This window comes from Klenkia brasiliensis (genome assembly GCF_900100695.1).
Classification (GTDB): domain Bacteria; phylum Actinomycetota; class Actinomycetes; order Mycobacteriales; family Geodermatophilaceae; genus Klenkia; species Klenkia brasiliensis.
This window is the reverse complement of sequence record NZ_FNCF01000004.1, coordinates 505,720-619,431: the sequence shown is the minus strand read 5'-3', so window position 1 is coordinate 619,431 and position 113,712 is coordinate 505,720. Positions and strand designations below refer to the sequence as shown.

The window sequence follows — 113,712 nt, the reverse complement described above, 5'->3', positions numbered from 1 at the left end:
TCGAACCCGGTGCCGATGGCGTGGTCGGGTGTGCGGACGGTCGCGGTCCCCGCGCCGGAGGACGTCGCGGCCGGGCTGGCCGCGCACTGGCTGACCCCGCTGGTCGGCCCGTGGACCGCCGCCGTCGCGGCCCGGTCGGTGTCCACCCGGGTGCTGACCGGCAACGTGGTGTCCGCCCTGCACGGCACGGCCGTCGTGGTGGCCGGTGCCCGGCCGGACCTCGCCACCCGCACCCGGGCGGTGCTGGACGCGCTGCTGGCCGCGGGCCCCCTGGCCGGCACCGGCGGGTGGCGGCAGGGCGGCGGCTTCGCCCGGCGGTCGTGCTGCCTGCTGCACCGGCTGCCGGGTGCGCTGCCGTGCGCGGACTGCGTGCTGGTCGGGCTGCCTGCGTAGCTACGCACCTTCGACGTTGGTGGACCGGGGAACCCGGCCGTAGGTTCCGCACAGCTGCGGTGCAGGGAAGCCGGTGGGAGTCCGGCGCGGTCCTCGCCACCGTCACCCGGGCGCTCGCGCCCGGCAGCCGGACACCGGCCGCGGCGCTCCCACGAGTGATGGACGGAAAGGGTTCCCCGATGACCTCTGCACAGCACACCACCCCCCGCACCGCCGTGCCCCGCATGGCCGTGCCGGCCTACGCGTGGGCCCTGGCGCTGCTCGCGCTGTTCGCCCTCTACCTGGTCGCCCAGGACAACGGGGCCGTGCTCGCCTCGGCCGGCGACCTCGCGCACGAGTTCTTCCACGACGCCCGGCACTCGCTGGGCATGCCGTGCCACTGATGGCGGCCGCCCTCGACAGCCCCCGCCAGGAGACCGCCCCCCGCTTCGCCCCCCTGCTGGGTCGCTTCGCCCTCGCCGGCGCGGTGGCCGGGGTGGCGTCGGGGACGTGGGCGCTGCTGGTGACCGAGCGGGCCATCGCGCCGGCGCTGGCGCTGGAGGAGGCCCGCGGCGGCGGGCACGAGCACGGCGAGGAGCTGGTCGGCCGCGGCACGCAGCTGGTCGGCGGGTTCCTCGGCACCGTGGTCGCCGCGGTCGTGTTCTCCGTCGTCGTGGCCGCGGTCTACGCGGGCGTGCGGCACCGGCTGCCCGGGCGCACCGACGTCGGCCGGGTCGCCGTCCTCACCGCGGTCGGGTTCGGCGTGTTCGCACTGCTGCCGGCGCTGAAGATGCCGGCCAACCCGCCCGCCGTGGGCGACCCGGACACCGTCGGCACCCGGACGGCGATCTACATCGCGGTGCTGGGCGCCGGCGTGGTCACCGCGCTGCTGGTGTCGGCGCTGGTCGGCACCCTGCGGGCCCGCGGCCTGCACCCCTCGGCGGTGGCGACCGCGGCGGTGCTGCTGACCGTCGCACTGGTGGCGGCCACCGTGCTGCTGGTGCCGGACAACCCGGACAGCATCGCCTCCGACGTCCCCGCCGCCGTGGTGTGGGACTTCCGGCTGGCGTCGCTGGGCCAGCTCGCGGTCATGTGGACGACCCTCGGCCTGGCCGCCGGCTACCTCGTCGACCGCCTCGCCCGCCGCAGCTGAACCGCACCGTCGGGGCCCGCCACCCACCCGGGTGGCGGGCCTCCGTCGTCCCCGGGCCTCAGGCCTGGGCGAGGGCCTCCAGGCCGTCGTCGAGGTAGGGCAGGCCGGTGGCCTCCACCGGGGGCCGGTGGGCCTGGTCCAGGCCGCGCATCCGGGCCGCGTGCAGCGCCAGCAGCAGGTTCAGCCGCAGCGTGGGGTCGGAGGTGAAGGGCCCCAGCATCCGCTCGAGCTTGCCGATCCGGTAGCGCATCGTGTTGTAGTGGAAGTGCAGCCGCCGGGCGGACTCCGCGACGTTGAGGTTGGTCTCCAGCAGCACCCGGAGGGTGTCGCGCAGGTCGGCGGAGTCGGGGTCGGCGGCGTCGGCCAGCGGGCCGAGCACCTCGTCGACGTAGGACCGCAGCTCCGTGGAGTCCGGGATCAGCGACAGCAGCCGGAACACCCCGAGCTGGTCGAAGTGGGTGACGGTGGCCTCGCCGTGGATCTCCTGGCCGACCTGCAGCGCCCGCTGCGCCTGCTGGTGCGCCTCACCCAGCCCGGACAGCTCCCGCGCCGGCCGGCCGATGCCGGTGGCCAGCACCCGCCCGACGCGGCGCAGCCGGGCGTTGACCCGGCCGGTGACCGCGGCGACCAGCGAGGTGAGCTCCTCGGGGGTCCGGCCGTCCAGCGGCAGCACGGTGACGATCTCGGTGGCCAGACCCGCCACCGCGGCGCCGGCGACCTCGCCGTCGATCGCGGCCCGCCAGCCGTCGGCCAGCCGGTCCAGCACGTCCAGGGCCCGGGTGGGGTCGGCGCTGGCGTCGGCGACGGTCTCGGTGGCGGTCACCAGCACCACCACCGGCCCGTCCAGCCGCCAGCCGAAGGAGCGGGTGTAGGCCAGCGCCCGCTCCGTGTGCCCGACGGTGCCGCTGACCAGCCGGCGCACCATGTCGCCCTGGAAGCGCAGCTCCACCGAGTGCACGGCCTGGTGGCGGATCTCCGACAGCGCCGCGATGACCGCCCCGCGCTCGAGCACCGCGCCGGCCCCGACCAGCATCGGCCCGTGCCGGTTGACCGCGACCAGCCAGCCGTGCCGCTGGTCGCCGGCCATGATCGGCGCGACGGCGTACTCGCCGACCCCGCCGGGCAGCTCGTGGTGGCCGGGCACCAGCAGGATGCCGTCGGCCGGTGACAGGTCGGCGTCGGCCAGCACGTCGGCGGGGGTGACGATGGCCTGGTCGGCCCGGTTCTCCGACAGCCGGCGCGCGCTGGGCAGGTCGGAGTAGGCGTCGTCGGCGGCGGCGTCGAGCAGCCACAGCCAGTCCCGCACCTCGGCGACGTCGTCGGAGGGGCCGGCGCTGGTGGCGATCTCGCGGTCGGGGCCCAGGCCGAGCACCGCGGCGCCGTCGAGGAAGGTGGCCGCCTGCGCGGTGACCTCGGCCAGCCCGCCGCCGGTGAGCGCGACGTCGATGAACTGGTTGTGCATCCGGTCGGCCAGGCTCAGCGCCTGGGTCTGCTTGGACACGATGGCGCCGAACACCTCGGCCACCACCAGGTCCAGCCGGGAGGTGCGCGGCAGCGCGACGACCGGGAAACCGCGCCGGTCGGCCTCGTAGCGGACCTCCGCGGGGACGGCGGGCGGGCCCTCGGCGTCGCGGTAGGCCAGCGCCGCGGTGCCCAGCGCGGTGAGCCGCTCGATGAGCGCGCGGCACTGCGCCGGGTCGGCCGGCGGCAGCCGGGCGCCGAGCACGACCAGGACGTCGGGACCGGCACCGGCCAGCGGGTCGGCGGGGTCGTCGACGACCACCTGGCGGACCACCCGGCCGGCACCCGCCGAGCCCGCGACGAGGGTGCCGTCGGTGAGCGCCAGCAGCTGGGTGACCGACAGGCCCATGCTGTCCTCGAGGGCGGTGCGCTCGGTCGGCGCCACTCGGGACAGCGCCGGTTCCGACCTCGTCGTCACCTGACGCAGCGGAGCCGTCCGGCCACCGTCCGAGGTCAAGCCCAGTCCTTGATCACGATCCGTCACCGTGCAGTCCCCCCACGTCCCGTGCTCCCCCGGTTGTGCTGCCTCATCCTGTCAGAGCTACCTGGAGACGGCCACGCATTCTTGGCTAGTTACGCCATACGAGGCCGGTGGACGCGCCGCATAGGTTCGACATACGCCCAGCTGGGCTGCGTGGATGGTAAGCCGCCGCTCGTCGGCCTCCCACCCCCGTGGTCCACCGGGTGGCCGGTGGTCCAGGGGACGACCACCGGAACCCACGGGAGGACCCATGCGCACCGCCGAACCGCAGCCCACCGCGACCACGCTGGGCCGGGCCGCCCGCGCCGGGGTGCCCACCATCCCGCTCCCCCGGGAGGCCGCCCGCTCCACCCGCGTGCTGGCCGGGCCCGCCGTCCCCGCCGCCGCGAGCACCGGGGTCGCGGAGCTGCTGCGCGGACCGGTCCGCGCCGCCACCGTGCTGCTGTCGGTGCCGGCCGCCGTCTACCTGACCGTGGCCACCCCGCAGGGCCCCGACGTGGTGGGCGTGCTCACCGCCGACGCCGCCCGGCTCCCGCTGGGCCTGGTGCTCTCCCGGCCCTCCAACGGCCGTCCGCTGGTGGGTGCCCCGGCCGGCGCGCGCGCCTGCGTGGGCGGCGGCCGCGTCGTCGTCGGCGACCTCACCGTGTCCGCCGCCGCGTGGTGGGACCCGCGGCCCAAGCTGCCCGGCCTGCGGCCGGTGCTGCTGCCCGAGGGCATCCGCACGCTGCGCACCGCGCTCTACGGCGACGGCCCGCACTCGGCGTTCACCCTGCCCGGTCTGCCCGGTGGCCCCAGCGGCCCGCTGGCGGCGCTGCGCGGGGCCGTCCGCCGCGCCGACCTCGACGCCGCGCTGCGCACCGCCACCCGCCTCGTCGGGCTGGGCCCCGGCCTGACCCCGGCCGGCGACGACGTGCTGGCCGGCACGGTCGCGGGGCTCGTGCTCATGGGCCACCCGGCCGCCGAGCGGTTCGGCGCCGGCGTGCACGCGCTGGCCGCCGGGCGCACCACCGAGCTGTCCCGGGCGCTGCTCCGGCACGCCGCGGCCGGCCGGGTGAGCGGCGAGTTCGCCGCCGTCGTCCGGGCGCTGACCGGGCAGGGCGACCTGGACGGCGCGCTGGCCGCGCTCCTGGCCACCGGCTCGACCAGCGGCCGGGCCATGGCGCTGGGCCTGTCCACCGCGATCGACCTGGCCGACCGGACCACCCGCACCCGCTGACGCGGGGCGGGCGGTCCGGCCCGCTCAGCCGAGCTCGGCGAAGGTGTCGGCGACCCAGTCGGCGACGAACACGCTGACGTGCGGCAGGTGGTCCAGGCCGATGTGCTCGGTGCCGCCCTCCTCGGGGGTGAACACCCGCAGCTCCCGCTTCGGGGAGTTCACCGCCTGCTCGTAGGAGCGGTGCGCGTACTCCAGCGGGATCTGCCGGTCATTCTCGCCGTGCGCGACGAGGAACGGCACGGTGATCTGCTCGACCACGCCGTCCAGGTGCACGCCGTCGGCGAAGTCCAGGAAGGCGTCGAGGTGGTGCTCGTCGCCCTCGATGCCCCACACCCACAGCACGTGCGACCAGTAGTGCGGCACGGGCCGCTCGCCCTCCCGCTGGGCCCGGCGCCGCTGCACCGCGCCCCAGTCGTGGTTGGCCCCCCACGCCACGCACAGCGCGAAGCGCTTCTCGAAGGCCGCGGCCCGCGGGGAGAAGTAGCCACCCAGTGACCAGCCCACGATCCCGATCCGCGCGGTGTCGACGTCGTCGCGGGTCTCCAGCCAGTCCACCGCCGCGCCGGCCCACACCTCGGTGTCGATGCGCGCGGGAAGGCCCTGCAGGCGCAGCGCCTCACCGGTGCCGGGCTGGTCGAGCATCAGGCAGGAGATGCCGCGGGCGGCCAGCTCCGCCCAGTGGTTGGACGTGTACATGTGCTCCTTGGTGGAGTCCAGCCCGTTCACCAGCACGACCACCGGCGCCGGGCCGTCGTCGGTGGCCGGGGCGGCGCTGAAGTAGGCCGGCAGCGTCGTCCCCTCGTAGGGGATCTCCACCCGCGACACCCGGGGGCTGTGCGTGGCGAAGGCGCGCTCGGCGATCTGGATGACCCGCCGGTAGGTGGGCACCCGGTCGGGGCTGCGGTGGGACAGCATCCGCTCGGCCTGGCAGAGGTAGTTGGTGGCCCGGAACCACAGCTGCCCGGCGGTGCGGGTGTGGCCGGCCTTCTCCGCGGCCTCGGCCTGGTCCACGAGCTGGTCGGTCAGCGCCGTCCAGGCCCGCAGGAAGTCCTGGGTCCCGGCGTCCTCGCCCTGCTGCGCGGCGTCCTTGATCGGCCGGCAGGCGCGGTCGACCTCGTCGATGAGGCCCCCGGAGTTCAGCGTCGCGACGACGCCCAGGTTCCAGACGTAGTTGCCCGGGAAGTACTCGAACACGTGTGTTCCTCTCTGGTCAGGTGGATGCGGCGACGGCGTCGCTGATGGACTTCACGCCGCCGTGGGCGGTGAGGCCCCCGTCGACGGGGATCTCCGCGCCGGTGATGAACCCGGCGCCGTCGCCGAGCAGGAAGGCCACCAGCGGGGCCACCTCGTCGACGGTGCCGGTGCGCCCCAGCGGGGTCTCGGCGACGTTGGCCGCCCGGAAGGCCGGGGCGGCCGAGGCGGTCATCGGCGTCTCGACGTAGCCGGGGTGGACGGTGTTGACCCGGATGCCGCGCGGGCCCAGCTCCAGGCAGGCCGCCTTGGCCAGCCCGCGCAGCGCCCACTTGCTGGCCGTGTAGGCCGCCGGGAAGTGCCCGGTCAGCCCGGCCACCGAGCCGACGACGACCACCGACCCGCCGGACCGCATCCGCGGGGTGAGGGCCTGCAGGCCCAGCAGCGTGCCGGTGACGTTGACCGCCATGACCCGCGCCAGGTCGGCCGGGTCCAGCTCGGTGACCCGCGCCCGCCAGGTGATGCCGGCGTTGCAGACCAGGCCGTGGACCACCGGGAGGTCGGCGGCCAGCGCCGCCCAGCCGGCGGCGTCGGTGACGTCGAGCCGGCGGTAGGCGGCACCGCCGAGGTCCTCGTCGGGGGCCCCGGCGACGTCCAGGGCGGTGACCCGGGCGCCCAGCGAGCTGAGCAGCCGGGCCTCCGCCGCCCCCTGGCCGCGGCCGCCGCCGGTGACGACGACGACCCGGCCGGCCAGGTCCGGGTTCATCGGGTGCGGGCGCGGGTGCGGGTCCGGGCCGGGGCCACCGGGGGCAGCTCGACGCCGGCCACGACGCGGTTGCGGATGGTGCCGATGCCCTCGACGGTCATCTCCACCACGTCGCCGGGCTGCAGCGGCGGGGGCGTGCGGGAACCGTTGCGGCCCCACAGCTCCCCCAGGCACCCCCCGTTGCCGCAGGTGCCCGACCCCAGCACGTCCCCGGCGCGGACGACGGTGCCGCGGCTGGCGTAGGCGACCAGCTCCTCGAAGGGCCAGCCCATGTTGGACAGCAGGTCCTGACCCACCAGCTCGCCGTTGACGCTGACCTGCATGGCCAGGGCCAGGAAGCCCTCGGCGTCGCGGAAGGGCTCCAGCTCGTCGGCGGTGACCAGCCACGGGCCCAGGGTGGTGGCGAAGTCCTTGCCCTTGGCCGGACCGAGGCTGACCTTCATCTCCCGGGCCTGCAGGTCGCGGGCGGACCAGTCGTTGAGGACCGTGTAGCCGAACACGTGCTCGCGGGCCTGCTCCGGGTCCAGCGAGGCGCCGTCGCGACCGATGACCGCGGCCACCTCGAGTTCGAAGTCCAGCACCGAGCAGCCCGGCGGCACGGCGACGTCGTCGTGCGCACCGACCACCGCGTAGGGGTTGGTGAAGTAGAACGTGGGCGCCTGGTACCACTCGGGCACCACCCCGCCGTCCCCACCGGTGACGCCCTTCACGACGCCCTCGACGTGCTCCTCGAAGGCGACGAAGTCACGCACCGTCGGGGGCTGCAGCGGCGGCAGCAGCACGACGTCGGCCAGCGGCACCGCGGGTGCCTCCAGGGCCTGCTCCCCCGCGGCCAGCGCGGTGGCCAGCCCCGACCGCACCAGCTCGAGCACCGTCGTCCCGGGGATGCCGTGCACGCCGGCGTCGGAGACGACGCCGGCGGACACCTCGCCCCGGTGCTCCCAGGTCGCGAACCGCATCAGACCGGGGGTGCCACGAAGAGACCCTTGTCGGGGTCGTTGAAGGACTTCGCCGCCACGAACTCGTTCATCGCGTTCGCGGTGCCCCACTGGTCGGAGACCTCGGGCCGGGTGAAGTCGTAGAGCGAGGGGTGCCAGGTGTCCTCGTCGACCAGGTCGAGCTCGGTCGTGTACTCGACGGTGTTGCCGTGCGGGTCCAGGAAGTAGGAGAAGGTGTTGTTGCCGGCCATGTGCCGGCCCGGGCCCCAGATCTTCTCCACGCCCGCGCGCAGCGCCCGGCCGGTGCCGCGCATGTACTCGTCGATGCCGCGCAGCTCGAAGGAGGCGTGGTGCAGCGAGGGGTGCGGACCGCGGGCGACCGCCAGGCTGTGGTGCCAGGCGTTGGTGCGCAGGAAATACATCATGTTGCCCATGCGCGGGTGCATGAGGGTGTCCGAGAGCGCGAAGCCGAAGTGCTGCTCGTAGAAGGCCACGGTCTTCTCGGGCTCGCTGGAGTTGATCACCACGTGCGACAGGCGCACCGGGATCGACTCGCCCTCCTCGATCCGCCGGTGCTCGCGCACGGCGACGTCGGCGGACACCTCGACGGTGCGGCCCTCGACGTCGAAGAACCGGAAGCCGTAGCCGCCGCCGGGGGTCTGCAGCTCGGTCGGCTCGTGCACGAGCGGGACGCCGGCCGACGCCATCCGGGCGGCCAGGGTGTCGACGTCGGCACGGCTGCCGGCCCCGAAGGAGATCAGGTCGATCCGCTTGTCGGTGGCCTCGCGCAGCCGGACGACGTACTGCTCCGGGCTGCCCTCGGCGGCCAGGAAGGACAGGCCGCTGTCGGTCGTCTCCTCCGTCAGGCCCCAGGTGCCGGTGAAGAACTCGCGCTGCTTCGCGAGGTCCGGGACGGCCAGGTCGATGTGCCGCAGGTGGGTGATGAGTCGGTCGGTCACTGTCTTCTCCTGTCAGGCGGGCTGGCTGACCAGCTGGGCGACGGTGCGCATGAGCGAGGGGATGTCGCCCTGCACGTGGTCCAGCTGCCACTGGGCGAGCTGGTTGGAGGCCTCGACGACGGTGCGGGCCCGCTCGACGCGGCGGTCGTGGAAGGCGTCCCAGAGGTCGTCGTCCAGGGCATCGCGCTCGACGAGCAACGAGCCGAGGACGGCGGCGTCCTCCAGCGCCTGGGCACCGCCCTGGGCGATGGTGGGCGGGCAGGTGTGCGCGGCGTCGCCGATCAGCACGACGCGGCCCCGGTTCCACGGCGCGGGCAGCACGTGGGTCTCGAACCAGGTGTAGTTCACCTTCGAGGGGTCGGTGAGCGTCTCGCGGATCTCGTCCCACGGGCCGTGGTAGGCCTGCGACAGCCCGCGCATGGTGGCCAGCTGCTCCTCCGGGGTGAGGGTGGAGCGGTCCTGGGCGTCCTCGACGAGGTAGGCGTAGAGCGAGTCCTCGCCGGTCGGGCAGTACCCGGCGATGTAGCAGGGCCCGCCGTAGAAGAGGTCGGTGCGGGTGACGCTGGCCGGCCGCGGGCCGAACGAGCGCCAGATCCCCATGCCGGTGGACCTCGTCTCCAGCTCGATGCCGATCATCCGGCGGGTCCAGGACCGGACCCCGTCGGCGCCCACGACCAGGTCGTAGCGGCCCGACGACCCGTCGGAGAAGGTGACGTCGACGCCGTCGGCGTCCTGCGCCAGGTCGGTGGTCGTCGTCGCGTACCGCAGCTTGACCCCCACCTCGGCGGCGCGGTCGTGCAGCAGCTGGGCGAGCTCGGGGCGGGACATGCCCATGACGGCCGGGTACTCCGGGCCGCCGGTCTTGGCGTCGGGGACGGCGAACAGCTCGGTGCCGACCGGGTCGGGGGCCCGGAAGCCGGTGACGTCGAAGGCGTAGCCGCGCTCGCGGGCGGTCCCCCACACGCCGAGGCCGTCGAGCTCGCGCAGGGCGTTGCCCTGCAGGGTGATGCCCGAGCCGAGGGCGTGGACGTCGGGCTTGACCTCGACCAGGTCGACGGCGACGCCGGCCCGGGCCAGCCGGATGGCCGCGCCGGCGCCGGCCAGGCCGCCGCCGACCACCAGGACGTTCTGCACTGCGCTCATCGGGGTCTCCTACTTCACGGCGATCGGGGCGACCGGCGCACCGACGGCACCGGTGACGGGCAGGGGCGGGGCGGCGAGCAGGAACTCGTGCACGCCGTCGGCGGCGCAGTCGGCGGCCAGGGACTCCAGGTCCCACATCTCCCCGAGGAACAGGCCCAGGTGCGGGATGGCGACCTGGTGGAAGGGCTGGAAGGTCGGCACGGCGAACTCGCTGGGCCGCACCTCCACGCCCCACGTGTCGGTGGCGACGGCGGCGACGTCGTGGCTGCGCAGCCAGTCCAGCGAGGTGAACGACAGCCCGGGGGCGGGCCCGCCGGCGTAGTCGCCCCAGCCTCGGCCCTCGCTGATGTCGCGGCGGGCGCGGGCCAGGCGGCCGGTGCGCACCAGGAGCAGGTCGCCGCTGGTGACCTCGACCCCGGCGGACGCGGCGCAGGCGTCCAGGTGCTCGGGGGTGATGGCGAACCCGTCGGGGAGCTCGCCGTCGGTGCCGTGGGAGCGGCCGACGTCCAGGAGGACCCCCCGGCCGACGAAGCGGCCGGCGGTGGTCTCGATGCCGGTGGTGTTGTCGCCCTCGCTGGTGACGACCGCGCCCGCCCGGCGGCCGTTGTAGGCCTTCCCGTGGTCGAAGATGTGGCCCAGGCCGTCCCACTGGGTGGAGGCCTGCAGCGGCATGGTGACCATGTCGTCGGCGCCGCCGATGCCGTGCGGGAAGGCGGGGATGCCGGCCTCGGCGTCCAGGCCGGTGCCGAGCATGGCGTGCACGGGGTTGACCCGGCGCAGCCAGCCCTTCTGCGGGCCGTCGGTGTTGAAGTGCTGGGTCAGGTCGAAGCTGGCCCCGGTGCGCACCAGGGCCGCGCCCTGCACCCGCTTCTCGGGGGTGAGCAGGTTGAGCGTGCCGAGCACGTCGTCGCCGCCCCAGCGGCCCCAGTTGGAGACCCGCTCCGCCGCGGCGGCGATGGTGGCTTCGGGGTCCTGCGGGTCGAACACGGGTGCTCCTGTCGTCGGTGACGCGGACCACTCTCGACCCGGGCGAGGCATCAGGGAAGACCGGATCCTTGATGCCGGGCATCACCGCGGTGGATGATCCGCGCGTGAACGTGGCCAACCTGGACCTCAACCTGCTGGTGTCCCTGGACGCGCTCCTGGGCCAGCGGAGCGTGACGAGGGCGGCCCGGCAGCTGGGGCTGTCCCAGCCGGCGCTGTCGGCGTCCCTGGCCCGGCTGCGGCGGCACTTCGGCGACGAGCTGCTCACCCGGGTCGGCAACGAGTACCGGCTCACCCCGCTGGCCGGGCAGCTGCAGCTGCAGGCGCGCCTGGCGCTGGAGTCGGTGCACCGGGTCTTCACCGCCCAGCCCAGCTTCGACCCGGCGGTGTCCACCCGGGAGTTCAGCCTGCTGCTCAGCGACTACGGCGCCACCGTGCTCGGCGACACCCTGGCCGCGCTGCTGGACGAGGTGGCCCCGCACGCCCGGCTGCGGCTGGCCCCGCACACCCCCGAGCTGGTCGACCGGGCCGACCAGGCCCTGCTGGCGGTGGACCTGATGCTGCTGCCGATGGGGTTCCTGGCCGACCTGCCGCACGCCGAGCTCTACGCCGACGAGTGGGTGGTGGTGTGCTCGGCCGACCACCCCGACATCGACGACGCGGTGACCGTGGAGCAGCTGCGCACGCTGCCGTGGGTGGCGGTCTACCACGGCCCGAGCGCCTCCACGCCGGCCGCGCGGGTGCTGCGCCAGCGCGGCATCGAGCCCCGCGTGCAGGTGGTCACCGAGAACTTCCTGACCGTGCCCGGGCTGGTGGCCGGCTCCCGGCGGATCTCGCTGCTGCAGCGCCGGCTGGTGGACCTGCTGCCCCTGGGCAGCGGCGTGCGCACCCTGCCGTGCCCGCTGGACGTCGGCGGGCTGGTGGAGGCGATGTGGTGGCACCCGGTCTACGAGCGCGACCCCGACCACGTGTTCCTGCGCGACCTGGTGCTGCGCGCGGCCCGGCAGGCGACGACGCCGGTCAGCTGAGGCATCCACCGCGCTGATGGGTGCGGCCGGGGGATCTATTGGACGGCGGGTCCGGCGACTCCCCACACTCCGCGCTCAGTGATGCCGGTCACCGAGGTCCGGCACCCGAGCCCAGGAGCACCCGTGTCCCAGACCCTCGACGGTCCCGTCCCCGGCGCAGCCGCGGCCGCGCTCGACACCGGGGCGCTGCACCCGGCCACCGGCCGGCCCGCCGGTCGCCGGGAGATCGCCGTCCTCATGGCGGCCAGCTGCATGCCGATCCTCGGCGCGGTGCTGCTGTCCCCCGTGCTGCCCACCCTGCAGCGGGCCTTCGCCGGCACCCCCGGCGTCGACGCGCTGGCCCCGCTGGTGCTCACCGCGCCGGCGCTGATGATCGCCCTGCTGGCCCCGGTGGCCGGCCGGGTCGTCGACGCGGTCGGCCGCAAGCGGCTGCTGGTCGGTGCGCTGGCCGTCTACGCCGTGCTCGGCACCGCCCCCGTGCTGCTGGACTCTCTGCCCGCGGTGCTGGCCACCCGGGTCGGCGTCGGGATCACCGAGGCCGCGATCATGACCTGCTGCACCACGCTCATCGCCGACTACTCCGCCGGTGCCCGCCGGGCCAAGCTGTTCGGCCTGCAGACCATCGTCACCACGCTGGCCGCCACCGTCTTCTTCGGGCTGGGCGGTGCGCTGGGCAGCAGCGACTGGCGCACCCCGTTCTGGCTGTACCTGGTCGGCCTGCCGCTGGCCGTGCTGGCCGCCCTGCTGGTCTGGACGCCCACCGTGCCCCCGCGCAGCACCGCGGCCCTGCCCCCGCTGCCCTGGCGCCGGATGCTCGTGCCGCTGGCGGTCAGCCTGGTCGGCGGTGTCGTCTTCTACACCCCGATCGTGGAGCTGGCCTACGTGCTCGACGGCCTGGGCGTCACCGGGACCGCGGCGATCGGCGGCATCGCGGCGCTGGCCTCGCTGGCCACCGCGGCCGGGGCGGCGTCCTTCCCGCGGATCGTCCGCCGCGGCCCGGGCTTCCTGCTGCCGCTGGCCTTCGGCCTGGCCGGCCTGGGCCTGGTCGTCATGGGCCTGGCCCCGGCGGTGCCGGTCGCCGTGGTCGGCGCGGTGCTGGCCAGCGCCGGCACCGGGATCATGCTGCCCAGCCTGCTGACCTGGGTGGTCTCCGGGCTGGCGCTCGAGGAGCGCGGCCGCGGCACCGGCCGGTGGACCGCCGCGCTGTTCCTGGGTGAGTTCCTCTGCCCGCTGCTGGTCATCGCGGTCTCCGGTGCGCTGTCGGGCATCGCCGCCGCGGTCGCCGTCGTCGGCGGCGTCTCGGTGGCCGTCGCGGTGGTCGTCAAGCAGCTGCGCCTGGCCTGACCCCGGCACCGCACCACCGGCCCGGTCCCCGCACGCGGGGGCCGGGCCGGCGCCGTCAGCTGCGCACGACGTGCGCGCGGACCGCGCCGTCGGAGACCCAGCCCTTCGAGGTGGCGTAGCCGATCATCGCCTCGAAGCCGGCGGCCCAGTCTCCGTCGGCAGGGCCGGCCTGCCGGAGCCGCTCGACGGGCAGCCACACGTGGTCGCCGTCCAGCCGACCGAGGTCGCCGAGCCGGTGGGCCAGGTCGGCGTCGGCCAGGCCGGCCGGGGCCAGCACCTCCAGGCGGCGCAGGTCGCCGACGTCGGTGACGACGGCGGTGGGCCGGTGGGCGTCGATCTGCACGGGGGCCTCCAGCAGCCCGCCCGCCTAGATGCGGCAGGCGTGGATCGAGGTGACCAGGATGGCTCGGGCGCCGAGCTCCCACAGCTCGTCCATCAGCCGGTTGGTGTCGGTCTGCGGCACCATCGCGCGCACCGCCGACCAGCCCGGGGTCTGCAGCCGGCTCACCGTCGGGCCCTCCAGGCCCGGGGTGATCACGGTGGCCTTCTCCAGCAGCTCGTCGGGGCAGTCGTAGTCGAGCATCACGTACTGCCGGGCGACCAGGACCCCGCGCAGCCGGCGCTGCAGCTGGGCCACGGCCGGGTTCTCCTCGGCGCCGGCCCGGCGGACCAGGATGGCCTCGCTGGTGAGCACCGGGTCGCCGATCACGTGCAGGCCGGCCTGGCGCAGCGTCGTCCCGGTCTCGACCACGTCGCACACGGCGTCGGCCACGCCGAGGCGGCAGGCGGTCTCCACCGCGCCGTCGAGCTTGACCACCGCGGCGTCGATGCCGGACTCGGCGAGGAACTTCTCCAGCAGCACCGGGTAGGCGGTGGCGATCCGCCGTCCGGCCAGGTCGGCGACGGCCTCGATGCCCGAGCCGGTGGGGCTGGCGAACCGGAAGGAGGACCGGCCGAAGCCCAGCGCCATGACCTCCTCGGCCGGGGACTCGGTGTCCGGCGGGGTGGTCTCCTGCAGCATGTCGCGGCCGGTGATGCCGACGTCGAGGGTCCCGGCGGCCACGTAGACGGCGATGTCGCGCGGGCGCAGGTAGAAGAACTCGGTGTCGGAGTCGGGGTCGTAGACCGCGAGGTCCTTGGTGCTGCGGCGCTGCCGGTAGCCGCTCTCGGACAGCATCTCGGCCGCTGGCTCGGACAGGACGCCCTTGTTGGGGACGGCGACGCGCAGCACGGGGTGGCTCCTGGTCATCGGTTCTCGGTCACAGCTTCTCGGTCACAGGTGGGAGTACACGTCCTCGAGGGTGAGGCCCTTGGCCAGCATGAGGACCTGGGTCCAGTAGAGGAGCTGGCTGATCTCCTCGGCGGCCCGGTCGCCGTCCTCGTGCTCGGCGGCCATCCAGCTCTCCGCGGCCTCCTCGACGACCTTCTTGCCCACGCCGTGCACCCCGCCGGCCAGCGCCGCGACGGTCCCCGAGGCGGGGTCGCCGGCGGCGGCCTTGGCCTGCAGCTGGGCGAACAGGTCGTCGAAGGTTGTGCTCACGAGGTGCCGATCCCGAACCCGGTGTCGCGCTTGGGGCTGCGCAGCCCGCGCAGGGTGATCGCGGTGTCCAGGGCGGCGATGGTGGCCTCCCAGCCCTTGTCCTCCGCGGAGTCCTCCAGCCCGGCGCGGTCGCGGGCCTGGCCCTCGCCCTCGGTGGTCAGCACGCCGTTGCCGATGGGCACACCGGTGTCCAGGGACACCCGGGTCAGCCCGGCGGTGAAGGCGTCGCAGACGTACTCGAAGTGCGGCGTGCCGCCGCGGATGACCACGCCGAGGGCCACCACGGCGTCGTGGTCGGCGGCCAGCGCCTGCGCCACGACGGGCAGCTCCAGCGCGCCGCTGACCCGCACGACGGTGGGGTCGACGGCGCCCATCTCCTGCGCGCAGGCCAGCGCCCGCTCCAGCAGGGAGTCGCAGATGACGTGGTGCCAGCGGGCGGCGACGATGCCCAGCTTGATGCCCGACGCGTCCACCGTCTGCGCGCCCGGCGCCCCGCTGCCGCTCATGACTGCCTCCCCTGTGTGGTGCTCACTGGTCCTGCTCGGGTGCCCGGATGGGCGTGCGGGTGCCGACCGGGACCGGGATGTCCTCGCCCGGGTCGACGATGTCGAGGATGTGGCCCATGCGGTCGCGCTTGGTCCGCAGGTAGCCGATGTTCTCCGGCGTCACGTGGGTCGGCAGCCCGACCCGGCCGGTGATCCGCAGGCCGTAGCCCTCCAGGCCCGCCCGCTTGGCCGGGTTGTTGGTCAGCAGCCGCATGGAGTGCACGCCCAGGTCGACCAGGATCTGCGCGCCGGTGCCGTAGTCGCGGGCGTCGGCGGGCAGGCCCAGGTCGAGGTTGGCGTCGACGGTGTCCACGCCGGCGTCCTGCAGCTGGTAGGCCTGCAGCTTGTGCAGCAGGCCGATGCCGCGGCCCTCATGGCCGCGGATGTAGAGCACCACCCCGCGGCCCTCCTGGGCCACGGCGGCCAGCGCCGCGTTCAGCTGGGGGCCGCAGTCGCAGCGCAGCGAGCCGAACACGTCGCCGGTGAGGCACTCGGAGTGCACCCGGACCAGCACGTCCTCGCCGTCGCTGATGTCGCCGTAGACGAAGGCCACGTGCTCGCGGTCGTCGTAGGAGCTGGAGTAGCCGACCGCGGTGAACAGGCCCGGCGCCAGCGGCACCTGGGCCTCGGCGACCCGCTCGACCAGCTTGTCGAAGCGCTTGCGGTAGGCGATGAGGTCGGCGATGGAGCACATCACCAGGTCGTGCTCGTCGGCGAACACGCGCAGCTCGTCGGTGCGCGCCATGCCGATCGGGTCCTTCTCGCTGACCAGCTCGCACAACACGCCCGAGGGGCGCAGCCCGGCCAGCACGGCCAGGTCCACGGCGGCCTCGGTGTGGCCGGGCCGGCGCAGCACGCCGCCGTCGCGGGCGCGCAGCGGGACGACGTGGCCCGGGCGCGACAGGTCGGCGCTCGAGGTGTCGGCGGCGGCCAGCAGCCGGATGGTGTGCGCCCGGTCGGTGGCCGAGATGCCGGTGCCGATGCCCTCGCGGGCGTCGACGGTGACGGTGTAGGCGGTGCCGCGGCGGTCCTGGTTCACCCGGAACATGGGGGGCAGGTCCAGCCGGTCGGCGTCCTCCTCGGTGACCGCCACGCAGATGTAGCCCGAGGTGTAGCGGACCATGAAGGCCACCAGCTCGGGGGTGGCGAGCTCGGAGGCGAAGATCAGGTCGCCCTCGTTCTCGCGGTCCTCGTCGTCGATGACCACGACCGGCCTGCCGGCCTTGACCGCCGCGATCGCGTCCTCGATGGAGTCCAGCCGCTGGCCGCTCACGAGCGCGCGCCCATCAGCCGCTCGACGTACTTGGCGATGACGTCCACCTCCAGGTTGACCGGGTCACCGGCGGCGCGGGTGCCCAGCGTGGTCTCGCGCAGCGTGGTGGGGATGAGGGAGACCTCGAGCCAGGGCTGCGGGTCGTCGGCGGCCGAGCACGCGCTCACGGTGAGGGAGACGCCGTCGACGGTGATCGACCCCTTCTCCACGACGTAGCGGGCGATGCCCCCGGGCAGCCCGACGCGCACCACGGTCCAGTGCTCCGACGGCGCCACCGACACGACCTGGCCGACGCCGTCGACGTGGCCCTGCACGATGTGCCCGCCCAGCCGGGTGCCGGCGGTGACCGCGCGCTCCAGGTTGACCGGGTCGCCGGTGGTCAGCGCGCCCAGGCTGCTGCGGCGCAGCGTCTCGGCCATCACGTCGGTGGACCACACGCCGTCCTCGACCGCCGTCACGGTCAGGCAGACGCCGTTGACCGCGATGGAGTCGCCGAGGGCGACGCCCTCGAGGGTCTTGGCGCCGCGCAGCTGCAGGCGGGCGGAGTCGCCCTGGTCGTCGCGGACGACGAGGGTGCCGACCTCCTCCACGATGCCGGTGAACATCAGTCGGTCGTCTCCTCGGGTGTCGGTGCGCCCCCAGTGTGCCGGGTGGGGCGCAGGCGCAGCTGCACGTCCCTCCCCAGCGGGGTGACGTCCAGCGGTGTGAGCTGCAGCGCCGCGGCCATCGTGCTGATTCCCAGGTCGCCCACCAGCGACGGTCCGGCCCCCAGCAGCTGCGGCGCGACGTGCACCACCACCTCGTCCACGAGGCCGCCGCCGAGGAACGCCGCGGCCAGGGTCGGACCGCCCTCCAGCAGCACCCGGCGGACGTCGAGGTCCCACAGCTCGGCCAGCAGCGCGGCCGGGTCGGCGGCGCCGGAGACGTGCGTGCGGGCCGCGCCGTCGTGCACCCGGGCGCCGGCCGGCACGCGGCCCCGCCGGTCGAGCACCACCCGCAGCGGCTGCCGGTCGGCGTCGGCCCCGTCGGCGTCGCGGACGGTCAGCTGCGGGTCGTCCGCGAGCACCGTGCCCGACCCCACGAGGACGGCGTCGCAGGTGGCGCGCAGCCGGTGCACCTCGGCGCGGGCCACCGGGCCGGTGATCCACCGGCTGGTGCCGTCGGCCGCGGCGACCCGGCCGTCCAGGGTCGTGGCGACCTTCCAGACCACCTGCGGCCGGTGCTCCCGGACGCCGAGCAGCCAGGGGGCGAGGGCGCCGTCCTCCGCGGCGGCCTGCTCGACGCCGGTGACGACGTCCACCCCGGCGTCCCGCAGCCGCTGCGCGCCGCCGGCGGCCAGCCCGGTCGGCTCGGGGACGGCGACCACCACGCGGGCGACGCCGGCGGCCAGCAGGGCCTGGCTGCACGGGCCGGTGCGGCCGGTGTGGTCGCAGGGCTCGAGGGTGACGACGGCGGTGCCCCCGCGCGCCCGGTCCCCCGCCTGCGCCAGCGCGGCCACCTCGGCGTGCGGGCCGCCGGGGGGCGCGGTGGCGCCCTCGCCGACCACCCGGCCGGCGGCGTCGAGGACCACGGCGCCCACGGCCGGGTTGGGGCTGGTGCGGCCCAGCGCCGTCCACCCGAGCTCGCGGGCGCGCACCATGGCGGCCGCCTCGCCGGCCCGGGGCGCGGCGCCCGCCCGGGCGGCCGCGGCGGCCCGGGTGCCGGCGGCGGCCTGCTCCGCGGTGACCGGGTCGGTCACGGGGCGGGGAAGGACCGGGCGGCCTGCGCGCGCAGCGAGGCGATCGCCGCGGACGGGTCGTCGGCGCCGTAGACGGCCGAGCCCGCCACGAACATGTCCACCCCGGCCTCGGCCGCGGCCTCGACGGTGTCGGCGTTGATGCCGCCGTCGATCTCCACGAGCAGGGTCAGGTGGCCGGTGTCGACCAGCCGGCGGGCCTCGCGGACCTTGTCCAGCACCTCGGGCATGAACGCCTGGCCGCCGAAGCCCGGCTCCACGCTCATCACCAGCAGGGTGTCGAAGTCGCGCAGCACCTCGATGTAGTCCTCGAGCGGGGTGCCCGGCTTGAGCGCCAGCCCGGCCAGCGCGCCGGCGGACCGGAGGTCCTTGGCCAGCGCGCGGGGGTCGCTGGTGCAGGCCTCGGCGTGCACGGTGACGTTGCGGGCGCCGAGCTCGGCGTAGGCCGGCGCCCACCGCTCCGGGTCCTCGATCATCAGGTGGCAGTCCAGCGGCACAGGGCTCACGGCCTGGATCGCCTGCACCACGGGCTCGCCGAGGGTCAGGTTGGGCACGAAGTGGGCGTCCATCACGTCGACGTGCGCCCAGTCGGCGTCGGCGATGCGGGCCAGCTCGTCGGCCAGGCGGGCGAAGTCCGCCGACAGCAGGCTGGGCGCGATCATCGGGCGGCGTGGCACCCGGTGATCCTAGGTGCCGCCCGCGCCCGGCCGGACGGGGTCACCCGTGGGTGGCGCACTCCTGTGCCGCGGCCCACAGCAGCTCGGCCAGCGGGTCGGTGACCGGGTGCGCCCGCTGGTCGGCGGGCAGCTGGTGCCGCCGGTGCGCCAGCGCTGCGGCCACCCCCAGCCACGGCGTGCGCAGCTCGGCGGGGTACCAGGCGACCTCGGCGCAGAACAGCCCGCGCAGCCGGCGGCGGGTGGCCGCCCGGGCGAGCACCACGGTCACCGCACCCGCCGGCCGGTCCCGCACGAGCCCCCGCAGGACCGCGACCGCCACCGGCCGGTGCAGCCACAGGTCGCTGACGTCCACCACCGCGGGCCGGTCGGCCGCGAGCTGCAGCGCACCGGCCAGCGACTCCGCCAGCTGGGGCACCGCGTGCCGCACCTCGCCGCGCACGGTCACCACCGCCGCGGGGCCGCCGTCCCGCAGCACCACCTCGACGCCGTCCACCGCACGCCTCCGCCCGGTCGCTGACCGCAGCGCTCGGGCGTGCAGGGGGGATGGGCAGCCGGGCCCGGTCCCAAACCGGGTGGCCCGACATCCCCGGCGGTGGCTGGCTGCGCGCGGGGCGGAGGCGGGTGGGAGGTGATCGCCGACGGTGGGAGGCCGGTGCACTGACCTCCGACCGTCCGGGATCATCTCCGACCCCCGGGGGTCAGGGCTCCGGGGTGGTCCGGCGGTGGTCGGTCCAGGCCGACTCCACCGCGGTCATCGCGGCGGGGTCGGTGAGCGAGGTGGTGTCCCCGCCGCCGCGGCCGGCGGTCATGTCGGCCATCAGCCGGCGCATGATCTTGCCGGAGCGCGTCTTGGGCAGGTCGGTGACGACGACGACCTCCCGCGGCTTGGCGACCGCGCCCACCCGGGTGGCCACGTGCGCCCGCAGCTCCTCGGCCAGCCCGCTGTCGTCGGCGTCGCCGGCGCGGGTGATCACGAAGGCGACGATGCGCTGGCCGGTGACGTCGTCGGGCGCGCCGACCACCGCGGCCTCGGCCACCCGCGGGTGGGAGACCAGCGAGGACTCCAGCTCGATGCTGCTCAGCCGGTGCCCGGACACGTTGAGCACGTCGTCGATGCGGCCGCCGATCCAGACGTAGCCGTCCTCGTCGCGGGAGGCGGAGTCGCCGGCCAGGTACCAGCGGCGGTCGGCGTAGGGCGCCCAGTACGAGCGGACGAAGCGGTCGTGGTCGCCCCACACCGTGCGCGCCATCCCGGGCCCGGGCCGGGTGATGACCAGGTTGCCCTCCACCCCCGGCGGGGTCTCCCGGCCGTCGTCGTCGACCACGGCGACGGCCATCCCGGGCAGCGCCACCGTCGCCGACCCGGGCTTGAGCGGCGTCACCCCCGGCAGCGGGGCGATCACCGCCGCCCCGGTCTCGGACTGCCACCACGTGTCCACGACCGGGCAGCGCCCGCCGCCGACGTGCTCGTGCAGCCACCGCCACGCCTCGGGGTTGATGGCCTCCCCCACCGAGCCGAGCAGCCGCAACGACGACAGGTCGTGGCCGGCCGACAGCTGCGGCCCGTGCTTCATGAAGGTCCGGACCAGCGTCGGCGCGGTGTAGTACGTGGTCACCCCGTACCGCTCGACGACCTCGAAGTGCCGGCCCGGGTGCGGGGTGAGCGGGCTGCCCTCGTAGACGACCTGGGTGGCGCCGTTGGACAGCGGTCCGTAGAGCACGTAGGTGTGCGCGGTGACCCAGGCCAGGTCGGCCTGGCACCAGTAGACGTCGTCGTCGCGCAGGTCGAACAGCGCCCAGTGCGTCCAGCTGGCCTGGGTCAGGTAGCCGCCGCTGGTGTGCACCAGGCCCTTGGGCCGGCCGGTGGTGCCCGAGGTGTAGACGATGAACAGCGGGTGCTCGGCCGGGAAGGGCTCCGCGGTGTGCGTGGCGGGCTGCCGGTCGAGCAGGTCGTGCCACCACACGTCCCGGCCCGGGGTCCAGGGGACGTCGTCGGTGCCGGTGCGGCGCACCACCAGCACGTGCGCGACGTGGTCGAGCCCGGCGACCGCCTCGTCGACGACGGACTTCACCGGCACCGCGGCACCGCGGCGGAACTGGCCGTCGCTGGCGATGACCACCGTCGCGCCGGTGTCGGCGACCCGGAAGCGCAGCGCGTCGGCGGAGAAGCCGCCGAACACCAGGCTGACCACCGCGCCGATGCGGGCGCAGGCCATCGTGGCGACGACGGTCTCCACGAGCACCGGCAGGTACAGCACCACCCGGTCGCCGGGCCCGACGCCGAGCTCGGTCAGCCCGTTGGCCAGCCGCTGCACCTGCTCGTGCAGCTGCGCGTAGGTGACGGTGCGCCGGTCGCCGGGCTCGCCCTCCCAGTGCAGGGCGACCTTCTCCCCGCGCCCGGCGTCGACGTGCCGGTCGACGCAGTTGACGGCCACGTTGAGGGTGCCGCCGTCGAACCAGCGCGCCGTGGGCCACTGCGCGTCGTCGTGCACGGTGTCCCAGGGCCGGTCCCAGGTCAGCCGGCCGGCCTGCTCGGCCCAGAACGCCAGGGGGTCGGCGTCGGCCCGTTCCTGGACCCCCGGCCCCACGTTCGCCCGGGCAGCGAGGTCCGGCGGCGGCGGGTAGGTCTCCACGTCGGGCACCCGCCCATCCTGACCTGTCGGCCGGGTCACCCCGCGAGCAGCCCGGGCGGGCATCAGGCGCGGCGGCGGAGCAGGGCGACGAACATGGCGTCGGTGCCGTGCCGGTGCGGCCACAGCTGCAGCGCCCCGCCCCGGGCGGCGTCGGGCACCCCGGGGAACAGCGGGGCCACGGGCAGCACCTCGACGTCGTCCCGACCGGTCACCGACGCCACCACGTCGACGGTCTCGGCGGTGTGCGGCGAGCAGGTCACGTAGGCCACCACACCCCCGGGCCGGACGGCGTCCAGCGCGGCGGTGAGCAGCTCCTGCTGCAGGGCGGCCAGCGGGGCGACGTCCTCGGGGGTGCGGCGCCAGCGGACCTCGGGACGGCGCCGCAGCGCGCCCAGCCCGGTGCACGGCGCGTCCAGCAGCACGCGGTCGAAGCTGGCCGGCGCCCACGGGCCGGTGCGGCCGTCGGTGACCTGCAGGTCGACGTCGGGGGCGTCGCGCAGCGCCGAGGCGACCAGGCCGACCCGGTGCTCGGACCGGTCGGCCGCGGTCAGCGACACCCCCGCGGGACGGACGGCGGCCAGCAGCGCGGCCTTGCCGCCGGGCCCGGCGCACATGTCCAGCCAGCGGGCGTCGGGGCCCTCCAGCGGCGCCCGCACCAGCGCCAGCGCAGCGACCTGCGAGCCCTCGTCCTGCACACCGGCCGTCCCGGCCCGGACCGAGGGCAGCTTGCCCGGGTCGCCGCCCTCCAGGCGCACCGCGTACGGCGACCAGGGCCCCGGCAGGCCGTCGGACTCCGCGATCAGCGTCGCCCGGTCGACCGCGCGGGCCACCAGGTGCACCTCCGGGGCCTCGTCGTCGGCCAGCAGCGCGGCCTCCAGCTCCGCGTCGGTGGTCCCAGGGCCCAGCGCGTCCCGCCAGGCGTCGATGACCCACAGCGGGTGGTCGGTGAGCAGCGACAGCCGCTCGTCCCCGGTGGCCCCGAGGGTCTGCACCCACTGCTCGCGGGTGCCGCCGGCGGCGACCTTGCGCAGCACGGCGTTGACCAGCCCGGAGCCGCCGGTGCCCACGATCGCCCGGGCCAGCGCGACGGTGGTGTCCACCGCGGCGTGCGCGGGCACCCGCAGGTCCAGCAGCTGGTGGGTGCCCAGCCGCAGCAGGTCCAGCAGCTCGGGCTGCAGCTCGGCCAGCGGCCGGGAGACCAGCCCGGCCAGGACGGCGTCCAGGGTGCCGGTGGCGCGCAGCGTGCCGTAGGTCAGCTGGGTGGCGAAGGCGGCGTCGCGCGGGCCGAGGTCGGCGGCGCGCTCGCGCAGCAGCTGGGGCAGCAGCAGGTTGGCGTAGGCGTCGCGGGAGGACACCCCGTGCAGCACGTCGTAGGCGGTCAGCCGGGCGCCGTCCAGCACCGGGCGCGACCAGCGGCTCTCCGGTCGGTGCTGCACCGTGCGGGGCCCGGCGGGGCGGCCCGACGGCCCGCGGCGGCGGGGCGCGGGGGTCACGCGCCCACCCGCTCGCCGTCGGCCGGCCGGGCGCCGCGCGCCCAGTCGGGGGCGGGCAGCAGCTTCTTGCCCGCCGGCTGCACCTGGCCCAGCCGCACGCAGCCGCGGCCGGTGCCGACCAGCACGCCGGAGGCACCCACCGACACCTCGCCCGGCGCCAGGCCCAGCGAGGTGGGCAGCGGCTCGACCGGGCCCAGCCGCAGGCGCTCACCGCGCCACGTCGTCCAGGCACCCGGTGCGGGGGTGACCCCCCGCACCCGCCGGTCCACGACGTGCGCGGGCAGCGCCCAGTCGACCCGGGCGTCGGCGGTCTCGACCTTGGGTGCCAGCGAGATGCCCTCGGCGGGCTGGGGCACCGGCTCCAGCGAGCCGTCGGCGATGCCGTCCAGGGTGGCGACCAGCAGCCCGGCGCCGCTGACCGCCAGGCGCTCCAGCAGGTCGCCGGCGGTGTCGCGGGGCCGGACCTCCTCGGTGACCACGCCGTACACCGGGCCGGTGTCCAGGCCCTGCTCCAGCCGGAAGGTGCACGCGCCGGTGACCTCGTCGCCGGCCATCAGGGCGTGCTGCACCGGGGCGGCGCCGCGCCAGGCCGGCAGCAGCGAGAAGTGCAGGTTGACCCAGCCGTGCACCGGGACGTCCAGGGCGGCCGGGGGCACCAGCGCGCCGTAGGCGACCACGGGGGCGCAGTCGACGCCCAGCGCCGCGAACTCCTCGAGGAAGGCCGGGTCGCGCGGCGAGGGCGGCTGCAGCACCGGGACGCCCGCGGCGTCGGCGGCCTGCGCGACCGGCGAGCGCACCTCGCGGCGACCGCGCCCGGCCCGGGCGTCGGGCCGGGTCAGCACCGCGACGACGTCGTGGTCGCCGGCCAGCAGGGCCTGCAGCGCCGGGACGGCGGGCGCCGGCGTACCGGCGAACAGGAGCTTCAGTGCGGGCTCACCTTCACCACGGGCGCCGGGGCGGGCTCGCCCTGCGGCAGCCAGCTGTCGTGGCCCTGCCACTCGGCGTCGGCCAGCACCGACAGCGCGGCCTCGCGGGCCTGCGCGTCGAGCCGGTCGACGAACAGCACGCCGTCGAGGTGGTCGGTCTCGTGCTGGATGGCCCGGGCCAGCTTGTGCGAGCCCTCCACCCGGATCGGTTCGCCGTGCATGTTCCACCCGCTGGCGGCGACGTAGAGGTGCCGGCGGCAGTCGAAGCGGAAACCGGGGATGGACAAGCAGCCCTCGGCGTCCTCCTCGGTCTCCACGCCGACGGGGACGACGTCGGGGTTGACCAGGTGGCCCACCTCGCCGTCGACGTACCAGGTGAACACGCGCAGGCCGACGCCGATCTGCGGCGCGGCCAGCCCGGCCCCGCCGGCGGCGTGCATGGTCTCGGTCAGGTCGGTGACCAGCCGGCGCAGCTCGGCGTCGAAGTCGACGACGGGGGCGGCGGGGGTGCGCAGCACCGGGTCGCCCATGATCCGGATCGGGGTGACGCTCACCCGTCGAGGATAGGCGGCCCCCGGAGGCGCCCGGACTCGGTACGGTGCGGTATGGCTCCCGGTACCCGGCACCGCGCCCGTGCCCTCGTCAGCAGCGTCCTGGACGGCGTCGTGGTCGGCGCCGGCGAAGCGGCCCTGGACCACCCGAAACGCTCCCCCGCCCGGCGGCGCACCTACGCCGCGCTGGCCGGCGCCGTCCTGGCCGACGCCGCGCTGTCGGAGGTGCCCACGGTGCGCGCCATCGCGGCCGGCCGGCCGCCGCGGCCGGTGTCCCCGCCCGAGCAGCAGCTGGGGATCGCCGCCGGGCTGGTGTCGGTGGGCTGGGGCCTGCTGACCACGGTCGTCGACGGGCCGCTGGCCCGGGCGCTGGCCCGCCGCGGGGTGGCCCGGCCGCACCTGGTGCTCGGGGTGGCCGCGGGCGCGGTGACCGCGGTGTCGACGCTGCCGCTGTGGTGGCGGCGGGGCACGCTGCGGATCGCCGCCGACGAGCGGCAGGCCCGCGAGGACGCCGACGTCGCCGCCTGGGAGGCCGAGCTCGCCGAGGTCGAGCGCTAGAGGCTGTCGGGGTCCAGCTGCACCCGGACGTGCTCGGGGGTCTTGCGGGCCGACCGCACGCCCTGCACCTCGGCCAGCGCCCGGGCCAGGGCGAGGCCGTCGGTCCGGGCCACCCGCACCAGGTACCGCTCGCCCGCCTCGTGGCCCGGCCGGGCCGGCTCGGGCACCGGGCCGAGCACGTCGGCGCCCCCGGGCGCGCGCAGCAGCTCCAGGAACTCGGCCAGCGCGGCCGGTGAGGCCGACAGCGCCGCCATCCGGGTGGCCGGCGGGAAACCCAGCTCACGCCGGTCGGCCAGCTCGCGGGCGGCCAGCCCCGCCGGGTCCCAGCGCACCAGCGCCTGCGCCACCGGGTGCCCGGCGTCGGCGGCCACCAGCACCTGGCCGCCGTCGCCCGCCGGGCGCACGAGCGCCGCGGCGTTGGCCCACCGGCGCAGCGTCTCCTCCCCCGCCCGCAGGTCCGGGCGGCCCAGCAGCGCCCAGCCGTCCAGCAGCAGCGCCGCGCCGTAGCCGCCGGGCACCACCGGTTCCGCGCCGGGGGTGGCGACCACGATGGCCGGCCCCGGGTCGACCGCGGCCAGCACGGAGCCGCGACCGCTGACCCGCACCGCGGCGCCGGGGAACGCCCGGCCCAGCTCCTCGGCGGTGCGGGCCGAGCCCACCACCGAGGCGCGCAGCTTGGTGCCGTGGCAGTGCGGGCAGTCGAAGACCGCGGCCGGCCGCGCGCACCACCGGCAGGCCGCGACCCGCTGCCCGCCCGGGCCGGGTGCGGCCGCGACGCCGAGCGGGCCGGCGCAGTGCGCGCAGCGGGCGGGTGCCCGGCAGCGGTCGCAGACCAGGCCCGGGGCGTAGCCGGCGCGGGGAACCTGCACCAGCACCGGCGCCCCGGTGGCCAGCGCCTCCCGGGCCACCCGGAACGCCAGGGAGGGCAGCCGGGCGGTGCGGGCGGCCGGGTCGCGGGCCAGCTCGGAGTCCGCGCCCAGGGCCTGCACGCGGGGGGCGGCCGCGCGCAGCACCGCCCGGTCGGCGACCAGCTCGTGCGCCCAGCCGGACTCCACCAGCAGCGCGGCCTCCGCGGTGCGCGCCGTGGCGGCCACCACCGCCGAGCAGCCGGCCAGGTGCGCGCGCTGCACCAGCACGTCGCGGGTGTGCGGGTAGGGCGCGCGCGGCTCGGCGTGCAGGTCGTCGCCGTCGTCCCAGACCACGACCAGGCCCAGGTCGCGGACCGGGGCGAACATCGCCGCCCGGGTCCCCAGCACGACCTGCGCGGTGCCGCGGGAGACCGCGAGGAACCGGCCGTAGCGGGTGTCGGGGGCGGCGTCGGCGCGCAGCACGGCGACCGTCTCCTTCGGCAGCACCGCGGCCGCGGCGGCGGCCAGCCGGTCGAGGTCCTTGCCGTCGGGGACGACGACCAGGGCGCCCCGCCCGCCGGACAGCGTGGCCCGGCACAGCTCGGCCAGCCGGGCCGGCCAGTCCTCGCCGGGCAGCGCCGTCCACACCGCGCGCACGGGGCGGCCGGCGGCCAGCGCCTCCAGGAAGGCGTCGCCGGTCGGGTAGCGGGCGAAGCCGGCCGGGTCGGGCGGCTCCGGCGGCGGGGGCGGGTCGGCGACCGGGCGCTTCTCCGGTGCGCCGCGCCGCGGCGGCAGGGCCAGCCGCAGCACGTCGGTCAGCGTGCCGGCGTACCGGTCGGCCACCACCCGGGCCAGCTCGGCCACCTCGGGGGTGAGCACGGGCTCGGCGGACACCAGCTTGGCCAGGGGTGCGAGCTTGCCGGTGTGCTCGGTCGTCGTCCCCACCTCGAGGACGACGCCGTCGACGAGCCGGCCGGCGAACCGGACCCGCACCCGGCACCCCGCGACGACGCCGTCCCCGAGGTCGTCGGGGACGGCGTAGTCGAACGGGCGGTCCAGGTGGGCCAGCGGGACGTCGACGACGACCCGGGCTACGCGCACGGCCCCATGGTGCCGGGCGCCACCGACAAGATCAGACGGCGGCCTTGAGCGCGTCGACGCGGTCGGTGCGCTCCCACGGGAGGTCCAGGTCGGTGCGGCCGAAGTGGCCGTAGGCGGCGGTCGGCCCATAGATGGGCCGCAGCAGGTCCAGGTCGCGCACGATCGCGCCCGGGCGCAGGTCGAACACGCCGGTGATGGCCTTCTGCAGGACCTCGTCGGGCACGGTGCCGGTGCCGAAGGTCTCCACGAACAGACCGACCGGGCTGGCCGCGCCGATGGCGTAGGCGACCTGCACCTCGCAGCGGCGGGCCAGGCCCGCGGCGACGACGTTCTTGGCCACCCAGCGCATGGCGTAGGCCGCGGAGCGGTCGACCTTCGAGGGGTCCTTGCCGGAGAAGGCGCCGCCGCCGTGCCGGGCCATGCCGCCGTAGGTGTCCACGATGATCTTGCGGCCGGTCAGCCCGGCGTCGCCCATCGGGCCGCCGATGACGAACTTGCCGGTCGGGTTGACCAGCAGCCGGTGCCCGGTGGTGGGCAGGCCGAGCTCGGCGAGCTCGGGCTGCACCACGAGCTCCTCGACGTCGGGGGTCAGCAGGGTGTCGATGGAGATGTCCTCGGCGTGCTGCGAGGAGACCACCACGGTGTCCACGCCGACCGGCCGGTCGTCCTCGTAGACCACGGTGACCTGGGTCTTGCCGTCGGGGCGCAGGTAGGGCACCGAGCCGTCCTTGCGCACCGCCGACAGCCGCTTGGACAGCCGGTGGGCCAGCGCGATGGGCAGCGGCATGAGCTCGGGGGTCTCGTCGCTGGCGTAGCCGAACATCAGGCCCTGGTCGCCGGCGCCCTGCTTGGCGATGAGGTCCTCCGCGGCGGCGGCGCGGTCGGCGGCACCGGTGCGGGACTCATAACCCAGGTCCACGCCCTGCGCGATGTCGGGCGACTGCGCACCGAGGGAGACGCTGACGCCGCAGGAGGCGCCGTCGAAGCCCTTGCGGGAGGAGTCGTAGCCGATCCGCAGGATGGTGTCGCGCACGACCTGGGCGATGTCGACGTACCCGGCGGTGGTGACCTCGCCGGCGATGTGCACCTGGCCGGTGGTGATCATGGTCTCGACGGCCACGCGGCTGCGGGGGTCCTGGGTGAGCATCTCGTCCAGGATCGCGTCGCTGATCTGGTCGGCGATCTTGTCCGGGTGGCCTTCGGTGACCGACTCGGACGTGAACAGGCGACGTGCCACTTCGATGCTCCCTGGGGTTGCTGGTCGGACCCGCGACGGCGGGGCCTCTCTCGGCGTTCGTCGTGGGGACGCCCGGCGGACGAGGTTACCGGCGAGTGGTCACCCGCGGCGCGACGGAGTCCCAGATCCCGGCGGCGACGAGGTCCTTGGGGCCGGCCGGGACGTCGGTGGCCGAGCCGTCGGCGGCGAGCACGGTGACGGCGTTGTCGGGCCGGCCGAACACCTGCCCGGCGGAGACGTCGTTGACCACCAGGAGGTCGCAGCCCTTGCGGGCGAGCTTGGCGCGCGCGTGGCCCAGCACGTCGTCGTCGGCGTCGCCGGTCTCGGCGGCGAAGCCGACCACCAGCTGGCCCGCGGGCCGGGCGGCGACCAGGCCGGCCAGGACGTCGGGGTTGCGGGTCAGCGCGACCGAGGACGGCTCGCTGGACCCGCCCTTCTTCATCTTGGCGGGGGCGACCTCGGCGGGCCGGAAGTCCGCGACCGCGGCGGCCATCACGACCACGTCGGCGGCGGGGGCGTGCTCGGTCATCGCCGCCCCGAGCTCGGCCGCGGTGCCCACCGGGACGACCCGGCAGCCGAAGGGTGCGGGGTCCTCGACGTTGGCCGCGACCAGCGTGACCTCGGCGCCGCGGGCGGCGGCGACGCGGGCCAGCGCCCAGCCCTGCCGACCCGAGGACCGGTTGCCCAGGAAGCGCACCGGGTCCAGCGGCTCGCGGGTGCCGCCGGCGCTGACCAGCACGCGGGTGCCGGCCAGGTCCTGGTGCAGCGAGCCGCCGGCCAGCACGACGTCGAGCAGGGCCGCGACGTCGGCGGGCTCGGGCAGCCGGCCGGGGCCGGAGTCGGGCCCGGTGAGCCGGCCGACCGCGGGCGGCAGCACGACGGCGCCGCGGCGGCGCAGGGTGGCGACGTTGTCCTGGGTGGCCGGGTGCAGCCACATCTCGGTGTGCATGGCCGGCACGAAGACCACGGGGGCGCCGGTGGCCAGCAGGGTCGCGGTGAGCAGGTCGTCGGCACGGCCGGCGGCGGCGCGGGCCAGCAGGTCGGCGGTGGCCGGGTTCACCACCACCAGGTCGGCGGTCTGGCCGATGCGCACGTGGGCGACCTCGGGGACGTCGTCCCACACCTCGGTGCTCACCGGGTTGCCCGACAGCGCCTCGAAGGTGGCCGCCCCGACGAAGCGCAGCGCCGACGCGGTGGGCACCACCCGGACGTCGTGGCCGCGCTCGGTGAGCGCCCGCAGCAGCAGCGCGGACTTGTAGGCGGCCACCCCGCCGCCGACGCCCAGCACGATCCGGCTCATGCGCCCATCCTGCCCCGGGCACGACGAAGCCCCCGGCCGCGGGGCCGGGGGCTTCATCCGATGGGGTCTAGTTCTCGCCGGCCGTGTGGGTCAGCAGGCCCTCGTTGATCTCGCGCAGCGCGATCGAGAGGGGCTTCTCCTGGGGGGCGGTGTCGACCAGCGGGCCGACGTACTCCAGCAGGCCCTCGGAGAGCTGGCTGTAGTAGGCGTTGATCTGGCGGGCCCGCTTGGCGGCGTAGATGACCAGCCCGTACTTGCTGCTGGTGCGCTCGAGCAGCTCGTCGATCGGGGGGTTGGTGATGCCCTCGGGGGCAGGTGCGACTCCGGACACGGGCGGGTGAGCTCCTCGGTAGGACGGCAGGCGCTGCAGGCGGGACGTCAGCCTGCGGGTGGCGCAGTCAGCAAGAGTACCAACTCGTCCGCCGCGCGGGCGAGGTCGTCGTTCACGACCACCACGTCGTAGTCGCCGACGGCGGCCATCTCGGCCCGGGCGATGGCCAGCCGGCGCTCGATGACCTCGGCCGGCTCGGAGCCGCGGCCGGTCAGCCGGGCGGCCAGCTCCTCGAACGAGGGCGGGGCCAGGAAGACCAGCCGGGCGTCGGGGGCGGAGGCGCGGACCTGGCGGGCGCCCTGCATCTCGATCTCCAGCAGCGCCGGCAGGCCGAGGGCGAGCTGCTCGTCGACGGGGGCGCGCGGGGTGCCGTACCGGTTGCCCGCGTACTCGGCCCACTCCAGCAGGCCGTCGGTGGCGACGAGGTGGTCGAAGTCCTCGGCGTCGAGGAAGTGGTAGTGCTCGCCGTCGACCTCGCCGGGGCGGGGCCGGCGGGTGGTCACCGAGACCGACACCCACACGTCGGGGTGCCGGCGGCGGACCTCGGCGACCACGGTCCCCTTCCCCACGCCCGAGGGACCGGACAGCACCGTCAGGCGGGCACGCGTCGCGACCACGGCGGACGGACCTCGGGCGGGGGCGGGGGCGGGGCTCAGGCGGACTGCTCGCCGGCGAACTCGGCCTCCAGCGCCTTGCGCTGGTTGGCGCCCAGCCCGCGCACGCGGCGGGTCGGGGAGATCTCCAGGCGCTCCATGATCTTGGCGGCGCGGGCCTTGCCGACACCCGGGAGGGACTCCAGGACGGCGGAGACGCGCATCTTGCCGATGACCTCGTCGGTCTCGCCCTGCTTGAGGACGTCGCCGACCGAGGTGCCCTTGCTCTTGAGCCGCTCGCGCAGCTCGGCGCGGACCTTGCGGGCCGCGGCGGCCTTCTCGAGGGCGGCAGCGCGCTGTTCGGGGGTCAGCTGGGGGAGAGGCACGGGGACTACCCAATCATCGTCGTGGCGGGCGGAACGCCGCCGGATCGGTTCGGACTGCGAGAGGTGGGGTGGGCAGCGGCCCACGGGCTGGAGCCTGGGGAGCAACCTAGTCACCCCGGGGCGGGGTGGCAGCACCCCCCGGCACCGGATCGGCCGGATACCGTCCGGCCGAGAAGTTGACACACTACAACTGCGCGGCGGTACGACCTCCGGCGGTCCGCGCTGCTCAGCCCGCCAGTTCGGCGGCCCAGCGCTCCGCGGCGGCGCGCAGCCCGGCCGGGTCGGGCCCGGCGCCCAGCACGTCCCGCGACACCGTCGGGACGACCGCCCGGTCGGCGCCGAACAGCCGGCGCAGGTCGCCCGGGGTGCCGCCCTGCGCACCCAGCCCGGGGGCGAGCACGGGCCCGCGCAGGCCCGCGAGGTCGACGTCCAGCTCGGCCAGCGTGGCGCCGACGACGACGCCGAAGGACCCGGTGCGCGGCCCCCACCCACCGTCGCCGCCACCGTCGTCGTCACCGTTCCAGGTGCCCACGGTGTCGACGACGGCCTGGGCGACTGTGCGGCCGTCGTCCAGGCGGGCGTGCTGGAAGGTCCCCGCGTCGGGGTTGGAGGTGCGGGCCAGCACGAACAGCCCCCCGCCGTGCGCCCGGGCGGTGCGCACCGCGGGCTCCAGCGACCCGGGGCCCAGGTAGGGGCTGACGGTGAGCGCGTCGACCTGCATCGGGTGCCCGTCGGCGAGGACGTCGGCGTAGCCGGCCATGGTGGAGCCGATGTCGCCGCGCTTGGCGTCCAGCAGCACCAGGGCGCCCGCCGCGCGCGCGGCGGCCACGGCGTCCTCGAGCACCAGCAGCCCGCGGGCGCCGTGCCGCTCGTAGAACGCCGACTGCGGCTTGAGGACGGCGACCGTGCCGGCCAGCGCCCCCACCACGGCGTCGGTGAACCGGCGCAGGCCCTCGACGTCGTCGGCCAGGCCCCAGGCGCCCAGCAGCTCGCGGTGCGGGTCGATGCCCACGCACAGCGGCCCCCGCCCGGCGACGGCGGCCGCCAGCCGGGCGCCGAAGGGGTCGGTCACCGGTGCCGCCCGGACGGGTCCTCGTCGGGGGCGCGGTGGGCGTAGCCGACGGCGTCGGCCAGCCGGCCGAAGCCCCGCTCCCCCAGCGCCTCGGCGAGCTCCTCGTGGATGCGGGCCGGGGCGGACGGGTCGTTGAACACCGCCGTGCCCACCGAGACCGCGCCGGCGCCGGCCAGCACGAACTGCAGGGCGTCCAGGCCGGTGCGGATGCCGCCCATGCCCAGGATCGGCACATTGGGCAGCGCGGCGTGCACCTGCCACACGCAGCGCAGCGCCACCGGCCGGATCGCCGGTCCCGACAGCCCGCCGGTGACCCCGCCGAGCACCGGGCGCATGGTGTCCGGGTCGATGACCAGCCCCAGCAGTGTGTTGATCATCGACAGGCCGTTGGCGCCGGCGTCGGCGCAGGCCCGGGCGACCGACACGATGTCGGTGACGTCGGGGGTCAGCTTGGCGTAGACCGGGTGCGCCGGGTCGGCGGCCTCCCGGACGGCGGCCACCACCGCGGCCGAGGCGTCGGGGTTGCAGGCGAAGACCTCGCCGCGGCTCTCCACGTTCGGGCAGGAGATGTTGACCTCGATGCCCAGCACCCCGGGCGCCCCGCGCAGCCGGGAGGCCAGCTCGGCGAAGTCCTCGGTGCGGGCACCGGCGATGGACACGAACGAGCGCACCCCGCGCTCGGCCAGCCAGGGCAGCTCGTCGGCCAGCAGGCCGTCGATGCCCGGGCCCTGCAGCCCGATCGAGTTGATCATGCCGCTCGGGGTCTCGGCCATCCGCGGCGTCGCCCGGCCCGACCGGGGCCGCAGCTGCACCGACTTGGTGACCACCGCCCCGATCGAGGTCAGGTCGAAGAACGGGTCGAGCTCGCGGCCGAAGGACGAGCAGCCCGACGCGGTGAGCACCGGGCTGACCACCGGCACCCCGCCGATGGAGGCCTGCATGTCGACGCTGGGGACGTCGACCTCGGGCAGGGTGGTCACGGCGTCTCGCCCTCCTCCGCGGGGGTGTGGGCCAGCACCATCGCGTCGGCGCCGACCAGGTCCGCGGGCAGCGTGCCGACGTCGCCGAAGCGCACCCGGTCCCCCGCGAACACCGGGCCGTCGGTGCACGAGCGGGCGAACCGGCTGCGGCCGTCGGCACCGACGACCGGCAGCACGCAGGTCATGCAGACCCCCACGCCGCAGGCCATCGACTCCTCGACCGCCACCCACGAGGGCACCCCGCGGTCGGTGGCCAGCCGCGCCACGGCGGCGAGCATCGGCATGGGCCCGCAGGCGTAGACCACCCCGGCGCCGCCGACCAGCTCGGCCACCGGACCGGTTACCCGCCCGGTCCGCCCGGCGCTGCCGTCGTCGGTGGTGACCACGAACGGCGCGGCGACCGCGGCCAGGTCCTCCACCGAGCACAGCCGGGCCTCGTCGCCGGCGCCGACCACCGCGGCCACCTCGTGCCCGCGCGAGCGCAGCAGCCCGCCCAGGCCGACGAGCGCCGCGGCGCCGTAGCCGCCCCCGACCAGCAGCGCGGGCGTGCCCGGCGGCGGCAGGGGGAACGGCCGGCCCAGCGGCCCGACCACGTCGACCTCGTCGCCGGGCCGGCGCGACGCCAGCCAGGTCGAGCCGGCGGCGCGGGCGCTGACCACCACGGAGAAGCGGCCCTCCCCCACCCCGGCGATGGCGATCGACCGGCGCAGCAGCATCGCCGACGTCGGCCCGCCGACCGCGAAGGCCACGAACTGGCCCGGCGCGGCGGTCTCGGCGATGTCGGGCGCCTCGATCGTCAGCTCGGTGTAGGCGCTGACCGGCCGGGAGCCGACCACCACGGCCACGCCCTGCACCGGCGGGTGCGCCGCCGGCGGCGCGGGCGCACCCAGCGGCCCGCGGGCCGCACCGGGCACCGGGGGCAGCAGCCGCTCCCCCGAGGGCAGCTGCACCACCCGGGTCCCGCTGTCCTCCTCGCTCACGCCTGCGCCCGGCTGGCCGCCAGCGCCGCGTGCAGGTCCTGCAGGCTGCGCACACCCAGGTCACCGCGGCGCAGCGACTCCACGCCCTGCACCGCCGCGGCCAGGCCCGGCACCGTGGTGATGCACGGGATGCCGGCGGTCACCGCCGCCGAGCGGATCTCGTAGCCGTCCAGCCGCGGCCCGGAGTTGCCCGGGGCGCCGAACGGGGTGTTGACGACCATGTCGACCTCCCCGGCCAGGATCTTCTCCACCACGTTGCCCGGCCCGTCGGAGAACTTCCCGACCACGGTGGCCGCCACGCCGTTGCGCCGCAGCACCGAGGCGGTGCCGGCGGTGGCCAGCACGGTGAAGCCCAGGTCGGCCAGCCGCTTGACCGGGAAGACCGCCGACCGCTTGTCCCGGTTGGCCAGCGAGACGAAGACGGTGCCCGCGGTGGGCAGCGACCCGTAGGCGGCGGCCTGGGACTTGGCGAAGGCGGTGCCGAACCCGGCGTCCAGGCCCATCACCTCGCCGGTGGACTTCATCTCCGGGGACAGCACGGTGTCCACGCCCGACCCGTCGGCGGAGCGGAACCGGTTGAACGGCAGCACCGCCTCCTTGACCGCGATCGGTGCGTCCTCGGGGGCGTGGGTGCCGTCGCCGGTCGCCGGCAGCACGCCGGCCGCGCGCAGCTGCGCGACGGTCTCCCCCACCGCGATGCGGGCGGCGGCCTTGGCCAGCGGCACCGCGGTCGCCTTGGACACGAACGGCACGGTGCGGCTGGCGCGGGGGTTGGCCTCCAGCACGTAGAGGACGTCGTCCTTGAGCGCGTACTGCACGTTCATCAGCCCGCGCACCCCGATCCGGGCGGCCAGCTTCTCGGTGGCCGCCCGGATGGCGGTGAGGTCGGTGCCGCCCAGGGTGATCGGCGGCAGCGCGCACGCCGAGTCGCCGGAGTGGATGCCGGCCTCCTCGATGTGCTCCATGACCCCGCCCAGGTACAGCTCGGTGCCGTCGTAGAGCGCGTCCACGTCGATCTCGACGGCGTCCTCGAGGAAGCGGTCGATGAGCACCGGGTGGTCGGGGCTGACGTCGGTGGCCTTGGCCAGGTAGGCCTCCAGCGTGGCGTCCTCGTAGACGATCTCCATGCCCCGCCCGCCCAGCACGTAGGAGGGACGCACCAGCACCGGGTAGCCGATCTCGGCGGCGATGTCGCGGGCCTCGGCGAACCGGACGGCGGTGCCGTGCTTGGGCGCGGGCAGGCCGGTGTCGGCCAGCACCCGGGAGAACTCGCCCCGGTCCTCGGCGGCGTCGATCGCCTCCGGGGCGGTGCCCAGCACCGGGACGCCGGCGTCCTTGAGCCGCTGCGCCAGCGCCAGCGGCGTCTGGCCGCCCAGGGTGCAGATGACCCCGGCGACCGGGCCGGCGGCGCGCTCGGCCTCGACGACCTCGAGCACGTCCTCGAAGGTGAGCGGCTCGAAGTACAGCCGGTCGGCGGTGTCGTAGTCGGTGGAGACGGTCTCGGGGTTGCAGTTGACCATCACCGCCTCGTAGCCGGCGTCCTGCAGGGCGAGCACGGCGTGCACGCACGAGTAGTCGAACTCGATGCCCTGCCCGATCCGGTTCGGCCCGGAGCCCAGGATCAGCACCGCGGGCTTCTCCCGGGGCGCCACCTCGGTCTCCTCGTCGTAGGTCGAGTAGTGGTAGGGCGTGGTGGCGGCGAACTCGGCGGCGCAGGTGTCCACGGTCTTGTAGACCGGCCGGATCCCCTGCCGCCAGCGCAGCGTGCGGACGCCGTCCTCACCGGCCAGCTCCGGGCGCAGCGCGGCGACCTGCCGGTCGGACAGGCCGTGCCGCTTGGCCCGGCGCAGCAGGTCGGGGGTCAGCGAGGGCGCGTCGCGCACCTCGACGCCGATCTCGTGCACCTGGAGCACCTGGTCGACGAACCACGGGTCGAAGCCCGAGGCCTCGGCGACCTGCTCGACGGTCGCGCCGGCGGCCAGCGCCCGCTCGGCGGTGTAGAGCCGGCCGTCGACCGGGGTGCGCAGCCGGTCGAGCAGCTCCTCGGCCGTCTCCTCCGGCTGGGCCGGCCCGGTCCAGAACCCCACCTGGGACGTCTCGGTGGAGCGCATGGCCTTGCCGAGGGCCTCGGTGAAGTTGCGGCCCATGCTCATGACCTCGCCGACGCTCTTCATCGTCGTGGTCAGCCGGGGGTCGGCACCGGGGAACTTCTCGAAGGCGAAGCGCGGGATCTTCACCACGACGTAGTCCAGCGTGGGCTCGAACGCCGCCGGGGTGACGCCGGTGATGTCGTTGCGGATCTCGTCGAGGGTGTAGCCGATGGCCAGCTTCGCGGCGATCTTGGCGATCGGGAAACCGGTGGCCTTGGAGGCCAGGGCGCTGGACCGGCTGACCCGCGGGTTCATCTCGATGACGACCAGCCGGCCGTCGGCCGGGTTGACCGCGAACTGGATGTTGCAGCCGCCGGTGTCGACGCCGACGGCGCGCAGCACGGCTATGCCGACGTCGCGCATCTTCTGGTACTCGCGGTCGGTGAGGGTCATCGCCGGGGCGACGGTCACCGAGTCGCCGGTGTGCACGCCCATGGCGTCGACGTTCTCGATGGAGCAGACGACGACCACGTTGTCGGTGCGGTCGCGCATGAGCTCGAGCTCGTACTCCTTCCAGCCCAGCACCGACTCCTCGATGAGCACCGTGTGCACGGGCGAGTCGGCGAGGCCGTGCGCGGCCATCCGGCGCAGCATCGGCTCGTCGGTGGCGAAGCCCGAGCCCAGCCCGCCCATGGTGAAGCTGGGCCGGATGACCACCGGGTAGCCGACCTCGGCCGCGGTGGCCAGCGCCTCCTCGACGGTGCTGCAGACCTTCGAGCGGGGCGCGTCGGCGCCGACCGAGCGGACGATGTCCTTGAACAGCTGCCGGTCCTCGCCGCGGTTGATGGCGTCGGCGTCGGCGCCGATGAGCTGCACGCCGTACTTCTCCAGCACGCCGTTCGCCTGCAGCGCCAGACCCAGGTTCAGCGCGGTCTGCCCGCCGAGGGTGGCCAGCAGGGCGTCGGGCCGCTCGGCGGCGATGACCTTCTGCACGAACTCCGGGGTCAGCGGCTCGACGTAGGTGGCGTCGGCGACCTCGGGGTCGGTCATGATCGTGGCCGGGTTGCTGTTGACCAGGCTGACGCGCAGCCCCTCGGCCTTGAGCACGCGGCAGGCCTGGGTGCCGGAGTAGTCGAACTCGCAGGCCTGGCCGATGACGATCGGCCCGGAGCCGATCACCATGACGTGCGCGATGTCCTCACGCCTGGGCACGGTGGTCCTCCATCAGGTCGACGAAGCGCTGGAAGAGCGGGGCCGCGTCGTGCGGCCCGGCGGCGGCCTCGGGGTGGAACTGCACGCTGAAGGCGGGGACGTCGAGGCAGCGCAGGCCCTCGACCACCTGGTCGTTGAGCCCGACGTGGCTGACCTCGACCCGCCCGTAGGGGGTGTCGCTGGCGCGGTCGAGCGGTGCGTCGACGGCGAACCCGTGGTTCTGGCTGGTCACCCGCACCGAGTCGGTGACCCGGTCGAGCACCGGCTGGTTGAGCCCGCGGTGGCCGAAGGGCAGCTTGTAGGTGCCCAGGCCCAGGGCCCGGCCCAGGATCTGGTTGCCGAAGCAGATGCCGAACAGCGGCCGGCGGGCGTCGAGGACGCCCTGGACGGCCTCGACCGCGTAGTCGCTGGCCGCGGGGTCGCCGGGGCCGTTGGAGAGGAAGACGCCGTCGGGGCCGGCGTCGAGCAGCTCCTGCGCGGTGGCGGTGGCCGGCAGCACCCGGGTCTCCACACCGAGCTCGGCCAGGTGCCGCGGGGTGGCGGCCTTGATGCCGAGGTCGAGCGCGGAGATGGTGTACCGCCGCTCCCCCACCGCCGGCACCGTGTAGGCCTCCGGGGTGGTGACCTCCGGGGCCAGGTCGGCGCCGGACATCGACGGCGCCGCCTGCACCCGGGCGAGCAGCTCGTCGGCACCCAGCTCGGTGGAGATGCCCACCCGCATCGCGCCGCGGTCGCGCAGGTGCCGGGTCAGCGCCCGGGTGTCGACCCCGCTGATGCCGACCACGCCGTTCTCGACGAGCTCGTCGTCCAGGGTGCCGGTGGCACGCCAGTTGGCCGGCCGGCGGGCGGGGTCGCGGACCACGAACCCGGCCACCCAGATGCGGCGGGACTCGTCGTCGTCCTCGTTCACCCCGGTGTTGCCGATGTGCGGGGCGGTCATCACCACCACCTGGCGGTGGTAGCTGGGGTCGGTGAGCGTCTCCTGGTATCCGGTCATCCCGGTGGAGAACACGGCCTCGCCGACCGTCGTCCCGGCAGCTCCGTAGGACTCGCCGCGGAACGTGCGGCCGTCCTCGAGGACCAAGATCGCTGAGCTCACTTCTGGACCTCCCCATCTCGTACGGTCGGTTCTCCGCGCAGCAGCACGTGCACCACGCGGGCGGGCAGCTCGCGCCCGGCGTAGGGGCTGTTGCGGCTCTTGCTGGCCAGCGCGGCCGGGTCGACGACCGAGCGCGCGCCCGGGTCCACCAGCACCAGGTTGGCGGGCTCGCCCACCTCCAGCGGGCGGCCGTGGCCGGCGAGCCGACCGATGACGGCCGGGCGCACCGACATCCGGTCGGCGACCTCCCGCCAGGTCAGCAAGCCGGTGTCGACCATGGTGTCGACGACGACCGACAACGCCTGCTCCAGCCCGAGCATCCCGGGCCGGGCCGCGGACCACTCGCACTCCTTGTCCTCCGCGGCGTGCGGGGCGTGGTCGGTGGCGACGGCGTCGATGGTGCCGTCGGCCAGCCCCGCGCGGAGCGCGGCGACGTCCTCGGCCGTGCGCAGCGGCGGGTTGACCTTGAACGTGGCGTCGTACCCCTCGGCCTGCGCGTCGGTGAGCAGCAGGTGGTGCGGGGTGACCTCGGCGGTCACCTGCACCCCGCGCGACTTGGCCCACCGGATCAGCTCGACCGACCCCGCGGTGGAGACGTGGCAGACGTGCAGCCGGGCGCCGACGTGCTCGGCCAGCAGCACGTCGCGGGCGATGATCGCCTCCTCGGCGACCGCGGGCCAGCCGGTCAAGCCCAGCCGGGCCGACCGCTCGCCCTCGTGCATCTGCGCGCCCACCGTCAGCCGCGGCTCCTCGGCGTGCTGGGCGACGACGCCGTCCAGGGCCTTGGTGTACTCCAGCGCCCGGCGCATCAGCGCGGGGTCGGCGACGCACTTCCCGTCGTCGGAGAACACCCGCACCCGGGCGGCGCTGTCGGCCATCGCGCCGAGCTCGGCGAGCCGCTCGCCGCCGAGGCCGACGGTGACCGCCCCGACCGGGACGACGTCGACCAGGCCGGCGTCGGAGCCCAGCCGCCAGACCTGCTCGACGACGCCCGCGGTGTCGGCGACCGGGTCGGTGTTGGCCATGGCGTGCACCGCGGTGTACCCGCCCAGCGCCGCGGCGCGGGAGCCGGTGAGCACGGTCTCGGTGTCCTCGCGGCCGGGCTCGCGCAGGTGGGTGTGCAGGTCCACCAGGCCCGGCAGCAGCACCAGCCCGGTGGCGTCGACGGTCTCGGCGGTGCTGGACAGGTCCTCGCCGATCGCGGCGATGACCCCGTCCTTCACGAGGACGTCGACGGCGTCCTCGCCGTAGGGCCTCGCGCCCTGGATGAGGATGGTCACGCGTTGCCTCCGAGCAGCAGGTACAGGACGGCCATGCGCACGCTGACGCCGTTGCCGACCTGCTCGACGATCGTGGAGCGGGGCGAGTCGGCGACGTCGGCGGCGATCTCCATCCCGCGGTTCATCGGGCCGGGGTGCATGACGATCGCGTCGTCACCCAGCCGGGCCATCCGGTCGGCGTCCAGGCCGTACCGGCGGCTGTACTCCCGGGCCGAGGGGAAGAACGAGGCGTTCATCCGCTCGGCCTGCACCCGCAGCATCATCAGCACGTCGGCGCCGGGGAGGACGGCGTCCAGGTCGTAGGAGACCGTGACCGGCCAGCTGTCGACCCCCACCGGCAGCAGCGTGGGCGGTGCGACCAGGGTGACCTCGGCGCCGAGGGTGTGCAGCAGCCGCACGTTGGAGCGGGCCACCCGGCTGTGCAGCACGTCGCCGGTGATGACCACCCGGACGCCGTCCAGCCGCCCCAGCCGCTTGCGGATGGTGAAGGCGTCCAGCAGCGCCTGGGTGGGGTGCTCGTGGGTGCCGTCGCCGGCGTTGACCACGCTGCCGGCCACCCAGGTCGCCAGCCGGTGCGGGGCACCGGAGGCGGAGTGCCGGACGACGATGCCGTCGGCACCCATCGCCTCCAGGGTCAGCGCGGTGTCCTTGAGGCTCTCGCCCTTGGAGACGCTGGAGCCCTTCGCCGAGAAGTTGATGACGTCGGCGCTGAGCCGCTTGGCGGCCAGCTCGAAGCTGATCCGGGTGCGGGTGGAGTCCTCGAAGAACAGGTTGACCACGGTGCGCCCGCGCAGGGTGGGCAGCTTCTTGACCTCGCGGCCGGCCAGCGCGGACTCGATCTGGGCGGCGGTGTCGAGCACCAGGGTGGCGTCGTCGCGGTCGAGGTCGGCCGCCTCGAGCAGGTGCCGGTGGGACAGGGACTCAGGCATCGGTGACGCTCACCCCGTCCTCGCCGTCGACCTCGGCCAGCCGCACCCTGACCTGCTGGCTGCGGGAGGTGGGCACGTTCTTGCCCACGAAGTCGGCCTTGATCGGCAGCTCGCGGTGGCCGCGGTCGACCAGCACGGCGAGCTGGACGGCGCGGGGCCGGCCGACGTCGCGCAGGCCGTCGAGGGCGGCCCGCACGGAGCGGCCGGAGAACAGCACGTCGTCGACGAGGACGACGAGGCGGCCGTCGATGCCGGCGTCGGGCAGCCGGGTGTCCTCCAGTGCGCGGACGCCGCGGGTGCGCAGGTCGTCGCGGTAGAGGGTGATGTCGACGGTGCCGACGTCGACGGACCGGCCGGTGAAGGCCTCGATGCGGGCGGCGAGCCGGCGGGCCAGGGGGGCACCGCGGGTGGGGATGCCGACGAGCACCAGGTCGGCGAGACCGTCGCCGTCCCCGCTCCCGCTGGCCGCGCGCTCGATGAGCTGGTGGGCCATGCGGTCGACCACGCGGGTGACGTCGTCGGCGGTGAACAGCTGCCCGGGCGTGCCCGGCGCAGGGGTCGATGGCTGGGCCATCAGGCCTCCTTCCCCGCCTCACGGGACGGGTCGTTAAAGGAGCGGGTAGGACCGGGTGCGACGCTAGCGCACGGCCGGGTGTGACCTGCGTCCGCACGGGAGTCACCCGTTCGGGGGTGCTCGACATGCTGCACACGACCGAAATCAAGTACTCTCCGTCACCAGCAAGCGCCTTGCCCGACGACACTGAGTGAGCAGGAACGATGAGCACCGACTACTCGCGAGCGCTGGGCGCTCGCCTCCGGGCGATCCGGAACCAGCAGGGTCTCTCGCTGCAGGGTGTCGAGGACAAGTCGCACGGCCGCTGGAAGGCGGTCGTCGTCGGCTCCTACGAGCGCGGGGACCGTGCGGTGACCGTGCAGCGGCTCTCCGAGCTCGCGGTGTTCTACGGCGTCCCGGTGGCCGAGCTGCTGCCCGACCCGCGGCCCAGCTCGGCGATCACCAAGTCGACCAAGATCGTGCTGAACCTCGAGTCGCTGGGCTCGCTGCCCGCCGACGAGGCCGGCCCGCTGGCCCGGTACGCCTCGACCATCCAGGCGCAGCGCCACGACTACAACGGCAAGGTGCTCTCCATCCGCACCGAGGACCTCAAGTCGCTGGCAATCATCTACGACATGAGCCCCGACGAGCTGACCACCCGGCTCATCGAGTGGGGCGTGCTGTCCCCCGGCGCCGACGGCAGCATCTACGCCGACGAGGACGAGGACGGCTGGTCCGACCGCCGCCGCTCCCCCCGCTGACGCCCCACGGACGACGGAGGCCCGCACCGGTTCGCCGGTGCGGGCCTCTGTGCGTACGGGTCAGGCGGTGGGGATCTGGGACTTCAGGATGCCGGCCAGCACGCCGTTGACGTAGGCGGCGGAGTCGTCGGTGGACAGGCTCTTGGCCAGCTCCACCGCCTCGTCGATGACGACGGCGTCGGGGACGTCGTCGACCCACAGCAGTTCGACCACGGCCATCCGCAGGATCGCCCGGTCGACGTCGGGCAGCCGGTCCAGCGACCAGCCCTGTGCGTGCTCGCCGATCAGCCGGTCGACGTCGGCGCGGTGCTGCACCGCGCCCTCCACCAGCCGCACGGTGTGCTCGTTGATCGGGGGGTGGCCGTCGGCGATCCGCTCGGCGAGCAGCTCGCGGACGTCACGGCTGCGCAGGTCGGCCTCGTAGAGGACGTCGACCGCGCGCTTGCGCGCCTTGGAGCGGGCGGCCACCGGTCAGCTGACGCGGCCGAGGTAGCGGCCGTCCCGGGTGTCGACCTTCAGCTTCTCGCCGGTGGTGATGAACAGCGGCACCTGGATCTCGGCGCCGGTCTCCAGGGTGGCGGGCTTGGTGCCACCGGTGGAGCGGTCGCCCTGCAGGCCCGGGTCGGTGTGCTGCACGACCAGCTCCATGGTCACCGGCAGCTCGACGTAGAGCGGCGTGCCCTCGTGCACCGCGACGACGACCTCGGTGTTCTCCAGCAGGTAGTCCGCCCCGCCGCCCAGGGTCTGCGCGGAGACCGGGATCTGGTCGTAGGTGTCGCCGTCCATGAAGACGTAGTCGGCGCCGTCCTGGTACAGGTAGGTCATCGAGCGCTTGTCGACGGTGGCCGTCTCGACCTTGATGCCGGCGTTGAAGGTCTTGTCCACGACCTTGCCGCTCATGACGTTCTTCAGGGTGGTGCGCACGAAGGCGCCGCCCTTGCCCGGCTTCACGTGCTGGAAGTCGGTGACGGTCCACAGCTGACCGTCCAGGTTGAGGACGATGCCGTTCTTGAGGTCGTTGGTGGTAGCCATCTAGAGGACCAGCAGTTCCTTGCTCGTGAGGGTCAACAACTCGGGCTCGCCATCGGTCACGATCAGCGTGTCCTCGATCCGGACACCGCCGTGCCCCGGGAGGTAGACCCCGGGTTCCACGGTGACGGCCATGCCGGCGGCCAGGGTACCCGCGCCCAGCGCCGAGATGCCCGGAGCCTCGTGGATCTGCAGACCCACGCCGTGCCCGAGGCCGTGGGTGAAGTGCTCGGCGTGCCCGGCCGCCGCGATCACCTCGCGCGCGGCGGCGTCGACCGCGGTGACCTCGACGCCCACCCCCAGCGCCGCCCGGCCGGCCGCCTGGGACTCCTGCACGAGGGCGTAGACCTCGGTCTGCCAGTCCGCCGGGTGGCCCAGCACCAGGGTGCGGGTCATGTCGGAGTGGTAGCCCTCGACCGTGGCGCCGAAGTCGAGCTTGAGGAAGTCGCCGCCGCGCAGCTCGGTGGCGTCGGGGCGGTGGTGCGGGATGGCGGAGTTGGCGCCGGCCGCCACGATCGTCTCGAACGACGGCGCCTCGGCCCCCAGCGCCAGCATCCGGGCGTCGAGCTCGCGGCCCACGGCCAGCTCGGTGCGGCCGGGCCGCAGCGCGCCCTCGGCGGCGAGCTCGGCCAGCGCCTGGTCGGCGACGGTGCAGGCCCGGCGCAGCGCCTCGACCTCGTCGGCGTCCTTGACCGCGCGCAGCTGCTCGACGGCGTGCCGGGCGCTGACCAGCTCGGTGCTGCCCACCGCACCCTCGAGGCCGCGCAGGCCGTCGACGGTGACCACGTGCGACTCGTAGCCCAGCCGGCCCACCCCGGCGGCGGCGCGGGCCAGTGCACCGACGGTGGCGCGGTCGACGACCAGCTCGAGGTCGGGGACCTGGGTGCCGGCCTGGGTGGTGTAGCGGCCGTCGGTGCCGAACAGGTCGGGGGCGCCCGGGGTCGGGTCGGTGCGCAGCAGCAGGGCACCGTTGGAGCCGGTGAACCCGGTGAGGTAGCGGACGTTGACCAGGTCGGTGACCAGCACGGCGTCCAGGCCCCGCTCGGCGGCCAGCGCGCGCAGCCGCTCCCGGCGTCCGGCGTGGTCGTGGCGGGTCACCGCGCACCCCGGTCGGCGTCCAGGGAGGCCAGGAACCGCAGCGCGGCCTCGTAGCCGAAGGTGCCCAGCCCCGCGACGACGCCGGTGGCGACGGGCGAGACGTAGGAGTGGTGCCGGAAGTCCTCGCGGGCGTGCACGTTGGTGATGTGCACCTCCACCACCGGCGCCGGCACCTGGGCCAGGGCGTCGCGCAGCACGACGGAGGTGTGCGTCCAGCCGGCCGGGTTGATCACCACGGCCGAGCCGTCGTCGGCGGCCTGGTGCACCCAGCCGAGCAGCTCGGCCTCGCTGTCGGTCTGGCGCACCGTGACGTCCTGGCCGAGCTCGGCGGCCACGGCCTCGATGCGGGCGACCAGGTCGGCGTAGGTCGTCGTCCCGTACTTCTCGGGCTCGCGGGTGCCCAGCCGGCCGAGGTTCGCGCCGTTCAGCACGACGATGCTCATGGGGTCGCCTCCACTGCGGACCAGGCCTGGCGCACCCAGGCGTCGTCGGGGTCTGTGAGGATGCCGGGGGCGCCCAGGCCGTCGAGGACGACGAAGCGCAGCGACCGGCCGCGGGCCTTCTTGTCCACCGCCATGGCCGGGCGCAGCTGGTCCAGGTCACCGGCGTAGCTGGTCGGCAGACCCATCGCGGCGACCAGCTCGCGGTGCCGGTCGGCCTCGGCGCGGGACAGCCGGCCGGCGGCGGCGCCGAGCTCGGCGGCGAAGACCATGCCGACGGCCACGGCCTCGCCGTGCCGCCACCGGTAGGCCTCGGCCTTCTCGATGGCGTGGCCGAGGGTGTGGCCGTAGTTGAGGAACTCGCGGCGGCCGGTGTCGTAGAGGTCCTCGCCCACGGCGTCGGCCTTGACCTGCACGGCCCGGGTGATCAGCTCGGTGGTGGCCGACCGGCCGGTGGGGTCGGCCCCGAGCAGGTCCAGGATGGTTCCGTCGGCGATGAACCCGCACTTGACGACCTCGGCGAGGCCGGCGCGGAACTCGGCATCGGGCAGGCCGTCGAGGACGTCGGTGTCGGCGAGGACGGCGACCGGCGGGTGGAACGCGCCGACGAGGTTCTTGCCGGCGTCGGTGTTGATGCCGGTCTTGCCGCCGACCGCGGCGTCGACCATGCCGAGCAGGCTGGTGGGCACCTGCACCACGCGGACCCCGCGCAGCCAGGTGGCGGCGACGAAGCCGGCCAGGTCGGTGACCGCTCCCCCGCCGACGCCCACGACGACGTCGCTGCGGGTGTGGCCCAGCCGGCCCAGCTCGGTCCACAGACCGGCGGCGACCTCGACGGTCTTGGCGGCCTCGCCGTCGGGCACGACCAGCGCCTCGGCGGCCAGCCCCGCGCTCTGCAGGGTGGCGACCACCTCGCCGGCCAGCCCGGCCAGCGCGGCGGTGTGCACCACGGCGGCGCGGGCGGCGCCGGCGAGCACGGTGCCGGTCAGCAGGGCGAGCTCGTGCCGGGCGCCGGGGCCGACGACGACCTCGTAGGGCGCGTCGCCGGCGACGGTGACGCGGTGCAGGTCGGCGTGCAGGTCGTTCATCGGGGGCTCCCGGCGGTCAGCGCGGACACCACGTCGGCGACGACGGCGGCCACGGTGCGGCCCCCGGTCTGCAGGTGCAGCGTGGCGACCTCGCCGTAGAGGGGGGCGCGGGTCTCCAGCATCCGGCGCAGCATCTGCCGCGGGTTCACCCCGAGGATCGGCCGGTCGCGGGAGAGGCCCACCCGCTTGGCCGCGGTCGACAGGTCGACGTCCAGCCAGACCACGGTGCCGCCGGCGCGGCCGTGCTCGACCAGCAGCGCACGGGTGTGCGCGCTGGTCACCGCACCGCCGCCGAGCGCGAGGACGCCGTCGTGCTCGGCCAGGGCCCGGGCCACGGCGCGCTCCTCCAGCGCCCGGAAGTGCGGCTCGCCGTGGGTGACGAACAGGTCGGCCACCGACGTGCCCGCCTCGGCCTCGACGTCGTGGTCGGTGTCGCGGAACCCGGCGCCCAGCTCCCGGGCCAGCCGGGTGCCGACGGTGGTCTTGCCCGAGGCGGGCGGCCCGACCAGCACCACCGGCAGGCCGGACGGCCCGCTCACCGCCAGGCCAGCCCGTCGAGGTAGCCGGCGACGTTGCGGCGGGTCTCGGCCACCGAGTCGCCGCCGAACTTCTCCAGCACGGCGTCGGCCAGCACGAGGGCGACCATCGCCTCCATCACCACCGAGCCGCGGGGCACCGCGCAGGCGTCGCTGCGCTGGTGGATGGCGACCGCGGCCTCGCCGGTGGCGGTGTCGACGGTGGCCAGCGCGCGGGGCACGGTGCTGATCGGCTTCATCGCCGCGCGCACGCGCAGCACCTCGCCGTTGGTCATGCCGCCCTCGATGCCGCCGGCCCGGTCGGTGCGCCGGGCGACGGTGCCCTCGCCGGTCACGTCGATCTCGTCGTGGGCGACCGACCCGCGCCGGCGGGCGGTCTCCAGGCCGTCGCCGACCTCGACCGCCTTGACCGACTGCACGCCCATGAGCGCGCCGGCCAACCGGCTGTCCAGGCGGCGGTCCCAGTGCACGTGGCTGCCCAGGCCCGGCGGCAGGCCGTGCACCACGACCTCGATGACCCCGCCCAGGGTGTCGCCGCTGTCGTGCGCGTCGTCGATCTCGGCCTGCATGCGGGCGCTGGTGGCCGGGTCGGCGCAGCGCACCGGGTCGGCGTCCAGGGCGTCGTTGTCGTCGGGGCCGGGCAGCACGCCGTCGGGGGCGGTGACCGCACCGATGCCGACCACGTGGCTGACCACCCGCACGCCGAGCACCTGGTGCAGGAACTGCTCGGCCACCGTGCCGAGCGCGACCCGGGCCGCGGTCTCCCGGGCACTGGCGCGCTCGAGCACCGGCCGCGCGTCGTCGAAGCCGTACTTCTGCATGCCGGCGAGGTCCGCGTGGCCGGGCCGCGGCCGGGTCAGCGGCGCGTTGCGGGCGCGGTGCGCGATGAGCTCGGGGTCGACCGGGTCGGCGGCCATGACCGTCTCCCACTTGGGCCACTCGGTGTTGCCGACCTGGACCGCGATCGGCCCGCCCTGGGTGACGCCGTGCCGCACGCCCCCGGTGAGGGTGACGACGTCCTGCTCGAAGGCCATCCGGGCGCCGCGGCCGTGGCCCAGCCGGCGGCGGGCGAGCTGGGCGTCGAGGTCGGAGGTCTGCACCTCCACCCCGGCGGGGAGCCCTTCGAGGATGGCGGTGAGCTGCGGACCGTGCGACTCACCGGCGGTCAGCCAGCGCAACATGGGCTGCAGTCTGCCAGCCGGGTCCGACGGCCCTGCTCAGAGCGGTCCGGCCAGCACCAGCGCCGCCGCCGCGCCCACCAGCAACGGGGGCCCGAAGGGGACGGCGGTGCGCCAGCCGGCCCGCCGGGTGGCCAGCAGCACGAGGCTGACCAGGGCCCCGGCGAGCAGGCCCAGCAGCACACCGGTGAGCACCAGCTGCCCGCCGCCCCACCACCCCAGCAGCAGCCCCAGCGGGGCGAGCAGCTTCACGTCGCCGAACCCGAGACCGGCCGGGGCCAGCAACCGCAGCCCCACGCCCACGGCGAACGCCGCGGCGCCCAGCAGCAGCCCGGTCAGCGCGCGCCGGCCGGTGCCGTCGGTGAGCGCGTCCGCCGTGACCGCGGCGGCCAGCACGGCCAGCGCCGGCAGGGTGACGACGTCGGGCAGCCGGTGCACCGCCAGGTCGACCCCGGCCAGCACCACCGCGGCGGCGGCCGCCCACAGCACGCCCGCCAGCAGCGGCCGGGCGCCGGTCAGCGCGGCGGCGCCGGCCAGCAGCGGACCGGTGACGGCGGCGGTGAGCGCCACCCGCACCCGCCCGGGGACGGCGGCGCGGTCCCGGGCGGCGAGCCGCACGGTGGCACGGGCCAGCCAGGGGCCGAGCGCGAGGCCGAGCAGCCCGGCCGCCAGGGGCAGCACGCCTCAGCGCGGGACGGCGGCGTCCAGCGCCGTGCGCATGGCCTCGATCGGCGCCGGCCGGCCGGTGATCAGCTCGACCTGCACCGTGGCCTGCCAGAACAGCACGTCCAGGCCGTGCACCGGCTGCCCGCCGGCGGCCTGCACCGCGGCGGCCAGCGGGGTGGGCCAGCCGGCGTAGAGGACGTCGAGCACGGTCTGCCCGGCCTGCCAGTAGAGCCCCGCGACCGTGGTCTGCCCGGCCGCGGGCACCGTGCTGACGACGACGGGTGCGGCGACCTCGGGCGTCTGCGCGAAGGTGGCCACCCGCGCGGTGACCTCCAGGGCGTCCAGCACGCCGACCACGCCGGCCGCGCGGGACGGGTCGCGGACCACGACGTCGACGGTGTGCGCGCCCAGGCTGGCCAGCGCGACGGCGGCCGCGCTCGCCGTCCCGCCGGCGCCGAGGATCGCCGCGTGCCCGACCTGCTCGACGCCGGCCAGCTGCAGCGCCATGCCGACCCCGGTCACGTCGGTGTTCTCCGCCCGCCAGCCACCGGGCACCCGGACCAGGGTGTTGGCCGCGCCGAGCAGCCGCGGCAGCGGGTCGGACTCGGTGGCGTAGGCGGCCGCGGCCTGCTTGCAGGGCATCGTGACGGAGAAGCCCCGCCACTCCTCGGACAGCCCGTCGAGCAGGACCGGCAGCTCGTCGGCACCGAGGTCGAGGGCCTCGTAGGTCCAGTCGGTCAGGCCGAGGGCTGCGTAGGCGGCCCGGTGCAGGACCGGGGACAGCGAGTGCGTGATCGGGCGACCGAGGACGGCGGCGCGCTCAGCCACCCGGGTTCTCGCGCAGCCACTGCTGGAACAGCGCCACGTTCGCGGCGTGCTCCTCGGCGGTGGCGGCGAACCTCGTGTCGCCGGTGTCGGGGTTGACCACGACGAAGTACAGCCAGTCACCCGGGGTGGGGTTGAGCACCGCCTGCAGTGCCTCCTCGCCCGGGCTGTCGATGGCCCCCGGCGGCAGGCCCGGGTAGCGGTAGGTGTTGTACGGGGAGTCGGTGGCCCGGTCGTCGGCGGTGGTGGTGATGCCGGTCTTGCCGGTGGCGTAGTTGACCGTGGTGTCGAACTGCAGCGGCATCCCGATGGCGATGCGGTTGTTGATCACGGTGGCCACCCGGGACATGTCCTCGGTGGTGGCGGCCTCGGCCTGCACCAGGCTTGCCTCGGTGAGCACCCGCAGCCGATCGGCCTCGGGGATGCCCAGCGACTCGTAGGTCTGCTCGCCGCGGGCCACGATCGCGGTCAGCACGTCGACCGCGGTCTGGCCGGGCTCGATGTCGTAGGTGGCCGGGAAGAGGTGACCCTCGAGCAGGCCGTTGGCCCACGAGGGCAGGCCCAGCGCGGCCGGGTCCGCCGCGGCGGCCTGCAGGTCGGCGAGCGGGATCTCGGAGTTGTCCGCGATCCGCTGCAGCGCGGCGTCGACGCGCAGGCCCTCGGGCAGGGTGACCCGGGAGAACAGCCGGGCCGCGGGGTCCAGCAGGCGGTCCAGCGCGGCCTGGCCGCTCATCTGCAGCGCCATCGAGTAGACGCCGGGCTGGATGTTGGCCGCGGCCGGGTTGGCCGACGCGGCGTCCACGAACGGGCCGGTGGAGGCGATGACGTCGGCGTCGGTGAGGGTGCGGGCGATCGCGGTGAGCGAGTCGCCGCTCTCCACCCGGACGTCGACCTCGCCGCTGCCCGAGCCGTTGTAGTCGGCCGCGACCGGGTTGATCTTCTGGTACAGCCACTGGCCCCCGAAGACGATGCCGACGACGAGGCCGGCCAGCACCAGCAGCGACAGCACGATGGTGACCGGGCGGCGCTTGCGGCGGGGACCGCGGGCACGGCCCCGCTCCCGGCGGGCGCGCCGGCCGTGGTGGTCGTCGTCGTCGGCCCCGATGACCTCGAGGCCGCCGGTCTGGTCCCAGACGGGGTGCTCGCCGGTGACCGGCCGGGCGTCGCGGTGGTCGTCCGCGTGCTCGTCGGCGTGGTCGGCCCCGTGCACGTCGTGGTGGTGCTCGGCCGGGTGGTCCTCGTGGGGGTGCCCGTGCAGGTCGTCGTCGTGCCGGTCGTCCTGCAGGTCGTCGTGCAGGTCGTCGTGCTCGTGCTGCTCGGCACGGCGCTGGTCGGCGGCGACGGCGTGCTGCTGGCGGGTCGCCGGGTGCTCGCCGGCGACCGGCGGGCGCGCGTGCCGGTCGGTGTCGTCGTCGGCGCGCACGGCCGGGTGCTCCCCCGTCGAGCCGAGCACGAGGCCGGACAGCGCGGAGACCGGCGGTCGCGGCGCCGGGCCGCGGGAGACCGGGGCGCCGGGGGCGCCGGGCACCAGGGGTGTGCGCACGGTGGCGTCGTCCTCCGGCGCCGGGGCGGCAGCCGCCGCGCGACGGGCGGCCTCCTCCTCCATCGCCCGGCGGCGCGCCCGGCGGCCCCCGGTCAGCGGGCCGGTGGGCTCGTCGCTGATGGCCGGGAACTCACCGGTGTGCCACTCGCGGAGGATGTCCGAGGCGGGCCGGCCCTCGCCGTCGTGCCGGGCCCGGCGGCCGCTGCGGTCGTCGCCCACCTGCTCACGCACCGCCCGCGGGCCGGCGCCGGTCCAGCCAGCTCTGCAGGATCACCCGGGCGGCCTCCTGGTCGATGACCGAGCGCTGCCGCCGGGCGTCGACGCCGCGGGCCCGGAGGGAGCTGGCAGCGGTCACGGTGGAGAGCCTTTCGTCGACGAGACGCACCGGGACGTCCCCGATCCGCGTGGCCAGTGAACCAGCGTAGGCGCCCGCATCGGCTGCGGAGGCCCCGGACGCACCCGACAGGTGCCTCGGCTCCCCCACCACCACCTCCACCACCTCGTGTTCCACCACGAGCGCGGCCAACCGGTCGAGGTCGGACCCGTCCTTGGCCCGCCGCAGGGTCTCCAGCGGCGAGGCGAGGAATCCGGTGGCGTCGGACAGCGCGACACCCACCCGCACGGTGCCGACGTCCACCCCCAGCCGGCGGCCGGGGACCCAGTCCTCGGCGCTGCTCACGCGCCCCCGGCCTGCGCGACCGCCTGCTCCACGGCGGCCAGCGCCGCGGGGATGCCGGCGGGGTCGGTGCCGCCGCCCTGCGCGACGTCGGCCTTGCCGCCCCCGCGCCCGCCCACCGCGCCCGCCGCGACGCGCACCAGGTCGTTCGCGGACAGCCCGCGCTCCTGCGCGGCCGGCGTCAGTGCGGCGACCAGGGCCACCTTCCCGTCGGCCCCGGACGCCAGGACGACGGCCGCGGGGGCGGCACCGAGCCGGCCCCGGACGTCGAGGGCCAGGCCGCGCAGGTCGCCGCCGGACAGCCCCGCCGGGGAACCGGTGACCAGCTGCACGCCGCCGATCTCGCGGGCCGCGGCGGCCAGGTCGCCCGCGGCGGCCAGCGTCTGCGCACCGCGCAGCTCGGCCAGCTCGCGCTCGGCGTCCCGCTGCCGGGCGAGCATGCCGGAGACGCGCTCCACCAGGCCGTCCTGCGGGGTCTTGAGCAGGTCCGACAGCTGCCGCACCAGGTCGCGTTCGCGGGCCAGGTAGCGGAAGCCCTCCAGCCCGACCACGGCCTCGACACGGCGGGACCCGGAGCCGACCGAGCTCTCGCCGGTGAGCGCGAGCGGGCCGATCTGGGCGCTGCCGCGGACGTGGGTGCCACCGCACAGCTCGCGCGACCACTCGCCGCCGATCTCCACGACGCGGACCTGCTCGCTGTAGGTCTCGCCGAACAGCGCCAGCGCGCCGAACTCGCGGGCCTCGGGCAGCGACATCCACAGCGCGCGCACCGCCTGGTCCTCGCGGACCGCGGCGTTGGCGACGTCCTCGATGTCGCTGCGCTGCTGCGCGGTCAGCGCGCCCTGCCAGGCGAAGTCCAGCCGCAGGTAGCCCGGCCGGTTGTAGGAACCGGCCTGCAGCGCCTGCGGCCCGAGCACCCGGCGCAGCGCGGCGTGCACCACGTGGGTGCCCGAGTGCGCCTGGCAGGCCGAGCGGCGCCACTCCAGGTCGACCTCGGCGGCGAGCTCGGCGCCCTCGCGCAGCTCGCCCTCCAGCACCCGCACCTGGTGGGCGACCAGGCCCTTGACCGGGCGCTGCACGTCGACGACCTCGGCGCGGCCGCCGTCCCAGACCAGGTGACCGGCGTCGGCGACCTGACCACCGGACTCGGCGTAGAAGGGGGTGGCGTCCAGCACGACCCGGGTCAGCTCGCCGGGCCCGGCCACCTCGGCGTCGCCGACCACGCCGAGCACGCGGGACTCGGTGCGCAGGGTCTCGTAGGCCCGCCAGTCGGTGGGGCCGTGCTGGGCCAGCAGCTCGGAGAACCGGCTGACGTCGACGCCGCCGCTGCGCTTGGCGCGCGCGTCGGCCCGCGCGCGGTCGCGCTGCTCGGCCATCAGCGCCCGGAACCCGGCCTCGTCGACGCTGACGCCCTGCTCGGCGGCCATCTCCAGGGTCAGGTCGATGGGGAAGCCGTAGGTGTCGTGCAGCTGGAAGGCCTGCGCCCCGGACAGCTGGGGGGTGCCCGAGGACTTCAGCTGGCCCACCGCGGTGTCCAGCAGCGCGGTGCCGGCGACGAGGGTGCGCCGGAAGGCGTCCTCCTCGGCGTAGGCGACGGCGGAGATCCGCTCGAAGTCGGTGGCCAGGTCGGGGTAGCTCGGGCTCATCGCGTCGCGGCTGACCGGCAGCAGGACCGGCAGCGCCGGGTCCTCGACGCCCAGCAGCCGCATCGCGCGGACCGCGCGGCGCAGCAGGCGGCGGAGGATGTAGCCGCGGCCCTCGTTGCCGGGGGTGACGCCGTCGCCCATGAGCATGAGGCCGGACCGGACGTGGTCGGCGACCACGCGCAGCCGGACGTCGGCCTCGTGGTCGGCGCCGTAGGTGACGCCCGCGAGCTCGGCGGCGCGGCGCAGCACCGGCGCGACCTCGTCGATCTCGTACATGTTGTCGACGCCCTGCAGCAGGAACGCGACGCGCTCCAGGCCCATGCCGGTGTCGATGTTCTTGCGCGGCAGCTCGCCGAGGATCGGGAACTCCTTGCCCTCGCCGTCACCCCGCTCGTACTGCATGAAGACGAGGTTCCAGATCTCGAGGAACCGGTCGCCGGTGGGGTCGCCCTCGGGGCCGCCGTCCGGGCCGTACTCCGGGCCGCGGTCGTAGTGGATCTCCGAGCAGGGGCCCGCGGGGCCCGCGGCACCGGTGGACCAGTAGTTGTCGTCCTTGCCGCGGCGCTGGATGCGCTCGGCCGGGACGTAGGCCTGCCAGGCCTCGAACGCCTCGTCGTCGTCGAGGTACACGGTCGGCCAGATGCGGTCGGCCGCCAGGCCCAGCCCGCCGTCCTCGACGGACCCGGTGACCAGCTCCCAGGCGAACTGGATCGCCTCGGCCTTGAAGTAGTCGCCGAAGGAGAAGTTGCCGTTCATCTGGAAGAACGTGCCGTGCCGGGTGGTCTTGCCCACCTCCTCGATGTCGAGGGTGCGCACGCACTTCTGCACGCTGGTGGCCCGCGGGTAGGGCGCGGGCTCGCGGCCGGTCAGGTACGGGATGAACGGCACCATCCCGGCGACGGTGAACAGCAGCGACGGGTCGGGCGAGACCAGCGAGGCGCTGGGCACCACGGTGTGGCCCCGCTTCTCGAAGTGCTCCAGGAAACGGCGGCGGATCTCGGCGGTCTGCATCTCGACTTCGTCCTCGGGAGGGCGCCTGGGCGGCGCCCGGGCTGTGCGGTGGGGGTCAGGAATCGGCGGCGTGCGCGCCGCGGCGGGCCTGGATGGCGGCCTGCCCGCCGGCGGTGGCCTGCTCACGGGTGGGCAGCGGGGCGTCCAGGCCGGTGCCCTCGCGCAGCTCCTCCTCGCGGGAGGCCGCCGCGGCGCGGACGTCGGCGCCGAAGTCGGCGATCGCGTCGCCGAGGTCGCGCAGGCCCTCGGCCAGCTGGGAGGCCACCGACTGCGGGGTCAGCCGCTCGGCCGCGGCCGACAGCTTGCGGACGACGAGGACGCCGATCGTGATGCCCATGGTCAACCAGAACAGCCGGCGCATCAGGCGGCCCGCCGCGCGGCCCGGCGCGCCCGGCGCTCGGCCTTCTGGTCGCGCTGGGCGGCGGCCAGCGCCTGGCCCTCGCGCTTCTTGCCCACCGCGCTGCGCACGCCGTAGCTGAAGGCGGCGGCCTTGATCAGCGGGCTGCCGAGGGTGGCGGCGAAGACGCTGGTCAGCGCGGCGACGTTGCTGGAGACGTTGGCGGCGTTGCCGGTGATGTCGTCGACCCGCTCGAGGTTGGCGTTCACGTGGGTGACCGTGGTCGAGGCCTGGCTGAGGATGGGCTGGCTCTGCTCACGCACCTGGCGGATGGTCAGCGTGGTCTCGTCGAGGGTGCGGCCGAGCTTGAGCAGCGGCACGGCGAGCAGCACCACCAGCAGCACCAGTGCACCGGCGGCGATGAGCCCGGCGATCTCTCCTGCGGACACGTGGTGTCTCCCCTTGCTCGTCGGTCGTGGACTGCGTCCCCGGCTGTCTCCAGGTCGGGGGCCACCCTAGCCGCGGGCCGCGGCCGTCCTCCCCCGAGTTCAGCGGCGGCGGCGCACGATCGCCCGCAGCTTGGCCAGCCGCGCCCCGATCGCGGCCTCCGCGCCCCGGCCGGTGGGCCGGTAGTAGTCGCGGCCGACGAGGGCGTCGGGCGGGTACTGCTGGGCGAGCACGCCGTCGGGGTGGTCGTGCGGGTAGGCGTAGGTGGCGCCGTGGCCGAGCTTCTTGGCCCCGGCGTAGTGCGCGTCGCGCAGCCCCGGCGGCACCGGCCCGGCCAGCCCGGCCCGGACGTCGGCCACCGACTCGGAGATGGCCACGGTGAGCGCGTTGGACTTCGGCGCGGTGGCCAGGTGCGCGACGGCCTGGGCGAGGGCGAAGTGGCCCTCGGGCATGCCGATGAAGGCCACCGCCTCGGCCGCGGCGACGGCGACCGGCAGCGCGGTGGGGTCGGCCAGGCCGATGTCCTCGCTGGCGCTGATGACCAGCCGGCGGGCGATGAAGCGGGGGTCCTCGCCGGCCTCGACCATCCGGGCCAGGTAGTGCATCGCGGCGTCGACGTCCGAGCCGCGGATGCTCTTGATCAGCGCACTGGCGATGTCGTAGTGCTGGTCGCCGGCCCGGTCGTAGCGGACCGCGGCCTGCGCGACCGCGGTCTCCAGGGTGGCCAGGTCCAGGGTGGCCGTGCCCGCGGCGACGGCCGCCCCGGCGCCGGACTCCAGCGCGGTGAGCGCCTTGCGGGCATCGCCCCCGGCGACCCGGACCAGGTGCTCCTCGGCGTCCTCGGTGAGCGTGACCGCGCCGGCGAGCCCGCGCTCGGAGTCGATGGCCCGGTGCAGCACCGCGCGCACGTCGTCGTCGGACAGCGACTGCAGGGCGAGCACCAGGGAGCGGGACAGCAGGGGTGAGACCACGGAGAAGAACGGGTTCTCGGTGGTGGCCGCGATCAGGCTGACCACCCGGTCCTCGACGGCGGAGAGCAGGGAGTCCTGCTGGGTCTTGGAGAACCGGTGCACCTCGTCGATGAACAGCACGGTGCGGCGGTTGCCGTGCACCAGCTCGTTCTTCGCCCCCGCGATGACCGCGCGCACCTCCTTGACCCCGGCGTCCAGGGCCGACAGCTGCACGAACCGGCGCTTGGTGGCCAGCGAGATGACGTGCGCGAGGGTGGTCTTGCCGGTGCCGGGCGGCCCGTAGAGGACCAGCGACATCGGCTCGTCGGCCTCGACCAGCCGGCGCAGCGGTGCGCGGGGGCCGAGCAGGTGCTGCTGGCCGACCACCTCGTCCAGGGCGCGCGGGCGCATCCGGACCGCGAGCGGGGCACCGGGGTCGACGCCGGGGTCCGCCGACGGCTCCGGGTCGAACAGGGTGCTCACGCGTACGACGCTACCGCCGGGGGCAGACAGTCCCGACCCATCCGCACCGACGAGAGGACTCCTCCGTGCAGCACCGCACCATCGGCAACGACACCGTCGGCCGGGTGACCGTCTCGGCCATCGGCCTGGGCGCGATGCCCCTGTCCGTGGGCGACCGACCCGGGCCCGAGGACGCCGAGAAGACGGTCCACGCCGCGCTGGACGCCGGCGTGACGCTGATCGACACCGCCGACGCCTACTGCCTGGACGAGTCCGAGGTCGGCCACAACGAGCGCACCGTCGCCGCGGCCATCCGGTCCTGGGGCGGGTCGGCCGACGTCCTGGTCGCCACGAAGGGCGGGCACACCCGCGAGGGCACCGAGTGGGGCCTGGACGGGTCGCCGGCGTACCTGCAGCGGGCCTGCGAGGCGTCGCTGCGGGCGCTGGGCACCGACACGATCGGCCTCTACCAGTTCCACCGGCCCGACCCGGGGACGCCGTGGGAGGAGTCGATGGGCGGGATGAAGGAGCTGTACGACGCCGGCAAGGTGCGGATGGTCGGCATCTCCAACGCCGACGTCGAGCAGATCGACGCCGCCCGCGCGATCCTCGGCGACGCGCTGGTCAGCGTGCAGAACCAGTTCTCCCCCGGCTTCCGGTCCTCGGCCGGGGAGCTGGCGCACTGCGCGGCCACCGGGCTGGCCTGGCTGCCCTGGAGCCCGTTCGGCGGCATGTCGGGGGCGGGGTCGCTGGCCTCCACGGCGGCCGAGTTCGCCGCGGTGGCCGACGAGCTGGGTGTCTCGGTCTACCAGGTGACGCTGGCCTGGCACCTGGCCCAGGCCGACGTGGTGGTCCCGATCCCGGGGGCCAGCAAGCCCCGCTCCATCCAGGACTCGGCCGCGGCCACCCACGTCACCCTCTCGCCGGAGCAGCTGGCGAGGCTGGACACCGCCGCCTGACCCCTCCCCCGCGGTCGACCATCGGCGGGTGGCTGCGCGCGCCGGCGTGGCGCCCGGCCACCCGCCTATCGTCGACCCCGTCAGGCGAGGACGTCGTCCAGGGCGGCCAGCACCAGCGCGACGGTGTCCGGGCGGGCGTTGTGGCCCATCATCCCGATCCGCCAGACGGTCGCGGCGAACTCGCCGACCCCGCCGCCGATCTCGATGGAGTACTCCTCCAGCAGCCGCTTGCGCACCCCGGCGGAGTCCACGCCGTCGGGCACCCACACCGTGGTGAGCTCGGGCAGCCGGGAGCCCTCGGCGGCGAACAGCCGCATGCCGCGCTCGACCAGGCCGGCCTGCAGCGCGCCACCGGCGGCGGCGTGCCGTGCGTGCACGGCGGGCAGGCCCTCCTCCAGCACCCGGCCCAGGCCCGCGTGCAGCGAGACGACCATGCCGGTGGGCGCGGTGTGGTGGTAGGTGCGGCCCCCGGACCCCGCGGCCTCGCCGGCGTAGCCGCCGAGCATGCCGAGGTCGAGGTACCAGGACTGCGGCTTGGTGATCCGCCGTTCCCAGGCGCGGTCGGAGATGGTGAACGGCGCCAGGCCCGGGGCGACGCCGAGGCACTTCTGCGAACCCGAGTAGGCGATGTCCACGCCCCACGCGTCCAGCTCGACCGGGATGCCGCCCAGCGACGTCACGCAGTCGGCGATGAGCAGGGCGCCGCCCTTGCCGGCGCCCAGCGCGGCCATGTCGGACTCCACGCCGGTGGAGGTCTCGGCGTGCACGGCGGCGATGACCTTGGGCGAGGGGTGCGCGGCGAGCACCCGCTCGGCGTCGACCGGCTGGCCCCACTCGTGCTCGACGGCGACGACCTCCGCGCCGGTGCGCGAGGCGACGTCGACCATCCGCTGGCCGAACAGGCCGTTGACCGCGACGACGGCGACGTCGCCGGGGCCCACGGTGTTGACGAACGCGGCCTCCATGCCGGCCGACCCCGTCGCCGACAGCGGCAGGGTGCGCCGGTTGGCCGTGCCGAACACGGTGCGCAGCCGGTCGGAGGTCTCGTCGAGCACCTGGAGGAACAGCGGGTCCAGGTGGCCCAGCAGCGGCTGCCCGAGGGCGGCGGTGGCCTCCGGGTAGGGGTTGCAGGGGCCGGGTCCGAGCAGGGTGCGGGCGCGCAGCATGTGCCGCAGGTTACCCACGGCCGCTGCGCGCCCCGACCCCCGTCAGGCCTCCGGCTCCTCCGGCCGGGCGTCGATGCCGGCCTCCGTGCGCTGGGCCGCGCTGATCGGCGTGGGCGCGCCGGTCAGCGGGTCGTAGCCGGCGCCGGTCTTGGGGAAGGCGATGACCTCGCGGATGGAGTCCACCCCGGCCAGCAGCGCGACGAGGCGGTCCCAGCCCAGCGCCGCGCCGGCGTGCGGCGGCGGGCCGTAGGCGAAGGCCTCCAGGAAGAACCCGAACCGGTCGCGGGCCTCCTCGCGGGACATGCCGAGGGTCTCGAAGACGCGCTCCTGCAGGCCCGCGTCGTGGATGCGGACCGAGCCGGACATGCACTCGTTGCCGTTGATCACCAGGTCGTAGGCGTCGGACAGCGCGCCGCCCTTGTCCTCGGCGAAGCGCTCCCGCCACTCCGGGGTGGGCGAGGTGAAGGGGTGGTGCATGAAGGTCCAGCCGCCGTCCTCGGTCTCCTCGAACATCGGGAAGTCCACGACGAACAGGAACGCCCACGACCCGGGCTCGACCAGCTCGAGGCGCTTGGCGATCTCGTTGCGGGCCGCGCCCAGCAGCTCCTGGGAGGTCCGCCGCTGCCCGGCGGCGAAGAAGATGCAGTCACCGGGCTGCGCGCCCACGGCGGCGACCAGGCCCTCGCGCTCGGCGTCGGAGATGTTCTTGGTGACCGGGCCGCCGAGGGTGCCGTCCTCGGCGACGGTGACGTAGGCCAGGCCCTTGGCGCCGCGCGAGCGGGCCCAGTCCTGCCAGGCGTCGAAGGTCCGCCGGGGCTGCGACCCGCCGCCGGGCATCACGACCGCACCGACGTAGGGCGACTGGAACACCCGGAACGGGGTGTCGGCGAAGTACTCGGTCAGCTCGACGAGCTCGACGCCGAACCGGGTGTCGGGCTTGTCGGAGCCGAACCGGTCCATCGCCTCGCGGTAGGTCATCCGCGGGATCTCGCCGACCTCGTGGCCGGCCAGCTCGCGCCACAGCGCGGTGACCACGGCGGAGGCGACGTCGAGGACGTCGTCGCGGTCCACGAAGCTCATCTCGAAGTCCAGCTGGGTGAACTCCGGCTGCCGGTCGGCGCGGAAGTCCTCGTCCCGGAAGCAGCGCGCGATCTGGTAGTACCGCTCGAGCCCGCCGATCATCAGCAGCTGCTTGAACAGCTGCGGGGACTGCGGCAGGGCGTACCAGGAGCCGGGCTGCAGCCGCACGGGGACGACGAAGTCGCGGGCACCCTCGGGGGTGGAGCGGGTCAGGGACGGCGTCTCGACCTCGGTGAAGCCCAGGTCGGTCATGACCCCGCGGGCCACCCGGTTGACCTCGCTGCGCAGCTTCATGACCTTCGCCGGGCCCTGCCGGCGCAGGTCGAGGTAGCGGTGGGCGTAGCGGACGTCGTCCCCGGCGGCCTGCGCGGTCTCGATCGGGAAGGGCAGCGGGGCCGAGGCCGACAGCACCTGCAGCGTCGAGGCGACGACCTCGATCTCGCCCGAGGGCAGCTCGGGGTTCTCGTTGCCCTCGGGCCGCCGCTGCACCTCCCCGGTCACCAGCACGCAGAACTCGTTGCGCAGCGCGTGCGCCTCCTCCTCGCGGACGACGACCTGGGCGTAGCCCGAGCCGTCGCGGACGTCGAGGAAGACCACGCCGCCGTGGTCGCGCCGGCGGGCGATCCAGCCGGCGAGGGTGACGGTGGTGCCGGCGTCGGACGCCCGGAGGGTGCCGGCGTCGTGGGTGCGCAACAAGGGAGTGCCTCTCAGGGGGTGTACGGGTTACCAGCGGGAGTGGACGTGGGCGCGGATGCGCTCGTCGTAGAGCCGCTCGAGGTCGGCCAGCTCGCCGTCGGTGAGCGGGGCCAGGTCGGCGGCCGCGGCGTTGCTCTGCGCCTGGCGCACGCTGCTGGCGCCGGGGATGACGGAGGTGACCCCGGGCTGCTGGATGATCCAGCGCAGCGCGACCTGGGCGGGCGTGCGGTCGCCGCACAGCTCGACGAACTCGCGCGCGGCGGCGACGCCGACCTCGTAGGGCACGCCGGCGAAGGTCTCGCCGACGTCGAAGGCCTCGCCGTTGCGGTTGAACTGGCGGTGGTCGTCGGCGCCGAAGGTGGTGTCCTCGGTGAACCGGCCGGTGAGCAGGCCCGAGGCCAGCGGCACCCGCGCCAGGATGCCGACCTGCGCCGCGGCGGCCGCGGGCAGCAGCTCCTCCAGCGGCTTGCGGCGGAACACGTTGAGGATGACCTGGATGGACTGCACGCCCTCGTGCTCCAGCGCGGTCAGCCCCTCCTGCACGGTCTCCACCGAGACGCCGTAGGCGGCGATCGAGCCGTCGGCGACGAACCCGTCGAGGGTGTCGTAGACGCGCTGGTCGGAGTAGACGGCCGGCGGCGGGCAGTGCAGCTGCACCAGGTCCAGGGTGTCCACGGCGAGGTTGCGGCGGGACCGGTCGACCCAGGCCCGCAGGTTCTCGGGGGTGTAGGTCTCGGCGACGAAGGGGTCGGCCCGGCGGCCGGCCTTGGTGGCCACGAACGGGCGCTGCCCGCCGCGGTCGGCCAGGGCGGCGGCGATGCGCTGCTCGGAGCGGCCGTCGCCGTAGACGTCGGCGGTGTCGAGCAGGGTGACCCCGGCGTCCAGGGCGGTGTCGAGGACCTGCCGGGCGGTGGCGTCGTCGACGTCACCCCAGTCGGCGCCGAGCTGCCAGGTGCCGAGGCCGACGACGGAGACGGAGGCGCCGGTGCGTCCGAGGGAGCGGGATTCCATGCTCACACGCTCGCACGCAGCGACTCGGCGAGCTCACCGAGGGGGACGGCGACCTGCTCGCCGGTGGCCATCGTCTTGACCTGGGCGACGCCCCCGGCCAGGTCGCGCTCCCCCACCACGACCACGCGCGCGGCGCCGGAGCGGTCGGCGGCCTTCATGGCGCCCTTGAGCCCGCGGCCGCCGTAGACGGTGTCGGTGGCGACGCCGGCGGCGCGCAGCTGCCCGACGAGCCGGACGGCGAACCGCTTGGCCTCCTCGCCCAGGTGCACGACGAACACGTCGGTGCCGCCGGTGACCGGGATGTCCAGGCCCTCGGCCTGCGCGGCCAGGATCGTGCGGTCGACGCCGACGGCGTAGCCGATGCCGGACAGGTCGGGCCCGCCCAGCGCGGCCGACAGCCCGTCGTAGCGCCCGCCGCCGCCGATGCTGGCCTGGGCGCCGAGGCCGCGGTGCACGAACTCGAACGTGGTCTTCGTGTAGTAGTCCAGCCCGCGGACCAGCCGGGGCGCCTCGACCCAGGTGACCCCGAGGTCGGACAGGTGCTGCCGGACGGCGTCGTAGTGCGCCCTGGTCCCCTCGGACAGGTGGTCGACCATCAGCGGGGCGTCGGCCAGCTGGGCCTGGACCTCGGGCCGCTTGTCGTCCAGCACCCGCAGCGGGTTGATCGCGGCCCGCCGCCGGGTGTCCTCGTCGAGGTCGAGGCCGGCCAGGAACTGCACCAGCAGCTCGCGGTACTGCGGCCGGCAGGTGGCGTCGCCCAGCGAGGTCAGCTGCAGGTCGTAGTCGGTGAGGCCCAGCCCGCGGAAACCGGCGTCGGCCAGGGCCACCAGCTCGGCGTCCAGGGCGGGGTCGTCGACGCCGAGGGCCTCGACGCTGACCTGGGTGAAGTGCCGGTAGCGGCCGGCCTGGGGCCGCTCGTAGCGGAACGCCGACCCGACGGTCCACAGCTTGGCCGGCAGCGGCCCGGCGTAGAGCCGGTGCTCGATGAAGGCGCGCATGACGCCGGCGGTGAACTCCGGGCGCAGGGTCAGCGAGCGACCGCCGCGGTCGTCGAAGGTGTACATCTCCTTCGACACGACGTCGGTGGACTCGCCCACGCCGCGGGAGAACACCGCGGTCTCCTCGAACACCGGGGTCTCGACGTAGCCGTAGCCGGCGGTCAGCAGCGGGGCGACCAGGGCGTCGCGGGCGGCGAGGTAGGCCGCGGAGTCCGGGGGCAGCCGGTCGAAGGTGCCCTTGGGGGCGCGCTGGATGTCGCTCACAGCCCGCGCCCCTTGGGCGCCCGGGCCGCCTCGGCCAGGTAGGGGTTGGTGGCCCGCTCCCGCCCGATCGTGGTGGCCGGGCCGTGGCCGGGGAGGACGACGGTGGCGTCCTCCAGCGGCAGGACGACGTCGCGCAGCGAGCCGAGCATCGCCTCCCAGGACCCGCCGGGCAGGTCGACCCGGCCGACGGAACCGGCGAACAGCACGTCGCCGGCCAGCAGCCCCGGGGAGTCGTCGAGGTCGAGGGCGAACATCACCGACCCCTGGGTGTGGCCGGGGGCGTGCCGCACGGTGAGGTCGACACCGGCCAGCGACAGGGTGGCGCCGTCGTCGAGCGCGAGCACGTCGGCCGGGTCGGGCAGCGCGACGCCGGTGATCAGCGGGGCCAGCTGCGGCCCGTGCCACCGGGCCGGGTCGGCGAGCATCCCGGAGTCGGCCGGGTGCAGGTAGGCGGGGATGTCGTAGCCGTCGCAGACCGGCAGCACGGAGAAGGTGTGGTCCAGGTGCCCGTGGGTGAGGACGACGGCGACCGGCTTGAGGCCGTCGTCGGCCAGCATCTGCGCGAGCGGCTCGACGGCGTCCATGCCGGGGTCGACGACGACGCACTCGGCGCGCGGACCGGTGGCCACCGCGTAGCAGTTGGTGCCGAACGCGCCGGCGGGGAACGAGCGGATGAGCACCCGAGCAGGGTACGTGGCACCCCCGACACGACCGGCGTCCCGATCGGCGTCCCAGCAGGTGGCCGGGGTGGCCTGCCTAGACTCCGCAGCCGTGGTCAGCAACAAGCAGCGCCGTCAGTCCGCCCAGCGCCACCTGCAGCGCCAGCTGGAGCGGCGTGCCGCGCAGCAGCGCAAGCGCCGCCGCAACCTGCTCATCGGGGTCACCGTGGCCGCCGTCGTCGTGGTCGTGGGCGCCGCGCTGCTGATCACCGGGCTGGGCGGGGACGACGCACCGGCCGCGGACGCCTCGGCGTCGTCGTCGAGCTCGGCCGCCGCCCCCACCGCCGGCCCGGGCGCCGAGCGGGCCGGCCAGACCACCACCGCCGGGGCGTGCACCTACACCTACGACGCGCAGGGCAGCTCCGGCCCCACCGCCGTGGACGCGCCCTCGGGCGACCTCCCGACCGGGCAGCAGGCCGAGACCATCGCGACCAGCGCCGGCGACGTCCCGGTCACCCTCGACTTCTCCGGCCCCGGCGCCTGCGCGGCCGAGAGCTTCGCGTCGCTGGCCGCGCAGGGCTACTTCGACAACACCCCCTGCCACCGGCTGACCACCTCCGACGGCCTGAAGGTGCTGCAGTGCGGCGACCCGTCGGGCACCGGCTCGGGCGGCCCGGGCTACACGTTCCCGACCGCGACGTCGGGCAGCGAGACCTACGGCCGCGGCGTCCTGGCGATGGCCAACAGCGGCCAGGGCACCGACGGCAGCCAGTTCTTCCTGGTCTACGGCGACAGCCAGCTCCCCCCGAGCTACACCGTCTTCGGCACGGTCGGCGACGCGGGCCTGGGCGTGCTGGACACCGTCGCCGCGGCCGGCGTGGCCGACGGCAGCCAGGACGGCGCCCCCGCCACCCCGGTGACCATCACCGCCGTCACGCCTGCGGCCTGAGCACATCGCGGTCCTCCGGACCGCACCGCGGCCAACGGCCGTCCCCCCGCTGCGACGAGCGCCGCTGCTCCCGCCTCGGGGTGACGGCACTCGTCCCTCGGCCGCCACCCGTCGGCGGGAAGGGCTGACCGCGTTCGTCGGGGGACCCTCCGGGCCCCCGCTCCTCACGCGGTGACGCGCTCCACGTCGAAGACGCCGTCGACGTTGCGCACGGTCTGCAGCACCGCGCCCAGGTGGGCGGGGTCGGCCAGCTCGAAGGTGAAGCGGCTGACCGCGACCCGGTCGCGGCTGGTCTGCACCGACGCGGACAGGATGTTGACCCGCTCGTCGGCCAGGGCCTTGGTGACGTCGGAGAGCAGCCGGTGCCGGTCGAGGGCCTCGACCTGGATCGCCACCAGGAACACCGCGCCGGGCTGCGCCGCCCAGGCCACCTCGACCAGCCGCTCGGGCTTGCGCTGCAGGTCCGCGGCGTTGGTGCAGTCGGTGCGGTGCACGCTCACCCCGCCGCCGCGGGTGACGAAGCCCAGGATGTCGTCGCCGGGCACCGGCGTGCAGCACTTGGCGAGCTTCGCCCACACGTCGGTCATGTCGGTGACGACGATGCCGGGGTCGCCGCTGGCGGTGCGGGCGACGGAGCGGCGGGCCGGGATGGCGGTCTCGGCGATGTCCTCGGTGGCGCCCTCGGACCCGCCGAGGGCGACCAGCAGCTTCTCCACGACCGAGGAGGCCGAGACGCGGTTCTCCCCCACCGCGGCGTAGAGCGCGCTGACGTCGGGGTGGTGCAGGTCGGCCGCCAGGGTGGCCAGCGCCTCGCCGCCCATCAGGCGCTGCAGCGGCAGGCCGGCCTTGCGCATGGCCTTGGTGAGCGCGTCCTTGCCCGCCTCGACGGCGTCCTCGCGGCGCTCCTTGGTGAACCACTGCCGGATCTTGGTGCGGGCCCGGGAGGACCCGACGAACTCCAGCCAGTCGCGGCTGGGCCCGGCGGTCGGGGACTTGGAGGTGAAGACCTCCACGGTGTCGCCGTTGGACAGCGTGGAGTCCAGCGACACCAGCGAGCCGTTCACCCGGGCGCCGATGCAGCGGTAGCCGACCTCGGTGTGCACGGCGAAGGCGAAGTCGACCGGGGTGGAGTTCTCCGGCAGGCTCATCACGTCGCCCTTGGGCGTGAAGACGAAGACCTCCTGCGGACCGAGGTCGTAGCGCAGCGTCTCCAGGAACTCCCCGGGCTCCTGCGCCTCGCGCTGCCAGTCCAGCAGCTGGCGCAGCCAGAGCATGTCGTCGCCGGCGGTGCCCGGACGCGGTCCGGCGGCCACCCCGCCCCGGGCCTTCTCCTTGTACTTCCAGTGCGCGGCGATGCCGTACTCGGCGGTGCGGTGCATGTCGTGCGTGCGGATCTGCAGCTCGACGGGCTTGCCCTGCGGGCCGATCACCGTGGTGTGCAGCGACTGGTACATGTTGAACTTCGGCATCGCCACGAAGTCCTTGAAGCGGCCGGGGACCGGCTGCCAGTGGGCGTGCATGATGCCCAGCGCCGCGTAGCAGTCGCGCACCGAGTCGACCAGGATGCGGATGCCGACCAGGTCCCAGATGTCGGTGAAGTCGCGGCCGCGGACGATCATCTTCTGGTAGATCGAGTAGTAGTGCTTGGGCCGGCCGGTGACCGTGGCCTCGACCTTGGCGCCCTTGAGCTGCTCGGTGACCGCGCTGGTGACCTCGGCCAGGTAGGTGTCGCGCGAGGGCGCGCGCTCGGCGACCAGCCGCACGATCTCGTCGTACCGCTTGGGGTACAGCGTGGCGAACGCGAGGTCCTCGAGCTCCCACTTGATGGTGTTCATGCCCAGCCGGTGGGCCAGCGGGGCGAGGATCTCCAGCGTCTCGCGGGCCTTCTTCTCCTGCTTCTCCGGCGGGAGGAAGCGCAGCGTGCGCATGTTGTGCAGCCGGTCGGCGAGCTTGATGACCAGCACGCGGGGGTCGCGGGCCATCGCCACGATCATCTTGCGGATCGTCTCGGCCTGGGCGCCGTCCCCGAACTGGACCTTGTCGATCTTGGTCACGCCGTCGACGAGGTGGGCGACCTCGGGCCCGAAGTCCGCGACGATGGAGTCCAGGGACACCCCGGTGTCCTCGACGGTGTCGTGCAGCAGCGCGGCCACCAGCGTGGTGGTGTCCATGCCCAGGCCGGCCAGCACCGTGGCCACGGCCAGCGGGTGGGTGATGTAGGGGTCGCCGGACTTCCGCTTCTGCGCCGCGTGCGCGTTCTCCGCGACGTCGTAGGCCCGCTGCAGCAGGGCGAGGTCGGCCTTGGGGTGGCTCTGCCGGTGCAGCGCGGCCAGGGGCTCCAGGACCGGGCGGACGACGGTGGAGCGCTGGCCCGCGACGATCCGGCGGGCCAGCCGGTCCACGACCCGGCGGCGGCGCACCGGGTCCAGGGCGGGGGTGCCGCCCTCGCCGGCGGGGTCGGCCGCGGGTGCGGGCGGGGCGGCCGCGGTCTGCAGCGCGGGCCGCTCGGGCAGGGCCACCCGCGCGGAGTCCTGCCGCGGCTCCCGGGGCTGACCCTGCTGGGTGACCTGATGCGGGTCCGGGACCTGGTCCGGGACGGCGGCCGGCTGCTGGGCAGCGCGGGGGGCCACCACCTCGGATGCCATGGCCACTCCTGTCGTCCGACCGGCCGGGACCCCGACCATGCTAGCCACGCGCCGGGACGGGTGGACCGCTCGGGAGGGTGAGCTGCGTCAGGTGGTCCAGAGCGCGTGCACGCTGTGCGGGGCGAGCGCCTCGCGGCCGCCCAGCGCCGGCAGCTCCACGACCACGGCGACGGCGCTGACCACCGCCCCCAGCTGCTCGACCAGGCCCACCGCGGCGCCCAGGGTGCCGCCGGTGGCCAGCACGTCGTCCACGAGCAGCACCCGCTGGCCCTTGTGCAGGGAGTCGGTGTGCAGCTCCAGGGTGGCGGTGCCGTACTCCAGGGCGTAGTCGGCGCTGATCCGCTCGCGCGGCAGCTTGCCGGCCTTGCGCACCGGGACGACGCCGGTGCCCGCGGCCAGCGCGACGGCGGCGGCGAGCAGGAACCCGCGGGCCTCCACCCCGACGACGACGTCGAAGCCCGGGTCATCCTGCCCCGACCGCAGCGCCGCGACCCGCGGGTCGGTGCGGGCCGGTGCGGCCAGGCCGTCGACGACCCGGCGGAACGCCTCGGCGTCGGCGAAGACCGGGGTCAGGTCGCGGAAGACCACGCCCGGCTCGGGGAAGTCGGGGACGTCGACCGCGATGGAGGCGATCAGCTCGTCGAGCGGGAGCTCGGCCGCGGTCACCTCTTCTTCCCGCCGCGGGGCCGCTGCGGGCGGGCGCCGGGCCGGGGCGGGGTGACCGTGCGGGTGACCGAGTCCGGGGACTCGACCTGGTCGACGGCCTCGGGCCGCTCGGGCAGCTCGTCGTGCTCGGCGACCGCGACGGCCGACGGGGCCCGCCGGGCGCGGCGCGCGCTGGCGACCGGACCCGCGGGCACGCCGGTGCGGGCGGCCCGGGCCTCGGCGGCGCGGCGGGCGAGCACCCGCTTGCGCAGCGCCTGCACCCCGGGCTCGCGGGCCTTGAGGTCGGCCAGGATCGGGGTGGCCAGGAAGATCGAGCTGTAGGTGCCCGCGGCCAGGCCGACGGTGAGCACCAGCGCGAGGTCCTGCAGGGTCCCGACGCCGAGCAGGCCGACGCCGACCACCAGCAGGCCGAGCACCGGCAGCAGCGCGATGACCGAGGTGTTGATCGACCGCATCAGGGTCTGGTTGACCGCCAGGTTGGCCGCCTCGCCCCAGGTCATCCGGGCGCCCTTCTCCAGGTCCTTGACGTTCTCGTCGACCTTGTCGAAGACGACGACGGTGTCGTAGAGGCTGAACCCGAGGATGGTGAGGAACCCGATGACGGTGGACGGGGTGACCTCGAAGCCGACCAGGGAGTAGATGCCGGCGGTCAGCACGATGTCGTGCACGAGCGCCGCGATCGCACCGACCGCCATCTTGGGCTGGAACCGGATGGCCAGGAACACCACGACGGCCGCCAGGAAGACGACCAGCGCGATGAGCGCCTGGTCGGTGATGTCCCGGCCCCAGTCGGCGCTGACCGCCTCCGGGCTGACCTGGCCGGGGTCGACCCCGGCGGCGTCGGCGATCGCCGAGACGACGGCGGTCTCGCCGGCGTTGTCCAGCGCGCCGGTGCGCAGCAGCACGGTGTCGCCGCCGACCACCTGCACGGTGGAGACGTCGGCGCCCGCGGACTCGGCGGCCTCGCGGATCGTGCTCAGCTGCTCGGTGCCACCGGGCAGCCGGAAGCTGTTGCCGCCCTCGAAGTCGATGCCGAAGTTGAACCCGCGGAAGACCATCGAGGCGATGCAGACCAGCATCACCACGGCGGTGACCTTGTACCAGAACCGGCTGCGGCCCACGACGTCCAGACCGGCCTCGCCGTTGTAGAGCCGGTGGGCCAGCGACGCCCGCCGCCGCGGCGCGGCCGGCTCGGCGCCGTCCTCGGTCGGCAGACCCGCCTCGGCCAGCGCGTCGTCGTCGGCGTCGGCCGCGGCGTCCGCGCGGACCTCCGCGTCGCTCTCCTCGAGCAGCTCGTCGTCGGTGCGGCCCTCGCGGGGGGTGCCGGTCATCGGTCGCTCCTGTCGCTGCTGGTGCCCGCGGCCACGGTCGGGCGCTGGCCCGGCCGGGGCGCGGTGGCGGCGCGGCGGGTCACGTCGACGGACCCCAGGCCGGAGAACCGGTTGGTGCCGAAGCTCCTGAACCGGCTGAGCACCGCCATGAGCGGGTGGGTGAAGAGGAAGACGACGATCAGGTCGAGCACCGTGGACAGACCCAGGGTGAACGCGAAGCCCTTCACGTCGCCGATCGCCAGCACGTAGAGGATCGCTGCGGCCAGGAAGCTGACCGCGTCGGCCGAGAGGATGGTGCGGCGGGCGCGCACCCAGGCGCGGGGCACCGCACTGCGCAGCGTGCGGCCCTCGCGGATCTCGTCCTTGAGCCGTTCGAAGTACACGACGAACGAGTCGGCCGTGATGCCGATGCTGACGATGAACCCGGCGATGCCGGCCAGGCTCAGGGTGAAGCCGATCTCCCGGCCCAGCAGCACCAGGCTGGCGTAGACCACGACCGCCGACAGCACGAGGCTGGCGATCATGACCAGGCCGAGCAGCCGGTAGTAGAGCAGGGCGTACAGGAAGACCAGCGCGATGCCGATCGCGCCGGCGATCAGCCCGGCCTGCAGCTGCTCGGCGCCCAGCTCGGTGGTGATGGTCTGGGCGGTGGCCTGGGTGAAGGTCAGCGGCAGGGCGCCGTACTCCAGCTGGTTGGCCAGCGTCTGGGCGTCGGTCTGGGTGAAGTTGCCGGTGATCTGCGTGCTGCCGCCGGTGATGGCGCTCTGCACGGTGGGGGCGGAGACCACCCGGCCATCCAGCACGATCGCCACCGCGCTGCCGGCCTGCGCCGCCTGGGCGGTGTAGGTCGCCCAGGTGGAGGAGGCCTGGGAGTTGAAGTCGACGGTGACGATCCACTCGCCGGTCTGCGGCGTGGTGCCGGCGCTGGCCGAGGTGATGTCGGTGCCCTCGATGACGGCGGGGCCCAGCAGGTACTTGGCGGTGCCGTCCTCGGAGCAGGCGGCCAGGTAGGAGTCCGGCAGGTCGACGTCGGCGGCACCGGTCTGGTCGGTGGAGCAGACCAGGCTCGCGTACTCGGCCGTCGCCTGCTCCTGGGTCACCGCGGTCGGCGCGGCGCCGTCGGAGGCCGTGGCGCCGCCGGAGGCCGTGGCGCCGCCCGAGGTGGGCGCGGCACCGCTGGTGGGGGCGGCGTCCGTGGTCGGGGCAGCCGGCGTCGTGGTGTCCTCGGCGGCCAGCGAGTCCGGGGCCGGGGCCGAGGTGGCGGCGGGGTCGCTGGTCGGCGCCGCGCCGTCGGTCGGCGACGCCGGGGCGGCCGTGTCGCCGGGGGCGGTGGTGGGCGCGCTGCCGTCGGTGGGCGCGCTGCCGTCGGTCGGCGTCGCGGACGGCGTGGCCGACGGGTCGGCCGGGGTGGCGGCCTCGGGGCCCTGCAGCACCGGGCGGAAGCGCAGCTGGGCGGTCTGGCCGAGCTCGCGGGCCTGGTCGCCGTCGTCACCGGGGACGGAGATGATGATGTTCGAGTTGCCCTCGGTGACCACCTCGGCCTCGGCGACGCCGAGGCCGTTGACCCGCTGCTCGATGATCTGCCGCGCCAGCTCCAGGTCCTCGCGGCTGGGCGTGCCGCCGCCGGGCACCTGCGCCGTCAGCGTCACCGTGGTGCCGCCCTGCAGGTCCAGGCCCAGCTGCGGGGTGCGCTGCGAGCCGGTGAAGAAGATGAGGCCGTACATGACGGCCACGATCAGGACGAACGCCGCGAAGTAGCGCGACGCGCGGAGCTGGCGGGCAGCCACGTCAGGCCCTGCGCTCGGTCGGGTCGCCGTCGCCGTCGACCAGCCCGGTGCGCTCGTCGCGCGGCGGGACGACCTCGCCGGCCTGCGCGTCGAGGACCGCGCCGTCGGGCGTGCGGACCTCCATCACGGCCGGGCGGGCGAAGGTGGCGACGACGCCGGGGGCGATCTCGATGTCGACGGTGCCCTCGCCGAAGCCGGCCACCGTGCCGTGCAGGCCGCTGGTCAGCATGACCGGGGTGCCGACGCTCAGGGACTCCTGCAGCTTCTGGGCGTTGGCGGCCATCTTCTTGCGCTGCCGGGCCGGCAGCACGATGAGCAGCGCGAACGCCAGCACCAGCAGGATGAGCGGGAAGAACTGCTCCACGGTTGTCGTGCCTCTCCACCGCGCCCGGTCCGGCGCGGTTGTGCGACCACCGGGGGCGGCCGCTCGGGGGAACTCAGGGCTGCGGCGCACCCGTGGGCGCGACCGGCGCAGGGCGCGCGCCACCCAGGGGTGGGCGCACCAGCGCCGTGCAGTCTAGGCGTCGAACAGGGTGGGGGGTGCAGGCTGGTCGCCGGGCGCGCCCTGCGGGATGCCCCCGCGCAGCCACACGCCTTCGGGGACCGGCAGACCGAGGTGGGCCCAGGCGGCCTCGGTGGCGACCCGGCCGCGGGGGGTGCGCGCGAGCAGCCCGGCCCGCACGAGGAAGGGCTCGCAGACCTCCTCGACGGTGTGCGGCTCCTCCCCCACGGCCACGGCCAGCGTCGCGACGCCCACCGGCCCGCCGTTGAACTTGACCACCAGGGCGTGCAGCACCTCGCGGTCCAGCCGGTCCAGGCCGAGCTCGTCGACGTCGTAGAGGGCCAGCGCGGCGCGGGCCACCGGCTGGGTGATCCGGCCGTCGGCGCGCACCTCGGCGTAGTCGCGGACCCGGCGCAGCAGCCGGTTGGCGATGCGCGGGGTGCCGCGGGAGCGCCCGGCGATCTCGGCCGACCCGTCCTCGTCGATGGCCACCCCGAGCAGGTCGGCGCTGCGGCGCAGCACCGACTGCAGGTCGGCGGTCGAGTAGAACTCCATCTGCCCGACGAACCCGAACCGGTCGCGCAGCGGCCCGGTCAGCAGGCCGGCGCGGGTGGTGGCGCCGACCAGGGTGAACGGCGAGATCTCCAGCGGGATGGCGGTGGCCCCCGGACCCTTGCCGACGACGACGTCGACCCGGAAGTCCTCCATCGCCATGTACAGCAGTTCCTCGGCGGGCCGGGCGATGCGGTGGATCTCGTCGATGAACAGGACGTCGCCCTCGCCGAGGTTGGACAGCATCGCCGCCAGGTCGCCCGACCGCTCGATCGCCGGCCCCGAGGTGATCTTGACGGAGGTGCCCAGCTCGCTGCCGATGATCAGCGCCAGCGAGGTCTTGCCCAGCCCGGGCGGACCCGAGAGCAGCACGTGGTCCGGCGGCCGGCCGCGGCGCTTGGCGCCCTCCAGGACCAGGTCCAGCTGCCGGGCGACCTTGGGCTGGCCGACGAACTCGGCCAGCGAGTGCGGCCGCAGCGCCGACTCGACGACCCGTTCCTCGTCCCCGGCCCACGGGGAGGCGTCGGACTCCGTCACGACCGGCCCAGCAGGCGCAGGGCCTGGCGCAGCAGCACGGCGATGTCGACCGACCCGGTGGCGGCGATCTGCTCGTCGACGACCGGGGCCAGCTGGGCGAGGGCACCCTCGGCCTCGCGCACGGTCCAGCCCAGGCCGACCAGCGCGGTGGTCAGCTGGTCCCGCCACGGCGCGACGGGTGCGACGGCGGCCGAGCCGGTGGCACCGGCGGCGGCCGCCACGGCGTCCAGGCTCACGTCGCCGGTCGGGGCGCCGAGGCGGTCGCGCAGCTCGAGCACGAGCCGCTCGGCGCCCTTCTTGCCGATGCCGGGCACCTGCATGAGCGCCTTGAGGTCACCGGTGGCCACCGCGCGGCGCACATCGCGGGGCGGGTGGATGGCCAGCACGGCCTGCGCCAGGCGCGGGCCGACGCCGTTGGCGGTCTGCAGCAGCTCGAACAGCTGCCGCTCGTCGTCGTCGGCGAACCCGTAGAGGGTCAGGGAGTCCTCGCGGACGACCAGGCTGGTGGCCAGCCGGGCGGTCTCCCCCACCTGCAGCCGCGCGATGGTCCCGGGCGTGCACTGCACGGCCAGGCCGATCCCCCCGACCTCGACCACCGCGCCGTCGGGGCTGACCGCGGCCACCCGCCCGGCGACGCTGGCGATCACCGACCGCTCCCGATGCCCTGCCAGCGGCCCGGCCGCACGGCCGAGCGGGTGGCCACCGACAGCGGCGCCGCCCCGACGCCGGCACCGGCGGCCAGCGCGGCGACCCGCAGCCGGTCCTGGGTGGGCCCGCGCCACACGTGGCAGACCGCCAGCGCGAGGGCGTCCGCGGCGTCCGCGGGCTTGGGCGGGGTGGAGAGCCCCAGCACCCGGGTGACCATCAGCGTGACCTGCTCCTTGTCGGCGCGGCCGCTGCCGGAGATGGCGGCCTTGACCTCGCTCGGGGTGTGCCAGTGCACCGGCCGGCTGGCCTGCGCGGCGGCCAGCGCGGCGACGCCGGCGGCCTGCGCGGTACCGGTCGCCGTCCCCTTGTTGTTCTGCTGGAAGACCCGCTCGATCGCCACCACGTCGGGCCGGTGCTCGCGGACCAGGGCGGTGACGGCGGTGTGCAGCTCGAGCAGCCGCAGCTCCAGGGCCAGGGTGTGGTCGCTGCGGACCACCCCGACGCCGACCGCGGTGGGCCGGGCACCGGGGCGCCCGTCGACGACACCCCACCCGCACCGGGTCAACCCCGGGTCGATCCCGAGCACGCGCACCGACAACCCCTCACTGTGCGAACAGACGTTCGACAGCCTAGGCGTCGATGGTCTCCATGACCTCGTCCGACACGTCGTAGTTGGCGTAGACGTTCTGCACGTCGTCGCAGTCCTCGAGCGCGTCGATCAGCTTGAACACCTTGGCCGCGGCGTCGGCGTCGAGCTCGACCTGGACGCTGGGCACGAAGCCGGCCTCGGCGGAGTCGTAGTCGATGCCGGCGTCCTGCAGCGCGGTGCGGACGGCGACCAGGTCGGTCGGCTCGCAGACGACCTCGAAGGTGTCGCCGAGGTCGCGGACCTCCTCGGCGCCGGCGTCCAGGACGGCGAGCATGACGTCGTCCTCGGTGGTGCCGGTCGAGGGGACGACGATGACGCCCTTGCGGCTGAACAGGTAGGACACCGAGCCCGGGTCGGCCATGGACCCGCCGTTGCGGGTCATGGCGGTGCGGACCTCCATGGCCGAGCGGTTCTTGTTGTCGGTGAGGCACTCGATGAGCACCGCGACCCCGGCGGCGGCGTAGCCCTCGTAGGTGATCGTCGAGTACTCGACGCCGCCGGCCTCCAGGCCCGCGCCGCGCTTGACCGCGCGGTCGATGTTGTCGTTGGGCACCGAGGACTTCTTGGCCCGCTGGACGGCGTCGTACAGCGTCGGGTTGCCGTTGACGTCACCGCCACCGGTGCGGGCGGCGACCTCGATGTTCTTGATCAGCTTGGCGAAGAGCTTGCCCCGCTTGGCGTCGATGCCCGCCTTCTTGTGCTTGGTCGTCGCCCATTTGGAGTGGCCGCTCATGGTGTCTCCTCGCTCGCTGGTCGTCGTCCGCCGGGCCGCTCGCGCACCGTCACCGCAGGAGGTCCACGAAGAACCGGTGCATGCGGGTGTCGCCGGTGAGCTCCGGGTGGAAGCTGGTGGCGACCACGTCGCCCTGGCGGACCGCGACGATCCTACCGTCGGCCGGCCCGCCCGAGACCCGGCCGAGGACCTGCACCCCCGGCCCGGTCTCCTCCACCCACGGCGCGCGGATGAAGACCGCGTGCACCGGGCCGCCGGGCAGGCCCGCGACCTCGACCTCGGACTCGAAGCTGTCGACCTGCCGGCCGAAGGCGTTGCGCCGCACGACGACGTCCAGGCCGCCGATGGTCTGCTGGTCGGCGGGGGCGTCCAGCAGCCGGTTGGCGAGCAGGATCATGCCCGCGCAGGAGCCGTAGGCCGGCAGCCCGCCGCGCACCGCGGCGCGCAGCGGCCCCAGCAGGCCCCACCGGTCGGCCAGCTTGGCGATGGTCGTGGACTCCCCGCCGGGCAGCACCAGGCCGTCGACCCCGGCCAGCTCCTCGGGTCGCCGGACGGCGACCGTGCGCGCACCCTGCTGCTCGAGGACGGCGCGGTGCTCCCGGACGTCGCCCTGCAGCGCGAGGACCCCGACGAGCGGGGCGCTCACCACCCGCGGGAGCTGTACTTCTGGTCGGCCGGCAGGGTGTCGACGTTCAGGCCGACCATGGCCTCGCCCAGCCCGCGGCTGACCTTGGCGATGACCGCCGGGTCGTCGTGGAACGTGGTGGCCTGCACGATCGCGGCGGCGCGCTGCGCGGGGTCGCCGGACTTGAAGATGCCCGAGCCGACGAACACGCCCTCGGCACCCAGCTGCATCATCATCGCCGCGTCGGCCGGGGTCGCGATGCCGCCGGCCGTGAACAGCACGACGGGGAGCTTGCCGGTGCGGGCCACCTCGGCCACCAGCTCGTAGGGCGCCTGCAGCTCCTTGGCCGCCACGAAGAGCTCGGTCTCGTCCATCGTGGTCAGCGCGCGGATGCCCGAGCGCAGCGACCGCATGTGCCGGGTGGCCTCGACCACGTTGCCGGTGCCGGCCTCGCCCTTGGACCGGATCATCGCCGCGCCCTCGGCGATCCGGCGCAGCGCCTCGCCCAGGTGGGTCGCGCCGCACACGAAGGGCACCGTGAAGTCGGTCTTGACGATGTGGTGGGCCTCGTCGGCCGGGGTGAGCACCTCGGACTCGTCGATGTAGTCCACCCCGAGGGACTGCAGCACCTGCGCCTCGACGAAGTGGCCGATGCGGGCCTTGGCCATCACCGGGATGGAGACCGCGTCGATGATCCCCTGGATCATGTCCGGGTCGCTCATCCGGGCGATGCCGCCCTGGGCGCGGATGTCGGCGGGCACCCGCTCCAGCGCCATGACGGCGACCGCGCCGGCGTCCTCGGCGATGCGCGCCTGCGCGGCGTCGACGACGTCCATGATGACGCCGCCCTTGAGCTGCTCGGCCATGCCGCGCTTCACGCGGTCGGTGCCGGTGCTGGGGGGGACGGGGGTCTCGGACACGGTGCGCCTCACGGGTTCGACTTCGGTTGCGGTCGACCCATCGTAGGAGCGCGTCAGGCGCGGCCGACGGGCCCGGTGCCCACCACGGCGTCCAGGCCGTCGTCGATGTCGAAGAACCGCGGCAGCGGCCGGCGCGCGTGCAGCCGCAGCGTGCGCGGCCCGGGGCGCCGGCGCAGGGCGCGGGTGTCGCGGACGGCGTCGTTGTAGAACCGCCGGGCCAGCCCCACCCGCCAGCCGGCGTCGTCCAGCTCGGGTGCCCGCAGCGGGTCCGGCAGCTCGCGCACCAGCCGGCCCAGGGCGTTCTCGGCCACCTCCCGGTCCCCGCCGGAGGGCCGGCGGGCGTCGGCGACGGCACCGGCCAGCGCGTCCGCGCGCAGCGCCCCCAGGTCCTCCGCGTGCTCGCGGGCGACGGCGTCGGCGAGCTCGGCCCGGCGGGTCAGCGCACCCTCGAGCGCCTCCCACGCGCGGTCGACCCGGCCCTCCAGCCGGCGCAGCCGGGCGAGGGTGAACACCGCCCAGGCCAGCAGCAGGACGAGCACGACGCCGACCGCCAGCAGCACCCAGCCCGTCGACGTCACCCGGGGGACGCTACCGGCGCGCGGTCAGGACCGGCGCAGCCAACGCGGCAGGAACCCCTCCGTCCGGGTGGGGACCGGCTCGACCGGCAGCGGGTCCTCGTCGGCCCCGTGCGCGGTGACCTCGCCGCCCCCGGCCGGGACCACGGTCTCGTAGACGGCCACCACCTGCGCGGCCAGCGTCGCCCAGTCGAAGTCCCGTGCGCGCTCGCGGCCGGCCGCGGTGAGCTCCGCGCGCCGGTCGGGGTCGCCGAGCAGGTCGACCAGCACCCGGGCCAGCGCGGTGGCGTCGCCGCGGCGGACCAGCACGCCCGCCGTGCCGTCGGCCAGCACCCGGGCGAAGGCGTCGAGGTCCGCGGCGACCACCGGCGCGCCGGCGGCCATGGCCTCGACCAGCACGACGCCGAAGCTCTCGCCCATCAGGTTGGGCGCGCAGTACACGTCGACGGTGCGCAGGAAGGCGGCCTTCTCGTCCTCGGCGAGCTCGCCGAGCAGCACGACGGCGGGTTCCAGGTCGGGGCCGACCAGGGCGCGCAGCTCGTCGGGGTCGCCGCGGCCGGCCACCAGCAGCCGGGCACCGGGGAGCTCGCGGACCACGGTGCGCATCGCCTCCAGCAGCACCGGCAGACCCTTGCGCGGTTCGTCGTAGCGGCCCAGGAAGCCCACCGTCGGCCCGTCGTGCTCGGCGGCGGGCAGCCGGGGGCCCGCGGCGAAGGCGGCGACCTGCACGCCGTTGGGGATGACCACCGCGTCGCCGCCCAGGTGCTCGACCTGCAGCCGGCGGGCGAAGTCCGACACCGCGATGCGGCCGGCGATCCGCTCCAGCCACGGCCGGACCACCGGGCCCCAGGCGGCCAGCCACTTCGAGCGCACGGACGCCGCGTGGAAGGTGGCCACGATCGGGCCGTCGGCGATCATGCAGACCAGCAGCGCCACCGACGGCGGCGCCGGCTCGTGCACGTGCACCACGTCGAAGTGGCCCTCGCGCAGCCAGCGGCGGGTGCGCGCGGCGGACAGCACGCCGAACTGCCAGCTGGCCATCGACCCGTTGTAGGGGATCGGGATGGCCCGGCCGGCCCAGGTGGCCCCGGCCGGCAGCGACTCCTCCTGCTCGGCCGGGGTGAGGACGTCGACCTCGTGGCCCATCCCGCGCAGCGTCCCGGCGAGGTCCCGCACGTGGTACTGCACGCCGCCGGGGACGTCCCAGTTGTAGGGGCAGACCAGCCCGACCCTCACGCCCCGCTCCCCCGCTGCGGGTCGGGCGGGACGTCGGCCCAGATCCGGCCGAGCTGGTGCCAGTCGACCGGCCGGGCGGCGATGCTGACCGCGAAGGCGTCGGCGACGCCCTGCATGCCGGCGTGCACCCGGTCCCGCAGCCGGCCCGCACCGTGGACGTCGACCTCGGGGTGCACCGTGTGCCGCCAGCCGGAGCCGTCGAAGTGGGAGACCGCGGGCAGGAGGGCCGCACCGCTGCGCGCGGCCAGCAGCGCCGGGCCGCCGGGCATCGTGGTGGCCCGGCCGAAGAAGGTGACCGGGATGCCCGAGGCCGACAGGTCGCGGTCGACGAGCAGGCAGGCCGAGCGGCCGGCGGCCAGCCACTCCGACAGCACCGCGGAGCTGGGCCGCGCCCCGCCGGTCAGCGGGACGACCCGGAACCCGAGGGACTCCCGGTAGGCCAGGAAGCGCTCGTACAGCGCCTCGGGCCGCAGCCGCTCCGCCACGGTCATGAACGGCCCGCCGAGCCAGTCCACGAACCAGACACCGGCGGCGTCCCAGTTGCCGCTGTGCGGCAGCGCGAGGACCGCCGGCCGGCCGGCGGCCCGGGCCGCCTCCAGGTGCTCGGCACCGACCAGGGTGGTGCCCGCGAGCAGCCGCGGGACGCCGAGGGTGGGCAGCCGGAAGGCCTCCAGCCAGTACCGGGCGTAGGACCGGACGGCGTCGGTGGTCAGCGCGTCGAGGGCGTCGCCGGACAGGCCGGTCACCACCCGCAGGTTGGCGCGCAGCTGGCGGGTGCCGCGCCCGTCCCGGCCGGCGGCCCAGGCGCCGGCCCGGTCGAAGGCGGTGGCGGCCACCGGCTCGGGCAGGGCCTTGACCGCGCCCCAGCCCGCGGCGTAGCCGGCGTCGACCAGCCGGTCGCGCAGGCCGGCCAGCTGCAGCCCGCTCACGGCAGCGTGCGGCCCTGCGACTGCCGGTGGACCTCGACGAAGCGCTGGCCCACCGTGACGGTGCTGCCGACCAGCAGGACCCACAGGCACACCTGCAGCGCGTACGGGATGCCGATGCCGGTGAAGCCGGTGCCCACCAGCACCAGGATCAGCCGCTCGGTGCGCTCGACCAGGCCGACGTCGCAGGTCAGGCCCATGCCCTCGGCGCGCGCCTTGACGTAGGAGGTGAGCACACCGAGCACCAGGCAGGTCAGCGCCAGCCACACCACCATCCGGTTGTCGCCGGCGCCGGAGAACCACCAGGCGAGGGCGGCGAAGATGGCCGCGTCGGCGGCGCGGTCCCCGGTGGAGTCCAGCACCGCGCCGAAGACCGACCCGCCGCCGCGGGCGCGGGCCAGCGCGCCGTCGAGCATGTCCAGCAGCACGAACAGGGTGACCGCGACCGCGCCCCACCACAGCCAGCCGTTGCCGATGAGGAACACCGCCGAGGCGACCGCGCCCACCGTGCCCAGCAGGGTGACCGTGTCGGCCGTGACGCCGGCCCGCAGCAGGGTGCGGACGACGGGGGCCCAGACGCGGGCGACCGCCGGCCGCAGGTTGACCCCGAGCATCAGCCGGCGTCCCCCGTCGGGGCGGGTGCGGGCCAGGCGTCGGCGAGCAGCCCGCGGGTGTCGGTGAGCACCTGGGGCAGCACCCGGGTGAGCCCGAGCACCGGCATGAAGTTGGTGTCCCCGCCCCACCGGGGGACGGCGTGCTGGTGCAGGTGGTCGGCGATGCCGGCCCCGGCCACCGACCCCTGGTTCATCCCCACGTTGAACCCGTGCGCGCCGCTGACCTGCCGCACCACCCGCATCGCGGTCTGGGTGAACGCACCGAGCTCGGCGACCTCGGCCCCGGTCAGGTCGGTGTAGTCGGCGACGTGCCGGTAGGGCACGACCATCAGGTGACCGGCGTTGTACGGGAACTTGTTGAGCACCGCGAACACCAGCTCGCCGCGGGCCACCACGAGCCCTTCCTCGTCGCCCATCGCCGGGATGAGGCAGAACGGGCAGTCGTGGTCGCCGGTGGGCTTGCCCTCGCCCTGGATGTAGGCCATCCGGTAGGGGGTCCACAGCTGCTCGAAGACCGTCGTCGGCCCGCCTGCGTCGGGGTTCACGCGGTGCTCTCGTCGGGGAGCTCCGCGGCGGGGTCGTCGTTGCGCCGGTCGGCGACCCACGCGGCGACCGCCTCGACCGCCTCGGCCACGGGGACGCCGTTGCGCTGGCTGCCGTCGCGGTAGCGGAAGGACACCGCCCCGGCCTCGGCGTCGGTGGCCCCGGCGATGAGCACGAAGGGCACCTTCTGCTTGGACGCGGTGCGGATCTTCTTCTGCATCCGGTCGTCGGAGTCGTCGACCTCCACCCGGATGCCGCGGGCCCGCAGCTGCCGGGCGACGTCGGTCAGGTAGGGCACCTGCTCGTCGGTGATCGGGATGCCGAGCACCTGCACCGGGGCCAGCCAGGCGGGGAACGCGCCGGCGTAGTGCTCGGTGAGGACGCCGAAGAACCGCTCGATGGAGCCGAACTTCGCCGAGTGGATCATCACCGGCTGCTGGCGGGTGCCGTCGGCGGCGCTGTACTCCAGGCCGAAGCGGGCCGGCTGGTTGAAGTCGTACTGGATGGTCGACATCTGCCAGGTGCGCCCGATCGCGTCGCGGGCCTGCACGGAGATCTTCGGCCCGTAGAAGGCCGCGCCGCCAGGGTCGGGCACCAGCTCCAGGCCGGTCTCCTTCGCCGCGTCCTCCAGTACCCGGGTGGCGACGTCCCACTCCTCGTCGGAGCCGATGAACTTCTCGGAGTCACCCCGCGTCGACAGCTCCAGGTAGTAGTCGTCGAGCCCGAAGTCCTTGAGGAGGCCGAGCACGAAGGCCAGCAGGTGGCGGATCTCCCCCGGCGCGCCCTCGGGCGTCACGTAGGAGTGCGAGTCGTCCTGGGTCAGCCCGCGCACCCGGGTCAGGCCGTGCACCACGCCGGACTTCTCGTACCGGTACACCGACCCGAACTCGAAGAACCGCAGCGGCAGCTCGCGGTAGGACCGCCCGCGCGACCGGAAGATCAGGTTGTGCATCGGGCAGTTCATGGCCTTGAGGTAGTACTTCGAGTTCTCCAGGTCCATGGCCGGGAACATGGTGTCCTCGTAGTACGGCAGGTGGCCCGAGGTCTCGAACAGCCCGCCCTTGGAGATGTGCGGGCTGCCGACGTAGGAGAAGCCCTCCTCGATGTGCCGGCGGCGGACGTAGTCCTCCATCTCGCGCTTGACCACCCCGCCCCTGGGGTGGAACACGGCCAGGCCGGAGCCGATCTCGTCGGGGAAGCTGAACAGGTCCAGCTCGACGCCCAGCCGGCGGTGGTCGCGGCGCTCGGCCTCGGCCAGGTGGTCCTGGTAGGCCTTGAGCGCGTCCCTGGACTCCCACGCGGTGCCGTACACCCGCTGCAGCTGCGGGTTCTTCTCGTTGCCGCGCCAGTAGGCCGCGGCCACCCGGGTGAGCGCGAAGGCCGGGATGGCGCTGGTGCGGGGCAGGTGCGGGCCGCGGCACAGGTCGGTCCAGACCCGCTCCCTCGACCTCGGGTCGAGGTTGTCGTACATGGTCAGCTGGGCGCCGCCGACCTCGACGTCGGCCCCCTCCGCGGCGTCACCGGCACCGCCCTTGAGCCCGATCAGCTCCAGCTTGTAGGGCTCGTGGGCGAGCTCGACCCGGGCGTCGTCGTCGGAGATCTCGCGGCGGGCGAAGAACTGGCCCTCCCGGACGATGGCCTGCATCCGCATCTCGATGGCCTGCAGGTCCTCGGGCGTGAACGGCTTCTCGGGGTCGACGTCGTAGTAGAAGCCGTCGCTGACCGGCGGGCCGATGCCCAGCCGGGTGCCCGGGAACAGGTCCTGCACGGCCTGGGCGAGCACGTGGGCGGCCGAGTGCCGGATGACCGCGCGGCCGTCGGGGCTGGACGCCGCGACCGGCTCCACCTCGGTGTCGGCGTCGGGCACCCACGCCAGGTCCTTCAGCTCGCCGTCCACCCGGACCACGACGGCCGCGTCGGCCCCCTTGAGGGGCACCCCGGCGTCCTTGAGCGCCTGGGTCGCCGTGGTGCCGGCGGGCACCAGGACGGCGGCGGTGGGCGCTTGCGGCACGGCTGGCACGGCGGGGCTCCTCGGGAGGTGCGGGGACGGGCGCCGGACGGGGTCGACCGGCACCCGCGAGAGTACGGCCCGGGGGTGACGCGCTCCCCCGCATTCCACCCCGTCGGCGGGGTCAGCCGGCCCGCAGCCGCCGCAGCTGGGCGTCCAGGTGCGGGCGGGCACGCCGCTGGCCGCCGCGCACCGCCACCGCCGCGGCCAGCGACTCCAGCGCCCGGGCCACCCGCCCGGCGTCGGGTGCCCACCCCCGGGCGCGGCACTCCGCGAGCCACTCCACCGCACCGCGGTGCCCGCGGGCGGCGTTGCAGCGGCTGCACGCGGCGACCTCGTTCTCCGCCCAGGACGGCCCACCGCGCACCCGGGGCACCACGTGCTCGGTGGTCGGCCGGACGTGCCGGTCGAAGGTGCGCCCGCACCACACGCAGGTCGGCCCGTCCCGCTCCAGCGCCGCGGCGAGCCGGGCGGCGCGGTCGGGCTGGGCGGTCACGTCGACCATCGTCCGCCCGCGGCGCCGATGATTCCTGCCGAGCGCGGCGGTCTCCCCCGTGACCGCCCCCCGAACCGAGGAGCCACTCCCCATGGGCAGCATCACGGTGCACGAGTTCACCACCGTCGACGGCGTCGTGGACGCACCGATGTGGACGATGGACTACGGCTTCCCCGACGACCTGGCCGCGGCCATCGGTGCGCTCACCGCCGAGGCCGACGGCATCCTGCTGGGCCGCACCACCTACGAGATGTTCGGCCCGGCGTGGTCGACCCGCACCGCCGCCGAGGACCCGGGCGCGCCGTTCTTCAACGACACCACCAAGTACGTGGTCTCCGGGTCGCTCACCGACCCGGGCTGGGGCCCGGCGCAGGTGCTGCCCTACGACGTCGACCGGCTGCGGGCGCTCAGGGACGACCACGACCTCTACGTCAGCGGCAGCGCGACGCTGGTGCGCGCACTCGTCGCCGACCGCCTGGTCGACGAGCTGCACCTGTTCGTCTACCCGGTGGCCGTGGGGTCGGGCACCCGGCTGTTCCCCGAGGACGGCACGAGCAAGCCGCTGGCCCTGCTGGACGCCACCAAGCTCAGCAACGGGGTGGCCCACCTGGTGTACGGGCCGGCCTGAGACGGCGACGGCCCCCGTCCTGGTCAGGACGGGGGCCGTTCGGGGTGGGCGATACTGGGATCGAACCAGTGACCTCTTCGGTGTGAACGAAGCGCTCTACCGCTGAGCCAATCGCCCCGGCGCGGTGCGGCGACCAGTGTGCCAGACGCCTACCGCCACATCGGCACCCACCCCGGCACCCACGAGGGGACGCCGAGGACGTGCAGCACGACCACCACGACGCCGTACACGAACGCCGCCGTCGCCAGGGCCACCAGCACCCGCACCCAGACCGGCTGGCGGCCCAGCCATTCGGTCCAGCGCTTGACGTTGCGCTTGGTGAACTCCAGCAGCCGCTCGGCCCAGGTGAACTCGGTGGCCAGCACGAACAGGGCCGCGATGACGGTGAGCCAGCCGGGGCCGGGCAGCGGGATGGTGACCAGGCCGACGACGAGCAGCAGCGTGCCGACCACCCCGACGCCGACCCGGTAGGCGGTGTCGGTGGTCTTGTTCGCGGCCAGCCGCTGGCGCCACGCCCGCCGTCCGATGCGCTCGCGCAGGCTGACGACGTCGTCGGAGTCGTAGCGGGTCCGCCGCTCGGCCCCGGTCTCCCGGGGCCGACGGCCGGTCGTCGCCGTCCGGTTCTCGGTCTCGCTCAGCTGGTCACCTGTCCTCGGGCCACGACGTCGGACGGCGCGACGGGCGCCGTCCTGCCGGGCTCGAGACTGATGGCGTACGCCGAGTAGTCGTCCAGCCCGGTCGCGTCGGAGCCTACGGTCCGCAGGTCGGTCGCGTCGGACACCACGTCGAAGGTCCCCAGCGGGACCGGCCCGCGGTCGGTGAGCCCCCACAGCACGTAGGTGCTGCTGGCGACGTCGTTGGTGCTCATGCCGTCGGTGACCACCTGGGCCTGCCCGTCGTGGGCCACCACGGTGGCCACGGTGTGCCCGTCGGACTCCATCCGCGCCACCGACATCTGCCCGGGGGCCAGCAGCGAGGACATCATCGACGCCTGGCTGGCCGCGGTGGCCTGCGCGGCGTCCCGGTCCTGCGACAGCGCGACGTTCCACGCACCCAACCCGAGGACGGCGGCCACACCCGCGGCGACGAGCAGCTGCGGGGCGCGGCGCCAGCCGGAGCGGCGGGTGCCCAGGTCCACCGGGGCGGGCAGGGTGATGACCGTGGGCGCGCCGGTGCTCGCCGGCGTCGGGCGGTGCACCTGTTCGGTGGCCGCCACCGCGGCGCGCAGCCGCTCCCGCAGCTCCTCCGAGGGCTCGGCCGGCGGCAGGTCGGTCGCCATGGCCCCCATCACCTCGGTGGTGTCGGCGACCGTGGTCCGGCAGCGGGCGCAGTCGGCCAGGTGCGGCAGGAACTCCGCCTCGTCCTCGGGCTCGAGGGCGTGCAGGGCCCACCCCACGGCGAGCTCGTCCCAGTCGCGGTGCTCGGCGTCGCGCCGGTCGGTCGCGCTCATCGGGCACCCCCCTCGACGGCCAGGGAGCCGACGGCCCCGCCCAGCGTCTCCTTCAGCCGGCGCATCCCGGCCAGCATGCGGGTCTTGACCGTCCCCAGCGGGGTGCCGGTCAGCGCGGCCACCTCGCGCTGGGTGTAGCCGCCGTAGTAGGCGAGCGTCAGCGCCTCCCGCTGGGGCGCGGGCAGCGACTGCAGGGCGGTGCGGACGCGCTCGGAGACCACCCGCTCGGCGGCCTCCTCCTCGACGTCGCGCTGGGCGATGGGCTCGGACATCCGCAGGTCGTCCTCGGCGCGGGTCTGCCGGCGGCGGTGGGACTCCTCGCGGCGGACGGCGTCGACGGCCTTGTGGTGCACCATCGCCAGCAGCCAGGACGCGACGCTGCCCCGCGCGGTGTCGAAGGCGCCCGGGTCCTTCCAGACGGCGAGGAACACGTCCTGCAGGACGTCCTCGGCGAGCACGTCGTCGGCCAGCACCCGGCGGGCCAGGGCGAAGGCGGGACGGCGGAAGCGCTCGTAGAAGTCGTCGACGGCGCCGCGGTCACCGGCCCGCAGCCGGCGGACCAGCTCGGCGTCCGCAGCGGCGTCGTCGGCACGCCGGGCAGGCCTGGTCACGAGTCCCATCGTCACACGTCCTGTTCGCACCGGACCCGTCCAGCGGTTCAGCGACCCGGGCGCGTCACCTCTCCGGGTGGTGCTCGTTGGGTCGGCATGGGGAGTCCTGTGGTGCCCGGGTGCTCGACCCGGGCCGTACTGCAGCTGGTGGGGCCGACGTCGTGGACCGAGGTCCCGGCGGTGCTCGGGTACGACCCGGCCGACCCGTACGCGGTGCGCATCCGCTTCGGCGGGCGCCCGGCGCGACCGGCCGTCGACGAGCGGCGGGCGCGGCACCCCGCGGCCGCCGGCCTGGCCGGCGGCGACGGCGGGGACGAGGGCCGGGACGAGGGCCGGGACGGCGGGGTCGAGTGGATGGTCGCCCGCGACCTGCTGCGCGCCGGCCTGTCGCACCCGGCCGGGGACGGCGACGTCCGCCTCTGGCCCGCACGCACGGCCGGCGACGTGCTGTTCCTGGAGCTGCGTGCGCCGTCCGGCCACGCGCTGTTCGAGCTGTCGCGGTCGGTGCTGGCGGGGTTCGTCGCCGACACCGAGCGGCTGGTGCCGACCGGCCGGGAGGGCGAGGCGCTCGACGTCGACCACGAGCTGCACGCGCTGCTGCAGGGCGAAGGACCCGACACCGGGGCCCGATGACGCGCTGACCTGCGCGGATGTCCCGGGACGCACCCCGGGGACCCCCCCGTGCAACCCCCCGTGGAGGGTCGGTTAGAGTTGTCCACGCACTGCGGATGTGGCTCAGTGGTAGAGCATCACCTTGCCAAGGTGAGGGTCGCGGGTTCGAATCCCGTCATCCGCTCGGAACCGGGCGTCGATCTTCGGATCGGCGCTCGTGTGCGGTGGAGTGGCCGAGAGGCGAGGCAACGGCCTGCAAAGCCGTCTACACGGGTTCAAATCCCGTCTCCACCTCGGCGGCCCCACGGGCAGGTTCGAGGGGGGCCGGGCAGCACGGGCGATTGGCGCAGCGGTAGCGCGCTTCCCTGACACGGAAGAGGTCACTGGTTCGATCCCAGTATCGCCCACCAGCACGAAGGCCCCGGAGCAGCAGCTCCGGGGCCTTCGTCGTGTCAGCTCCCCGGAGCGACCTGGTCGGCCCAGAACGCCTCGACCTGGGCGGCCAGCTCTGCCCGACTGCCGTCGTTGTGCAGCAGCACGTCGGCGACGGCGGCCCGCTGCTCGTCGGTCGCCTGCCCCGCGATCCGGGCGCGGGCGTCGTCCTCGGTCATCCCCCGCTGCACGAGCCGGGCCAGGCGCACCGGCAGGGACGCCTGCACGACCACCACGAGGTCGTAGGAGCCCGCCTGGCCGGTCTCCACGAGCAGCGGCACGTCCTGGACCACCACGGCGTCCGGTGGCGCCGCGGCGACCAGCTCCGCGGCACGGGCCCGCACCAGGGGGTGCACCACGGCGTCCAGCCGGGCACGCTGCGCGGGGTCGGCGAACACCACGGCGGCCAGTGCGGGGCGGTCCAGCGAGCCGTCCGGGGCCAGCACGCCCTCCCCGAAGGCGTCGACGACGGCCGCGAGGCCCGGGGTGCCGGGCGCGACGACCTCGCGGGCCAGCACGTCGGCGTCCACCAGCACCGCACCGCGCTCGACGAGCAGGGCCGACACGGTGCTCTTGCCCGACCCGATCCCCCCGGTCAACCCGATCCTCAGCATGGCCGGACCCTGCCACACCGGGCCACCGGCGGCGCCGGCATCACGATCGGGTCACGACCGGCCCGTCCGCCCCAGGCGTCCGGCGCGTCGCACCAGTCACACGCGCCCCACGACCTAGGTTCTGCCTCGACGCCCCACGGATCGGGGCGGCACGCAGAGAGGCAGGCACCACGATGTCCCGTTCCACGACGCCGGCGCCCTCGGCCACGGCCGGCCGCCGCGCCCCGGGTCGGCACCGCTCCGACGTCCCCGGGGGCGTGCGCTGCGCCGACCTCCCCGCCGTCGCCGCGCGCCTGCAGCACTCCACCGCGCCCCGCACCGGCCTGCTCACGCTGCTGCGCGCGCTGTGGCCGACGGTGCCCGCGGGCCGGCACACCTGGGACTTCCTGAGCAACGCCGGCGGCCGCCCCCGGTCGGCGTTCGCCATCATCCTCAGCCTCTGACGTCCCGACCGGCCCCACGGCCGGTCCCCCGTCCCCGTCCGGCCCGCTCCGGACGGGGACGTCGTCGTCCCCCGGCACGGTCGAGCCCCACAACGGCGGAGCGCCGCCCACCCCGAGGGGTGGACGGCGCTCCGTCGGTGCGTACTACGCGGTCACTCGCCGCCGGCGAGCTTGGCGCGCAGGGCGGCCAGGGCCTCGTCGGAGGCCAGCGTGCCGCCACCGGTGGACGAGCTGGTGGACGAGCCACCCTCGGCCGGGGCGTCGCTGGAGTAGCTGCCACCGGCCGCAGCCTCGGCGTCGGCCTCGCGGGCCGCGACGATCTGCTTCTGGTGCGCCTCGAAGCGGGCCTGGGCCTCGGCGTACTGCCGCTCCCAGGTCTCGCGGGCCTCCTCGTAGCCCTCGAGCCACTCGCCGGTCTCGGCGTCGAAGCCCTCGGGGTAGACGTAGTTGCCCTGCTCGTCGTAGGACGCGGCCATGCCGTAGGCGGCCGGGTCGAACTGGTCGTCCTCGGCGATGACGCCCTCGTTGGCCTGCTTCAGCGACAGCGAGATCCGGCGGCGGTCCAGGTCGATGTCGATGACCTTGACCAGGATCTCGTCGCCGACCTGGGCGACCTGCTCGGGGATCTCGACGTGGCGCTCGGCCAGCTCCGAGATGTGCACCAGGCCCTCGATGCCCTCGTCGACGCGCACGAACGCACCGAAGGGCACCAGCTTGGTGACCTTGCCGGGCACGACCTGCCCGATCTGGTGCGTGCGGGCGAACTGACGCCACGGGTCCTCCTGCGTCGCCTTCAGCGACAGGGAGACCCGCTCGCGGTCCAGGTCGACGTCGAGGACCTCGACGGTGACCTCCTGGCCGACCTCGACGACCTCGGACGGGTGGTCGATGTGCTTCCAGGACAGCTCGGAGACGTGCACCAGGCCGTCGACGCCGCCCAGGTCCACGAAGGCACCGAAGTTGACGATCGAGGAGACCTGGCCGCTGCGGACCTGGCCCTTGGCGAGCTTGTTGAGGAACTCGCTGCGCACCTCGGACTGGGTCTGCTCCAGCCACTGGCGGCGGGACAGGACCACGTTGTTGCGGTTCTTGTCCAGCTCGATGATCTTGGCCTCGAGCTCGCGGCCCACGTAGGGCTGCAGGTCGCGGACGCGGCGCATCTCGACCAGCGAGGCGGGGAGGAACCCGCGCAGGCCGATGTCGAGGATCAGGCCGCCCTTGACGACCTCGATGACGGTGCCGGTGACGACCTCGTCGGCTTCCTTCTTCGCCTCGATCGTGCCCCAGGCGCGCTCGTACTGCGCGCGCTTCTTGGACAGGATCAGCCGGCCTTCCTTGTCCTCCTTCTGGAGGACGAGGGCTTCCACCTCGTCGCCGACGGTGACGACCTCGTTGGGGTCGACGTCGTGCTTGATGGACAGCTCGCGCGAGGGGATGACGCCCTCGGTCTTGTAGCCGATGTCCAGCAGCACCTCGTCGCGGTCGACCTTGACGATGACGCCCTCGACGATGTCGCCGTCGTTGAAGTACTTGATCGTCTGGTCGATGGCCGCGAGGAAGTCCTCTTCGGTGCCGATGTCGTTCACGGCGACCTGCGGGGTGGTGCTGTCGGGACGGACCTGGGTGGAGGTCATGTGGTCGAGTGCTCCGGACGGGGGGTGTGGAGGGACAGGGACGACCCACGACCGACCGGCCGTGGACCACGGGAGAGGCTCGGGAGAGAACCCGCACGAAGGGGGCCCAGCGCACAGACCTCTGGCGCCCCTCCATGGTACGCACCCCGTCGGGAGCCGGTCCACCACGGTCCGGGCGCCCGCCGGGGGCCGTGCCACCATGCCCGGATGCCCGCCGACCCGCCCCCGCTCCCGCTGGCCTCCGACGGCTACCCGCTGGCCGGCGGCGTGGAGCGCCGGGCGGTCACCGGCGCGGAGTCCTCGCGGGCGAACCGGGCCTGGTGGGACGCCGCGGCGCCCGCGTACCTCGCCGAGCACGGCGCCGACCTCGGCGACGCCGACTTCCTCTGGGGGCCCGAGGGGCTGCGGGAGTCCGACACCGGGCTGCTGGGGGACGTCGCGGGACGGCGGGTGCTCGAGGTGGGCTGCGGCTCGGCGCCCTGCGCGCGCTGGCTGACCGCGGCCGGGGCGCAGGTGGTGGCCCTGGACCTGTCGGCGGGGATGCTCGCCCGCGCCCGGGTGCTCAACGCCGAGACCGGCCTGTCCCCCACCCTGCTGCAGGCCGACGCCGGCGCGCTGCCGCTGGCCGACGACGCCGTGGACCTGGCCTGCTCGGCCTTCGGCGGGCTGCCCTTCGTCGCCGACGTCCGCGGCGCGCTGCGCGAGGTGGCCCGGGTGCTGCGCCCCGGTGGCCGGTTCGTCGCCTCGGTGAACCACCCGCTGCGCTGGCCGTTCCCCGACTCCCCCGACCCCGCCGACCTGCAGGTGGTGGGCTCCTACTTCGACCGCACCCCCTACGTGGAGACCGACGGCGCGGGCACGGTGACCTACGTCGAGCACCACCGGACGGTCGGGGACTGGGTCCGCGACGTGGTGGCCGCCGGGTTCGTGCTGACCGACCTGCTGGAGCCGGAGTGGGAGCCCGGACGCACCGAGACCTGGGGCCAGTGGTCGGCGGCCCGGGCCGCGCTCATCCCCGGGACGATGGTCCTGGTGTGCGACCTACCGGGCTGACCGGCAGCAGCAGGCGCGAGGCCCCACCGGCGACGGCGACGGTCCGGGTGGACCGCACCGTGCGCACCGCGGTCTCCGGCGGCTCGCCGGTGCCGGGGTTGCGGGACCAGTGCGGGTGGGAGGACCCGGCCACGACCAGCCGCAGCCGGCAGCCGGCCGGGAACCGGTGGGCGACGGGGTCCAGCGCCAGCCGGACGACCCCGCCCTCGGCGTCGGTGCCGGGGTCGCCGGGCACCAGCCGCACGTAGCCGTCGGCGACGTTGCGCGAGCGGCCGCGCCGGTCGACCTGGGAGAGCCGGACGGCGACGTCGACGTGGCCGACGTCGGTGGCGTGGTGCAGCTCGACCACCGGGGCGCCCACCACCTCGACGTCGGCCGGCAGCGGGTCCGACGTCCAGCACGCCACGTCGGCGCGGTCGGCCAGGGCGGTGTCGTCGGCGTAGCCGCCGCTGCGGTTGTCCAGCAGCCGTCCGCCGATGCTGGGCACGGGGCGCGCCGGGTCGGCGGTGAAGACGGCGGGGGCGGCGTCCGGGCCGGGTGCGGTGTCGGCGAGCCGGCCGCCGTCGGCCAGGAAGACGGTCCGGTCGGTGGTGGCCGGTGGCCACTCCGGCAGCCACCGCCACTCGCCGGCGCCGGTGACGTGCACGTGCACCGGGGCGGGGCGCTGCCGACCGCCGGTGCCGGCCAGGTGCTCGCCGAGCCAGTCCAGCGACTCCCGGGTCACCAGACCCCCGCCCCGGGTGAGGGTCTCGGTGTGGGTCCAGGGACCCACCGTCAGGGCCACGTCGGCGCCGGCACCCCTCAACCTCAGGTACTGGTCGAGGGTCTGGTCGAGGAAGAGGTCCTGCCAGCCGCCGATGAGCAGCACCGGCACCCGGGGATGGTCGAGGGCGCGGTCGAGCTGGACGGGGGCCCACCACGGGTCGTCGCGGTCGGGGTGGGCGACCCAGTCGCGGTACCAGCGGCCGCGGCCGGCGAGCAGCCGCTCCCCGGCGTCGCCGAGCGGGAGCGCGTCGAGGGCGGGCCCGAGCCGGCGCGGGGCGGTGACCTGGCGGACCAGGCCGCGCAGCCGGCCCGGGTCCTCCTGGTGGGCGACCATGTCGCTCCAGCCGAGGAAGTCGTTGACGGTGAAGGCACCGGTGCCCCAGGTGGCCCGGGAGAAGTCGTGCGGCCCGACCAGGACGACGGAGGCGACGAGGTCCTCGGGCGGGTCGGCGAGCAGGGCCCACTGGGTGAAGCCGAGGTAGGACAGCCCGACGGTGCCGAAGGTGCCGGTGTACCAGGGTTGCTCCCGCAGCCAGGCGACGGTGTCGGCGCCGTCGTCGACCTCGCGGAACATCGGCTGGAACTCGTCGCCGGAGCCGTAGGTGCCGCGGACGCTCTGCAGCACGACCTGGTAGCCGCGGGCGGCGTAGGCGGTGGCGAACAGCAGGGAGAAGGGGAACGCGCGCCCGTAGGGCCCGCGCACCAGCAGCGTGCCCAGCACCTCCCCGTCGGGGACGTACCGGTCGGCCACCAGCTCCACGCCGTCCCGCATCGGGACCCTCAACCCGCGCTCGACGGTGTACGACGACGTCGGCGCCGCCAACCCCAGCACCCGCGACGCCACCCGATCAACCAGACCCATGCTCCGCATCCTGCCCCGCGATCACCACGCACGGCAGGGGCCAAGACCGCAGGGACGCGGGCGATGAGCCGGGTGGAGCGGGGCCCGCAGGGTCCCCGACACCCGGCTCGACCCAGTCCCGCCGACGGGTGGGGGCCGAGGCACGAGCGCCCCCACCCCGAGGCGGGAGCAGCACCGCTCGTCGCACCAGGGGCACGGCCGTTGGCCGCGGTGGGAGTCCGGAGGACGACAGTGAACTCAGTGCGCGGCCGCGTCCCAGCTCTGCCCGACGCCGACGGAGACGTCCAGCGGCACGGACAGCTGGGCGGCCCCGGCCATCTGGGTGCGGACGAGCTCCTCGAGCTCCTCCCGCTCCCCGGGCGCGACCTCGAGCACCAGTTCGTCGTGCACCTGCAGCAGCATCCGGCTGGCCAGGCCGCGCTCGGCGATGGCCCGCTCGACGTCGAGCATGGCGACCTTGATGACGTCGGCGGCCGAGCCCTGGATGGGGGCGTTGAGGGCCATCCGCTCAGCCATGTCGCGGCGCTGCTTGTTGTCGCTGGTGAGGTCGGGCAGGTAGCGGCGGCGGCCCATGGTGGTCTGGGTGTAGCCGGTCTGCCGGGCGTCGTCGACGACGGTGTCGAGGTAGTCGCGGATGCCGCCGAAGCGCTCGAAGTAGGCGTGCATCTGCACGCGCGCCTCCTCGGGGGTGATCTTCAGCTGCTGGGACAGCCCGTAGGCGGACAGCCCGTAGGCCAGGCCGTAGCTCATGGCCTTGATCCGGCGGCGCATCTCGGGGTCGACCTGCTCGAGCGGGATGTCGAAGGCGCGGGCGGCGACGAAGGTGTGCAGGTCCTCGCCGGACATGAAGGCCTCGATGAGCCCGGCGTCCTCGGACAGGTGGGCCATGATCCGCATCTCGATCTGGCTGTAGTCGGCCGTCATGAGCGACTCGTAGCCCGCGCCCACGACGAAGGCCTGCCGGATGCGGCGGCCCTCGGCCGAGCGGATGGGGATGTTCTGCAGGTTGGGGTCGGTGGAGGACAGCCGCCCGGTGGCCGCGATGGTCTGCTGGAACGTGGTGTGGATCCGGCCGGCGTCGTCGACCATCGGGATGAGGCCGTCGATGACGGTGCGCAGCCGGGTGACGTCGCGGTGGCGCAGGAGGGCCTCGAGGAAGGGGTGCGGGCTGGTCTCCTGCAGCCAGGCCAGCGCGTCGGCGTCGGTGGTGTAGCCGGTCTTGTTCTTCTTGGTCTTGGGCAGGCCGAGCTGGTCGAACAGCACCGCCTGCAGCTGCTTGGGTGACCCGAGGTTGATCTCGGTGCCGATGGCCTCGTAGGCGTCGGCGGCGGCCTCGGCGACCTTGCCGGAGAACTCGGACTGCAGGTCGTGCAGCAGCTCCAGGTCGGCGGCGATGCCGCGCTGCTCCATGCGGGCGAGCACCTTGGTCAGCGGCAGCTCGAGACCGGTGAGCAGCTGGTCGCCGCCCTTCTGGCCGAGCAGCTGCTCGAGGGCGTCGGAGAGGTCGTTGACCGCGACGGCCTTGCGGGCGTCGGAGACCGCGGCCTCGCGGGCGAGGTCGGCCTCCGTGGGGCCCATGCCGTCGAGGGTGAGCTGCTGCTCGGCGGGGTCGGCGTCGGCGAGCTCGCGGCGCAGGTACCGGACCGACAGGTCGGCCAGGTCGAACGAGCGCTGGCCGGGCAGGGCGAGGTAGGCGGCCAGCGCGGTGTCGCTGATCTCGCCCTCGAGCTCCCAGCCGCGGGCCCAGACGGCCAGCAGCGGGCCCTTCTCCTCGTGCACCACCTTGCGGGCGGTGGGGTCGGCCAGCCAGGCGGCGAGGGCCTGCTCGTCGGCGGTGTCGAGGTCGGGGCCGAGGTCGACGAAGACGGTGTGGTCGTCGGCGCCGGCCAGCGCGATGCCGGTGAGCTCGCCGGTGCCGCGACCCCAGCGGCCCCGGAACACGATGCCGGTGTGCCCGGCCCGGCCGTGGGTGGCCAGCCACCCGCCCAGCTCGCCGGGGGCGACCTCGTCGACGGTGACGTCGAAGCCGCCGTCGACCTCGGGCTCGGCGCTGGACAGCGTGGCGAACAGCCGGTCGCGCAGCACCCGGAACTGGAGGTTGTCGAAGAGGGTGTGCACCTCGTTGCGGTCCCACGGCTGGACGGCGAGGTCGGTGGGGTGCAGCTCGAGGGCGACGGTGCGGTCGAGCTCGGTGAGCCGGCGGTTCTGCAGCACCGAGGACAGGTGCTCGCGCAGCTTCTCCCCGACCTTGCCCTTGACGGTGTCGACCTGGTCGACCAGGGCGTCCAGCGACCCGTACTCGCGGACCCACTTCGCGGCGGTCTTCTCCCCCACGCTCGGGATGCCCGGCAGGTTGTCCGACGGGTCGCCGCGCAGCGCCGCGAAGTCGGGGTACTGCACCGGGCTCAGGCCGTACTTCTCCTCGACGGCCTCGGGGGTGAACCGGGTCAGGTCGGACACGCCCTTGCGCGGGTAGAGGACGGTGACGTGCTCGTTGACCAGCTGCAGGGCGTCGCGGTCGCCGGTGCAGATCAGCACGTCCATGCCCGACTCGACGGCCTGCACGGTGAGCGTGGCGATGACGTCGTCGGCCTCGTAGCCCTCGGCGGTGAGCACCGGGACGTGCAGCGCGGCGAGCACCTCCTGGATGAGGGACACCTGGCCGCGGAAGTCGGTGGGGCTCTCGGACCGGTTGGCCTTGTACTCGGCGTAGATCTCGCTGCGGAAGGTCTTGCGGCCGACGTCGAAGGCCACGGCCAGGTGCGTGGGCGCCTCGTCGCGCAGCACGTTGATGAGCATCGAGGTGAACCCGTACACGGCGTTGGTGGGCTGCCCCGTGGTGGTGGAGAAGTTCTCCACCGGCAGCGCGAAGAACGCCCGGTAGGCCAGGGAGTGGCCGTCGAGCAGCAGCAGCCGCGGGCGCTGGCCCGCCGGGGCCGCGGTGGAAGGGGAGGCCGTCTCGGACACCGGTGCAGACATCGCCGTCATCGTATGGCGGGGGTACGACAACACCGGGCCGCTGGTTAGCGTGCGCCCCGTGAGCACTCCCCGCCCGGACTGGGCGCCCGCCGACCTGAGCCCGCTGGACGCCAAGCTGGGCATCGAGATCGTGGACTTCGACCCCGACCGGCTGGTGGCCACCATGCCGGTGGCGGGCAACGAGCAGCCCTTCGGCCTGCTGCACGGCGGCGCCACCTGCGCGCTGGCCGAGACGGTCGGCTCGTGGGCAGGGGCGCTGCACGCCGGCCCCGGCGGCCAGGTGGTGGGCGTCGAGCTCAACGTCAGCTACCTGCGGGGGGCCACCGGCGGGACCGTCACCGCGGTCTGCACCCCGGTCCGCCGGGGGCGGACGCTGGCCACCTTCCTCATCCAGGTCACCGACGACGAGGGCCGCCCCACGGCCAGCGCCCGGCTGACCACCACGGTCCGCAGCCGCTGACCCCGGCTGCGCAGCGCGACCCGGGCCCGACCGCGCCCGGGTCGCACCGGCTGCGCCCGGACCGGTAGGTCGCAGTTGTGTCACGGGACACGTAGCAGGACCCAGGACCGTCACACAGGTGGGTTAGGGTCCGCACCCGATCGTCCTGCGGTCACCGGCTGTCCACCGGGCCACCCCCGGCCGGACACCGGCGTCCGCACTCCCCCCGACGGCCCAGGAGGTCGAGTGACGCACGCACCCCACCGTGCCCATGTGCACGGTGCCCGGACGGGCCCCCCGGGGTCCCCGGACCCACGAGCAGGGGGCCGGCGCGTGCGGGCCCGGTCGGGCGGTCGCGGCCGCCGCGCCTTCGCCCTGTCGCTGCTGGTCGCCACCCTCGCCGCCGTCTTCGCCGCGCTGCTGCCCGCGGGCATCGCCAGCGCCGAGGGCGAGTCGGTCCGGGGCACGCTGCAGACCAGCCGCTCGGGCCCCATCGCCGGCATCACGGTCACCGTCACCGACTCCTCGGGCAGCGAGGTCGACTCGGTCGAGACCGACGACCAGGGCCGGTTCGACATCCCGCTGCCCGCCGGTGCCGGCCAGTACACGGTGAGCATCGACTCCGACTCCCTCCCCGACGGCGTGACGCTGGGCCCGCAGGGCGCCGAGCGCACGGTCACCGTCGACAACGGCCGCCAGCAGCCGGTCAACTTCGGCCTGCAGGACGGGTCCACCGGCAGTGGTGGCAGCACCATCCGGGCGGTCCAGCTGCTCGTCGACGGCCTGCGGTTCGGCCTGATCATCGCCGTCTGCGCGGTCGGCCTGTCGCTGATCTTCGGCACGACCGGCCTGACCAACTTCGCCCACGGCGAGCTGGTCACCATCGGCGCCATCGTCGCCTGGTACATCAACGTGCAGGGCGGGGTGCCGCTGATCGCGGCGACGCTCATCGCGATGGTGGTCGGGGCCGGGGTCGGCGCGCTCAACGAGCTGGCCCTCTGGCGGCCGCTGCGCAGGCGCGGCACCGGCCTGGTCGCCGCGCTGGTGGTCTCCATCGGCCTCTCGCTGCTGCTGCGCTACGCGATCCAGATCGTCTACGGCGGGTTCTCCAACCCCTACGCCGAGTACCAGTCGCAGCGCGCGGTCAACTACGGCGTCTTCACCCTCACCAACCGGGCGCTGGCGACCATCGTCATCGCCGTCGTCGTCCTGGTCCTGGTCGCCCTCATGCTGCAGCGCACCAAGATCGGCAAGGCCATGCGGGCGGTCGCGGACAACCGCGACCTCGCGGCGTCCTCGGGCATCGACGTCAACCGGGTCATCCTGGTCGTCTGGATGATGGGCGGTGCGCTGGCCGCGCTCGGCGGCGTGCTGCTCGGCCTGTCCGACCAGGTGCAGTGGGACATGGGCTTCCGCCTGCTGCTGCTCATGTTCGCCGGCGTCACCCTCGGTGGCCTGGGCACCGCCTACGGCGCCCTGGTCGGGAGCGTCATCATCGGTGTGTTCGTCCAGATGTCCACCCTGGTCATCCCGGACGACACCAAGTACGTCGGAGGTCTGCTCCTCTTGATCGTCATCCTCGTCATCCGGCCCCAGGGCATCCTGGGCAGCCGGGCCCGGATCGGTTGAGCCGATGAGCGACCTGGTCGACGCCCTGCTCATCGGCGTCAAGTCCGGCCTGGGGTTCCAGGCCATCTTCTTCGCGCTGCTCGCCATCGGCATCAACGTGCACTTCGGCTACACCGGCCTGCTCAACTTCGGGCAGATCGCGTTCGCCATGCTCGGCGGGTTCGGCATCGCCATCTCCGTCAGCCAGTGGGGCCTGCCCTTCTGGGTGGGCGTGCTGGTCGGCATCGCCGCGGCCGTCGTCCTCGCGCTCCTGCTGGGTCTGCCGACCCTGCGGCTGCGGGCGGACTACCTCGCCATCGTCACGATCGCCACGGCCGAGGGGCTGCGCCTGCTCTTCCGGTCGGTGTCGGCCACACCCGTCACCAACGGCACCCGTGGCCTGTCGGCGTTCAACCAGAGCTTCATCGCCCTCGCCCCCTGGGACACCCAGACCCGCTACCGGATCCTGGGCACCTCCTGGAGCGGCGGCGAGCTCTGGGTGGCCCTGGTCGGCTGGGTCATCGTGGCGCTGGCCTGCCTGCTGGTCTGGGCGCTCATGCGCAGCCCCTGGGGCCGCGTGCTCAAGGCCATCCGCGAGGACGAGGACGCCGTGCGCGCCCTGGGCAAGAACGTCTACAACTACAAGATGCAGGCGCTGGTCCTCGGTGCGGTCTTCGGTGCGCTCGGCGGCATGGTCTACGCCGTCGGCACCGGCTCGGCCATCCCCGACCAGTACCAGAACGCGAACACCTTCCTCGCCTACGCCGCCCTCATCCTGGGTGGTGCGGCGCGGGTGCTCGGCCCGGTCGTCGGGTCGATCATCCTGCTGTTCATCCTGCAGTTCGCCGACACCTTCCTGCGGGCACTGATCAGCAACGGCGTCATCCCCGACGCCCTGCTGTCCTCCACCGACGTGGCCCAGATCCGTTTCGTGCTGGTCGGCATCGGGCTGATGCTCCTGCTGGTCTTCCGGCCGCAGGGCATCTTCGGTGACCGACGAGAGGTGATGCTCGATGCCCGCTGACCCCACCACCGGCGCGACCGCCGCGTCCTCGGCGGGCCACCAGGCCCCGCCGGCCCGGCTGGCGCAGAAGGCGCTGGCCGACCTGCCGTGGGAGGTCGGCGTCGCCAAGCCCGACCCGGCGATGGTCGTGGACAAGGTCACCCGCACCTTCGGCGGCCTCACCGCGGTCTCGGTGGACCACCTGGAGATCCAGCGCGGTGGCATCACCGGCCTGATCGGCCCCAACGGCGCCGGCAAGACCACGCTGTTCAACCTGCTCACCGGGTTCGACCAGCCCAACACCGGCACCTGGACCTTCGACGGCACCTCGCTCGGCCGGATGTCCCCGCACCAGGTGGCCCGGCTCGGCGTGGTGCGCACCTTCCAGCTGACCAAGGCGCTGTCCCGGCTCACCGTGCTGCAGAACATGCTGCTCGGCGCGCAGGGCCAGTCCGGTGAGTCCTTCCTCAAGGCCCTGGTGCCCGGCACCTGGCGGGCGCAGGAGAAGGCCAACACCGAGAAGGCGATGGACCTGCTCCGGCGGTTCAAGCTCGACGCCAAGAAGGACGACTTCGCCGGCATCCTCTCCGGCGGCCAGCGCAAGCTGCTGGAGATGGCCCGCGCGCTCATGAGCGACCCCAAGGTCGTCATGCTCGACGAGCCGATGGCCGGGGTGAACCCGGCGCTGACCCAGTCGCTGCTCGGGCACGTCAAGGACCTCCGCGAGGAGGGCATGACCGTCGTCTTCGTCGAGCACGACATGGACGTCGTCCGGGACATCAGCGACTGGGTGGTCGTCATGGCCGCCGGCAAGGTCATCGCCGAGGGCCCGCCGGAGTCCATCTCCCAGAACAAGGCCGTCGTGGACGCCTACCTCGGCGCCCACCACGACGCGCCGCTGACCAACGAGGAGGAGGACCGCGTGCTGGCCGAGGCCGAGGCCGCGATCGCCCGCGAGGAGGGTGTCGCCCCCGGCGGCACCACCGACCCCTCCTCCTCCGGGACCATCTCCAGCGAGAAGGACAAGCCATGAGCGACCCGTTGTTCGAGGTCGACGAGACCGGCGAGGACCTCACCCGCGCCGACACCGCGGCCAGCAGCGAGCTCTCGCCCGCCGAGAAGGCCGCCACCCGCGAGGAGCACGTCAAGCTCGCCGAGGGTGCGCTGGTGCGCGCTGACGACCTCGTCGCCGGCTACGTGCCGGGGGTGAACATCCTGCGGGGCTGCGACTTCTACCTGCAGGACGGCGAGCTGGTCGGCATCATCGGCCCGAACGGCGCCGGCAAGTCGACCCTGCTCAAGACGCTGTTCGGGCTCATCCCGGTCCGGTCGGGGTCGGTGACGCTGCGCGGGGAGAACATCACCTCGGCGCCGGCGCACAAGCTGGTGCAGCTGGGCGTGGGCTACGTGCCGCAGAACAACAACGTGTTCCCCTCGCTGACCATCGCCGAGAACATGCAGATGGGCGTCTACCTGCGGCCCAAGACGTTCAAGGAGCGGTTCGACTACGTCATCGACCTGTTCCCGCTGCTGGGCGAGCGGCGCAACGGCAAGGCCGGTGCGCTGTCCGGCGGTGAGCGCCAGATGGTGGCCATGGGCCGGGCGCTGATGATGGACCCGTCGGTGCTGCTGCTCGACGAGCCGTCGGCCGGCCTCTCGCCCGCCTACCAGGACGAGGTCTTCATCCGCTGCCGGCGGATCAACGCCACCGGGGTCTCGATCATCATGGTCGAGCAGAACGCCCGGCGGTGCCTGCAGATCTGCGACCGCGGCTACGTCCTCGACCAGGGCCGCAACGCCTACACCGACAAGGGCAAGGCGCTGATGAACGACCCCAAGGTCGTCGAGCTCTACCTGGGCACCCTCGCCAAGGCCCAGTAACCCCCGCACGGCACCGGTGCCGGTCGTCCCCTGCGCGGGACGGCCGGCACCGTGCTGTCATGGGTCGTGCCCGACTCCCCCGCCGCGCCCCCGGCCCCGCGCCCCGACCCCAGCCGGTGACCCGGGAGCAGCTGCTGGCCCGCTACCGGGAGCTCGTGCTGCACCGGCTGCCCGACCGCGCCCGCGCCGAGGGCTGGGTCGTCACCGCCGACCACTGCTTCGGCCGGATCGTGCTCGACCACGCCGTGGCCGGTCGCTGGTACGACGTGCTGGACCGCCGCCGCTCCCCCGCCTTCGCCCAGCTGGACGACGACCGGCTGGCCGCCGCGGTCGCCCTGGCCGAGCGCATCGACGCCGAGGGCGACCCGCTGCTGCGCCGGCTGGACGCGCAGAGCCTCGCCTGGCGCGGCAAGCCGGCCACGGGCGGCCGGTGAGCACCCTCGCGGTCGTGCACCTGGCGCTGGTCGCCGCCTACGCCGGGTTCCAGTGGACCGTGCGCGTGGTGGTCTACCCGCAGATGGCCGGGGTCGTCGACGGGTTCGCCGCCTACGAGCGGGCCCACCAGCGGCGGATCAGCCGGGTGGTGGGCCCGCTGTTCGCCGGGCAGGGCGTCACCACCGTCTGGCTGCTGGTGCTCGCCGTCCGCGGCTCCGCCCCCGTGGTCCCGGTGCTGGCCGGCGCGGCCTGCCTGGCCGTCGTCCTCGGCGCCACGTGGCTGGGCGCGGTGCCCCTGCACCGGGTGCTGGACCGCGGGTGGGACGCCGCGGCGCACCGTCGGCTGCTGCGGGTGGACACGGTGCGCGCCGTGGCCGCCACCGCCGGGCTGGGCGCGGCGGTCTGGCTGGTGCTGGCCTGAGACGCAGAACGGCCCGGCTCCCTCGCGGGGGCCGGGCCGTTCCGTGCTGGCTACGTCAGCGCTGCGGGCCGATGCCCTGGGCGTTGAGCGCCTGGATGATCCGCGAGGACTCCTCGAAGCCGATCACCACGATGGCGTCGGGGTTGAAGTCCACCATCCGCTGCACCTCGGAGTCGAAGTTCGCGGCCTGCGGGTCGTAGGTGATCGACTGGACGCTGTCCTCGGACAGACCGTCGCTGATCAGGTTGTTGCGGGTGTTCTCGGCCAGGCCGGTGCCGTACGGGTCGTTGATCGCGAGGATCCCGACCGTGTTGTTGCCGTCGGCGCCGATCAGGTCGGCCAGCGCACGGGCCTGCAGCGTGTCCGGGGGCGCGGTGCGGAAGTACAGCCCCTGGTCGTTGTAGGTGGTGAACTGGTCGGAGGTGTTGGCCGGGGAGAACTCCAGCACACCGGCGCCGGTGATGGCGTCGATGACGGTGAGGCTCACGCCCGAGGACGCCGCACCGATGATGGCGTTGACGTTGGACTGCAGGAGGCGGTCCACGGTCTGGGTGGCGGTGTCGGTCGAGGCGTCACCGGAGTCACCCTCGACGAGCTGGACCGGGGAGCCGAAGACGCCGCCGGCGGCGTTGATGTCGTTGATCGCCAGCTGGACGCCGGCGACCTCCGGCGGGCCGAGGAAGGCCAGGTTGCCGGTCAGCGGCAGCAGGGTGCCGATGGTCAGCGTCTGGCCGGTGGTCCCGGGCGCGGCGTAGGCCGGGCCCTCGTCGGTGGTGGCGTTGGCCTCGTCACCGGCGATGACGAACTCGGTCAGGCTGTCGTCGAGCTGGTTGTCCTCGCCGAACTGCAGCAGGCCGAAGGACGCCTCGGCCGGCTCACCGGCGTCGGTGAAGCTCAGCGGGCCGGTGATGCCGTCGTAGTCGACGTTCCCACCGGAGTTGATGATGTCCAGGCAGCCCTGGAAGTCGGAGCACTTGTCCCCGCCGACGGTGATGCCGTTGACGTAGGGCCCGAACACGGTGGCCTGGTTGCTGCCCGCCGCCTGCGCCGCGAGCGCGGTGATGACGACGGCGTCGTAGGACTCACCGGCGTAGTTGTAGTCCTGCAGGTTCGGGTCGACCTCGAGCAGACGGTTCTTGAAGTCGTCGCCCAGCTCGGTGAGGGGCGTGGTGCCCTTCATGCCGGCCAGGGCGCCCTCCTCGGTGAAGTCCTCACCCAGGGCGTTGCCCATGTTGCCGTCGGTGCCGTAGACGTTGACCTGCTTGCTGCCGCCGTCCCCGCCGCCGGTGGCCGCGGCGTCGTCGCTGTCGCTGCCGCCGCCACAGGCGGTCGCAGCGAGCAGGACGGCACCGGACACGGCGACGGCGCGGGCGAAGGTGCCAGTGCGCATCAAGTGACTCCCAGTGTGGTGGTTCTTCCCTCCGCCGGGCCGACCCGGGCGCCGTAGCACCCGGACCTGTCCGGTCAGTGGCAGGAACCTAACCGCGAACCGGGAGCGGATCGGCAGTTCCGGTCGCACCGTGATCCGCTTGTGACCTCGGCAACCCGCAGGACACACGCCTGCCCCACCACCCCCACCCGGGCGCAGCCGGGCGCACCCGGGTGGATGCGGGTCAGGAGGTGGCGGCCTCCGCCGGGCCGGCCTCGCCGGCGAGCACCAGCTGCGCCAGGGCCTTCATCGACGTCCGCTCGTTCATCGCCGTGCGCTGGATCCACCGGAAGGCCTCGGCCTCGGTGATGCCCCGGTCGGCCATCAGCTTGCCCTTGGCCTGCTCGACGACCTTGCGCGCCTCGAGCCGCTCCTTGAGGTCGCCCACCTCGGCGTCCAGGGCCGCCATCTCCTGGAAGCGGCCCACGGCCACCTCGATCGCCGGCACCAGGTCGGCCTTGGAGAACGGCTTGACCAGGTAGGCCATCGCGCCGGCGTCGCGCGCCCGCTCCACCAGCTCGCGCTGGGAGAAGGCGGTCAGCACGATGACCGGGGCGATGCGGGCCGCGGCGATCTGCTCGGCGGCGCTCAGCCCGTCGAGCACCGGCATCTGCACGTCGAGCACGACGAGGTCGGGGCGCAGCTCGCGCGCGGAGTCGACCGCGGCCTGGCCGTCGCCCACCTCGCCGACGACGACGTACCCCTCCTCCTCGAGCATCTCCTTGAGGTCGAGGCGGATGAGGGCCTCGTCCTCGGCGATGAGGACCCGGGTCGGCTGCGTGCTCACGGGTCTCACCCTATCGAGGCCGACCGGTCACCGCGCCGTAGTCTCGGCGTCGCACGTCCCTGCTGAGGCCCCCGTACCCCAACTGGCAGAGGGAGCGGATTCAAAACCCGCACAGTGTCCGTTCGAATCGGACCGGGGGCACGTGAGCGGCCACATGACACCTGAGGAGTTCCGCCGGTTCGGGCACGAGGTGGTCGACTGGGCCGCCGACCACATGGCCCGGGTGGAGTCGCTGCCCGTGCGGTCCCGGGTGGCGCCCGGCGACGTGCGCTCGGCGCTGCCGGCGTCCGCCCCCGAACAGGGCGAGGGCATCGCCGCCGTGCTCGCCGACCTGGAGCGGGTCGTCGTCCCCGGGCTGACGCACTGGCAGCACCCGGGCTTCTACGGCTACTTCCCCGCCAACACCTCCGGCCCGTCGGTGCTGGGCGACCTGGTCAGCTCGGTGCTGGGCGTGCAGGGCATGTCCTGGATCACCAGCCCGGCCTGCACCGAGCTCGAGCAGCACGTCATGGACTGGTTCGTGGAGCTGCTGGGCCTGCCCGAGGCCTTCACGCACGGCAGCACCGGCGGCGGCGTCGTGCAGGACTCCAGCTCCGGGGCCAACCTGGTCGCCCTGCTGGCCGCGCTGCACCGGGCCACCGGCGGGCGCACCGTGCGCAGCGGCGTCGAGCCGGGTGCGATGACCGTCTACGTCTCGGCCCAGACGCACTCCAGCATGGAGAAGGCCGCCCGCATCGCGGGCCTGGGCACCGACGCCGTCCGGGTCGTGCCCGTCGACGGCGACCTGGCCATGCGGCCCGCGGAGCTGGCCCGCAAGCTCGACTCCGACGTCGCCCGCGGGTTCACCCCCGTGCTGGTCTGCGCCACCGTCGGCACCACGTCCACCGGAGCCTTCGACCCGCTGGCCGCCCTGGGTCCGGTCTGCCGCGACCGCGGGGTCTGGCTGCACGTGGACGCCGCCTGGGCCGGCGTGGCCGCCGTCGCCCCGGAGCTGCGCCACCTGCAGGAGGGCGTCGAGTGGGCCGACAGCTACACCACCGACGCGCACAAGTGGCTGCTCACCGGTTTCGACGCCACCCTCTTCTTCACCGCCGACCGGGCCGCGCTCACCGGCGCGCTGGCGATCCTGCCCGAGTACCTGCGCAACCCGGCCACCGACAGCGGTGCCGTCGTGGACTACCGCGACTGGCAGATCGAGCTCGGCCGCCGGTTCCGGGCGCTCAAGCTGTGGTTCGTGCTGCGCTGGTACGGCGCCGAGGGCCTGCGCGAGCACGTCCGGGCGCACGTGGCGCTGGCCCAGCAGCTGGCCGGCTGGGCCGCCGCCGACGACCGCTTCGACGTGGTCGCACCGCACCCGCTGTCGCTGGTCTGCCTCAAGCCCCGCTGGGCCCGCGGGGTGGACGCCGACGTCGCCACCATGACCCTGCTCGAGCGGTTGGTCGACGGCGGCGAGGTCTTCCTGACCCACACCACGATCTCCGGCGAGGTGGTGCTGCGGGTGTCCATCGGCGCCCCGGCCACCGAGCTGCGGCACGTGGAGCGGCTGTGGGAGCTGCTGCGGGAGAACCACGACTGGCTGGCCGCCGACTTCGCCGAGGCCGCCGCGGAGCAGCAGGCGGCGGCCGAGCAGGAGCGGGCCGCCCGGCTGGAGCGCGAGCGCGCCGCCGAGTCGGAGCGGGCCGCGGAGGCCGAGCGCGCCGCGGCGGCCGCCGAGGAGCCCCAGCCGGTCGAGCACCAGACCGTCGTGGAGGTCGACCCGGCCGCCGCGGAGCAGCCCGCGGAGCAGCCCTCTGAGCAGCCCGCGGCGGGGTCAGCCCCGCAGTGACCGGATGAGACCCTCCTGGGCCACGGTCGCCACGTGCGTGCCGTCCTGGGCCCAGATCTGGCCCAGGCACATGGCCCGCCCGGCCACCGCGGCCGGGCTGTCGGTCTCGTAGAGGAACCACTCGTCGGCCCGGACCGGGCGGTGGAACCAGACCGCGTGGTCCAGGCTGGCGCCCACGGTCTCCCCGCTCCACCCGCCGCCGACCCGGGCGAGCCCGGCCGACAGCAGGGTGAGGTCGGAGACGAAGGTGAGCGCGGCGGCGTGCACGCCCTCGTCGTCGGGCAGCCGGCCGGCGACCCGGAACCACCCGCGGCTCTGCGTGTGCGGCGCCACCTTGGGGGTCGGGTCGAACGGGTCCTCGAGGTAGCGCTGCTCCACCGCGACCGCCAGCGCGCGGGCACCGGTGGCGCGGCCGGGGTGGGCCGCGGCGACCTCGTCGATGCCCGGCAGGCCCTCGGGCCCGGGGACCTGCGGCATGGCCAGCGAGTGCTCGACGACCGCCGCCTCGCCCGCGGTGAAGTCCGCGGTCAGCGCGAAGATCGCGACGTCCTCGCCCTTGCGGGTCTGCCGGGCCAGCACCCGGCGGGTGCTGAAGCTGCGCCCTTCCCGGATCCGGTCGACCTCGAAGCGGATCTCGGTGTGCGGGTCGCCCGGGCGCAGGAAGTAGGAGTGCAGCGAGTGCACCCCGCGACCCGCCGGGACCGTGCGGGTGGCGGCGGTCAGCGACTGCGCCGCCACCTGGCCGCCGAAGATGCGCTGCAGCGGCGTCTCCGGCGTCCAGCCCACGAACAGGTCCGGTGCCCGCTCCTCCAGCGACAGCACGTCCATCAGCGCCGCCGCGTGCGACTCAGGCATGCGTGCCGATCTCGTGCACCCGGATCAGGTTCGTCGAGCCCTGCACGTTGGGCGGGGAACCGGCGACGACGACCACCCGGTCGCCCTCCTTGAGCCGGCCGATCGACATGAGCGAGAAGTCCACCTGCCCGACCATGTCGTCGGTGTGCCCGACCTGCGGCACGAGGAAGGTCTCCACGCCCCAGGACAGCGCCATGCGGCTGCGCACCCGGGGGTCGGTGGTGAAGGCCAGGATCGGCAGGCGGGTGTGCAGGGCGGCCAGCCGGCGCACCGTGTCGCCGGTGAGGGTGAAGGCGGCCAGCGCGTCGACGTCGAGGGCCTCGCCGATCTCGCGGGCGGCGCGCACGATCGCCCCGGAGCGGGACCGGGACTGGCGCACCAGCGCCGGCACCCGCACCGCGTCGGTCTCGACCGCGTCGATGATCCGCTCCATCGTGCGCACCGCGGCGATGGGGAACTTCCCGACCGAGGTCTCCCCCGACAGCATCACCGCGTCGGCGCCGTCGAGGACGGCGTTGGCGACGTCGGAGGCCTCGGCGCGGGTGGGCCGCGAGGAGGTGATCATCGACTCGAGCATCTGGGTGGCCACGATGACCGGCTTGTTGCGCTCGCGGGCGGCCTGCACGGCGCGCTTCTGCACCAGCGGCACCTGCTCCAGCGGCAGCTCCACGCCCAGGTCGCCGCGGGCGACCATGACGCCGTCGAAGGCCTCGACGATCGCCTCGAGGTTCTCCACCGCCTCGGGCTTCTCCAGCTTGGCGATGACGGGGACCTCGACGTCCTCCTGGCGCATGATCTCGCGCACCAGCTCGACGTCCTCGGCGCGGCGCACGAACGACAGGGCCACGAAGTCCACCGACAGGCTCAGCGCGAACCGCAGGTCGGCGGCGTCCTTCTCGCTCAGCGCGGGGACGCTGACGGCGACGCCGGGCAGCGAGAGGCCCTTGTTGTTGCTGACCACACCGCCCTCGAGGACCAGGCACCACACGTCGGGCCCGTCGACCTCGACGCAGGTCAGCGCCAGGTTGCCGTCGTCGACGAGCAGCCGGTCGCCGACGCGGACGTCGTTGGCCAGGTTCTTGTAGGTGGTGCCGACCCGCTCGGCGGTGCCCTCGACGTCCTCGACGGTGATGCAGACCCGCGACCCGGTCTCCCAGGTCACCGGGCCGTCCTTGAACCGGCCGAGACGGATCTTGGGGCCCTGCAGGTCGGCCAGCACGGCGACGGCGTGGCCGACGCGGTCGGAGGCCTGGCGGACCAGGTGGTAGTTGCGCTCGTGGTCGGCGTGCTCGCCGTGGCTGAAGTTCAGCCGGGCGACGTCCATCCCGGACTCGACGAGGGCGGTGATCTGCTCGGCGGACCCGACCGCGGGTCCCAGTGTGCAGACGATCTTGGCGCGACGGCTCATGCCCGCCACGCTAGTGCAAGCGGACCCGTCCCCCGGACGCCGGGCGACCGGCGTCCGGGGGTGTCGAGCAGGACGTCTCGGACGTCTTGGTGCAGGTCAGCGCAGCGCGACGGCCGTCGGGGTGATCGGCCGGGGCAGCAGCGAGGAGCCGGTCAGCCAGGTGTCGACGGCACCGGCGGCGGCCCGGCCCTCGGCGATCGCCCAGACGATCAGCGACTGGCCGCGACCCATGTCACCGGCGACGAACACGCCCGGGACGGTGGACATGAACTCCGCGTCCCGGACCACGTTGCCGCGCCCGTCGACCTCGACGCCGAGGCCCTCGACCAGGCCCTCCTTCTGCGCGCCGGTGAAGCCCATGGCCAGGAAGACCAGGTCGGCGGGGAGCTCGCGCTCGGTGCCCTCGACCTTGGTGAACTTCCCGTCGACCATCTCCACGTCGTGCACCAGCACGGCCTTGACGTGGCCGTGGCCGTCGTCGAGGAAGCGCTCGGTGTTGACCGCGTAGACCCGGTCCCCGCCCTCCTCGTGCGCCGAGGACACCCGCATGATCATCGGGTAGGTCGGCCACGGGTTCTTCGCGCCGCGGGAGGTGGGGGGCTCGGGCATGATCTCCAGCTGCGCGACCGAGGCCGCGCCCTGCCGGTGCGAGGTGCCCAGGCAGTCGGCGCCGGTGTCGCCGCCGCCGATGATCACCACGTGCTTGCCGGCGGCGTTGATCGGCGGGTCGTCGAGCTGGCCCAGGCCCTGCCGGTTGCCGTAGGGCAGGAACTCCATGGCCAGGTGGATGCCCTCGAGCTCCCGGCCAGGGGCGGGCAGGTCGCGGCCGACGGTCGCGCCACCGGAGAGGACGACGGCGTCGAACTCCTCGCGCAGCTGCTCGACCGACAGGTCCGAGCCCGGGGCGCCGACCTCGACGCCGGTGACGAACCGGGTGCCCTCGGCGCGCATCTGGTCCAGCCGCCGGTCCAGGTGGCGCTTCTCCATCTTGAACTCGGGGATGCCGTAGCGCATGAGCCCGCCGATGGCGTCGGCGCGCTCGTACACGGTCACCTCGTGGCCGGCCCGGGTCAGCTGCTGGGCGGCGGCCAGCCCGGCGGGGCCGGAGCCGACGACGGCGACCTTCTTGCCGGTGCGCTCGGCCGGCGGCTGCGGCACGACCCAGCCCTCGGCGAAGGCGCGGTCGATGATCTCGACCTCGACCTGCTTGATGGTCACCGGCGCCTCGGTCAGGTTGAGCACGCACGACCCCTCGCAGGGCGCCGGGCACAGCCGCCCGGTGAACTCCGGGAAGTTGTTCGTGGCGTGCAGCCGCTCGATCGCCTCGCGCCAGTCGTCCCGGCGCACCAGGTCGTTCCACTCGGGGATGAGGTTCCCCAGCGGGCAGCCGTGGTGGCAGAACGGGATGCCGCAGTCCATGCAGCGCGCCGCCTGGGTGCGCAGCGCCGCGGTGGAGAAGGCCTCCTCGCCGCCGGCCTGGCGCTCGAGGTAGACCTCCTTCCAGTCGCGGATGCGGACGTCGACCGGCCGCCGCGGCGGGGTGGCCCGCTCGTACTTCAGGAACCCGGTGCTGTCAGCCACGTGCCGCCTCCATCACAGCTCGATCCACGTCGTACCCGGCGGCCTCGGCGGCCCGGCGGGCCTCGACGGCGCGGCGGTAGTCCCGCGGCATGATCACGCTGAACCGCTCGGACCAGCGGCCCCAGTCGGCCAGCAGCGAGGCGGCCACGGTCGAGCCGGTCTCCTCGCGGTAGCGGGTGAGCACCTCGCGCAGCCAGGTGGAGTCCTCGCCCGACAGCGACTCGACGTCGACCATCTCGCCGTTGACCCGGTGGGTGGCCAGGTCGAGCACGTAGGCGATGCCGCCGCTCATGCCCGCGGCCACGTTGCGCCCGGTCTCGCCGAGGATGACCGCACGCCCGCCGGTCATGTACTCGCAGGCGTGGTCGCCGACGCCCTCGACGACGGCCAGCGCACCGGAGTTGCGCACGCAGAACCGCTCGCCGACCCGCCCGCGCAGGAAGATCTCCCCACCGGTGGCGCCGTAGCCGATCACGTTGCCGGCGATGACGGCGTCCTCGGCGGCGAAGCTGGCCGCGGGGTCGGGGCGCACGACGATGCGCCCGCCGGACAGGCCCTTGCCGACGTAGTCGTTGGCGTCGCCGAGCAGCCGCATGGTGATGCCGCGCGGCACGAAGGCGCCGAAGGACTGCCCGGCCGACCCCTCGAAGGTGAGGTCGATCGTGCCGTCGGGCAGGCCCTGACCGCCGAAGCGGCGGGTGACCATCGCGCCGAGCATCGTGCCGACGGTGCGGTTCACGTTGCGCACCGGCAGCTGCAGGCTCACCGGGCGGGCGTCGAGCAGCGCGCCCTCGCACAGCTGGATCAGCGTCTGGTCCAGCGCGACGTCCAGGCCGTGGTCCTGGCCGCGCACCCGGCGGCGCGGGGCGCCCTCGGGGAGCTCGGGCAGGGCCAGCACCGGCGCGAGGTCGAGCCCGGCGGCCTTCCAGTGGTCGACCGCGGCGCGGGTCTCGAGCACCTCGACCTGGCCGACGGCCTCCTCGATCGAGCGGAAGCCCAGCTGCGCGAGCAGCTCGCGCACCTGCTCGGCCAGGAACTCGAAGAAGGTGACGACGAACTCCGGCTGCCCGGTGAACCGCTTGCGCAGCTCCGGGTTCTGGGTGGCGACGCCGACCGGGCAGGTGTCCAGGTGGCAGACGCGCATCATCACGCAGCCGCTGACCACCAGGGGCGCGGTGGCGAAGCCGAACTCCTCACCGCCCAGCAGCGCGGCGATGACGACGTCCCGGCCGGTCTTCATCTGGCCGTCGACCTGCACGGTGATGCGGTCGCGCAGCCCGTTGACCAGCAGCGTCTGCTGGGTCTCGGCCAGCCCGAGCTCCCACGGGGACCCGGCGTGCTTGAGCGAGGTCAGCGGTGCGGCACCGGTGCCGCCGTCGTGCCCGGAGATCAGGACGACGTCCGCGTGCGCCTTGGAGACACCCGCCGCGACCGTGCCCACGCCGACCTCGGACACCAGCTTGACGTGGACGCGCGCCTCGTCGTTGGCGTTCTTCAGGTCGTGGATGAGCTGCTTGAGGTCCTCGATCGAGTAGATGTCGTGGTGCGGCGGCGGGGAGATCAGGCCGACGCCCGGGGTGGAGTGCCGGGTCCGGGCCACCCACGGGTAGACCTTCGAGCCGGGCAGCTGGCCGCCCTCGCCGGGCTTGGCGCCCTGGGCCATCTTGATCTGGATGTCGTCGGCGTTGACCAGGTACTCGCTGGTCACGCCGAACCGGCCGCTGGCCACCTGCTTGATCGCCGAGCGGCGCAGGTCGCCGTTCTCGTCGGGGGTGAAGCGGTCGGGGTCCTCGCCGCCCTCGCCGGTGTTGGACTTGCCGCCGAGACGGTTCATCGCGATGGCGAGGGTCTGGTGCGCCTCCTGCGAGATGGAGCCGTAGCTCATCGCGCCGGTGGAGAACCGCTTGACGATCTCGCTGACCGGCTCGACCTCCTCGATCGGCACCGGCGGGCGGACACCCTCCTTGAAGGTGAACAGACCGCGCAGGGTCGAGGCGTCACGGGAGAGCTGGTCGACCGCGTCGGTGTACTTCTGGAACACGTCGTACTGCCGCGACCGGGTCGCGTGCTGCAGCAGGAACACCGTCTCGGGGTTGAACAGGTGGATCTCGCCCTCGCGGCGCCACTGGTACTCACCGCCCACGGTGAGCTTGCGGTGCGCGACCTCGGTCGGGTTGGCCGGGTAGGCGCGGCGGTGGCGCATGGCCACCTCCTCGGCCAGCACGTCCAGCCCGACGCCGCCCAGGGTCGACGACGTCCCGGTGAAGTACTTCTCCACGACGTCGTGCGAGAGCCCGACGGCCTCGAAGATCTGCGCCATCGTGTACGAGCCGACGGTGCTGATGCCCATCTTGCTCATGACCTTCAGGACGCCCTTGCCCATGGCCTTGACCACGTTGCGCACGGCCTGGGCCGGCTGCACGCCGGTGAGCAGGCCGTCGCGGATGAGGTCCTCGACGCTCTCGAAGGCCAGGTAGGGGTTGACCGCGGCGGCGCCGTAGCCCAGCAGCAGCGCGACGTGGTGCACCTCGCGGCAGTCGCCGGACTCCACGACCAGCCCGACCTCCATCCGGGTGCGCTCGCGCACCAGGTGGTGGTGGACCGCGGCGGTCATCAGCAGCGACGGGATCGGGGCGCGCTTCTCGTCGCAGTCGCGGTCGGAGAGCACGATGACCCGCGCGCCGGCCGCGATGGCCTTGCTGACCTTGGTCTGCAGGTCGGCGATCGCCTGCTCCAGGGCCGCGCCGCCGCCGTCGACGTCGAAGTGGCCGGTGATCCGGACGGCGGCGAAACCGGGCAGGTCGCCGTCGTCGTCGATGTGCAGGATCTTGGCCAGCTCGTCGTTGTCGATGACCGGGAAGGGCAGCACGACCTGCCGGCAGGACGCCGGGGTCGGCTGCAGCAGGTTCTGCTCCGGCCCGAAGGTGCGGCCCAGGCTGGTCACCAGCTCCTCGCGGATGGCGTCCAGCGGCGGGTTGGTCACCTGGGCGAACAGCTGGCCGAAGTAGTCGTAGAGCAGCCGCGACCGGTCGCTCAGCGCGGCGACGGGGGTGTCGGTGCCCATCGAGCCGATCGGCTCGGCACCGCTGGCGGCCATCGGCTGCAGCAGCACCCGCAGCTGCTCCTCGGTGTAGCCGAACAGCAGCTGGCGGCGGACCACGGACTCGTGGCTGGGCCGGGAGCGGCGGCGCTCGGGCAGCGAGGGCAGGTGGATGAGACCGGCGTGCAGCCAGTCGTCGTAGGGGTGCTCGGCGGCCAGGGCGCCCTTGACCTCGTCGTCGGGGACCAGCCGGCCCTGCGCGGTGTCCAGCAGGAACATCCGGCCGGGCTTGAGGCGGCCCTTGGCCACGACGTCGGAGGCGGGGATGTCCAGCACACCGACCTCGGAGGCCAGGACGACGACGTCGTCCTTGGTCCGCCACCAGCGACCCGGGCGCAGGCCGTTGCGGTCCAGGACCGCACCGATGAGCGTGCCGTCGGTGAAGCAGACGCAGGCCGGGCCGTCCCACGGCTCCATGACCGCGGAGTGGAACCGGTAGAACGCGCGGCGGGCGGCGTCCATCTCGGCGTGGTTCTCCCACGCCTCGGGGATCATCATCAGCACCGCGTGCGGCAGCGAGCGGCCCGACAGGTGCAGCAGCTCGAGCACCTCGTCGAAGGTGGCCGAGTCGCTGAAGTCGGCGGCGGTGACCGGGAAGATGCGCTCCAGGCCGAGCTCGGTGGCCGGGCCGGCCGGGCCGTCGAACAGGTCGGTGGCCAGCTTGGCCTCGCGGGCCCGCATGCGGTTGCGGTTGCCCTTGATGGTGTTGATCTCGCCGTTGTGCGCGATGGCGCGGAACGGGTGCGCCAGCGGCCAGCTCGGGAAGGTGTTGGTGGAGAACCGGCTGTGCACCAGCGCGATGGCCGAGCTGTACCGCTCGTCGGTCAGGTCGGGGAAGAACGCGGGCAGCTGGTCGGTGGTCAGCATGCCCTTGTAGGTGAGGGTGCGCGAGGACAGCGAGGCGAAGTACAGCGAGCTGCCCGCCTCCTCGGCGGCGCGCTCGGCCCGCTTGCGCAGCACGAAGGCGCGCCGCTCCAGCCGGGTGACGCCGTTGGGGGCCTGCCGGCCGCCGAAGGCGGTCTCGTCGGCGCGGGCGGCGGTGGCCTCGGCGACGAAGACCTGGGCGAAGTGCGGCATGACCGCCAGCGCCGTGGGGCCGATGTCGGCACCCTCGGGGTCGACGGGCAGCTCGCGCCAGCCGAGGACGACCAGGCCCTCCTCGGCGGCGATGCGGGCGACGTCGGCGACCCGCTCGGCGCGCTGGGCCTCGTCGCGGGGCAGGAAGCCCACGCCGACGGCGTACTCCCCCAGCGGCGGCAGGTCGAAGTCGGTGACCGCGCGCAGCAGCACGTCGGGGACCTGGGTGAGGATGCCCGCGCCGTCGCCGGAGTTCGGCTCGGAGCCGGCCGCACCGCGGTGGTCGAGGTTGTGCAGGGCGGTGAGACCCATCGCCACGATCGACCGGCTGCGGCGACCCTGCGCGTCGGCCACGAAGGCCACGCCGCAGGCGTCGTGCTCGTTGGCCGGGTCGTAGAGACCGCTGGCCGCCGGGACGGCGGAGAAGGGCACCCGGGTGGCGCTGGGCGCGACGGCCGGAGTCGGGGTCGGCTCGGTGGAGGTGGACATGTCACTCCCGTCGACGGCGGGTCCCTCGGCGTCCGGGTGGCCGGATCGTCCGCGGGGGGCCTGGTGGGGCCCGGCCGGGTGGTCAGGGGCGGGCAGGGGACTGGCTCACCGGGTGGTTCGGTGGGTCGACGACTGGGCTGGGTGGCCGGACCGCCGGGGTGCCGCACGGCCCGGGGGCCGCTCGGGGGCTGTCGTGGCGCGGGGCGTCGCTGGCCCGGTTCCGACGTTCGTCGGCCGCCCGGGATCGCCGGGTGGCTGCGCGCCGAGAGTACACAGAACCGACACCCCGGCGACATGCTCGCCGGAGGTGGCGAACGTCTCGGTCAGGGCTCGGTGCGCTTCTCGGCCGCCGGCGGGTCGGCGGTGGGCTCGGAAACGGTGTTCACGCTGGTCCCGTCGGGGTCGGCCGGGTCGGCGGGGTCGTCCGCGCTCCCCGCGGCGGTCGCCGCGGTGCCGCGGTCGAGGTGCTCGCGCGGCTTCCCGCGCTGCACGACCAGGTAGGCCACCGCGCACAGGCCGACGACGACGGCGGTGAACACGTTCAGCCGTAGGCCGAGGAACTGCTCGGCGGTGTCGATGCGCAGCATCTCGATCCAGCCGCGGCCCAGGCAGTACAGCGCCACGTAGAGGGCGAAGGCGCGGCCGTGCGAGAGCTGGAACCGGCGGTCGGCCCAGACCACCACGGCGGCTGCGGCGAGGTTCCACAGCAGCTCGTAGAGGAAGGTCGGGTGGAAGGTGGCGAACTGCTCGAAGCCGGCCGGGCGGAACCGCGGCGCGATCTCCAGGCCCCACGGCAGGTCGGTGGGGCGGCCGAACAGCTCCTGGTTGAACCAGTTGCCCAGCCGGCCGACCGCCTGCGCCACGAGCAGCCCGGGGGCCAGGGCGTCGGCGAAGACCGGCAGCGGGATGCCGCGGCGCCGGCAGGCGATCCAGGCACCCACCCCGCCCAGGGCGATGGCGCCCCAGATGCCCAGGCCGCCCTCCCAGATGAACAGCGCGCGCACCGGGTCGCCGTTCTCGCCCCAGTACGGCTCGGGGGTGGTGATGACGTGGTAGACCCGGCCGCCGACGATGCCGAAGGGCACCGCCCAGACCGCGATGTCCAGCACGTCGCCGGGTGCCCCGCCCCGGGCGACGAACCGCTTCTCGGCGATCCAGGCGGCCAGCACGATGCCGGCGATGATGCACAGCGCGTAGGCCCGCAGCGGGAAGGGCCCGATGTGCCAGACCCCCTGCGCGGGGCTGGGGATCGCGGCGAGCAGGTCGGCGGTCACCGGCGCCGCACCCCGGCTGCCAGGTCCTCGGACAGCCGGCGCACGCCCTCGGCGCCGTGGCCGTCCAGCAGCTGGCGCACGTAGGCCGAGCCGACGATGACGCCGTCGGCGAAGGCGGCGACCTCGGCGGCCTGCGCGCCGTCGCTGACCCCCAGGCCCACGCAGACCGGGACGTCGGAGCCCACGCCGCGGGTGCGCTCGACGAGCACCTGCGCGGTGTCGCCGACGGTGGTGCGGGTGCCGGTCACACCCATCGTGGACGCGGCGTAGACGAAGCCGCGGCAGGCGCCGACGGTGGCCGCCAGCCGGGTGTCGGTGGAGGACGGCGCCACCAGGAAGACCCGGTCCAGCCCGGCGGCGTCGCTGGCCTGGATCCACTCCCCGGCCTCGTCGGGGATCAGGTCGGGGGTGATCGCCCCCGCTCCCCCGGCGGCGGCCAGGTCCGTGGCGAACCGCTCGACGCCGTAGCGCTCGATGGGGTTCCAGTAGCTCATCACCACCGGGACGGCGCCGGCCTGCGCCACCGCGGAC

At 74.7% G+C, this 113,712-nt stretch carries 109 protein-coding genes, 5 tRNA genes and 1 riboswitch (2 of these 115 cut by a window edge); of the genes, 26 read left to right on the top strand and 88 right to left on the bottom strand.

All coding sequences use genetic code 11. The features are described 5' to 3' along the window. From BLT39_RS14905 to BLT39_RS14895, 3 genes are all read left to right on the top strand, one after another. Positions 1–393 carry the 3' portion of a (2Fe-2S)-binding protein gene (locus BLT39_RS14905; RefSeq protein WP_091064727.1) on the top strand. Its footprint begins 282 nt before the window's first position, so the window shows 393 of its 675 coding nt (coding positions 283–675); its start codon lies beyond the left edge, outside the window; the stop codon is at positions 391–393. A gap of 40 nt (positions 394–433) precedes the next feature. Further along, positions 434–550: riboswitch (cobalamin riboswitch) on the top strand. Positions 551–572: 22 nt separating this feature from the next. Then, the gene (locus tag BLT39_RS14900) at positions 573–776 is read left to right on the top strand and encodes a CbtB-domain containing protein (RefSeq protein WP_091064723.1); all 204 of its coding nucleotides are present in this window, start codon (positions 573–575) and stop codon (positions 774–776) included. After that, complete coding sequence (locus tag BLT39_RS14895; RefSeq protein ID WP_091064719.1) at positions 776–1,525, top strand: CbtA family protein; 750 nt, start codon at positions 776–778, stop codon at positions 1,523–1,525. The genes BLT39_RS14900 and BLT39_RS14895 overlap by 1 nt, the downstream gene beginning before the upstream one ends. Positions 1,526–1,583: 58 nt before the next feature. Here BLT39_RS14895 and BLT39_RS14890 read toward each other — a convergent pair whose 3' ends face one another. Further along, a complete protein-coding gene (locus BLT39_RS14890; RefSeq protein ID WP_242658436.1) occupies positions 1,584–3,464 on the bottom strand; it encodes a helix-turn-helix domain-containing protein in 1,881 nt (626 codons plus the stop codon). Between the two features lie 313 nt (positions 3,465–3,777). On the opposite strand from BLT39_RS14890, the gene BLT39_RS14885 reads away from it, so the two are divergent. After that, positions 3,778–4,743, top strand: coding sequence for an oxamate carbamoyltransferase subunit AllH family protein (locus BLT39_RS14885; RefSeq protein WP_091064716.1), 966 nt, complete (start codon positions 3,778–3,780; stop codon positions 4,741–4,743). 24 nt (positions 4,744–4,767) lie between these two features. Here the strand turns inward: BLT39_RS14885 and BLT39_RS14880 are convergent, their stop codons facing one another. From BLT39_RS14880 to BLT39_RS14855, 6 genes are read right to left on the bottom strand one after another with little or no spacing between them, the layout of a single operon-like run. Continuing rightward, complete coding sequence (locus BLT39_RS14880; protein ID WP_091064712.1) at positions 4,768–5,937, bottom strand: alpha/beta hydrolase family protein; 1,170 nt, start codon at positions 5,935–5,937, stop codon at positions 4,768–4,770. A gap of 16 nt (positions 5,938–5,953) precedes the next feature. Continuing rightward, the gene (locus BLT39_RS14875; RefSeq protein WP_091064709.1) at positions 5,954–6,700 is read right to left on the bottom strand and encodes an SDR family NAD(P)-dependent oxidoreductase; all 747 of its coding nucleotides are present in this window, start codon (positions 6,698–6,700) and stop codon (positions 5,954–5,956) included. Then, positions 6,697–7,659, bottom strand: coding sequence for a fumarylacetoacetate hydrolase family protein (locus BLT39_RS14870; protein WP_091064705.1), 963 nt, complete (start codon positions 7,657–7,659; stop codon positions 6,697–6,699). The genes BLT39_RS14875 and BLT39_RS14870 overlap by 4 nt, the downstream gene beginning before the upstream one ends. Continuing rightward, the gene (locus tag BLT39_RS14865; RefSeq protein WP_091064702.1) at positions 7,659–8,597 is read right to left on the bottom strand and encodes a VOC family protein; all 939 of its coding nucleotides are present in this window, start codon (positions 8,595–8,597) and stop codon (positions 7,659–7,661) included. Before BLT39_RS14865 ends, BLT39_RS14870 begins: the two co-directional genes overlap by 1 nt. Positions 8,598–8,609: 12 nt before the next feature. Continuing rightward, on the bottom strand, positions 8,610–9,740 hold the full coding sequence (locus tag BLT39_RS14860) for an FAD-dependent monooxygenase (protein ID WP_091064698.1): 1,131 nt from the start codon (positions 9,738–9,740) through the stop codon (positions 8,610–8,612). A gap of 9 nt (positions 9,741–9,749) precedes the next feature. After that, positions 9,750–10,727, bottom strand: coding sequence for a cyclase family protein (locus BLT39_RS14855; RefSeq protein ID WP_242658435.1), 978 nt, complete (start codon positions 10,725–10,727; stop codon positions 9,750–9,752). 104 nt (positions 10,728–10,831) lie between these two features. Between BLT39_RS14855 and BLT39_RS14850 the strand changes: the two genes are divergently transcribed. Then, complete coding sequence (locus tag BLT39_RS14850; protein ID WP_091064691.1) at positions 10,832–11,752, top strand: LysR family transcriptional regulator; 921 nt, start codon at positions 10,832–10,834, stop codon at positions 11,750–11,752. A gap of 123 nt (positions 11,753–11,875) precedes the next feature. Next, positions 11,876–13,096 (top strand): MFS transporter, encoded by a 1,221-nt coding sequence (locus tag BLT39_RS14845; protein WP_242658434.1) that lies wholly within the window; start codon positions 11,876–11,878, stop codon positions 13,094–13,096. A gap of 55 nt (positions 13,097–13,151) precedes the next feature. Here BLT39_RS14845 and BLT39_RS14840 read toward each other — a convergent pair whose 3' ends face one another. The 13 genes from BLT39_RS14840 to def all read right to left on the bottom strand — a co-directional run bounded on the left by BLT39_RS14840 (position 13,152) and on the right by def (position 24,472). Beyond that, entirely contained in the window at positions 13,152–13,439 is a 288-nt protein-coding gene (locus tag BLT39_RS14840; protein WP_091064687.1) for a hypothetical protein, read from the bottom strand. A 24-nt stretch (positions 13,440–13,463) separates the two neighbouring features. After that, positions 13,464–14,345 (bottom strand): ATP phosphoribosyltransferase, encoded by an 882-nt coding sequence (gene hisG / locus BLT39_RS14835; protein WP_242658433.1) that lies wholly within the window; start codon positions 14,343–14,345, stop codon positions 13,464–13,466. 24 nt (positions 14,346–14,369) lie between these two features. Beyond that, entirely contained in the window at positions 14,370–14,636 is a 267-nt protein-coding gene (locus BLT39_RS14830) for a phosphoribosyl-ATP diphosphatase (protein WP_091064681.1), read from the bottom strand. Further along, on the bottom strand, positions 14,633–15,142 hold the full coding sequence (gene ribH, locus BLT39_RS14825; RefSeq protein ID WP_091064677.1) for a 6,7-dimethyl-8-ribityllumazine synthase: 510 nt from the start codon (positions 15,140–15,142) through the stop codon (positions 14,633–14,635). The genes BLT39_RS14830 and ribH overlap by 4 nt, the downstream gene beginning before the upstream one ends. A 22-nt stretch (positions 15,143–15,164) precedes the next feature. Next, positions 15,165–16,454, bottom strand: coding sequence for a bifunctional 3,4-dihydroxy-2-butanone-4-phosphate synthase/GTP cyclohydrolase II (locus BLT39_RS14820; protein WP_242658432.1), 1,290 nt, complete (start codon positions 16,452–16,454; stop codon positions 15,165–15,167). Next, positions 16,451–17,059: a riboflavin synthase gene (locus tag BLT39_RS14815; protein WP_091064674.1), complete on the bottom strand. Its 609-nt coding sequence runs from the start codon at positions 17,057–17,059 to the stop codon at positions 16,451–16,453. The genes BLT39_RS14820 and BLT39_RS14815 overlap by 4 nt, the downstream gene beginning before the upstream one ends. Continuing rightward, a complete protein-coding gene (ribD, locus tag BLT39_RS14810) occupies positions 17,059–18,192 on the bottom strand; it encodes a bifunctional diaminohydroxyphosphoribosylaminopyrimidine deaminase/5-amino-6-(5-phosphoribosylamino)uracil reductase RibD (protein ID WP_242658431.1) in 1,134 nt (377 codons plus the stop codon). Before ribD ends, BLT39_RS14815 begins: the two co-directional genes overlap by 1 nt. Then, entirely contained in the window at positions 18,189–18,866 is a 678-nt protein-coding gene (gene rpe, locus BLT39_RS14805) for a ribulose-phosphate 3-epimerase (RefSeq protein ID WP_242658430.1), read from the bottom strand. Before rpe ends, ribD begins: the two co-directional genes overlap by 4 nt. A gap of 40 nt (positions 18,867–18,906) precedes the next feature. Next, a complete protein-coding gene (locus BLT39_RS14800; RefSeq protein ID WP_091064667.1) occupies positions 18,907–19,359 on the bottom strand; it encodes a hypothetical protein in 453 nt (150 codons plus the stop codon). Between the two features lie 205 nt (positions 19,360–19,564). After that, on the bottom strand, positions 19,565–21,508 hold the full coding sequence (gene acs, locus BLT39_RS14795; RefSeq protein ID WP_242658429.1) for an acetate--CoA ligase: 1,944 nt from the start codon (positions 21,506–21,508) through the stop codon (positions 19,565–19,567). A 53-nt stretch (positions 21,509–21,561) separates the two neighbouring features. Continuing rightward, positions 21,562–22,992 carry an RsmB/NOP family class I SAM-dependent RNA methyltransferase gene (locus BLT39_RS14790; protein WP_242658428.1) on the bottom strand — a complete coding sequence of 477 codons (1,431 nt, stop codon included), beginning with the start codon at positions 22,990–22,992 and terminating at the stop codon, positions 21,562–21,564. Further along, positions 22,989–23,990: a methionyl-tRNA formyltransferase gene (gene fmt, locus BLT39_RS14785; RefSeq protein WP_242658427.1), complete on the bottom strand. Its 1,002-nt coding sequence runs from the start codon at positions 23,988–23,990 to the stop codon at positions 22,989–22,991. The genes BLT39_RS14790 and fmt overlap by 4 nt, the downstream gene beginning before the upstream one ends. After that, positions 23,915–24,472, bottom strand: coding sequence for a peptide deformylase (def, locus tag BLT39_RS14780; RefSeq protein WP_091064658.1), 558 nt, complete (start codon positions 24,470–24,472; stop codon positions 23,915–23,917). The genes fmt and def overlap by 76 nt, the downstream gene beginning before the upstream one ends. 51 nt (positions 24,473–24,523) lie before the next feature. On the opposite strand from def, the gene BLT39_RS14775 reads away from it, so the two are divergent. After that, a complete protein-coding gene (locus tag BLT39_RS14775; RefSeq protein WP_091064655.1) occupies positions 24,524–25,027 on the top strand; it encodes a hypothetical protein in 504 nt (167 codons plus the stop codon). On the opposite strand, the gene BLT39_RS14770 is transcribed toward BLT39_RS14775, so the two are convergent. The 14 genes from BLT39_RS14770 to pyrR form a co-directional block, all read right to left on the bottom strand. Then, positions 25,024–26,976 (bottom strand): primosomal protein N', encoded by a 1,953-nt coding sequence (locus BLT39_RS14770; protein ID WP_091064652.1) that lies wholly within the window; start codon positions 26,974–26,976, stop codon positions 25,024–25,026. The genes BLT39_RS14775 and BLT39_RS14770 overlap by 4 nt on opposite strands. Positions 26,977–27,007: 31 nt before the next feature. Then, entirely contained in the window at positions 27,008–28,213 is a 1,206-nt protein-coding gene (gene metK / locus BLT39_RS14765; RefSeq protein WP_091064649.1) for a methionine adenosyltransferase, read from the bottom strand. Positions 28,214–28,298: 85 nt separating this feature from the next. Next, positions 28,299–29,513 (bottom strand): bifunctional phosphopantothenoylcysteine decarboxylase/phosphopantothenate--cysteine ligase CoaBC, encoded by a 1,215-nt coding sequence (gene coaBC, locus BLT39_RS14760; RefSeq protein ID WP_091064646.1) that lies wholly within the window; start codon positions 29,511–29,513, stop codon positions 28,299–28,301. 67 nt (positions 29,514–29,580) lie between these two features. Next, a complete protein-coding gene (gene rpoZ / locus BLT39_RS14755) occupies positions 29,581–29,844 on the bottom strand; it encodes a DNA-directed RNA polymerase subunit omega (RefSeq protein ID WP_014741310.1) in 264 nt (87 codons plus the stop codon). Between the two features lie 47 nt (positions 29,845–29,891). Further along, positions 29,892–30,461: a guanylate kinase gene (gmk, locus tag BLT39_RS14750; protein WP_091064643.1), complete on the bottom strand. Its 570-nt coding sequence runs from the start codon at positions 30,459–30,461 to the stop codon at positions 29,892–29,894. A gap of 35 nt (positions 30,462–30,496) precedes the next feature. Then, complete coding sequence (gene mihF, locus BLT39_RS14745; protein ID WP_165629012.1) at positions 30,497–30,823, bottom strand: integration host factor, actinobacterial type; 327 nt, start codon at positions 30,821–30,823, stop codon at positions 30,497–30,499. A gap of 226 nt (positions 30,824–31,049) precedes the next feature. After that, entirely contained in the window at positions 31,050–31,895 is an 846-nt protein-coding gene (pyrF, locus tag BLT39_RS14740; protein WP_091064640.1) for an orotidine-5'-phosphate decarboxylase, read from the bottom strand. Continuing rightward, positions 31,892–32,875, bottom strand: coding sequence for a dihydroorotate dehydrogenase (locus BLT39_RS14735; RefSeq protein ID WP_242658426.1), 984 nt, complete (start codon positions 32,873–32,875; stop codon positions 31,892–31,894). The genes pyrF and BLT39_RS14735 overlap by 4 nt, the downstream gene beginning before the upstream one ends. After that, positions 32,872–33,855 (bottom strand): dihydroorotate dehydrogenase electron transfer subunit, encoded by a 984-nt coding sequence (locus BLT39_RS14730; RefSeq protein WP_242658425.1) that lies wholly within the window; start codon positions 33,853–33,855, stop codon positions 32,872–32,874. The genes BLT39_RS14735 and BLT39_RS14730 overlap by 4 nt, the downstream gene beginning before the upstream one ends. After that, positions 33,852–37,157 (bottom strand): carbamoyl-phosphate synthase large subunit, encoded by a 3,306-nt coding sequence (gene carB, locus BLT39_RS14725; protein WP_091064635.1) that lies wholly within the window; start codon positions 37,155–37,157, stop codon positions 33,852–33,854. Before carB ends, BLT39_RS14730 begins: the two co-directional genes overlap by 4 nt. Then, on the bottom strand, positions 37,144–38,256 hold the full coding sequence (gene carA, locus BLT39_RS14720; protein WP_091064631.1) for a glutamine-hydrolyzing carbamoyl-phosphate synthase small subunit: 1,113 nt from the start codon (positions 38,254–38,256) through the stop codon (positions 37,144–37,146). Before carA ends, carB begins: the two co-directional genes overlap by 14 nt. After that, positions 38,253–39,536, bottom strand: a complete 1,284-nt coding sequence (locus BLT39_RS14715) for a dihydroorotase (protein WP_091064628.1) — start codon at positions 39,534–39,536, stop codon at positions 38,253–38,255. Before BLT39_RS14715 ends, carA begins: the two co-directional genes overlap by 4 nt. Continuing rightward, positions 39,533–40,465: an aspartate carbamoyltransferase catalytic subunit gene (locus BLT39_RS14710; RefSeq protein ID WP_091064624.1), complete on the bottom strand. Its 933-nt coding sequence runs from the start codon at positions 40,463–40,465 to the stop codon at positions 39,533–39,535. Before BLT39_RS14710 ends, BLT39_RS14715 begins: the two co-directional genes overlap by 4 nt. Next, complete coding sequence (pyrR, locus tag BLT39_RS14705; protein ID WP_091064620.1) at positions 40,458–41,039, bottom strand: bifunctional pyr operon transcriptional regulator/uracil phosphoribosyltransferase PyrR; 582 nt, start codon at positions 41,037–41,039, stop codon at positions 40,458–40,460. Before pyrR ends, BLT39_RS14710 begins: the two co-directional genes overlap by 8 nt. 203 nt (positions 41,040–41,242) lie before the next feature. Between pyrR and bldD the strand changes: the two genes are divergently transcribed. Beyond that, positions 41,243–41,779: a transcriptional regulator BldD gene (bldD, locus tag BLT39_RS14700; protein WP_091064617.1), complete on the top strand. Its 537-nt coding sequence runs from the start codon at positions 41,243–41,245 to the stop codon at positions 41,777–41,779. A 60-nt stretch (positions 41,780–41,839) separates the two neighbouring features. Here the strand turns inward: bldD and nusB are convergent, their stop codons facing one another. The 15 genes from nusB to BLT39_RS14625 all read right to left on the bottom strand — a co-directional run bounded on the left by nusB (position 41,840) and on the right by BLT39_RS14625 (position 55,732). Next, positions 41,840–42,247 (bottom strand): transcription antitermination factor NusB, encoded by a 408-nt coding sequence (nusB, locus tag BLT39_RS14695; protein WP_091064614.1) that lies wholly within the window; start codon positions 42,245–42,247, stop codon positions 41,840–41,842. A gap of 3 nt (positions 42,248–42,250) precedes the next feature. Further along, positions 42,251–42,811 (bottom strand): elongation factor P, encoded by a 561-nt coding sequence (gene efp / locus BLT39_RS14690; protein ID WP_091064610.1) that lies wholly within the window; start codon positions 42,809–42,811, stop codon positions 42,251–42,253. After that, positions 42,812–43,906 carry a M24 family metallopeptidase gene (locus BLT39_RS14685; protein ID WP_091064607.1) on the bottom strand — a complete coding sequence of 365 codons (1,095 nt, stop codon included), beginning with the start codon at positions 43,904–43,906 and terminating at the stop codon, positions 42,812–42,814. After that, the gene (aroQ, locus tag BLT39_RS14680; protein ID WP_091064603.1) at positions 43,903–44,349 is read right to left on the bottom strand and encodes a type II 3-dehydroquinate dehydratase; all 447 of its coding nucleotides are present in this window, start codon (positions 44,347–44,349) and stop codon (positions 43,903–43,905) included. Before aroQ ends, BLT39_RS14685 begins: the two co-directional genes overlap by 4 nt. Further along, positions 44,346–45,434 (bottom strand): 3-dehydroquinate synthase, encoded by a 1,089-nt coding sequence (aroB, locus tag BLT39_RS14675; protein ID WP_091064598.1) that lies wholly within the window; start codon positions 45,432–45,434, stop codon positions 44,346–44,348. Before aroB ends, aroQ begins: the two co-directional genes overlap by 4 nt. Next, on the bottom strand, positions 45,431–45,973 hold the full coding sequence (locus BLT39_RS14670; protein WP_091064596.1) for a shikimate kinase: 543 nt from the start codon (positions 45,971–45,973) through the stop codon (positions 45,431–45,433). Before BLT39_RS14670 ends, aroB begins: the two co-directional genes overlap by 4 nt. Then, positions 45,970–47,151, bottom strand: a complete 1,182-nt coding sequence (gene aroC / locus BLT39_RS14665; RefSeq protein WP_091064592.1) for a chorismate synthase — start codon at positions 47,149–47,151, stop codon at positions 45,970–45,972. Before aroC ends, BLT39_RS14670 begins: the two co-directional genes overlap by 4 nt. 36 nt (positions 47,152–47,187) lie before the next feature. Next, positions 47,188–47,829: a prepilin peptidase gene (locus BLT39_RS14660; RefSeq protein ID WP_091064589.1), complete on the bottom strand. Its 642-nt coding sequence runs from the start codon at positions 47,827–47,829 to the stop codon at positions 47,188–47,190. Between the two features lie 3 nt (positions 47,830–47,832). After that, on the bottom strand, positions 47,833–48,642 hold the full coding sequence (locus tag BLT39_RS14655) for a shikimate dehydrogenase (protein WP_091064586.1): 810 nt from the start codon (positions 48,640–48,642) through the stop codon (positions 47,833–47,835). Then, a complete protein-coding gene (gene mltG / locus BLT39_RS14650) occupies positions 48,635–50,401 on the bottom strand; it encodes an endolytic transglycosylase MltG (protein ID WP_242658424.1) in 1,767 nt (588 codons plus the stop codon). The genes BLT39_RS14655 and mltG overlap by 8 nt, the downstream gene beginning before the upstream one ends. Before the next feature lie 4 nt (positions 50,402–50,405). Continuing rightward, positions 50,406–50,861: a Holliday junction resolvase RuvX gene (ruvX, locus tag BLT39_RS14645; protein WP_091064585.1), complete on the bottom strand. Its 456-nt coding sequence runs from the start codon at positions 50,859–50,861 to the stop codon at positions 50,406–50,408. After that, a complete protein-coding gene (gene alaS / locus BLT39_RS14640) occupies positions 50,858–53,515 on the bottom strand; it encodes an alanine--tRNA ligase (protein ID WP_091064583.1) in 2,658 nt (885 codons plus the stop codon). The genes ruvX and alaS overlap by 4 nt, the downstream gene beginning before the upstream one ends. Before the next feature lie 55 nt (positions 53,516–53,570). After that, positions 53,571–53,876 (bottom strand): hypothetical protein, encoded by a 306-nt coding sequence (locus BLT39_RS14635; RefSeq protein ID WP_091064580.1) that lies wholly within the window; start codon positions 53,874–53,876, stop codon positions 53,571–53,573. After that, on the bottom strand, positions 53,876–54,301 hold the full coding sequence (locus BLT39_RS14630; RefSeq protein WP_091064577.1) for a DUF948 domain-containing protein: 426 nt from the start codon (positions 54,299–54,301) through the stop codon (positions 53,876–53,878). Before BLT39_RS14630 ends, BLT39_RS14635 begins: the two co-directional genes overlap by 1 nt. Positions 54,302–54,400: 99 nt before the next feature. Beyond that, positions 54,401–55,732 (bottom strand): replication-associated recombination protein A, encoded by a 1,332-nt coding sequence (locus tag BLT39_RS14625; protein ID WP_242658423.1) that lies wholly within the window; start codon positions 55,730–55,732, stop codon positions 54,401–54,403. Between the two features lie 65 nt (positions 55,733–55,797). On the opposite strand from BLT39_RS14625, the gene BLT39_RS14620 reads away from it, so the two are divergent. Beyond that, the gene (locus BLT39_RS14620; protein WP_165640277.1) at positions 55,798–56,670 is read left to right on the top strand and encodes an aldo/keto reductase; all 873 of its coding nucleotides are present in this window, start codon (positions 55,798–55,800) and stop codon (positions 56,668–56,670) included. 80 nt (positions 56,671–56,750) lie between these two features. Here BLT39_RS14620 and BLT39_RS14615 read toward each other — a convergent pair whose 3' ends face one another. From BLT39_RS14615 to BLT39_RS14595, 5 genes are read right to left on the bottom strand one after another with little or no spacing between them, the layout of a single operon-like run. Beyond that, entirely contained in the window at positions 56,751–57,836 is a 1,086-nt protein-coding gene (locus BLT39_RS14615) for a pyridoxal-phosphate-dependent aminotransferase family protein (protein WP_091064575.1), read from the bottom strand. A 42-nt stretch (positions 57,837–57,878) separates the two neighbouring features. Next, a complete protein-coding gene (gene aspS, locus BLT39_RS14610; RefSeq protein ID WP_242658422.1) occupies positions 57,879–59,609 on the bottom strand; it encodes an aspartate--tRNA ligase in 1,731 nt (576 codons plus the stop codon). Between the two features lie 30 nt (positions 59,610–59,639). After that, positions 59,640–60,623, bottom strand: a complete 984-nt coding sequence (locus BLT39_RS14605) for an aldo/keto reductase (RefSeq protein WP_091064569.1) — start codon at positions 60,621–60,623, stop codon at positions 59,640–59,642. 2 nt (positions 60,624–60,625) lie between these two features. Further along, positions 60,626–61,885 (bottom strand): histidine--tRNA ligase, encoded by a 1,260-nt coding sequence (gene hisS / locus BLT39_RS14600; RefSeq protein ID WP_091064565.1) that lies wholly within the window; start codon positions 61,883–61,885, stop codon positions 60,626–60,628. Then, positions 61,882–62,565: an MBL fold metallo-hydrolase gene (locus BLT39_RS14595; protein WP_091064562.1), complete on the bottom strand. Its 684-nt coding sequence runs from the start codon at positions 62,563–62,565 to the stop codon at positions 61,882–61,884. Before BLT39_RS14595 ends, hisS begins: the two co-directional genes overlap by 4 nt. A gap of 91 nt (positions 62,566–62,656) precedes the next feature. On the opposite strand from BLT39_RS14595, the gene BLT39_RS14590 reads away from it, so the two are divergent. Continuing rightward, the gene (locus BLT39_RS14590) at positions 62,657–63,493 is read left to right on the top strand and encodes a peptidylprolyl isomerase (RefSeq protein ID WP_091064559.1); all 837 of its coding nucleotides are present in this window, start codon (positions 62,657–62,659) and stop codon (positions 63,491–63,493) included. A 164-nt stretch (positions 63,494–63,657) separates the two neighbouring features. Here BLT39_RS14590 and BLT39_RS14585 read toward each other — a convergent pair whose 3' ends face one another. From BLT39_RS14585 to BLT39_RS14500, 18 genes are all read right to left on the bottom strand, one after another. After that, a complete protein-coding gene (locus BLT39_RS14585) occupies positions 63,658–66,138 on the bottom strand; it encodes a RelA/SpoT family protein (RefSeq protein ID WP_091064556.1) in 2,481 nt (826 codons plus the stop codon). Positions 66,139–66,225: 87 nt separating this feature from the next. Then, on the bottom strand, positions 66,226–66,804 hold the full coding sequence (locus tag BLT39_RS14580; RefSeq protein ID WP_109502162.1) for an adenine phosphoribosyltransferase: 579 nt from the start codon (positions 66,802–66,804) through the stop codon (positions 66,226–66,228). Beyond that, positions 66,801–68,135, bottom strand: coding sequence for a protein translocase subunit SecF (gene secF, locus BLT39_RS14575; protein ID WP_091064551.1), 1,335 nt, complete (start codon positions 68,133–68,135; stop codon positions 66,801–66,803). The genes BLT39_RS14580 and secF overlap by 4 nt, the downstream gene beginning before the upstream one ends. Beyond that, the gene (gene secD, locus BLT39_RS14570) at positions 68,132–69,922 is read right to left on the bottom strand and encodes a protein translocase subunit SecD (protein ID WP_242658421.1); all 1,791 of its coding nucleotides are present in this window, start codon (positions 69,920–69,922) and stop codon (positions 68,132–68,134) included. The genes secF and secD overlap by 4 nt, the downstream gene beginning before the upstream one ends. A 1-nt stretch (position 69,923) precedes the next feature. Next, the gene (gene yajC, locus BLT39_RS14565; protein WP_091064548.1) at positions 69,924–70,286 is read right to left on the bottom strand and encodes a preprotein translocase subunit YajC; all 363 of its coding nucleotides are present in this window, start codon (positions 70,284–70,286) and stop codon (positions 69,924–69,926) included. 153 nt (positions 70,287–70,439) lie between these two features. After that, entirely contained in the window at positions 70,440–71,513 is a 1,074-nt protein-coding gene (ruvB, locus tag BLT39_RS14560) for a Holliday junction branch migration DNA helicase RuvB (protein WP_091064544.1), read from the bottom strand. Continuing rightward, positions 71,510–72,160 carry a Holliday junction branch migration protein RuvA gene (gene ruvA / locus BLT39_RS14555; RefSeq protein ID WP_091064539.1) on the bottom strand — a complete coding sequence of 217 codons (651 nt, stop codon included), beginning with the start codon at positions 72,158–72,160 and terminating at the stop codon, positions 71,510–71,512. The genes ruvB and ruvA overlap by 4 nt, the downstream gene beginning before the upstream one ends. Beyond that, positions 72,157–72,753 carry a crossover junction endodeoxyribonuclease RuvC gene (gene ruvC / locus BLT39_RS14550; RefSeq protein WP_091064534.1) on the bottom strand — a complete coding sequence of 199 codons (597 nt, stop codon included), beginning with the start codon at positions 72,751–72,753 and terminating at the stop codon, positions 72,157–72,159. The genes ruvA and ruvC overlap by 4 nt, the downstream gene beginning before the upstream one ends. Positions 72,754–72,790: 37 nt before the next feature. Continuing rightward, positions 72,791–73,543, bottom strand: a complete 753-nt coding sequence (locus tag BLT39_RS14545) for a YebC/PmpR family DNA-binding transcriptional regulator (RefSeq protein ID WP_091064530.1) — start codon at positions 73,541–73,543, stop codon at positions 72,791–72,793. A 49-nt stretch (positions 73,544–73,592) separates the two neighbouring features. After that, entirely contained in the window at positions 73,593–74,189 is a 597-nt protein-coding gene (gene pdxT / locus BLT39_RS14540) for a pyridoxal 5'-phosphate synthase glutaminase subunit PdxT (protein ID WP_091065197.1), read from the bottom strand. Then, entirely contained in the window at positions 74,186–75,100 is a 915-nt protein-coding gene (gene pdxS / locus BLT39_RS14535) for a pyridoxal 5'-phosphate synthase lyase subunit PdxS (protein WP_341349867.1), read from the bottom strand. Before pdxS ends, pdxT begins: the two co-directional genes overlap by 4 nt. Before the next feature lie 41 nt (positions 75,101–75,141). Continuing rightward, complete coding sequence (locus BLT39_RS14530; protein ID WP_091064523.1) at positions 75,142–75,666, bottom strand: LemA family protein; 525 nt, start codon at positions 75,664–75,666, stop codon at positions 75,142–75,144. A 24-nt stretch (positions 75,667–75,690) separates the two neighbouring features. After that, positions 75,691–76,899, bottom strand: coding sequence for a glycosyltransferase family 4 protein (locus BLT39_RS14525; protein ID WP_091064519.1), 1,209 nt, complete (start codon positions 76,897–76,899; stop codon positions 75,691–75,693). Further along, complete coding sequence (locus BLT39_RS14520) at positions 76,896–77,828, bottom strand: phosphatidylinositol mannoside acyltransferase (RefSeq protein ID WP_091064515.1); 933 nt, start codon at positions 77,826–77,828, stop codon at positions 76,896–76,898. The genes BLT39_RS14525 and BLT39_RS14520 overlap by 4 nt, the downstream gene beginning before the upstream one ends. Next, the gene (pgsA, locus tag BLT39_RS14515; RefSeq protein WP_091064512.1) at positions 77,825–78,439 is read right to left on the bottom strand and encodes a phosphatidylinositol phosphate synthase; all 615 of its coding nucleotides are present in this window, start codon (positions 78,437–78,439) and stop codon (positions 77,825–77,827) included. The genes BLT39_RS14520 and pgsA overlap by 4 nt, the downstream gene beginning before the upstream one ends. Next, a complete protein-coding gene (locus tag BLT39_RS14510) occupies positions 78,439–78,984 on the bottom strand; it encodes an HIT family protein (RefSeq protein WP_242658420.1) in 546 nt (181 codons plus the stop codon). The genes pgsA and BLT39_RS14510 overlap by 1 nt, the downstream gene beginning before the upstream one ends. Further along, positions 78,981–81,002 (bottom strand): threonine--tRNA ligase, encoded by a 2,022-nt coding sequence (gene thrS / locus BLT39_RS14505; RefSeq protein WP_091064509.1) that lies wholly within the window; start codon positions 81,000–81,002, stop codon positions 78,981–78,983. Before thrS ends, BLT39_RS14510 begins: the two co-directional genes overlap by 4 nt. A gap of 112 nt (positions 81,003–81,114) precedes the next feature. Then, on the bottom strand, positions 81,115–81,486 hold the full coding sequence (locus BLT39_RS14500) for an HNH endonuclease (RefSeq protein ID WP_242658419.1): 372 nt from the start codon (positions 81,484–81,486) through the stop codon (positions 81,115–81,117). A 91-nt stretch (positions 81,487–81,577) separates the two neighbouring features. Between BLT39_RS14500 and BLT39_RS14495 the strand changes: the two genes are divergently transcribed. After that, positions 81,578–82,114 carry a dihydrofolate reductase family protein gene (locus BLT39_RS14495; protein ID WP_091064501.1) on the top strand — a complete coding sequence of 179 codons (537 nt, stop codon included), beginning with the start codon at positions 81,578–81,580 and terminating at the stop codon, positions 82,112–82,114. A 45-nt stretch (positions 82,115–82,159) separates the two neighbouring features. On the opposite strand, the gene BLT39_RS14490 is transcribed toward BLT39_RS14495, so the two are convergent. The 4 genes from BLT39_RS14490 to BLT39_RS14475 form a co-directional block, all read right to left on the bottom strand. Further along, a tRNA-Val gene (locus BLT39_RS14490) sits at positions 82,160–82,231 on the bottom strand. 32 nt (positions 82,232–82,263) lie between these two features. Beyond that, positions 82,264–82,614 carry a TIGR02611 family protein gene (locus BLT39_RS14485; RefSeq protein ID WP_278246994.1) on the bottom strand — a complete coding sequence of 117 codons (351 nt, stop codon included), beginning with the start codon at positions 82,612–82,614 and terminating at the stop codon, positions 82,264–82,266. Between the two features lie 134 nt (positions 82,615–82,748). Beyond that, positions 82,749–83,564, bottom strand: coding sequence for an anti-sigma factor (locus BLT39_RS14480; RefSeq protein WP_091064496.1), 816 nt, complete (start codon positions 83,562–83,564; stop codon positions 82,749–82,751). After that, positions 83,561–84,184, bottom strand: coding sequence for a sigma-70 family RNA polymerase sigma factor (locus tag BLT39_RS14475; protein WP_242658418.1), 624 nt, complete (start codon positions 84,182–84,184; stop codon positions 83,561–83,563). The genes BLT39_RS14480 and BLT39_RS14475 overlap by 4 nt, the downstream gene beginning before the upstream one ends. Before the next feature lie 171 nt (positions 84,185–84,355). On the opposite strand from BLT39_RS14475, the gene BLT39_RS14470 reads away from it, so the two are divergent. The 4 genes from BLT39_RS14470 (at position 84,356) to BLT39_RS14455 (ending at position 85,197) form a co-directional block, all read left to right on the top strand. After that, complete coding sequence (locus BLT39_RS14470; RefSeq protein ID WP_242658417.1) at positions 84,356–84,808, top strand: SsgA family sporulation/cell division regulator; 453 nt, start codon at positions 84,356–84,358, stop codon at positions 84,806–84,808. 91 nt (positions 84,809–84,899) lie between these two features. Then, a tRNA-Gly gene (locus BLT39_RS14465) sits at positions 84,900–84,971 on the top strand. A gap of 39 nt (positions 84,972–85,010) precedes the next feature. Further along, positions 85,011–85,081, top strand: a tRNA-Cys gene (locus tag BLT39_RS14460). A gap of 41 nt (positions 85,082–85,122) precedes the next feature. After that, positions 85,123–85,197 (top strand) — tRNA-Val (locus BLT39_RS14455). A gap of 42 nt (positions 85,198–85,239) precedes the next feature. Here BLT39_RS14455 and coaE read toward each other — a convergent pair. Then, the gene (coaE, locus tag BLT39_RS14450) at positions 85,240–85,833 is read right to left on the bottom strand and encodes a dephospho-CoA kinase (RefSeq protein ID WP_091065192.1); all 594 of its coding nucleotides are present in this window, start codon (positions 85,831–85,833) and stop codon (positions 85,240–85,242) included. Between the two features lie 173 nt (positions 85,834–86,006). On the opposite strand from coaE, the gene BLT39_RS14445 reads away from it, so the two are divergent. Then, on the top strand, positions 86,007–86,276 hold the full coding sequence (locus tag BLT39_RS14445; RefSeq protein WP_091064485.1) for a hypothetical protein: 270 nt from the start codon (positions 86,007–86,009) through the stop codon (positions 86,274–86,276). Positions 86,277–86,428: 152 nt separating this feature from the next. On the opposite strand, the gene rpsA is transcribed toward BLT39_RS14445, so the two are convergent. Beyond that, positions 86,429–87,910 (bottom strand): 30S ribosomal protein S1, encoded by a 1,482-nt coding sequence (gene rpsA / locus BLT39_RS14440; RefSeq protein ID WP_091064482.1) that lies wholly within the window; start codon positions 87,908–87,910, stop codon positions 86,429–86,431. 207 nt (positions 87,911–88,117) lie between these two features. Here rpsA and BLT39_RS14435 point away from each other — a divergent pair, with 207 nt between their 5' ends. Then, complete coding sequence (locus tag BLT39_RS14435; RefSeq protein WP_091064479.1) at positions 88,118–88,963, top strand: class I SAM-dependent methyltransferase; 846 nt, start codon at positions 88,118–88,120, stop codon at positions 88,961–88,963. On the opposite strand, the gene BLT39_RS14430 is transcribed toward BLT39_RS14435, so the two are convergent. Both BLT39_RS14430 and polA read right to left on the bottom strand, forming a co-directional pair. Next, a complete protein-coding gene (locus tag BLT39_RS14430; protein WP_242658416.1) occupies positions 88,920–90,590 on the bottom strand; it encodes a CocE/NonD family hydrolase in 1,671 nt (556 codons plus the stop codon). The two genes, BLT39_RS14435 and BLT39_RS14430, sit on opposite strands and share 44 nt — an antisense overlap. A 237-nt stretch (positions 90,591–90,827) precedes the next feature. Continuing rightward, positions 90,828–93,569, bottom strand: coding sequence for a DNA polymerase I (polA, locus tag BLT39_RS14425; RefSeq protein WP_091064472.1), 2,742 nt, complete (start codon positions 93,567–93,569; stop codon positions 90,828–90,830). A gap of 58 nt (positions 93,570–93,627) precedes the next feature. Between polA and BLT39_RS14420 the strand changes: the two genes are divergently transcribed. The 7 genes from BLT39_RS14420 (at position 93,628) to BLT39_RS14390 (ending at position 99,356) form a co-directional block, all read left to right on the top strand. After that, positions 93,628–94,029, top strand: a complete 402-nt coding sequence (locus BLT39_RS14420) for a PaaI family thioesterase (RefSeq protein ID WP_091064469.1) — start codon at positions 93,628–93,630, stop codon at positions 94,027–94,029. A 312-nt stretch (positions 94,030–94,341) separates the two neighbouring features. Further along, entirely contained in the window at positions 94,342–95,637 is a 1,296-nt protein-coding gene (locus tag BLT39_RS14415) for a branched-chain amino acid ABC transporter permease (RefSeq protein WP_242658415.1), read from the top strand. 4 nt (positions 95,638–95,641) lie between these two features. Continuing rightward, a complete protein-coding gene (locus BLT39_RS14410; protein ID WP_091064465.1) occupies positions 95,642–96,640 on the top strand; it encodes a branched-chain amino acid ABC transporter permease in 999 nt (332 codons plus the stop codon). After that, entirely contained in the window at positions 96,630–97,652 is a 1,023-nt protein-coding gene (locus tag BLT39_RS14405; RefSeq protein WP_091064462.1) for an ABC transporter ATP-binding protein, read from the top strand. The genes BLT39_RS14410 and BLT39_RS14405 overlap by 11 nt, the downstream gene beginning before the upstream one ends. Beyond that, complete coding sequence (locus BLT39_RS14400; protein ID WP_207507974.1) at positions 97,649–98,500, top strand: ABC transporter ATP-binding protein; 852 nt, start codon at positions 97,649–97,651, stop codon at positions 98,498–98,500. The genes BLT39_RS14405 and BLT39_RS14400 overlap by 4 nt, the downstream gene beginning before the upstream one ends. A 59-nt stretch (positions 98,501–98,559) precedes the next feature. Further along, entirely contained in the window at positions 98,560–98,934 is a 375-nt protein-coding gene (locus BLT39_RS14395; RefSeq protein ID WP_242658414.1) for a hypothetical protein, read from the top strand. After that, positions 98,931–99,356: a DUF1772 domain-containing protein gene (locus tag BLT39_RS14390; RefSeq protein ID WP_091064457.1), complete on the top strand. Its 426-nt coding sequence runs from the start codon at positions 98,931–98,933 to the stop codon at positions 99,354–99,356. Before BLT39_RS14395 ends, BLT39_RS14390 begins: the two co-directional genes overlap by 4 nt. A gap of 55 nt (positions 99,357–99,411) precedes the next feature. Here BLT39_RS14390 and BLT39_RS14385 read toward each other — a convergent pair whose 3' ends face one another. Then, entirely contained in the window at positions 99,412–100,746 is a 1,335-nt protein-coding gene (locus BLT39_RS14385; protein WP_091064454.1) for an ABC transporter substrate-binding protein, read from the bottom strand. Between the two features lie 223 nt (positions 100,747–100,969). Then, positions 100,970–101,572 (bottom strand): ANTAR domain-containing response regulator, encoded by a 603-nt coding sequence (locus BLT39_RS14380; protein ID WP_091064451.1) that lies wholly within the window; start codon positions 101,570–101,572, stop codon positions 100,970–100,972. 67 nt (positions 101,573–101,639) lie between these two features. On the opposite strand from BLT39_RS14380, the gene BLT39_RS14375 reads away from it, so the two are divergent. Continuing rightward, positions 101,640–101,713, top strand: a tRNA-Leu gene (locus tag BLT39_RS14375). A gap of 13 nt (positions 101,714–101,726) precedes the next feature. Next, positions 101,727–103,397, top strand: coding sequence for a pyridoxal phosphate-dependent decarboxylase family protein (locus tag BLT39_RS14370; protein WP_091064448.1), 1,671 nt, complete (start codon positions 101,727–101,729; stop codon positions 103,395–103,397). Here the strand turns inward: BLT39_RS14370 and BLT39_RS14365 are convergent. The 6 genes from BLT39_RS14365 to trpA all read right to left on the bottom strand — a co-directional run. Then, a complete protein-coding gene (locus BLT39_RS14365; RefSeq protein ID WP_091064445.1) occupies positions 103,383–104,252 on the bottom strand; it encodes an acyl-CoA thioesterase in 870 nt (289 codons plus the stop codon). The genes BLT39_RS14370 and BLT39_RS14365 overlap by 15 nt on opposite strands. Next, the gene (pyk, locus tag BLT39_RS14360; RefSeq protein WP_091064442.1) at positions 104,245–105,660 is read right to left on the bottom strand and encodes a pyruvate kinase; all 1,416 of its coding nucleotides are present in this window, start codon (positions 105,658–105,660) and stop codon (positions 104,245–104,247) included. The genes BLT39_RS14365 and pyk overlap by 8 nt, the downstream gene beginning before the upstream one ends. 96 nt (positions 105,661–105,756) lie before the next feature. Further along, entirely contained in the window at positions 105,757–107,241 is a 1,485-nt protein-coding gene (locus BLT39_RS14355; RefSeq protein ID WP_091064440.1) for a glutamate synthase subunit beta, read from the bottom strand. Beyond that, positions 107,234–111,907 (bottom strand): glutamate synthase large subunit, encoded by a 4,674-nt coding sequence (gene gltB / locus BLT39_RS14350; protein WP_242658413.1) that lies wholly within the window; start codon positions 111,905–111,907, stop codon positions 107,234–107,236. The genes BLT39_RS14355 and gltB overlap by 8 nt, the downstream gene beginning before the upstream one ends. Positions 111,908–112,230: 323 nt before the next feature. Beyond that, positions 112,231–113,181 (bottom strand): prolipoprotein diacylglyceryl transferase, encoded by a 951-nt coding sequence (gene lgt / locus BLT39_RS14345; RefSeq protein WP_091064436.1) that lies wholly within the window; start codon positions 113,179–113,181, stop codon positions 112,231–112,233. Further along, on the bottom strand, positions 113,178–113,712 hold the 3' portion of the coding sequence (gene trpA / locus BLT39_RS14340; protein WP_091064433.1) for a tryptophan synthase subunit alpha. The gene runs 278 nt beyond the window's last position; only the last 535 of its 813 coding nucleotides appear in the window; its start codon lies beyond the right edge, outside the window; the stop codon is at positions 113,178–113,180. The genes lgt and trpA overlap by 4 nt, the downstream gene beginning before the upstream one ends.

Coding starts and splice junctions, on each gene's coding strand:
- BLT39_RS14435 (WP_091064479.1), top strand. CDS start 88,118: ATGCCCGCCGACCCGCCCCCGCTCCCGCTGGCCTCCGACGGCTACCCG.
- alaS (WP_091064583.1), bottom strand. CDS start 53,515: ATGCAGACCGCCGAGATCCGCCGCCGTTTCCTGGAGCACTTCGAGAAG.
- BLT39_RS14545 (WP_091064530.1), bottom strand. CDS start 73,543: ATGAGCGGCCACTCCAAATGGGCGACGACCAAGCACAAGAAGGCGGGC.
- BLT39_RS14815 (WP_091064674.1), bottom strand. CDS start 17,059: ATGTTCACCGGCATCGTGGAGGAGGTCGGCACCCTCGTCGTCCGCGAC.
- BLT39_RS14585 (WP_091064556.1), bottom strand. CDS start 66,138: ATGGCATCCGAGGTGGTGGCCCCCCGCGCTGCCCAGCAGCCGGCCGCC.
- pyk (WP_091064442.1), bottom strand. CDS start 105,660: ATGAGCCGTCGCGCCAAGATCGTCTGCACACTGGGACCCGCGGTCGGG.
- coaE (WP_091065192.1), bottom strand. CDS start 85,833: ATGCTGAGGATCGGGTTGACCGGGGGGATCGGGTCGGGCAAGAGCACC.
- pgsA (WP_091064512.1), bottom strand. CDS start 78,439: ATGCTCGGGGTCAACCTGCGGCCGGCGGTCGCCCGCGTCTGGGCCCCC.
- BLT39_RS14885 (WP_091064716.1), top strand. CDS start 3,778: ATGCGCACCGCCGAACCGCAGCCCACCGCGACCACGCTGGGCCGGGCC.
- aroC (WP_091064592.1), bottom strand. CDS start 47,151: ATGTTGCGCTGGCTGACCGCCGGTGAGTCGCACGGTCCGCAGCTCACC.
- BLT39_RS14710 (WP_091064624.1), bottom strand. CDS start 40,465: ATGCCTGAGTCCCTGTCCCACCGGCACCTGCTCGAGGCGGCCGACCTC.
- hisG (WP_242658433.1), bottom strand. CDS start 14,345: ATGACCAGGAGCCACCCCGTGCTGCGCGTCGCCGTCCCCAACAAGGGC.
- BLT39_RS14635 (WP_091064580.1), bottom strand. CDS start 53,876: ATGCGCCGGCTGTTCTGGTTGACCATGGGCATCACGATCGGCGTCCTC.
- BLT39_RS14615 (WP_091064575.1), bottom strand. CDS start 57,836: ATGCTGCGCGCCCGCACCCTGCTCGGACCCGGCCCCTGCAACCCCTAC.
- ribH (WP_091064677.1), bottom strand. CDS start 15,142: ATGAGCGGCAGCGGGGCGCCGGGCGCGCAGACGGTGGACGCGTCGGGC.
- bldD (WP_091064617.1), top strand. CDS start 41,243: ATGAGCACCGACTACTCGCGAGCGCTGGGCGCTCGCCTCCGGGCGATC.
- gltB (WP_242658413.1), bottom strand. CDS start 111,907: ATGTCCACCTCCACCGAGCCGACCCCGACTCCGGCCGTCGCGCCCAGC.
- BLT39_RS14475 (WP_242658418.1), bottom strand. CDS start 84,184: ATGGGACTCGTGACCAGGCCTGCCCGGCGTGCCGACGACGCCGCTGCG.
- polA (WP_091064472.1), bottom strand. CDS start 93,569: ATGTCTGCACCGGTGTCCGAGACGGCCTCCCCTTCCACCGCGGCCCCG.
- coaBC (WP_091064646.1), bottom strand. CDS start 29,513: ATGAGCCGGATCGTGCTGGGCGTCGGCGGCGGGGTGGCCGCCTACAAG.
- BLT39_RS14410 (WP_091064465.1), top strand. CDS start 95,642: ATGAGCGACCTGGTCGACGCCCTGCTCATCGGCGTCAAGTCCGGCCTG.
- BLT39_RS14405 (WP_091064462.1), top strand. CDS start 96,630: ATGCCCGCTGACCCCACCACCGGCGCGACCGCCGCGTCCTCGGCGGGC.
- BLT39_RS14395 (WP_242658414.1), top strand. CDS start 98,560: ATGGGTCGTGCCCGACTCCCCCGCCGCGCCCCCGGCCCCGCGCCCCGA.
- aroB (WP_091064598.1), bottom strand. CDS start 45,434: ATGAACGACCTGCACGCCGACCTGCACCGCGTCACCGTCGCCGGCGAC.
- BLT39_RS14605 (WP_091064569.1), bottom strand. CDS start 60,623: ATGGAATCCCGCTCCCTCGGACGCACCGGCGCCTCCGTCTCCGTCGTC.
- BLT39_RS14495 (WP_091064501.1), top strand. CDS start 81,578: ATGGGCAGCATCACGGTGCACGAGTTCACCACCGTCGACGGCGTCGTG.
- BLT39_RS14870 (WP_091064705.1), bottom strand. CDS start 7,659: ATGCGGTTCGCGACCTGGGAGCACCGGGGCGAGGTGTCCGCCGGCGTC.
- BLT39_RS14900 (WP_091064723.1), top strand. CDS start 573: ATGACCTCTGCACAGCACACCACCCCCCGCACCGCCGTGCCCCGCATG.
- BLT39_RS14385 (WP_091064454.1), bottom strand. CDS start 100,746: ATGCGCACTGGCACCTTCGCCCGCGCCGTCGCCGTGTCCGGTGCCGTC.
- BLT39_RS14480 (WP_091064496.1), bottom strand. CDS start 83,564: ATGAGCGCGACCGACCGGCGCGACGCCGAGCACCGCGACTGGGACGAG.
- efp (WP_091064610.1), bottom strand. CDS start 42,811: ATGGCTACCACCAACGACCTCAAGAACGGCATCGTCCTCAACCTGGAC.
- BLT39_RS14400 (WP_207507974.1), top strand. CDS start 97,649: ATGAGCGACCCGTTGTTCGAGGTCGACGAGACCGGCGAGGACCTCACC.
- rpsA (WP_091064482.1), bottom strand. CDS start 87,910: ATGACCTCCACCCAGGTCCGTCCCGACAGCACCACCCCGCAGGTCGCC.
- BLT39_RS14860 (WP_091064698.1), bottom strand. CDS start 9,740: ATGAGCGCAGTGCAGAACGTCCTGGTGGTCGGCGGCGGCCTGGCCGGC.
- secF (WP_091064551.1), bottom strand. CDS start 68,135: ATGACCGGCACCCCCCGCGAGGGCCGCACCGACGACGAGCTGCTCGAG.
- pyrR (WP_091064620.1), bottom strand. CDS start 41,039: ATGGCCCAGCCATCGACCCCTGCGCCGGGCACGCCCGGGCAGCTGTTC.
- BLT39_RS14445 (WP_091064485.1), top strand. CDS start 86,007: ATGTCCCGTTCCACGACGCCGGCGCCCTCGGCCACGGCCGGCCGCCGC.
- BLT39_RS14365 (WP_091064445.1), bottom strand. CDS start 104,252: ATGCCTGAGTCGCACGCGGCGGCGCTGATGGACGTGCTGTCGCTGGAG.
- BLT39_RS14775 (WP_091064655.1), top strand. CDS start 24,524: ATGGCTCCCGGTACCCGGCACCGCGCCCGTGCCCTCGTCAGCAGCGTC.
- BLT39_RS14875 (WP_091064709.1), bottom strand. CDS start 6,700: ATGAACCCGGACCTGGCCGGCCGGGTCGTCGTCGTCACCGGCGGCGGC.
- BLT39_RS14430 (WP_242658416.1), bottom strand. CDS start 90,590: ATGGGTCTGGTTGATCGGGTGGCGTCGCGGGTGCTGGGGTTGGCGGCG.
- BLT39_RS14895 (WP_091064719.1), top strand. CDS start 776: ATGGCGGCCGCCCTCGACAGCCCCCGCCAGGAGACCGCCCCCCGCTTC.
- BLT39_RS14370 (WP_091064448.1), top strand. CDS start 101,727: ATGACACCTGAGGAGTTCCGCCGGTTCGGGCACGAGGTGGTCGACTGG.
- aroQ (WP_091064603.1), bottom strand. CDS start 44,349: ATGAGCATCGTCGTGCTGAACGGCGCGAACCTCGGCCGGCTGGGCACC.